A 98,270-nucleotide genomic window follows, 5' to 3' on the forward strand; every position below is an offset into this window, starting at 1 on the left:
AGAGGACGGGTCGACGGCAGATGCGTTAGCTTACGAACGGCTTGCCAAAGAGGGACGAAAGTTCAATCTCTCGCTTTGGATAAGCACGCAGAGGCCTTCTGAGGTTTCAAGTACTGTCTTGTCGCAATGCGGCACGTGGGCGTGCTTTCGCTTGACCGGGCAGTCTGACGTACAGGCTGTCGGCACAGCAACAGAATGGCTCGACCGAAGGGAGATTTCGGCTATCTCAGGGCTGCCACGTCAGCAAGCGTTAGTGTTTGGTTCAGCCATTCCGCTCCCGACACGCGTTCGCATCCCCAACGCCAACCCAACACCAAAGTCGAATGACCCGCAGTTTGAGAGATGGAATGTCAAAGCCGGGGAGAATCCATGATCCCGGATGCATTTGAACGTACCGTTCGGATTCCCGTGCAGTGGATCGACGGACAGTGGCAGTTGATCGGTGGTGGAAAGCTGCCGGAGCTGAAGCCGAACGTTTGCGCTGAATTGTTCATGCCCGCGATTGCATTGGCGATTGATGAAGAACGCGAGCGTTGGACGGCGGGGGAAACCGTCGTTTTCTTGACCGCGGGAACGGAACTGCTTGCGCAGGTGAATCGAAACCGCGTTCCTGGTCCGCTGAAAGAGAAAGCACTTGATAAGCCTCATAAAACGGGGCATCCCAGCGCCTACGTGCCAATCAAGCTTTTAACCGATGTGTCGCTGTCGTTGATTCCGGGGAAGAAGGCGGGGCTTGCCGGCGGACGTTGCCGTGTTGCTTCGTTGGACATTGAAGTGGGTAGCATCAATGAGGCACTCACCAGGATCAGTCGAGAGTTTGAACCCGATCGAAAATCTTTCGGCGGAAGCGTTTTCTTGAAAGTGTTCATCGAACGAGATTCACGATTGATTTCGTTGGATGACCTTCGCGATCAAAGGACCAACGTGGCGGCATTGGAGGCTGCACGGCCTCGCGATCGGTGCGATTCGTGGCTTGAACTGTCCGTGTCGTTGTCTCGAGTGTCAGACATTTGGAATGCTCATCAGCAACAGCTCGCGTCTGATGCCGTCTCGCAACGATTGGTTGCGAGAACTCAAGCGATGCCTATGCCAGCAGGCTCAAATGAGTTGCTTGAAAAGGCAGCATCGGAGTTTTTCGACTTCCGGACCAAGACGTTGATCCATTCGGATGCGGGACTGATTGAGCTGATGGATCGCTTTCACGATCGGATTGACACCACCGAAGAAATCCAAAAGCTCAGAGGACTCCATGAAGCCATGGACCGAGCGGTTCTTAGTGCGTACGGATGGCAAGATTTAGCACTGTCGGCGAGATGTGAGTTCCTTCCGCCGCCCGGAGTGAAGCAATCACGTTTCTTTCGTCGTTCAGCACAAGATGAAAAGGAGATGCGACTACGTTGGCCTGATGAATTTGGGCAGCAGGTGCTTGATCGTCTAATTAATTTGCCCGATGTTGCAGTGGATCACGAAGATCGGTCGCAGGGTGAGGTGTCATGACGTCGTACTTCATTCATCAAATCGACGCTAGCCTTTCGGAGGATTTGGAACAGCTCGGTACCAAACCGAAGTTCTGGTTCACATTAAGAAATCATCGAACGTTGTTCAAAGCAGACAATCGCGAGACTGGTGAGGACTGGGCTGAAGTGATCGCCGCGGGGATCTGCGAGCTGCTCGGTCTACCGCATGTTCCGTATGAACTTGCGCATGACACTCGCAATGATCTGCCCGGCGTTGTTTGCCCCAATATCGCAACGAAGCCGAGGGCGCTTGTCTTGGGCAATCAATTGATGGTCGAGTTCGATCCGGAGTATCCCGCCGAGGACGAGAAGAAGTACGGCGTTCGCCAGCATACGGTGTCGGCCGTTGCGAAAGTTCTCGAGACATTGGATCCTCCGCCGATCGACGAGTATTGGCGTCCAGAGGGTGTGTGCAGCAGTGCGGTGGATGTTTTCATTGGCTATGTGATGCTGGACACCTTGATCGCCAACCAAGATCGTCACCATCAGAACTGGGGTGCGATTCGGGAAGGCAGCCGAAGTTGGCTCGCGCCGACGTTCGATCATGGAGCGGGACTGGCTCGCAACGAACCCGACGTCAAACGCCGACGTCGTTTAGATGCCGGTGATCGTCAGCGGCAACTGGAAGCTTTTGCCCGACGAGCCAAGTCCGGTTTCTACGGCTCAACCGCGGACAGCCGAACGTTGCGTAGCCACGATTGCTTCGCAAAATGGCGGCAGATCGACGAATCCGCCGGTGTCTTTTGGATTCAGCGCCTCGGCGGCATCGAGCGTCATCAATTTGCGGAACTGATCGAGCAAGTGCCCGAAGCGAGGATGACTCGGTCGGCGAAAGAATTTACACTGGAGCTACTGTTGATCAATCAACGATTGTTGCTTTCTGAAGGAACCGGAATCTCGTGAAACCCATTTCGTCACTCTTTGTCGCTTGGCACACCGAACAGCCAAGCCCTCGATGGGGGCCAGTGGCGAGGGTAGATGCGATGCGGTCATCCGTCGGTAACGCGGTGATTTATCGGTTCAGCTACACCGAAGGCGCTCGTAGCCTGGAAGGTTTCCGGCCGTTCGATGGAATGACGAATTTGGAAGCGGTGTACCATTCTGAAGCCTTGTTTCCGGTGCTGCTGAATCGGTTACTTCCAAAGTCACGCCCGGAATACAACGACTTTCTTCGCTGGAACGATTTCAATCCCGCCGATCCGCCGGAACCGTTGGTACTGCTCCAGCGGAGCGAGGGGATCAAGAAGACTGATGCGGTCGAGGTCTTTCCATGCCCGGTTCCTGATGACCACGGATGTTATTTGAATTACTTTTTCGTGCACGGGATGAGATATCAGCTAGATCGCAGCGAAGCGGTCCAAGCTTTGTCGCAGATGCATTCAGGTGACCGTCTGACGCTGCGTTGTGAACCCGACAATCCGGTCGACCCTTTTGCAGTCGCAATTGATTCCGGAAGCACACACATCGGCTATGCACCTCGCTACTTGGCTTACGATCTGACCCGGCTGCTGCGAGATTGCCCCAGCGGCACGGTCAATTTGTTTGCGCAGAAAGTCAATTCTGATGCCCCTTTTCAGCAACGACTTCTGTGTCGGTTCCAAGGATGCTGGCCGGCAGATTTCAAACCATGCAGCGGACCTGAGTTTGAGGTCATTCCCGAGTTGGTGGAAGTTTGACGGCGCGACCCTACGGGGACTTGGCGAATTTGAATTTTGTCAACCGTCCGCCGGATCGAATCTGGACCCGTATTTAAATTTGGCTGTCAAATGCGTTGCTTGGATTTGGGATCACATTCTTCGTTTTCCCACTTGCACTTGAAGTCATCTAGAGCGGAATAGACGTCCGAGATGGAGATGGCGGTTCGCTTCTTCGTGTTTCCGCTTACGATCATTGCAGCCTTGTTTTGATTGTGCCTGACTAACTTGATCAGCAGATCGCTCCCGTACATGGTTGAGCGCAGTCGCTGGGTATCTCTTTGGGAAGACTTCCAGCGGGGGTGTAAATCGTCAGACGTCGCCGTCTGTTGGGAGGGTTCTGCGCTGATACAATTGGCCCTCCCAAACCCTGCCGATTCGACAGCCCAGCATGAAGCCGTACTGATGAGCACAGAGCCAATCCAAGTTCGCCAATCGTTGCTGGATGCTTTGCAAGTGGATTTGATCGGTCCGTCAGGTGCGCTGGGCGATCATCGTGAGGTTTTGCCGCAGGCTCCTTCGCGTTGGTATTTGACGGGGTTCTTGGTGCCGACAGATGCTAATGAAGAACAACGGTTCGATCCCAATAGCGACGATGACGTCGATCAGGCCCCTGCAGTTGCAGGCGTGGACGAGAACGAGGAACCGGAAAAGTCGGCCGCACGTCGGTCGTACCTGCCGAGCAGCCTTGGGCTAAGTGTGTTGATTCCTACGGAGACGCGTGAGCTGCAAGCGATCGTTCGTTTTGGCGAGTACCTGCGTGCTGAGCAGGAAGACGGATCCAAGCAAGGATCTCCTGTCCAGTGGCGTCGCAATCTGCATGAACAGATCGTTTCAGTCGCTCTGGGCAGCAAGATTCCCGCACAGGGTGTGGTTCAGGTTCCCAGCAGTCGCGGCGTCGAGCTTGTTTGGTCACTTCGTGGCGTCCCAGACGGTGACATTGAAGGCGGGCTGCCCAAGGGAACGCGCAGCTTGTCCATGTTCGTAGTCAACCGACGTAGAGCTTCACCTGACGAAGTTCGTGATGAGGGCTTTATCTTTCAGGTCGAATTGGAGGTCCAGTGCGACACCTCGTTCATCGCTCGACCTAATTTACATAGTCTGGAAAGCGATGATTGGGACGAGCGTGTTTCGGATGTCCAGTATCGCGACTCATTCGAGTTCTCCGTTGGGCACAGCGTGGCGACAGAGTCTGTTGTCGAAGACGGACATTGCAAGACGGTCCGCACTTGCCATCTGCCCACAGCCGAAGTTGAAAAAGTAGCTCCGTCAAAGATCGACGGCGTGACACTGAACATGGAAACGCTCGCCTTCCTGCGGGATGGCGATGACGCGATCGAGCAGCTTGGCGGATGCGCCAGCAGCTACCGTGATTGGATTGACAAGCAATCGGCCGGGCTGGCGGGGCTTTCACCGCGGCGACTGGAAACAGCCAAAGAGCTTTTGCACCGTGCCCACTTGGCCGCCAAGCGTATTCAAGCGGGCATCGAGCTGTTGGCGGATCCCGATTGCTTGGAAGCGTTTCGGATTGCGAACAGAACAATGGCGGCTCAGGGCCGGCGTCGCTTGGCCTTGCAGTTAAACAAGGCACCCGAAGAGATCACGCCGGCTTGGCGACCGTTCCAGTTGGCGTTCATCTTGATGAACTTGAAGGGAATCGCGGCCCCCGTCAGCCACGATCGTGAACTGGTCGATTTGCTGTTCTTTCCAACCGGTGGTGGTAAAACGGAAGCGTATCTGGGATTGGCGGCATTCACACTGGTGCTGCGACGATTGCGCAATCCGGGCCTGACGTCAGCGGGTTTGAGCGTGCTAATGCGGTACACACTTCGACTTTTGACGTTGGATCAACTCGGACGTGCAGCGGCATTGATTTGTGCGCTGGAGTTGGAGCGACAGAAAGATGTCGAGAAGCTAGGGGAATGGCCATTCGAGATTGGATTATGGGTGGGCCGAGCGGCGACACCTAATCGGATGGGACGCAAGGGTGAGAACAATCGCGATTCTGCACGAGCAAAAACGATCGCGTTCAAAAACGATGACCGAAAGCCGTCGCCGATTCCGCTAGAGGAGTGTCCGTGGTGTGGAACCAAGTTTAAATCAAACTCGTTTCAGTTGGTACCCAATACTGACAACCCATCGGACTTGCGAGTCATATGTGCAAATCGCCGTTGTGAGTTTTCACGCAGTAATCCTTTGCCAATTCTTTCGGTCGACGAGCCGATCTATCGCCGTTTGCCATGCTTCCTGATCGCGACGGTTGATAAGTTTGCGGCGATGCCGTGGACGGGCGAAGTCGGCGGCTTTTTTGGCAAGGTTGACCGAGTCGATTCAGAAGGATTCTATGGTCCTTGCGACACGAGTTCGGGGCGTCCGCTGCCGGTTGATCGGCTTCCGCCGCCGGACTTGGTGATTCAGGACGAATTGCATTTGATATCAGGTCCGCTTGGAACCATGGTCGGCCTCTACGAGACGGCACTGGACGAGCTCTCGACGATTCAAGTCGATGGACAGGACGTTCGGCCTAAGATCATTGCTTCAACCGCGACGGTCCGGCGCGCGCTCAGCCAAATTCGATCCTTGTTCAATCGTCCTGACGTAGACGTTTTCCCGCCGCCCGGTCCGGATATTCGCGATTCGTTCTTTGCCCGCACCCACTCAACCTCTGAAAGCAACGCTCGCAAATACGTTGGCATCGCGGCTCAGGGACGCAGCCCCAAGGTCATCATGTTGCGGTTGTATCTGGCTTTGCTGGCGACATCGCAAAAAGCATACGAGGAATGCGGCGGCGCGAAAGCCGATTCCAATCCGGCCGATCCGTACATGACTCTGCTCGGCTACTTCAACAGTTTGCGAGAACTCGGTGGTGCACGTCGACTGATCGAAGACGAAGTACGAACACAGTTGACGGGCCGAGGCAGTCGAAAGCGTGTTGGTGAAATGGATGGTTTGTTCAAGGACCGGACGATCGCATACGAGCCGGTGGAATTGACCAGTCGGGTGAGTACGGACAAGGTTTCCGAGGCGAAGCGACGGCTCGAGCAACCCTTCAAAGGAAAAGACCGAGTCGATGTAGCGATCGCGACGAACATGATCTCAGTCGGCTTGGACATCACACGTCTGGGCTTGATGGTGTGCTTTGGGCAACCAAAGACCAGCAGCGAGTACATCCAAGCGACCAGCCGCGTCGGTCGTGACGACACGCGTCCGGGCCTCGTGATCACGATCCTGAACATTCACCGACCTCGTGACCGATCGCACTACGAGCGTTTCGCAGCCTTCCATGAATCGTTCTATCGCAGTGTCGAAGCCACCAGCGTGACGCCATTCTCGCCGCGAGCACTCGATCGCGGTCTTGCCGGCACGTTCATCGCATTGGTACGCCATGGGCACTTGCCAATGACGCCACCGCGTGGTGCGACCGAGATTTTGAAGGAAATGCCAAGTTTGCAGTTTGCGATCGAGCAACTTGCGGACCGCGCATTAGAAACCCACCACGATTCGTCCTCGCCCGATGCCGCGGAACTACGTCAGAAGGTCTTGGATCGCTGCAAGGATCTGCTGGATACATGGAGCACAATTGCGAAGGAGCTTCATGACACTGGCGGAGCACTTCAGTATCAAACCGAAGCCGGCAGTGCCCAACGACTGCTCTACGAATTCCTTAACCCCGAGCTAAAAACGTTGCCGCCTCGTCATAAGAAGTTTCGTGCCAACCGATCCATGCGTGACGTGGAACCGAGTGTGAATTTGTGGCTGAAGACGATTGACGGTGTTGAAATCGACGCGGAGGATGAGCAATGAGCAGAAAACCCGGAGCCCGTCCTCACGGCCAGATTCGACAGAGTCAGTTGATCACATCGTTTGGTCCAGGCTCAATGATGGACCTGCCCAATCACTCGGTTCTGATTGGCGGTCTCGATTCATGGTCGGGTGGCGGCGACGAAGTCATCGAACCTCGACTCGTCGAAAAATTGAAGCAGCTCTTTGATCCCCCGCTGCAAGTGCTGAAGCTGTTCAGCCCGCCGCCGGACAATGATGATCCGACTGCACCCCAAACCGGGATTACCGCATGGCAATTTCCCGAATGGTTTATCACGCAGGACGTGGATCGTGACGCCAGCTTCGGCATGGTGCGTGCGCGGATGCTGGTGCATCGAAACATGCTGACGAAAGGCAAGTTTGTCGACGACAATCGCAAGAAACGCAGTGTTGTCCCGGTTCGTTTTGTACGTGCTTGCCGTAACGGGCACATCGGTGACATCGACTGGTACAACTTCGTTCATGGTGGAAACACCGAATGTCGACGCCAGTTGTGGATTGAAGAGCGTGGGACGAGCGGTGACTTGGCGGAGGTCTACATCCGCTGCGAATGCGGTAAGGCCGAACGCAGCATGGCTTTGGCGATTGAACAGCCCGAAACGATGCTGCGTTGTGACGGCAAGCGTCCATGGTTGGGGGCGTACGCGAACGAGAAATGCGGCGAACCCAATCGCCTTCTGATCCGAACGGCGAGCAACGCTTATTTTACGCAGCTAATGAGTGTGATTTCGCTGCCAGACCGGAACGTTGAGCTTCGAGAAGCAGTCGAACTGGTCTGGGATTTCATCGGTGAAGTCGAGGACGTCGGCGAACTGAAGTATGAACGAAAGAAAGCCAAGGTCAATGCGGTCCTGGATGGCTACGAGATTGAAGAAGTGTTCGCCGAAGTCAAAATGCGACGCGGGCAATCCGCGGGGCCACCAAAGACGATCAAGCAAGCCGAAATGGAAACACTGATCGCTAGCAAAGACGAGCTTGGCGATGACAAGCCGGACGGAAATTTTTTCGCACGCACGCTGCCAAAGGAAATGTGGGACAAACCGTGGATGCAGTCGATCGAACGAATCGTCTTGGTGCATCGACTCCGCGAAGTAATGGCTCAAGTTGGCTTCACTCGGTTCGAGGCGGTTTCACCCGACATTGACGGCGAACTGGAAATGGGCGTTCGCCGAGCATCGCTAGCTCGAGAGATCACTTGGCTTCCGGCGGTGGAGAACCGTGGCGAGGGAATCTTTATTCAGTTCAAGAAGCACGTTGTCGAAAATTGGGCCTCTCGGCCAGAGGTTCAGTCCCGTGGCATGCGGTTGCTCGGTGGCTATGAAGCGTGGAAAGAGGAACGTAGCGGTGCGACTAAAAAGTTTGTTGAGGAAGGAGGGTTGCTGCCGTACGTCCTATTTCATTCATTCTCGCACATGTTGATCACGTCGGTTTCACTTGAATGTGGATACCCCGCCAGTTCCATCCGCGAGCGGATCTACACCATCCCCGAAGTTGGCTACGGAATGCTGCTATACACAGGAACTTCCGATGCCGAAGGGACACTCGGAGGGCTCATCCAGGTCGGACGTCGGATTGACGAACACATTCGAGGTGCACTTGAAATGGGTGAGCTTTGCTCGAACGATCCCGTGTGTGCTCAGCACGAACCAGCGAATCAGCACGAACGTCGGTTCTTGCATGGTGCCGCGTGTCACGGTTGCCTATTGATATCAGAGACATCGTGTGAACAACACAACGAATTCTTGGATCGAGCACTAGTGGTTCCAACGGTCGACAATCTTGGCATCGAATTCTTTTCAACGCGATAACTGATGGGCATCCAGAATACATCTAGCGATTTTGTTCGCTTAAGCGACTCAGATCTGCGTTCTCTCGCCATGGGGCTGGAATCAGGACGGATCTCAGTTCCATGTTCGGCATTGCAAATACGTCGCTTGATTTCAGGACCTTTTGTCGACGATGTCGTTTCGGGGATCAACCGTTTGGCCGAGGAATCGTTCAATGGGAATCAAGTTGCAGCTTGTCTCAACATGATTTCGATGGATCGTCTGGGAAATTCGGGCGGGTTAAAACCTCAAATTGATTTGGTGACATCGGGGCCAGAAGCACCAGGGCTAACCAATCGTGACACTGCTGTAGTGGTCCGCGAGCTTTTCACTCACGCAATGAAAAGCGTCGTCGTGGTCGGCTATGCGATCTACCAAGGGCAGATGGTTTTCCAGGCTTTGGCGAAACGTATGGACGAAATTCCAGACCTTGATGTCGAGTTCTTTCTAAACATTGCACGCCCTGATCGCGACACAACCCAGTCAGAGATTATTGTCTCCCGATTCGTGGAACGCTTTAAGACAACCCAGTGGCCAAAAAGCGGCCGGTTGCCGAAAGTCCACTACGATCCGCGGTCAGTAGCCGACGATAGCCGGATTCGCTCGTCGCTTCATGCCAAGTGCGTGATTGTCGACAACGCTCACGTATTCATCTCCTCCGCAAACTTTACGGAAGCTGGTCAGCAGAGAAACATCGAAGTCGGCCTACATCTGAACTCCAGCCATCTGGCAACAAAGACATCTCTCCACTTCAGGAAAATGCTGGAAGCCGGTCTGTTCAAACGTGCATTGTAGGTATTCGGGATTCTTAAAATTATGGAAGCCTTGATGTCGATGCAGGCTTCATCAGCTTGGTCCTGCCGAGGGGGTTCCGTGACTCTCTTGACCTGCTCCCTGACGTTGAGTCGGCGGCGTGATGATGACTTTGGGAGAGGGGGCTGCGAGCATAGTTGGCAATTAAATCAACGTCGTGCAGGGCGTCTGGCCAGCGGTTAGATTGGTGAGGTGCCGTGAGATATGTCGCTTCGTGTCGTCCAGAGGACTGAAATGACGCAGCTTATTTCGATTGGACAGTGATCACGCCCCCCACTCTCGTTTGCCGATGAATCAATATCAAAATTTGATGGGAAAGCTGAACAAAATCAGCGAAAGACCAATACCGCTTGTCGTGTTCGGCACTCGACATGCGAGGCGGGAATATGGGCCGGATCTCGAAGCGGTAGCCGTAGACGCAGATTGTATCTATGAGCTGGAAATTTTGGCCTCGCGTTTGGCGAACGTTGAAGCCACTGAACTCAAGCGACTTCAAATGCAAAGTGAAAATTACAAATTGGCAGGGTTCGCTATTGCGGATACGTTTGCCTTTGGCACATCGGATTCTCAACAGGTCATACAGAATCTGATTGCAAACGGTCGTTCCCTGTTGGATCTGTTTCCACCCGATGCGACAGACGGAAAGATTGCTGCTTGTATGGAGTACTCAAGGGTCGATCGTATTAACAGGAAGATCAAGCGAGTTGTGCGAAGACGTCAGTTTGACGAATCTATTGATGAGTCGATCCAAGATGTGATTCGTTTTCAAACTGAGTCCGATCTTTTCCCGGAAGCAGAAGAAATGAATGACCGGGATTTTGAAGGGGAACCGGCTCGGCAAGTGAGCTATTCTGGCGATCCCGAAGGCGAGTCATCAAGATCAGATTTAGATACGGGTCAAAAGATTACGAAGTGGCTTAATGACGACTGGGGAGCGTATCGAAGAACGCATTGGTACTTCTTTCACCTAACGACCACTGATTTAGTCGCGGCGGTCGACGATGCCCTTTGCCGATCAATCGGCGAACCGACAACTCAGAAAACGAATTCTTCGCCAGTACTTTCTCCGGAACATCCACTGGTTTTGCGTGCATCAAGATTTACCGCTCTATATGCGATTCGGTCTCAAAATGCGTCCAGTCTTTATCCGGAAGCAATGCAACTGAATGTCCGGGACTTTGAAGGGGGGCCGGCAAGGAAGTGCGATGGCTCAATCGAAGATGGCGTTACTCCCTCTCTCGAGATCGCACCGTCAGAATTCGATAGTGGTGAAAACGGTTCGAAGCAACTTAGCGATACAGAGGGAACGGATGGAGTAAAGCATCGTCACGTCGCGCATCTAAGGGAGGGCGATTTAGACGCGGCAGCAGACGACGCCCGTCACCGGTCAGCCAGCGAACAGAGCTCGCAGGACGCAAGGAACTGGATAGGCCCCTCTCCAGAGCATCCACCCGATTGGCGTGACTCAGACTTGACCGCCCATGTTGAGCCTTGGCCGGGAGAAAAGAAGCAACAGTTGTCCTACGGTGAGAATGGCGATTTGGAGCGTGACCGCTGGCTCTTTTGGAAGTGGCAATGCGGACGTCACAGCTGGGATGACATTATCGATGCTGCGATGAAAATGGAGTTTGCGATCGGGCGGATGACGGACGAGACCTACCAGAATTTTTCAAGCGATAGGCAACGAAATGCGTTGGACAACAGACGTCGCACGGCAGGACGATATGCGGAGAGTTACGCGAGGCACTTCGGCTTGAAAAAGCGAAAGGGGCGGCCTACGAAGAACAATGGTGATTCTTAACGCGTCGAGGGGGCTCTGACGGGAACGCGTTTCAATGCCCATGGATGCCCGTGGAATGCCCGTATGGGCGACGTTGATGGGCACTGAGCTGCAGCTAGATTTTGGTTTAGTCGGACAGCAGGTGTCTGGCAAAGCCATGCAGTCTCCACAGGAGCCAGGACGTGAAAAAGAAGGTCAATCAGATAGGGGCAATCAGCGGGACCCAAGTAGGAAAGATGCTCTCGATCGATCGTGTCGCAGAACTGTTGGATTGTTCTCGTCGGACAATCCAGCGACTTGCCGACGCTGGCAACATGCCGTTGCCCGTAAGGTTTGGACGCCTCGTTCGATGGCGTGAAAATGACATCAACGATTGGATCGCAGATGGATGCCCGAAAAGGACGTTGACGAATCAAAGAGCAGCAACGAAGTCTCGAGGGAAGAGATGACCGGGGCAATAGCCGTCGTCGACGGCTGCGAATTATGGGAGTGATGCCGCCAGTCGGTGGTTGGCATCAGAATTCGGGAAGAATCCGAGGAGTTGACAAGTGGCAACAATTTTCAAGAAGACCTACATACGACCTGTACCATCTGGGGCGCGAACCATTACTCGGAAGGGCATTGAGTACGTTCAGTGGCGAGATCGGTCGGGAAAGTTGCAGACCGGAGAACTGACTGCGGGCAAGGATGGCTCTCCCAGGATCAAAGTGAAGTCGTCTAGATGGACGGCGAAGTACCGCAACGGGGAGGGGGTCGTCTTTGAGGTATCCACAGGGTGTAGCGACCGAGACGCTGCAAATTCGGTGCTCAATGACTTGGTTCGACGTTCGGAACAAGTTAAATCCAAGATCCTCACAGCAGACCAGGCTGCAATCGCTGAGCATCAGTCTACTTTGCTGTCGGATCACATCGCCACGTACGTGGACCATTTGAAGGCCCGCAACGTCCACGCTGATCGCATCAAGACGATGGAAACGCGAATGAAACAATCGGCTGAAGGCTGTGGATTTCGATGGCTTTCGGACATGAATGTCGATCGGTTCGAAAAATGGCTTGGCGAGCTTAGGGAAGAGCCAGAGGAGCAGGATGCGGACAAAATGCCGAAGCCAGTATCTGCATCCGTTTACAACGGGTTCGTCGAATCCTGGGTGGCATTCGGGTTCTGGTGCGTCGGCAAACGGATGGCCGGCAAACGATCGCACATGAATGGCGACAAACGGATGCTGACAAATCCGTTCGAGGGGATGCGGCGATTGGACCCGAAACAAGATCGCCGTCGAACGGCCCGGGCGCTGACCGAAAAGGAACTGACCGATTTACTGGACGCTGCACGGCGCAGACCACTACGCGACGCAATGACCGTTCGAACCGGTAAAAACAAAGGAAAGCAATTGGCTAAAGTCGCGGACCGCCGAAGACTAGAATTGAAGCAACTAGGTCATGAACGGGCAATGATTTACAAGACGCTGGTGCTTACCGGCTTGCGAGTCAACGAACTTCGAACTCTTGCCTGTCAGGATCTGTCCTTTGGTGACGTTCCGTTCGTCAAGCTGCGTCACAGCAACGAGAAGAGCCGGAAAGGATCGACAGTCGCTCTGCGTTCAGACCTGGCGGCGGAGTTGCGCGAGTGGATTCAAGGTCGCGAACCCAGCGCCAGGGTGTTTAACGTCCCGGCGGGCATGCTCCGTATCATGGACCGCGATCTAAAGTTAGCTGGAATTGAAAAAGAGTCAGATGGGAGCGTGGTCCACATTCACGCACTTCGGCACTCCTTTGGTACACATTTATCAAAAGCGGGTGTCGCCCCCAGAGTCGCGCAGGCGGCAATGCGTCACAGCGACATTAGCTTGACGATGAACACCTACACTGACGCTCGCTTGCTGGACACGGCCGAAGCCGTCGAGGCACTTCCGGAGCTAAAGATCCCAACCGACAACACGGATTTAAACTGCAGTTCTGTATCGCCAGCCGATGCACCAGCCGATGCACCAACTCCTGGCCAACGGGGGCATTTTGAGTCCATTCCTGACCAATTGGGCGAATGCGAAGACGACGCCTTGAACAAAGAAAAACCCCGCGAAACGCAGGGTTTCACAGGGTTTGATGCAGTCGGGGCGACAAGATTTGAACTTGCGACCTCTACGTCCCGAACGTTCTTGGCTTGCGAAAATGAGTTCGGTCAAAGGATCATAAGTCGTTTGCGGGTCAAGAGTTATGGGTCAACTGAATTGTGGCCACTTGGGGGTGTTTCTTGTGGCCACTTGCCTGTCCACTTGAATGTGATTTTTCGTCTCATTTCTTCCGTGGGAACTGGTTATGAGTAGATGTATCACGTTTTGCTCTCGCGCTCCCTGGTCGCGGCACTGTTCAGGCCGCTGACCTATCGACAGCTAAATCGAGAAATCAATCGCGAATCGGCCGGTCGCGACAAAAATGCCAGCAGGGCGACCTGTATTGCATCACTGCAACAGAGGCTGAAATCGAATGCGGGTATCCATGGTCACAAGCTATCTCGGTGTGGGTTCACGGGTTGTTGAGGAGCCGACGATTGGGTTTACACCAGCATGGGGCGCTTTACAAGAGCGGTGCCTTTCTGCATCCAGTCACGTCGACTGGGCTTTGTTCGCATAGGTAGGCCGGTAACTTTTAGGCCGGTAACTTTCAGCTGACCATTCGGCGTTTCGACATCGCTCGTTGACGTTGATTGCTGATTCGGGATTGACTCAAAGGCGTGGCGACGTGAACTTGCGGACTGCGTTCGGCTCTCTTCACCATCCAGCCCACGTACTTAATCGGATCTAGACGGGAAGAAACGTTGACGGTGTCGAAGGCAGCCAACCGCTGAGCTTTCCTACCCGTGTTGGCTTCAATCACCGCATTACTGCTACCAACAGTCTGACAAGTTTTGTCGCTGCTTACGGCCACGTTTGAGCCGTGATTTAAGTCGGTTCAATTGAGCGACGGTCTGTGGACCAATCCAAACGCACCCGCTGCAAAAGAGAAACCATGTCATCCGAGACAAGCTCGAACAATTCTCGATGCTGGTCAATGATTGATCGCGCTTGTCCTGTCTTGCCGCGGCATCGGGCTGTTCCGTTTTCTGTAACGATCCCGCAAACATTGTCTGCGACGATTGCGAAGTCAATCAAAAAAGGGGACATCCGCCAAATGGTAACATTTGGCAAGCAGCATAGACGCATATTTCTGTTTTTCCTGAATTGATGTGCCGTCAAAAATGAATTCGAAAGCAGCGTGGATAGCTGAGAGACTTCATCTGTTTGCCGACCGGTCGGCAAGCAAACTGCCTACGCGTCTCGGCATCATAATTTGTGGAAGCCGCGGCAGTGCGTCTGAGAGTCTGTGTGAGACAGACGTTGCTACTGACTGGAGAGAAGCCAAGCAGGGCGGACAGCCGATATGGATGGGGATTGGTCATCCACGTAGGCATCAGTCAGGTCTTCCGCTATCGATAAGCGATCGTCAAGCAATAGTAGCGGACGAGCGTCAGTCCAGCGGAGCGGTCGGTGAAGCATGCACAGCCGGCCATCTTCCTTAGCTGGGTACCGCCTGGACATTCCCTGTAGCTCGACAGCTTGCGGGAGTCGCAGGAACCGTTGCACAGCCAAACACCAAGGCCGCCGAAACGGTTGCAGAGCAATTGAGCTGATGAAACGGAGAGGCCGAAGCCTTCTGCGGTGAAGACCACTTCGGCGTGGTCATAAAGGCGATAGCCGGATCCAGATTGAAAGACGCGGCTTTCTCGGCATTCCAGTTCGAGTCGCAAATGATCGACGTAACCAATCGGCGAATCAACGGCATTGAAAGAGCCGAGGCGAGACGCAGATCTGTCGAACGGCCAGGTGGTTGAAGAGTAGGTGCAATGCATCGGGATTGTTCAGTGAGAATGAGGAAATGATCTCCCTCATTTCACCGCAATCTCCAGAATTCACCAAAATCACCCACCAGGTCTCGAACCGCACGTGCAGAGGATCTGAGATTCAGCAATGGCTTGCATTCTTCGGATCGCCAAGGAAATATTTGAATTTTTCCCATCGGGAAAGAAGCGAACGTGTGGGCTTTCTAGCCATTCAAGTCGAGCAAATCCAACTCCTTCTCAGCCTTCTCGCATATTGCATCCAGTGTAGGCACGGTTGCCTCAAGTTGGTGCAAACGTTCTTTTGCAATATCCATTTCACGTTGTACGTAATTTTGTTTTGATTCGCATTGATTGGCGTCGAATGGGGATGGCATTTTCGAGTTCCTTAAATTGGTTGAAGCGTCGAACGGGATTCGTAAATAGTTGTCTCGGAAAGCTTGGCGCTGGTTTGGCCATCCGGACACGAAATGCCCATCAGGTCTGACGGTCAACTCAATCTATCGAAGGTGTTCCAAAACAAGAAAAACGGTCCGTCTGCATGTTTGGTGCGGTCTTCGCCATCCGTCTTGGGCTACCGTGCTTTGGTGAAATGGCAATTTCCTGTTCAAGCCTTAAATTGCAGGGCATCAGCCAGCCTGTGTCCCGCCTTCGGGCATGGGTACCGTCATGTCATTCCGCAACATGTCTACTCGCTGACCGGCCCGCTGCACCCTGAAGACGTTCGCTACGTCGACGAAACCAACAAGCTTGATCTGGGTGCATTCCCAAATCGCAGAATGGAAAACATCGTAAATTGCGGAGTCAAACGGCTACGTTATGAGAAGGTTCACGCTGGGCGGTCATCGGTTGTGGTTCCCACCGCCAATCGTCTGAGGCATGCGTCCGATTGAATTCGGCCAGTTCCACCATCGCTGTATCCCATTGGTCCGGTACCACTTGGCTCCTGACCTGAAGCATCGACTCGGCGTTCTCGCTTTTCCAGAACATCGCGTTGCTCTTTAAACGAAGATTGATCACCCGTCGGATACTGCTTTCAATCGCACCGCTGCCACAAGGAATCCCCGCTCGTCGAAATGACACATAGCTCAGCCGACCTGACTCACCGTGTCGACGAAGGTAAGCAAGCTCGGTTTGCAGTTCCGCGTTCGGTTGCTCCTCGTTTTCCAAGGCACTCAGTTCCTCGACAACCTGACGCCAATGGCCATTGCGGAGCAGTGTCCGATGCTCGCGGTAAAGCGGGTTCCGTTCTTCGCGACTCAGACCCAATGAACCCAACGCAAGAGAGATGTGGTGAACCGCGTGACAGCAATCGAGGACTTGGTTCGTCCGCACATCGCTTAGGCTGGCTAACTCAATGATCCCCGCAATCCGATCCCAGATCCAAGGGGCCCCGTCAGCGACAAACGTAACACACTCGGCTTGCGCCGCACCTAAGCGGTGCAGATGCATCGCCACGACTTCGGCGATCGCGTCGGGACCCAACAGGGTTCCGTCAATCGTTGCTTTGGTCTCCTTCGCCATCTTGCCTTGTGCGTCGTGAACGAAGATCGTCACCAACTTCGGTTCACGCCAATCGGCATCGTACGTCCGCGTCCGTCGCTTTTGAGATCGACCGGGCGCATCACCTGTGAGCAGACCATCCTCGTTAACCTTCTCAGCCTCGGTCGTTTTCGGTTTGGTTTTCCCACGGATTTTCATGCGGCCTCCGTCGATCTGCACCGAGACTCGTTTGCCCGCTAATTCATTACCCGCAGGCAATTTCCCTTGCCGCAACAACTCGACGCGATGTCGTCTCAGGGCCAACAACCCATCGCCGCATTGATAAGTGATTCGCTTGACCGCCTTGGCATCCAACTGGACTCCGTCACGGACGAGCTCCTGGTGAGCAAATGCGATCGAGGGGCACAGAGCCACACGCCGCGTCACACGGCTTTGAAGCGCCGGTGAAACCGCTTTGCCGAATCCGAATTGGGCCAACGTGACATCCAATCCGACTCGGGGCTGGTCGTCTTTTCGAAAACGCTTCTTTTTGGGACCGCAATAGAGCGTGGTGGCCCAAATCAGCATGCCACCGAATAAACGGATGGCAATGGTTCTCTCGCGACCCTTTTGCAGAGGGCGGGAGAACTGCTTGCGAGTCTGCTCGGCGGCGCTATCAAACGTTTCCTCAGCGATGGTCATGGCGATCAATCCGGCCACGACCATGTCTGCGCCGCGTGCGAAGGCATGATGGACGCTGGTCTCAATCGCCTCGAGGCCGGACGGCTCGCTTTGAAGGCTGTCACTCCAAGCCGGAGCCTTGCCAAGTATCTCGGCGTGGAAGCGTAATATCATCTCCTGAACCGATTGGATCTTTTCCCCGTCGCGTCCATCCATCGTCAATCCTGTCATCAGAGTTTGCATCCTTGACTGAGAAGCGAAGATCATCCATTGATCGATGGAATTCTAAGCAACACAGGCCCGCCTGCATGCGCGGCGATCTCGACGGAAGTTCGCTAGCAAAAACGTCCGTAAAATGGGAATGCACCCCTTGATCTGCGATTTCGCATGCACATATCGGAGGCTGAGTACGGCTATACAATCAAAGACGTTTGGCTAATGTACGTTCGGTATGAGGGCAAAGATCCGATCATGTCCGTTCTTGAGCAATCCGAGTTTGGCGATTTAGCGGCCGCCGAAAAGTGGGCCAAGACGCAAGAGAAAGCTTGGATTGAACAGATGGAGATAAAAGATGCACAAATCCGGAACGGCCCAAAGTGGTACAGTGCTCCCGATTGCAAAGCGATATTGAAAGGTGTCAAGACAGCATGGTACGAAACACACGTTCTACTCTGGGCGATTGATCACAGTTGGCGAGAAGAGCGAAAGCTGATGACCTATCTTAATGATCGCTATGGTTCGATCATGAGGGAAAGCCCGCAGCCAAACGGACCGACGCTTTGTGAATCCATGGCAGAAATTCCCCTCGCGCAATCTCAATGCGAAGGACGGCGTTTTCGAGCTTGCTCTGTCCTTCACGCTCTCTTGCAGGCACACCCGCAGCTTGCAGTTAGCGATCTTGAAACATTGATAGATTTTGAGTGCCCCGTGACATGAAAGTTTGGACGCATCATCCTAGCACGTTCCCGCTGACCTCACCAAGCTTGGTTGTTGATCCGACCAAAAGCGTCTACTAAGTAGATCAGAACTACCGCGACGCGATCCGAAAACTGCACCGTCATTTGCAGGGCGAGACTCATTTTTTGTGGTGTCTCACTTCCCGATAACGCCTTTGAGCGTCATTGCGAATCAATTGACTTGATCGAGTGGCAAATCGACGCGCCAGCGTCACAGATACTCGCTCGTTACCGAGAGGATATCTGGGAAGAAATCTACCACGGAAAGTTGAAAAATTGTGCGGCCTTAATCACGAACTCGGTAGCCGAGAATTTTGGCGCGCACGTGCGAGTACCAATTGATCCCGCATGGGCAACACCTCACTCCATTCCCTTGAAATATCTTGGGTAGCGGCCCGCTTTCTAGAACGCGGGCGGAGTGATTCCCTTGGCTTTGAGTGCCGCGAGGTACTTGTCAGGGTCGGCGAGCAGTTTGTCTTTGCAGCCGTCGCAGCAAATCCACACCGACTTGCCGTTCACGTCGACTTTTTCGGGTGCTCCCATCGTTCCCGGCATCTCGCCGCTGATGGGGCACATGTGTTGGGCCATGGCGGACTTGTAATCTTCCGGCGATAGCTCTTTCAACCCCGCCCTCATCTTTGTCATCGGCGAGTCGGAATCGGCGCTGGCGTGGTCGCCGTGATCGTGATCGGCGTGGTCGCGATGGTCATGGTCGACGTGGACCTCGGCCGTGTCGCTGGCGGGAGTCGCGGGTGGCGTCACAGGATCGGATTCCGGCGAGTTGCAGCCGTAGATGCCGAGAATGAGCAGCCCGCCGAGTAGAAGCGGGATGAATTTCGTGAGTCGCATGGGGTTTTCCATTCGCGGATGAGGAGGGCGATTTCTTCAGTTGACGTGCATTTGGATACGTGGGCGGTCGCTTTCTTCACGCGGCGCGACAAGAATTCTTCTAATTGGCCTAAATGCGTGAAGAAACGCGGACTTCGGGCATCAAAAACACATCAGCAGAAGCGTCTCACAGAGAATGAGTGGGTTATGTCAACCAACGATTGCAAAACGGTGCAGCCATACCTGTCGGCTTATCACGACGGCGAGCTTGCGGCTGGACAAGCGGCAACGGTGGCGAAACACGTTGAGTCATGCGAATCGTGTGCGGCAGAGCTGAGTTCGTTCACGTCACTCGGGTCGGATTTCGCTCAATCGCCCATCCCAGCAATACCGTCTGATCTGTGGCAGCGGATTGAGCGTGAACTTCCGATGGCCGCTGAGCCGGTGACACTGTCACGACGGTTTAGCGTTTGGGTTCGCGAGTCGCCGTATGGTGCAGGGCTGGTGTCGATGGCGGCTTCCGTTTTGGTGCTGCTGGGTGCAGGGCTGTGGTTCGGCGGCGACAGCAATCACGACATGGCCGGCGGTGGTGCGATGGCGATGCACGGCAGCGACGGGCATTCGCACGATGGCGAAGAAGCGATGTCGGCCGAACACATGGTCGAGTTCGCGGGCGTGATGGACGACTATTTGCAGAAATTGCCCAGCGATCCAGACGGAGCGGAACAGATGCTGCTTACCAAGTACGACGGTGAAAAAGTCGACGCGGACGGAGCAGTAAAGCTGGTCGGCTATCGCCCGATCGTTTCGAGTGGATTGCCCGAGGGCTATTCGTTGGCGTCGACCAGCGTGTTGAAGATGCCTTGCTGCACTTGTGTGAAGGCGGTTTGCAAACGAAGTGACGGGTCGACGCTGGTTCTGTTTGAACACGACGACGAAGAGGCGGCTTGGTTTGGCGATCGCCGCCAGAGCATGGCGATGTGCGGCGACAAAGATTGCTGCCTCGTCGATCTCGATTCCAGCATCGCGGCAACTTGGAAGCAAGGCACTCGCAGCGTCACAGCCGTTGGCGTTCGCGGCCAAGAGGAAGTGGCGAAGCTGGTGACCTGGTTGGACAAATCCTAAAGCGAACTCATGAACGAATTCTTCAAACAACACCGCGGGAAACTCTGGATTGCACAGGCGGTGGCGTTTGTGCTGCTCGGTGTCTTCGTCGCTTCTTGGTTTGGCGGCGGCTCGGATGAGCCAAATGTGTCCTTGAGTTCCGCTACGTCGAATTCGGAGGCAATGCAAAGCAAGCCGCCAATGTGCTGCTCGCTGGAACACGCCGCTACACAGGACGATATCCCGAACTCTTTGACCGGGAGATGACGGCGGTTTGGACGATCGACTTTGATCCGTCGGCGGCACGTTTTGGAAACGGCCAGCTTCACCACACCGGCGACATGTGCGAAGTCGACCGAGTCTTTCGCGGTGTCCGGTTCGACATGATCCACATCAACGGACTCTTGGGTTTCGGCGTCGATACGCAAGAAAGTGTCTGCGCTATGATCACGGCATGTCATCAAGCTTTACAACCAAGCGGCTACCTAATGCTCGGCTGGGATTCCGACCGAACGCCCGATCCAACGCACAACGAAGGCATCACCTCACGCTTCGAGCACACCGGATTCCTTGACGCCCCCGCCCGCCACACCGTTACCGGCATCGAAGGCCACGACCACGTCTTTGATTGGTTTCGAGCTCTAGATCAATGAGGCTCGCAAGAGTTGAGTGGGCCGAGATTGAGATTGGGCTAGGCGGCCTACAAACGCCTATCTATACTTCATGAGGGTATATCCAACATGGTAGGTAATTTCACTTGAACCGACTTCTTTCCATTCTGCTAATTCCGCTTTTTGTGCTGGGGCCTGCGTTGCCTCATTCGCACGCGGGTAGCGGTGTGGCTGAGCCGGACGGTCATGCCCTTCGTTCACACGTGCATTTGCACGGTCACGATCACGCCCATGAGCATGCTGACGAAGACGAATCTACATCGCCCAGCGACTCGCTCTCCCCAGCGGCCGAACACGATTCTGATGCCATCTATTTAGTTGCATCGGGTCAATCGTTGACGCGAACCTCTGGGGCGATCGGGATTGAGGTCCACTCGGCGGACTGGGTCGCGTTTTCTGTGCCGATCACCGTCGATGTTCGACCACGATGGCGAGCCAGTGATCCGCCGGATCGCTATGCAACTCTGCCAATCTATCTTCTCACGGCCTCTCTTCGGCTGTAGCGGACGTGTGCGCGCACTCTTTGACTGCGTTGCACCTGCCTCTCCGTAGCGGAACTCACCAAGAGTTTCGATCCACCACTTCGGTCTAGCCGGAAGTCTTTGCAGATTTTCGCTACCGGTTTGTGATGCCCGCTGAAAATCCGTCGAGAACGAACTCCACAATGAAACACTTCCTATCCGCTTTGAAAGCCCTGGTCGGGCCAGTGATCATCATCGGCGTTGTCGCCGCGCTCTGGTTCTTCCGAGCAGAACTGTTTGGTAGTAAAGAGGTGAGCGAAACGCCGACAGCTAGCTCGTCGGGCGAGTCTGCTGAGAAGCAAACGGTGCTTGAGATCAGCGAGCAAGCAAGGAAAAACCTTGGCTTGTCGTCCGCTCCCGCCAAGCCGCAAGCGTACTGGCGATCAGTCACGATTCCTGGTGTCGTGGCGGATCGGCCGGGGTTGTCGGATCGTGGCGTGACGTCGCCTGCAGTGGGCATTGTGACCGCGATCCATGCGTTTCCGGGCGACACGATGGGGCCTGGCGATGCCCTGTTCACGCTTCGATTGTTCAGCGAATACTTGCAGAACACGCAGACGCAGCTATTCAAGGCGAACCAAGAAACGGGCATCATCCAGGAACAGATTGACCGCTTGTCTGGAGCCGTCAGCACGGGGGCAGTGTCCAAGGCAAAGATGATCGAACTGCGAGCAGACATGAGCCGTCAGCGAGCGATCATTCAATCCTCTCGGCAAGATTTGCTGACGCGAGGATTGCGTCCCGGGCAGATTGATCTTGTTCAACAACAAGGTCAGTTCGTTTCAACCATCGAAGTCACCGCTCCACCGCCATTGGTTGGGAATGCGTCGTTGGTCCGGCAAACGCAAAGCGAAGTCCAGCAAGCAAGTTTGATCACGGACGCTGCCTCACCGAGCGACGTGGCATACGAAGTTCAAGAGTTAAGCGTGGAAATGGGCCAGCAGGTGCAAGCCGGCCAGTTGCTCGCCAAGTTATCGAACCACCAATCGCTCTACGTTGTTGGACACGCTTTCAAACGCGAGGCGTCATTCTTGGAGAAGGTGGCCGCGGAGAGTCGCCCCGTCGAGATCGAGTTTGCGGACGACAAGCCCGCGGACTGGCCCACAATCCAGCAAACGTTTCGCATTCGACACCTGTCCAATTCGATCGACCCCGATAACCGAACCTTCGACTTCTTTGTCCCTTTGTCGAATCAGTTTCACGCCTACGCGAAATCGGGCGAACAGTTCTTGGTTTGGAGATTCCGTCCAGGCCAACGAGTAAGGATTCGCGTGCCAGTTGAGCAGTTCGAGGACGTCATCGTTGTGCCCGCCGACGCCGTCGTGCGTGACGGCCCCGAGGCCTATGTGTTTCGTCAAAACGGCGACCTATTCAAACAGTTGCCGGTTCATGTCCTGCACGAAGACCGTCAGTCGATTGTGATCGCCAATGACGGCAGCATTCCTCGCGGCAGCTATTTGGCCCAGAGTTCCGCCGCATCGCTGAAACGAGTCTTGAAATCACAAACAGCCAGCGGTGAACAGCCCGGCCTGCACGTCCATCCGGACGGCACCGTTCACGCCGCACACTGAGAATTCAAAATGCTCGACTCAATTATTAAGTTCTCATTGCGTTACCGGATGCTGGTCGTCGTGATCAGTTTGGTCGTACTGGTCTACGGTTCGTACCTTGCGACCCAAATGTCGATCGACGTCTTTCCCGACCTAGACCGGCCTCGCGTTGTCATCATCACCGAGGCACCAGGCTTGGCGACCGAAGAAGTCGAAACGCTGGTCACTCAGCCGATCGAGATCGCGTTGATGGGTGCCAACGGAGTGCAGGCCGTTCGCAGTCAGTCAACTTCAGGCTTAAACATCATCTTCGTCGAATTCGATTGGTCGACCGAGATTCGTGCAGCTCGCCAGACTGTGCAAGAACGGTTGACCACGCTCGAAGGCATACTGCCTGCCGGGATTCGGCCTCAGATGACACCGCCGTCCTCGATCATGGGTCAGATCATCATCGCGGGAATCTATCGCCAAGACGGTCCCAATGGCGGAAAGCTAGCTCAAGTTGGAACGACCAATCTGATAGCAGAAATGATCGAGTCCGACGGCAATACGCCTCGCATTGATGTTTGGCGATCGGGCGATCGACACGATTTCACGACTTGGGAGAAGCTTGATCTGCAATTGGTTGGCTGGTCTGCGGCCGAAGAACCGAACACCGGAACGGCGACGCTTGAGATAGACGGACGAACCTATGAAGCCAACTTCTATTCCGACGCAAAACAACAACTCGAACTTCGTACGATCGCCGATTGGATCATCCGGCCTCGGCTTTTGAAGACGACAGGCGTCGCGGAAGTATTCATGCAGGGCGGCGATCGAAAACAGTATCAAATCTTGATCGACCCCACCGCTTTGTTGGAATACGACATTACGGTGCAAGACGTCGAGAAAGCATTGCGGGAAAGCAATATCAACACGAGCGGCGGGTTCGCCGTCACAGGCGAAACGGAACGGCCGATTCGCATTCTCGGCCGACTCGGACCGCAATCGCGAGTGGTCATTGAAGACCTCAAAAAGGTGCCGGTCGGCAGCAACCCCAAACGCTCTGTGTTGCTCGAACAAGTCGCCCGAGTTACCGAGGGTCCGCAGTTCAAGCGGGGCGACGGAAGTGTCAACGGTCGGCCAGGGATCGTGTTCACGACGGTCAAGCAACCGCATGTCGATACGCGGCAACTTACCGACGACGTCGCGGCGGCGTTTGCGGAGGTCGAAGCGTCGTTGCCAGCCGACATCATCGTCAACAGTGAACTGTTTCGATTGAAGAACTTCATCGACCGAGGAATCTTCAACGTTGCTGAAGCACTCGTGATCGGTGCGGTCCTGGTCATCATCGTTTTGTTCCTGTTCCTGCTGAACTTTCGCACAACGTTCATCACGCTCACCGCCATTCCGTTGTCGCTTGTGTTGACAACGCTGGTTTTCCGATTGGTCGGAATCCTTAGTGGCAGTGAACTGTCGATCAACGTCATGACGCTTGGCGGCATCGCGGTTGCCATGGGCGAGCTGGTCGACGATGCGATCGTGGACGTTGAGAATATTTTTCGTCGCTTGAAACAAAACAATTCGCTTTCAATCGAGGAGCAAAAGCCGTCAATCGTCATCGTCTTTGAAGCGAGCAAAGAGATTCGCAGTTCGATCGTTTTCGGTACCGCCGTTGTCATTCTTTCTTTCCTGCCACTGTTCGCGCTCTCGGGCGTGGAAGGCCGTTTGTTCACACCGCTTGGGTTTGCGTACATCGTTTCGATTTTGGCATCGTTCGTCGTGTCGATGACCGTCACGCCGGTGCTTTCGTACTACTTTCTGCCCAAGTCTGGTGCGACTCACCGGGAGGGCGATGGGTTCTTGCTACACGGACTGAAGAAACTTGTCACGCCGCTGATTCGACTCAGTATGGCGATGCCTCGCACGTTGCTGATATTAACTTGGATTGTGGTCGCACTCGCGGCTTGGCAAATGTCCCGGTTGGGCAGGAACTTCTTGCCGCCCTTCGACGAAGGCAGCATTCAAGTGAACGTGACGCTTCCGCCGGGATCGTCACTGGATGCGTCGAACAAAGTTTCGCGTTCCATCGACGCGGTCTTTCAGTCGATGCAAAAGACGGATAAAGCGCCCGACGGAGAGATTCTGTATTTTGTTCGTCGAACCGGTCGGGCCGAGATGGATGAACACGCATCGCCCGTGAATGTCGGCGAATACATCCTCAGCATGAATCCGGACTCCGACACGAATCGAGAGGACATCCTGGCCGATCTGTTGGAGAAAATCAGCGATGAAGCGCCGGGCGTTGACATCGAAGTCGAGCAACCGCTTGCCCACTTGATTAGCCACATGGTTTCGGGCGTCTACGCTCAAATTGCGATCAAGATTCACGGCGATGATCTCGACACTCTTGGTCGAGTCGCCGAGCAAGTCAAGAACACGATCCAAGACATTCCTGGCATCACACCCCCGATCGTCGAACCGATTCGCGAAACGGCCGAGTTGCACATCGAGCTACGCGCGGATGACTTGGCTTTGCACGGGCTGACACGAGAGTACGTCGCCAACGTGTTGCAAACGGCTTTGCAAGGCGAGGTCGTGTCGCAGGTGCTCGAAGGCCAACGTCGTTTCGATCTGCTCGTTCGCTTGGAGGAGGAGTATCGGACGGACTATGCCAATCTCGGGCGTCTTCGCATCGACCTACCGCATCAAGCCGACGAAACCGAACGCGGACAGATTGAACTGCGAGAGGTCGCTGACATCGGTGAAGGCACCGGGCCAAACTCCGTCAATCGGGAAAACGCCCGCCGACGGATTGTGATCCGCTGCAATACGCAGGGCCGCGATCTTGCGAGCGCGGTAGGTGAAATCAAACAACGAGTCGGCGATGAAGTGCAAATGCCGATCGGCTATTTCATCGAGTATGGCGGGCAGTTTGAAAGCCAGCAGCGTGCGACGCAGCTAATCATCGTTCTGGCCGGCATCTCCACCGTTGGCATGTTCGTTGTGCTGATGCTGCTGTTCCCATCGGTGCGTATCGTCCTGCAAGTTCTCAACGCGCTACCGACCGCTTTCATCGGTGGTGTGCTGGCGTTGGTCATCACGCAGCAAAGCCTTACGGTCGCCAGCTTAGTCGGTTTCATCTCTCTCGGTGGGATCGCGGTTCGCAACGGGATTCTTTTGGTGACGCACTACTTTCACCTGATGGCGGAGGAAGGCGAAGAGTTTTCGCAAGCGATGATCGTTCGCGGAAGTCTCGAACGACTCGCCCCCGTGTTGATGACGGCACTTACCGCAGGGATTGGACTGATCCCATTGGTTTTGGGTGGCCAAGAGCCTGGACGTGAAATTCTTTACCCGGTGGCGACGGTCATCCTTGGTGGATTATCCACATCCACCTTTTGCGAATTCCTGATTCACCCCGGATTGTTTTGGAAGTTCAGCGGCCGAGACGCCGCGCGACTTGCAAAGCAAGAAGCAGAGGAGGACGAACTGGCCATGATTTAACCCACACACTCGACTGCTACGACAAAACTTTCACTCTCTATCCAAAGGAACCATTCCATGAAGATTCAAGCCTCGTTCGCCTCGCTGCTCGCCGTCGCTTGCCTTTTCGGCTTCGTCGGCTGCAAGCAAGATACCGCGTCCACGACACCAACGCCGACCGTCAAAACTGACGACGACGGCCTTGAACACGCCGAAGGTGAGGGAAACGATCACAGCGTCGCCGGCCACGGCCACGGTGCCGGGCCGCACGGCGGTGTCATTGCTGACTGGGGCGGCGGGAAATATCACGCGGAGTTCACTGTCGATCACGACAAGACTCAAGCTACCGTCTATCTGCTTGGTGGCGATGAAAAGACGCCTGCTCCGATTGATGCCGCAACCATCGAGCTAAACATCGTCGATCCGGAAATGACGGTGACCTTGAATGCGTCACCTAAAGAAAGCGACCCCGATGGCAAAGCGTCACGGTTCATCGGCACTCATGAAAAGCTTGGTGTCGTCCAAGAGTACGAAGGTAGCATGACGGGCGTGATTGATGGCACGCCGTACTCAGGCGACTTCAAAGAAGAAGCTCACGACCACGAGTAGGCGCACTCTTTCAACAAGGACAATGCAAGATGTGGTTGATCGTCAAAGCGTTGATTTCGGCTGCGGTGATAGTCGCCGTGGCCGAGTTGTCGTCGCGAATGCCTCGTTTGGGTGCGCTATTGCTAACACTGCCCATCATCAGCATTCTCGCGTTCATCATGGCTTGGAACAAAGATCACGACATGATCGCGATCAGCAAACTCGCTCGCGAGACGTTGGTGCTGGTGCCACTCGGATTGCCGTTTTTTGTGCCGCTGGCGATGTCCTCAAAAACAGGGCTATCGTTCTGGCCAAGCTTTGGCCTGGGCGTCGTCATGGCAACACTGACGATCGGAGCATGGTTCCGTTTCGGACCGCAAGTTTCACCGTAAAATCTGGCAGCCCCTATCGTATTGATCGAGACTTCTCGCGGGATTCCGTTCGCCATTCGAGCGAGTTTGGGGTTTACATTTGTCGGAAACTGCCACGATTCAGAACGATCCACTCCGATCTGTCCTTCGGAAGACGGCAGTCGTCCCGGCGAGTGTCACTATTGCTTCTGTGCGGGTGCTTTGCCGGTCGGCCCGAGTGTCTTGGATTTGCTTTCGTTCGACTTGATTGCGTTCGATTTCGTTGTCTTCACGCCGGCTTTAGTCGCTGGCCTCTTTGCATCGGGCGTCTGCTCGGCTCGGTGTCTGCCAATGGCCGACGACGACGGGCGAGCGATTGGCAACTCTCTGCACGCTGCTGATCTAGCAGCCGACTTTCCCACGCGTATGACGAGCGGGTTGATATGCGAATTGCTCGATTTGCGGATGGCTCCGTAGGAATGACAGCAGAACGCGGTTCGCATTTGCCGATAAAATGGACTTGTCGCAAGACTAGCGTTGGCCTAGGATAAACTGCGTTTCTCTCCATTAAGAATGACCTACTAACACAATGTTTCGGCGGCTTTTACTATCGTTTATCGCATTGCGAGTTGTCGCGTGCCCGGTGTTTTGCCTGGGTGCGATTGATGATCGCTTTGTGAGCGATGTGGCAGTTGCGCATCATTCTTGTGGTTGTTCTGGTGAACAGATCGTGCCTTGCGATGACGATGGCGTTCCACCGGCCAATTCGCCTTGCCCTTGCGAAACGGGATGCGAGTGCCAGGTCACGCTTGAGCTGAACCATCGGACCATTGCTGATTTTCAGCTCGCCCTGGATCTCGCTCCGCTGAAATTGGAGACGCCTGGTCTCTCGGAGGTCGTGGTTTCTCGATTCGAGCATCAGCCTCGTCCATTCGATCTGTTGACAGGTCGCTCGGTGCGCGTTGCGCACTCTTCTTGGCTGCTCTAAGCCGCGAGTAGATCTCTTCGTTTGCTGACCGGCGAACTCGGCTTGCAATTCCGGCTCCGGATTTGCGCACTCGGGATCTAGCTTCTGGTTGGCTGCGATTTTAGTCGTTGTATGCGTTCGCAGTTGTTGCGTGCGCTGCTTGCACCATCTTTAGCAAGTTCAAATCGACGAGGATGACAATGATGAGTGATGAAAACAACATGGAACTAAAAGTTCATGGCATGGACTGTGCCGAAGAAGTCTCGCTGATCAAACGCGAATTGGTGCCACTGCTCGGTGGTGATGAGCGTTTGGGTTTCGACTTGCTCAACGCCCGCCTGACGGTCGATCTGAATGGCGTTGACGTTACCGCCGGTGACGTGCGGGCCGCGATCGAGCGGACGGGATTGGAGGCCGAGACATGGGAGAATGCTGGGCAGTCATCGGACGAACAATCGTTCTGGGCAAGCCATCAGCGGGCGATCATGACCGCGATCAGCGGTGCGTTCGGCGGAATCGGATTGGTGATTCATCTGCTCTCTGGCGGCTTCGGTGATGCCGTCGCGAAGCCCGCGATTGCTTGCTATCTCGTTGGCATCTTGGCCGGTCTATATTTAGTGCTGCCGAAGGCATGGCGGTCGCTGATTACCTTGCGACCCGACATGAATTTGTTGATGTCGATCGCGGTGGTCGGTGCGATCGCGATCGGCGAATGGTTTGAGGGGGCGGCGGTCGCATTTCTGTTCTCGTTGTCGTTGCTATTGGAATCATGGAGCATCGGTCGGGCGAGGCGGGCGATCGCTTCGCTGATGGACCTGACGCCGCCGGTCGCTCACCTACGCGACGAATCCGGCGAAGTCCGTGACGTTCCGCCCGCTGATGTTCCGGTCGGATCGACGCTTGTTGTTCGTCCCGGCGAGAAGATTCCTCTTGATGGCGAAGTCGTCGTCGGCAACAGCGATGTTAACCAGGCCCCGATCACCGGTGAAAGCGTGCCGGTGGAAAAGCAAGTCGGCGACGAGTTGTTCGCAGGCACGATCAACGGCGACGGTTTGCTGGAAATGCGGAGCACGAAAGCGGCGGAGAATACAACGCTGGCCCGCATCATCCAGCTGGTCGGCGATGCCGGATCAAAGCGGGCACCGTCGGAGAAGTGGGTCGAGAAATTTGCCGCGATCTACACCCCGGTGGTGATGGCGGTTGCCCTCTTGATCCTTCTGATTCCGACTTTGCTACTCGGACAGCCTTGGTCGGTTTGGATCTATCGGTCGCTCGTGATATTGGTCATCGCTTGCCCGTGTGCTCTGGTCATGTCAACGCCCGTCTCGGTTGTTGCTGCGTTGGCCGCTGCGGCTCGCCAAGGAGTTTTGGTCAAAGGTGGCGTGTTCATTGAACTTCCGGGAAAACTCGTCGCGATCGCGATGGACAAGACCGGGACGCTGACCAAGGGGGCTCCCGAAGTGATCGACGTCGTTCCAATGAGCGGGCACGACGAAGAAGAATTGCTATCGCGTGCCGGAGCGCTCGAACTCAACAGCAATCACCCGCTCGCGCGAGCCATCGTCGATGAGACTAAGAAGCGTGGCATGAACATGCCGCCAGCCGAATCGTTCGAGACGATCCAAGGCAAAGGAGCGACTGGAGTCATCGACGGGAAAACTTATTGGCTCGGTTCATTTCGTTATCTTGAACAACGCGAACAGGAAACCCCGGAAGTTCATCAGCAGCTTGAGGAGATGCAGGATGCCGGGCGAACCGTCGTGGCAATCGGCAATGACGAACACGTATGCGGCTTCATCACGCTGGCCGATGCGATCCGCGAAGAAACCCGCGACGCGATCAAGACGTTGCACGAAGTTGGTATCAAACAAATCGTCATGCTAACGGGCGACAACGAGGGCACAGCCAAGGCGATCGGCAAAGAAGCCGGTATCGACGAAGTTCACGCGGAGTTGTTGCCCGAGGACAAAGTCAAGGCGGTCGAGGATCTCGTTTTGCGTTACGAGCATGTTGCGATGATCGGCGATGGCGTCAACGATGCACCCGCGCTTGCTCGCGCGTCGTTGGGACTCGCGATGGGCGCGGCAGGCAGCGACGCGGCGATCGAAACGGCGGACATCGCGCTCATGTCGGATGATCTATCGAAGCTGCCGTGGTTGATCGGACACTCTCGGCGAACACTGGCGATCATTCGCCAAAACATCTGGTTCTCACTGGCGATCAAGGCTTTGTTCGTCGTGCTGACCTTGATGGGCATGGCATCGCTGTGGGCCGCCATCGCCGCCGACATGGGAGCGTCGCTGCTAGTCATCGCGAATGGACTGCGGTTGCTTTCGAGCCAGGAGGAGTCAAGCTGATCGGTGTCATCATTTCGGGAGCACTGGTCTTGTAGACAGGATCACAGGTTCCCGACTTGGTCATCGGGATAATCATTGCGGCGGTGGTCCTCCGGGGCGGCGTGAAGATTCGCGGATAGGCAAAGGATGAAGTCTACTTCGATGTGGCCTGATGATTGCCCGATGACTGTGCCGCGCTTTCTCAAAACGATGCCGGTGGAGGAGTGTCAATCCGAAAGGAGCCATCGGACGGCTGGACCGATAGATCTCTCTGCGATGTCGATGAGAGCGGGGTGTCGAATTGGCTTTGGTTGCTTCGGCTCGGCGGTGCGACAGTCCGTGGATCAAACGTTGATTGGGGTGGGCTGGCAATCGGACGCGAATCATCGCGTGGATACTGGTCTCGAAGATGATCCTGCTGAGACGGGAAGTTGCCGGTGGAAGCGGAAGGCAACGAGGGCGGTGCAAGATAGCCGCCATCAGATGGCGCGACTGCACCGTCCGGACTCACAGGGCCATGCGAGTGAGCGTCGTACGAATGGCTGGCGTGATCGTGGCCAGCGTGATCGTCAGGCTGAACAAAATTCCGTTCGTCGTATGCCGGTGCATTGTTGAAGGGAACATTCTGAAAACTTCTGCCTTCTAGGTAGGGCGATCCAATTTCGGATTGCAGTTGATACTGCAAGGGACAAACGCTAGTCGCTGGGCAGTACGTATCAAGCCCGCCATGTCCCAGATAGTCGTTGTCTCGGTAGTGAGCATGACCTCCGTAACCTTGATAGTGACCTGCGTGGTATTCAAAGCCGTGATGGTAGTCGTGGGCGTGCCCTTGAATGCCGCCATGATGGAACCAGTACTCGTGGTGATATTGAGCAGCGGCAGAATCGGCGAAATGGACTGTGAAAAGAAACGCAGCGGCGGCAGTGGCAATGAATTGCGTAGGCATGTTTTTCCACTCTTTGTAAATGTTATCGAAATTGTTTAGCCGCCTCCCCAGCGGGCCGCGCTTCTGAGAGGTTCTTCGCACGAACCGCGTGAGACGAAGCTTACGCGGTCATTCAAAATCTGTTGGTTCCTCGTTCATAGTCGCTTAGTGATGGTGTCCACCGACGCCTAGAACATGGAAGCGTCCAATGTCGATGTGCAACCCACCGTGCTGTCGGCTCGATGGCGCACGATACGCCGGAGTGTACTGTTGCTGGTATTGCGGTTGATACGTTTGGCCGTATCCATAGCCGCTATTTTTCGATCGGTATCCGTAGTTGGGATATGTTTGAATGGGCGCGTGACTGAAGCCACCGTGGTGATAGCTACCATGATGACTGCCGCCGAATCCATGGTGACCGCCGTGAAAGTAATCTGCTGCAGTGGTGGTGGCGGTTCCGGTGGCGGAAAACAATCCTGACGTGAGAGCAATGGCGAGAAAGCGTTTCATACTGATTCATCTTGACGTTTTGGGGGGAGGTGCACGGCAAGTGCCGCTGAACCCTGACTAACGCACCTTATGTGCCAAACCAGAAAACCGGCGATTTACGCAGGTTTCAACAATCAGGTGTCGTCGGAATGACTTCTGAGCGTCACCGTTAAGACGACAAACTGAGACTTGCCCAACAGTTCTTCCGCACAACCGTTACCACTGGACCCCGATCAGGTGGGATGAAACGGACTGCAGCGATTCGATTTGATGTTTCGCTTGTTTCAAGCCGATGGAAAACACCGGCTGGTCTATTTTTTCACGGAGGAAAATGCGGTGATCGCATCTCAACCGACCAGCAATCGTTCTCGTCAATCGCGACGTCGGCGATTGCGTGCGGTCTTGAACATGATCCTTATCACAAGCTCGGCGGCGAGTTTCACGACAGGCTGTCAAAGCGTTGGCAGTCACGTCGCAAAAGCGACTCGAACGCCTGCGCCGGTTCACGCGACCCCATCGGACGAAATACCCAGCTCATTTCAAGGCGTCGTCGATGCCCCCGTGGTGACCGTCGCATTTGACGACAAAGTGGATGTCGGCGTGGACGAGAAAGGGCTTAGCGAAAACTCTGCCGCCAATGCCAGGCAAGAGCAGGATTCCGACGAAAAAGCCGATGCCGATGATGCCGGTTCGCTTGCGGACGTCATGGCATTGGAATCGCCACGCCAAGCAGCTGCGTACGACGTGCAACCGTTCTCTATGAGCAACGACTACTACTTCAGCGAACAACCCGCCGATCAGACCGACGGACTCACACTCGAAGCGATCGAGTCGATCGCGCTTGCCAACAACCCAACGATTGCTGAACTTGTCGCGACGACCCAGAAGGCGGCTGGTTACAAAGCCCAGGTTGGTCTGCGAGCCAATCCGTCCATCGGTTATCAAGCGACACAATTGGCCGACCGAGGCACCGACCAGCACACCATTTTCATCTCGCAAACGATTATCACAGCCGACAAACTGGCTCTCAATCGCAACGTGCTGAACGAAGCTCTTCGCGCCCAGTTGATGCAACTTGAAGCTCAAAAGTACCGTATTACGACGGACATTCGCCTTGCATTTTACGACGCGTTGGCAGCCCAGAATCGTGTCAACTTGATCCAAGATTTCCAGTCGGTCGCCGACACGGGAGTTGATCTAGCAGAGCAAATCAAAGAGGCTCAGGAAGGATCGCAGCTGGACGTCGTACAAGCGAAAGTGCAACAGAACGAAATTCGTTTGGCGCTGCGTCAAGCACAAGTACAACTCGACGCGACATGGCGAGAACTTTCTGCGTTGGCCGGCAATCCGAACTTGACACCGATGCCGCTCAAGGGCACATTGCCCAATGCAGAAGCTGAACTGGATTGGCCCAGCGTCGCGTCCACGATGATCGCGTCGAGTCCCGAAGTTCAGGCGGCTCAAGCTCGCATCAATCAAGCACGTGCGAACATCTGCCGCCAAGAAGTGCAGCCGATACCAAACCTTGACGTGCAGTTCGCCGCCGGTTTGGACAACGGCACCGACAACGGTTTGATTAACTTACAAATCGGCGCACCGATTCCCGTCTTCAATAAGAATCAGGGAAACATCTGTGCCGCCCGCTCCGAGTACGCTCGGGCATCACGAGAACTCGATCGGATTCAAAATTCGATCAAGGCCCGACTGGCTGCCGTGTCACGAGCCTACGATTCGTCGTTGATCGCTGTCGAGCAATACACGAGCGACATTCTGCCCAACGCTGAGGAAGGTCTCAAGTTGGCTGAATTCGCATACAAAGCGGGCGAGACCAGCTTCGTGCAAGTCCTCATTGCACGTCGAACCTACTTCGACACAAACTTGCAGTACATCGTTTCTCAACAACAACTCGCTCAAGCTCGCGCTCGCGTCGATGGTTTTGTGCTGACCGGTGCCCTGGATGCGGTCGTTGATAGAAGCGGCGACGATAGCCTTCGCGGCCTGACACTGAGTCAGCAGTGATTCAGTCGGAGTGAATCAAGATGCGTCAAACTTGCGCTGTTTGGAATTAGCGACGCTGAATGCGCACAATCTCACGAACGAAAGTAGAAACAGCATCGAAACGCAACTTAGATGCACATCTGCTGGTCTGTTTTCTTGCTTACGTGATGTGGGAAACACTTGGCGGGTTGTGTGAGCAAGCGGGTCTGGGGACTGAACCTCGCCGTGTGATGGACGAGTTGGGCGAGATCCGATCGATGGACGTGGTCTTGCCGACGCAAGAGGGGATCGAACTTCGCCAGCCATGCATCGCTCGTCCCAGCGAGCATCAAGCGATTCTACTCGAGCGACCCGGGCTCGATCTTCCCAAACGACTACATCAAATCGAAATGTAGTGGAAACTTTTTGAGTGTCACCCCGCAAAACGCGGTGTTTACTCAGCGAACTGGGGAAGTCGGGCTAGGCCGGTGCAGTTTTAAAAGGTTTGCTGGTGACTTTGGGTCTGTAAACCGACCCAGTGAGTGCAGCGGACTCCAATTGCCAGGAGGCCGTTACTTCTCAAGGACCGGCTTTCTATCATTCGGCTTCCTATCGAGAGTCAGTGGGAAAAAAACGTTGTCCGAATGCTCGTCGGATAAAGAATCGTTCGTCGCCTCCGGATCAGGCAACGGGGGTTTCATAACGCTGTAGGTATTCTTGCTGCTGAACTCATTAAATGCGTAAGAATCCGATCGGAAAACAACCGCGTCGAGTGACTTGCTATTTCGTTTGATCCAGTCAGCAACCGCTATCCGAATCTGACGTGGCAGCGGAAACGGTTTCTCGAAGCCCGCAATTGCGTGACGAATGGATTCAATATCGTGCATTTCCGTTATTTGATCACACCGGCTGATCCCATGTGGGATATCGGTGAAAAGAAAAAACTCGTCATCGAGTTCGTAAACAGCCAGTACGGGAACTGGCGAGAGAGGCTTTGAATACGGTCGACCATTTGTAGCTTCGGATTGAAGTTCGATCAGATCCTTAACACGAATGGCAGTTTTTGGGTTCAGTCGCACTCTTATGATGGCATCGTAATAGGGCCTTAAGTACTCGCGAAGTTCAGAGCAGTACTCGCAGGCTTTGTTTTCACTCGCACCGGCATGCGTTAACTCCCCATTTGCGGCAGAGTCGGACAGAGCAAGTCGACATAAGCTATGGAGCAATTCACCGTCTAGCTCGGACTGGTACCGATCCTCCGTTGAACTGTCAAGCAGCATCTTTGACGCGAATAAACAGATTTCCAACTGATCTCGATGAGGAGCCGACCCAATGATGTCGCGGTAACGCAGCAAAGCGTCACGCAACTGGTCGGCGTTTGACGGCGAGTCAGGGTCGTAACGTGACACTTCAATCCTTTCCTTTACAGATTTGACGACTAGTGTGGTTAGTTCTCCCAGTGCTTGCCAGCTACCTGATGTCGCCTTCGATCCGCCCTCTTCTTCGTAAACCTGATCGGCGCGTTGCGCCATTCGGTAGGCCATGTCAAGATCTTGAATTGACGAATCCAGGCACAGTGTGAGAGCTTGTTTGTAGGTCAGGATGGCGCGAGTTTTTTGACGATTGTCGTTTTTACTCGCCGTCGCTTCGTCCTCGCTGAGGTCGATCGGCGGCGACGACAAATGAACGAGACTGATTGCGCGTCGATAATCATCAAAGGCTTCCAGCGGATCAATTCTTGCTGGGTCACCGAACAAGTTACAGTCCCCCAAACGCTCGCGAGTATTGATAAGGCGTTCGATGTAACTCATCTGGATTGCGGGATCATGATCGTCCGATGACAAGAACGCGTGGTAGTGACGATGGACGTTCGCGTCAAGCTGTAGATAGGCTTCACAAGCCTTGCTGGTTTCTCCTCGAAAACGAGTCAGCATCGCTATGCCGTGCTGGTTGTGCAATGCCGTGATGCGAGCGACGTGATTTTCTGTTCCGTCTTCCCGAGTAAAATGCTTCGTTAGAATTTCATTCGATTCAGCAAAGTCACTCTGTGCGTCCGCAAGTTCCCAACGCTTCATGTGAAGCCAAGCTCTTCGGTTTAGAACGTGAGCATGCAGCATGTGCCCTGGAAGGACTTCCTCTGACAGCCTTTCTGAAGTATCAAAGAGCTCTCTCGCTGCCTTCCATTCCCGCATGCCGGCTTTCGCGTCCGCTTGACGTCCGATGGCATAGATTCTGAAAAACTCGGAGTAGCCTCGATTCGCACTCACCTTCTGCACCATCTCCGCTGCAGTGGCAAATTCCTCTGCCGCAGCTTTGTGCTGAGTGACCGATGTCAGAAACTCCCCGTAGTCGGCACGACATAGCGCTGCGATGAACGGCAAGTGTTCAAGTTCCGAATTGAGAATCCGCTTTTCATAGGCGGAAATAGCATTCTTGTACTCTGACTTTGCTTCGTGCTCTCTTCCAAGTTTGTGAAGCACGACGGCAAGCAGATGCAAGTCCTCTTCCTTCAATTCCGATTTCTGTGACGTTAACTCATCGCGGATTGTCTCTAGAGCGAGTTTCAGCTTTTTGGCACTGGTTATGTCAAATAGCAACTCTGCATGCCGGTATCGTCGTGAAAGCAGGTCGTCGCCGCTGGGACGATCTCGAAAAAGCTCCTCAGCCGTTTCTCGAAGCTCGTCAATATCCACTAGCTGCGCAAACTCAGCGGATGACCTTTTTTGTGGAGTTCGTGCTGAGTGCTGCTGCATTAAATAGGTACGGATGCCTGGCACGAACCAGGGCATTTCATCAAACCACCAATTTCCTTGGCAGCTTGCTACCATCGCCTTTAGCTGCAAGTGTCCTCCGTTGCTGAGGCTTATCTCTGCGGCGGCATTTAACTTATTGAGCCCTTCCAAAGTGGGAGTAAAGCAGAACTCACCACTGTGGTTTCCTAAGTGTCGGCAGTCGGGACGCTGAGATTCGTCAGCGCTGAGTCCGTCTTTCACATAAGTCAACAAGCGGTTCGCCCAAACCCGACCGTCCGGCGATCGACCGTTACGGATAGGCAGGTACTTCAGGCCGTCCAAAAAAACAGTCGTGAATTTAGAGTTCGATCCACCGCGATCGGGAGCGTCTCCCGACACTTGGTTATCCCGACAGGAGGCCATCGCTTGGAACGAGGGCTCAAGCTGCAATGACGTGTCGGAGCGATCATCTTTGCTTGCTGGCTGGAACGCGAACTTACCCCGGCTGTTGAATATCTCACCTGAATAGCAACAATCCAGGACGATCAACGTGTGCTGACAGTTGAACTCGTCAACTTCTTTGAACAATTGATCTGGTAAGCCGACACTACCGACTGGGTTGCGATCCTTGTCGAACTCGATATCGAGCGGCAGGAGTGCCACCTGCTCACCCACGGGCGCTCGTTCACGTTTCAGGGCGTGGCCAGCGAAAAAAACTAGAATGGAATCATCGTGGTCGACTCGCAATCGTAGTTTCTTGATGTGCTCGTTGATCTCGGACTCATTCGGGTCTCCATCGTCAGCGACGTCACCATCGGTAAGAACAATGGTGTTCTCTTTCTGATAACCGTAGTACTCGGTAAGGACCTTCGACAACTCGACCGCATCGTTCGCAGCATTGCTGAGTGGCTTTAAGCCCGACGGCGCAAGCTCCGCTTCTCGCTGGGTGTAGTTGACTCCAATCAAGATCGCAAACTTCTCCGACGAAGTCAGCGGAAGCGTCTCGGTGCCAGAGTCATCACTCCACGCGTTTGAGCCGCTTGCAAGCAGAAGCAGGAAAGAAACCCATATCGCGGTCGGATTTTTTTTTCTCATTACTTTCCCCTTCTGACGCTGCAGCGCATCGGTTGGCTTCTACCATTGAGTGACTAAAAACTATAATTCTACATGAAACCGGTATGCCCATGGAATTATTTTCGCGTACTACGGTGACGAAATGGTCCAAGTCCATGACAAGATTTGCGGCTTATCCAAACCTTGCTGACTGCGAAACTGTGCTGGTGACCAAAGAGTCGCATCGAGCAGTTTCTCGAACGGTGTACTCGCTGGATCGGCCACAGTTCGTTTTGCCGATGAACCTAGACGATCCTGGCGAAGGAAGCTGTAATTTGGCGTATGTGGATGGTCGCGAGTATCCAACGCAATCACGACCACTCCAAATGCGCCTGGTTGAGAATCACCGCATCGAAAGCGATAAACAGGCTGTGCTTTTGGCGGATCATTCGGAGAAGCGTGCCGCAAGGTACCTATTCCGCGCCCCGTCTCTCCGCCTACCAAGCCGATACCAAAATTGCTGTTGAGTTGTACGATCACATACCAATAGTCGCGGCTTAAGTTGGTATTTGTCGCCCTCAATTCCACAATATCGCCAGGTCGCAACTGGCTGTTGGTGATGGGGTTTCCAACGGTGTCGTAGGCTTCAATGCTCACCGAGTTACCTGACCTGACTTGCGATTGAGCAGCGACGATCAAACGCTGCAAATTATTCCACTTCGCGATTTTCTCAACATCGCTTGTAAGTTGATCTAGAAATTTCGATGGGTCTGCGAGAGTATCAGCATTGAAGCGAGCGTGCGGAACACCTTCAAGCATTTGCGATCCAGAATCGGCAGCGACAAGTAGATCAAGCTCTTGATTCGGCAGTAGCAACGCATCGCCACTCGATTGCAGCACAACAAGAGCCCAGTCTGAATGGCCTGCTTCCTGATCTACTTGATAGCCAGACTCGACAGCTTGCTTGCTTACTAAGTTGGCCAACCGTTCGTCAGCGAGCGGCTTAAGCCCTGATTCATTAAGTGCGACAAGGTCAAGGCGAATACGGGTATCTGTCGCGCTGGACAACAGCTGGCAGAGGCAGTTCTCTGGCCAAGGGTCGTCCGTCGATGAATTTGTCCGCTGAACATTTGCGGAGGTGGCATTCGATGAAAGTACTCGAACTTGTCCGAGCGGACTCGTTTGTTCTTTATCGCCGGGAGCAAATACCTCAAGCATCGCTCCGGCGTGTAGCCCAGCGAGCTGACCACCGGACACAAACATCTGTTCGCCTTTTCGATTAAGAAAAAGCGGGCGCTGTTTCGGCCAAGACTTTAGACCGAGGACTTCTCGCTGGAGGTCTCCGGTCCAGAATGGTGATGGTTTTCTTCGCCCGTCAGTTTGGTATCGGCTGATGAGTGCGCGACCCAAGTCGTCATAGGAGGCTGCTCCCTTCCGTTCTCGAAGCTCCTGCTCCAGGTGGTACGAAAGCAGTCCACGTTTAATTCCCGTCACCCGTGGTCGTATCAACTCCGCCTCGGTTTGATGCGACTTAGCGGCGAAGAATGCGACAACGCTACCGGTGCCACCGCCGCGGGGAATGTTTTCAATGATCTCACCAGATGTTCGGCTTTGCAGTGCGTTTTGCTTCGCTTGCAACTCAGCACGCTTCTTGACCGCTTTCAGTTTCTCTGGGGAAACGCCAGCCACTTTTGGAGAAACGTACCTTGCCACTTCTTCGTTTGTACTGGCACTTCGCGTCATCGTTCCTGAATGGCAACTGTCGAACACGATCCAAACGTGCGTTCCCTTCGACTTCAATTGATCCAACCACATACCAATTTGGTTGTCTAGGATCATATTCTGACCCGAGGCGTAGTCGGCTGGAAGAAATGCCTCGTCCAACCCATCAGGCTCAGGATTAGCTGGGTCTAGCAGATCCGTTTGAGAGTCGGGAACCGGGAAATACGTTCCATGTCCAGACATCAATATCAGAACCTGTGTGTCAGGCTCAGCCGAGTGAATCAGTTGCTCAAATGCACTTACGATATTGTCGTGAGTGGGCCTCGAAGCTTCGTCGTCAGACCATCCGGAGAGGACTGTAACGTGTTGGAACTCGAGTTCATGTTCAAGCAATTGCTTGAAGGCGGAAACATCGTTCGCTGCGCCCGGAAGATCGGTGATCTCTTTGGATACATACTTCGAACAACCAATCAAAATGGCGACTCGTTCACCAAAGCAATGCTGGTTTGTTGTCAGTAACACCAGAGCGATAGCGATAGCTTGCGTTAATCGATCCATAATCGTTACATACTCCAACGTGGGTAAGCCCTAGTCGCAGTTGCGACTAGGGCTCGGTGCAGGTGCTTTCCATTTCAACACAAGCCGTTAGTCGTCGATATGCCAACGGAGGTCGTGGTGGTGTCCACGCACATTTCCGTGGGCAATCACTTCGTTATCTTCCAAGCAATATGCATCGAAATGGTTTTCGTACCCATGTGCATGAACACGGAAATATCCGGTCCGACCCGACCGAACGCGTCCAACCTCTCTTCCGTCAACAGTGATCCTGAGATTGTGTGGCGTGTGGTTGTCAACGGTCAGAGTTCCATAGACCTCTTTCGTTGCTTCGCCCGATTCAGCTGCCAAGTCTTCAGTAAGCTCAATAAGTTGTTTGAGCTCCGCCTTCTTAGACTGATCAGAAACCAGTTGGGCGATTGCTTTCAGTTCTTTCAAATCGCGTCGCAACTTCGCCAATTCAACAGCCTCGGCCATTACTTGTGACGATGTTACTTGCGCCTGCTTTCCAGTCGCTGCCTCCGCTGCCGCCAAACTCTTGGCGGCAACGGCAAGGGTCACCGGGTCGGGTGTGACGCGAGCGGCATGGATTTGGCTTCCCAAAGGGATCAAGTAGCTAAAGTCAGCACCAAGCGCTTGTTGGAAATTGATACTACAAGCGCCTAAGCAAGGGGTAGTCTTGCCGTCTTTGGAAAGGCTTGATCGAACTTCGACCGCTTCTTTTGTGCTCGCGTCCTGTGCAACGGAAACGGACGATCCCGACGCGACAAGAACCGCGACGAAAGCTATGTGGTAAAAACGCATTTTCTGTACCTCGTGCCTTTGGCAAACTAGGAGATGGTGTGACAGTCCGTTGTAAAAAAAATTTCCTGAGGAGCGAGATCTGGCGACCTGTCATGAACTCACTGGCGTTGATTGTACGCCCCCCAGCACGGCGGTACAATCAACCACCCGCAGGGAAGACGCGACGACGTCAAGTTTTCATGAAGGTGACAATGCAACAGCAAACCGGCGGCGGATTAGATTCCTGTAATTATTTGGAAATGTTGAGTGCTGCAGATGAGCGACAGCCAATTCATATCGTTGGTCGACCGGCTAGGGGCGGGTAGTTCCGAAGCCGCGGGCGATCTGATGCTTGCGTACGGAGCCGAGATTCGACGATTTATTCGTTTCCGAATGCGAGATTCTGTTCTTCGGCGGCTGCACGATTCCATTGATGTAGAGCAGTCTGTCTTTCGCCGGTTCTTCAAACGTGGTGGTACTGGCGATTTGAGCTTGGCCACCGAAGATGAACTGCGGGCCTATTTGTTCACGCTTGCCAAACATCGCGTCAGCGAAATGAAGCGAGAGCAATCGGCACAGAAACGAAAAGCAAACTTCGTCGAGGAGGATTCCAGGTTTCAACTGGGACAGCTCGCCGGAACCAACGGAACGACCGATTCCGCTTCGGCAGAGTCTGAGTTGATGTTGGAAGTGCGCTCCATCGTCGGAACGGATGATTGGGAAGCGGTCGTTCAACGACTCGAAGGACGAACGTGGAAAGAGGTTGCTCGGGATCGAGGAACCAAGCCGGACACTCTTCGCAAACGATTACAAACCGCATTGCAGCTCGTGAAGGCCCGACTGACGAGCACTGAATGAACCAGCATGACTAACAACGATTTTCAACAACTGCTCGATCAAGTCGACTCGGTGCCAGCGAGCGACATCACTGCACGCATCGAATCGTTGTTGGCATCTCATCACGGCACGCTCGATCATGGGCAGCAAGTCGACTTGCTCTATTTGGAATATCTGACCCGCACTTCCGCTGGCGATGAGAACGTCGTGGACGACTTGCGAAGTAGGCATCCGAGTCTTGAAATTGACATTGTTCGTCAAATCAAAGTCGACACCGAACTTTCCCGATGGGATGACACGTCGATAGCGCCGCCAACCGACTCCAACGAATCATCCCATCATTTAGCCGATCATCGCATCGGCGACTACACGGTGCTGGAAAAGATAGGCGAAGGTGCGCAGGCGGAAGTTTTTCGTGTCGTGCATCCGCAGCTACGCTGCGAGTTGGCACTGAAGGTCAGCAAACATCAATCGGAGAAAGCGGAACGTATTCTTGATGAGGGTCGCCTTTTGGTGACGGTGAATGATCCCGGTATTGCTCGGGTGATTGACGCCGGAATTTGGGGTGACCGGCCGTTCATCGTTTCGGAACTTGTTCGCGGCACGACGCTGCAAAAACGCGTCGAGCAGGATTCCCTGACAACGCAACAGTTGGTTGAGTTCGTTGCTGTAATATCGCGCACGCTCGACAAGCTGCACGATCAAGGCATCGTTCATTGCGACATCAAGCCGACCAATGTTCTATTTGATTCGCAAGGGCAACCCAAGCTGATTGACTTTGGAATGGCAGTCGATCATTCCACCGACGGCTGGGATGCGGATTCCATTCTTCGCGATGCCCATGCCGGTGGTACGCTGACTTATATGGCTCCTGAATTGTTCGTGGACTCAGGAGAATCAAACGGTCAATCCGAAGATGCTTCGCGATTACGTGGACCTGCCAACGATGTGTTTTCGCTGGGTGGTTTGTTGTACTTTGGTTTAGTGGGCCGCCATCCTTACGCATCCAAGACGTCGGACGAAATCATTGAAGCCGTGGCCAGTGGCGACTGGGACCTACAGGCTCTTCGCGATTCGGGAGCACCCCTGGCTTTGCAGAAAGCTTGCGAACAAGCAATGCAATTGCGACCGAGCGAACGCATCGAATCCGCACAACGATTCGCTGATTTGCTCGACGGTTGGTTGGCACGCACTCGCAGAAAGGATGGCGGCCGTATCGCCGTGTTCGCAATTCCTTTGATCGCGTTGTTGTGCGTCGGATGGTTGGCGTGGCCCGGCCAGCAGAGGGAAACGCATACCGCGCAGCCGCTCTTGAGTTTGCCGTCGATCGAGGCGGTTGAGCGTTTCGGCAATTTAGACATCAAGGTCTGGGCGGAGGAACGTGCTTTCGAGTTGGTCAATCGGGTGCCAGTGCTTTCAGGCGAGCAGATTCAGGTCAATGCACCGCTACGCGCGCATCACCATGGCGAACTTTGGTTAATCAGCAGCGACGGCGAAACGAACCAGCTTGCCGAATTTGAACCACTGGGCGAATCCCGCTGGGTGCATTTCCCATCAGACTTAGAGAGGGCCGTTCCGTTGATCGGTCCGGCTGGTAGCGAGGCGGTGGTATGGATCGAATCGGCGAGCCCGCTTTCGGCGCGAGAGGTTCAGGCGATGTTGGGTCAACCGAAAAACTGGCCAGCCTTGGGGAACGCCACCGTATTTCGCATCGTCGATGGGCAACTGCGTGTCGAACAGGACGATCGAGCGTTTGGGCAAAGTTCGGAATTGGAATCGCCCGATGCGGTCGTTCAGAAACACTTGCGAGCGGTCACGAAGGAACTTCAATTGCAGGGAAAACACGTGGAAATCGTTGCTTTTTCACATGTTGAAGAATAAATCTTGAAAACCCTTTCCGCTGCGAACTCGTTTTCGCATTGTCTGTGTTGTCGGGCTTAATGAAGCCCATTCACAAAGTCTCCCGCAGAGAAAAGGTTCCAATCATGTTGTCGATCACCAAAAATGTGCTGCCTATCGTCGCCTTGGCAGCCGCATTCACCCTCGGTTTTGGCGGTGAAGCTCAGGCTCAGCACGGTCATGGCTTCCACAGCGGAGGCCATCACGGCGGTCACGTGTATCCTTCGCAGCCGTCTTTCCACGTGCCGGGGCATCACCAAACGTACTACCCCTCGCACGGCATCCAGTGGCATCAACCGCAGTACCACAACACCACGCACCTCGATTACCACGCCCCGTCGTTCCAGCGTCACGGAAATCACTTTCACTACCAGCCCGGTCACTACGACGTTCATCGCACCGGGCACTGGCACTGATCTTGCCTGCGGAACAACCTGGCCGCTGGAATGCTCCGGCGGCGTTTTGGGCCTTAGACACTCGATCCGCCTGTAGCGCTGCTCTATCAATCCGCCAAGCCGTCACCTGTAACTTGATATCCGCGATGAAACGAAATAGCTGTCGCAACTCGCGACACTGTCGCGGTCAAGTTGATGACGTTCTCAAGATTTGTTGCGAGCAGATTTCGCGACTTTTCCCAATGATTCTTCGGCAATTCGCGATTGGTACAGCTTGTGCGTAGCCCTTCCTGCGTAGTTTCACTGTAGACCCACCACACAAAATTCGATAGTAATACTGCGACGATTCGTCTAATTATGCCAATCGTCCGGGCATTCTTCAAAGCGACCATGTTTCACAAACTTCTCACCTATTCGACGACGACCGCCGTAGTGCTTCACGCACTGCTGGGTTGTTGCGTGCATCACGCTCACGCGGGTCACACGCACAGCCACGATGTTGACCAAGTGATGGTGGACGTTCCGCACGTGGTTGGTCTTGCCGACGCCGACCACGATCGTGACGGGCAATCCTACGAATGCCACATAGCTTCATGCTTTGATGACGAAACGAATAAAGTTGATTCCGGACAGCCCTGTTCCCAGTCGCCTTGTTCGGGCTCAAATGGACCGCATGAATCTTGTGACGAAGCAGAATGCAACTTCGTTGCTAGTCAACGCGATAACGACATTTCGTTGATGTTGACCGTTGATTGGTCGCCCCTGTTGACGTATTGCCTATCGTTGTCGTCGCAAGATTTGTTCGCACCTCGGACGGAATACGGTTCGCCGCCCGATCCGTACGGCGTACAGTCGCCGCTCCGCCTCAAGACCCAAGTCTGGCGTCTGTAATGGTCCGCTCTCGTCCGTGATTGGATGAGAGGGTAGTGGCCTTGTGCTGTAGCGAAAGTCGTCAAGACTTTCGACCCTCGATCCGGTGCGCTGCTGGCCGAAACTCTTGACGAGTTCCGCTACGGCAACTGCGCACCGTTCATCTGCCGCGGACGCTTCTTTGCGTTGACCGTTCGCTGATCCACACGCATCCGAGTCGTGGATCAGTTTCTCCGGCAGTTGTTCCGTTGGTTTCGTTACCATGAAAATCCGTATGCCCAAAATCCCCATGAAGTGGGGTTGGATATTTGCCACGCTGATCGTTGTGATCGTCGGTGGTTTTACCTGGCAGCATTGGTTCCCGGCCACGAAGGCGTGGGTCGATCGAACCGCTGTTTCGTTCCGAGGTGGCGGCGAATCGCATGAAGGTGAAGCGGCTGGCGAGGCTGATCCCCATGCCGGTCACGATCACGCGGCTCATGCTGGGCACGATGAGGCGACTTCGCTCGAATTGTCAAAGCAAGCAATCCGCAACATTGGATTGTCCGATGAAACAATCCGCCCGATCAAGCTGGAAACCTTCCGTCGGTCGATCACGGTTCCCGCCGTCGTCGTCGAGCGCCCTGGTCGTTCGCGAGTCCAAGTTGCCACGCCAATGACCGGAGTCATCACGCATGTTCACGCGGTGCAAGGCGAAGCGGTCGAGCCGGGAAGCTTGCTGTTTCAAATTCGTTTGACTCACGAAGACCTCGTCAACGCACAAACCGATTTCGTCCGCACGCTCGGTGAACTGGATGTCGAGAATCGCGAGATCGCTCGTTTGGAGCAGGTCACCCGAAGTGGTGCGGTCGCGGGCAAGGTTTTGCTGGAGCGGCAATACTCCCGCGACAAGCTGAATGCGAATCTCGGTGCCCAGCGGGAAGCGCTGCGTCTGCACGGGCTGTCGGACGATCAAGTGAATCAAATCGAACGCGAGCGAACGCTGCTGCGAGAGTTGCAAATCTTTACACCAAGCATCGACAGTCACGGTGAAGCCGAGTTGCGATTGACCCAGCGATTCGTCCAGGCAAGTTTCGTTCAACAAGACAAGCCCAAGCACACGGACTCTCAGCACACTGGCCCGTTGATCCTGCAAGACTTGTCCGTTCACAAAGGACAATCCGTCAATGCGGGCGAAACGCTCTGCATCCTAACCGACTACGACGAGTTGTTCATCGAAGGACTCGCGTTCGAGCAAGACATTCGACAGCTTCGAGGTGCCTCACAAAACGGTTGGAAGGTCGATGCGATCATCGAACAACCGGGTTCCGAATCCCGCGTGATCGAAGGCTTGGAAATCGCGTATCTGGCCAACCAAGTCGATGCCACGTCGCGCACATTGAACTTCTACGTTCGGCTTCCAAACGAAGTTGCGAAGGATCGTCGTAACGACGGCAACCGCTATGTCGAATGGCGTTACGTCCCTGGTCAGCGGATGCAGTTGCGAGTGCCGGTCGAAGAAATGCCGGAGCAAATCGTAGTTCCCGTCGAGGCGGTGGCGAGCGAAGGAGCGGAAGCCTTCGTGTTCCAGCAGAACGGCAGTCACTTCGATCGTGTGCCGGTTCATGTGAAGTACCGCGATCAGTATTCCGCCGTGATCGACAACGACGGTTCGCTGTTCCCCGGCGATGTCATCGCCATGCGTGGCGCACATCAAATGCAAATGGCTCTCAAAAACAAGTCTGGCGGTGGAGTTGATCCACACGCAGGACATAACCACTAAGGAGCCCCAACATGCTTAATTCAATCATTCGATTTGCACTGAAGCAACGCTTGCTCGTGATCGCCGTTGCCTTGTTCCTGGTGGGATTCGGGACGTGGCAAGCGATGCAGGCTCCCATCGACGTCTTCCCCGACCTCAACCGTCCTCGTGTGGTCATCATGACTGAGGCACCGGGGTTGGCGCCAGAGGAAGTCGAAACGCTCGTGACTTTCCCCATCGAAACAGCGGTCAACGGAGCCAACGGCGTGCAGGCGGTTCGCAGTGCGTCGGGCGTCGGCATCTCGGTCATCTATGTTGAGTTCGATTGGAACACGGACATCTACAACGACCGCCAAATTGTCGCCGAGCGGTTGCAACTCGTCCAAGAGCGGATGCCCAAAGGAGTCAAGCCGACACTAGCACCAGTCTCGTCCATCATGGGCCAGATTTTGATGCTGGGGATGTGGAGCAACGACGGTGCAACGGAACCGCTGGAATTAAGGACGCTCGGCGACTGGGTCGTACGCCAACGATTGCTGACGATCCCTGGTGTGTCGCAAGTATTCACAATGGGTGGCGGACGCAAACAGTTTCAAGTGTTGGTCGATCCTGACGCGATGTTGCGATTCGGAATTGCGTTGCATGAAGTCAAGCAGGCCGTTCAAGACAGCAACCAGAACGCGACGGGCGGATACTTGGACGAACAGGGGCCAAACGAGTTACTCGTTCGTGGTCTGGGTCGTGTCCAGAGCATCGAAGACCTGAAAAAGGTCGTCGTCACGATGAAGGAAGGCCGACCGATCTCGCTGGGCCAGATCGCTCGCGTCATCGAAGGCCCTCAAGTCAAACGTGGCGATAGTTCGGCCTGGGTGCGTGATGAAGACGGGCAATACAGTGGCGGACCAGCAGTCATCCTTACCATCAACAAGCAACCGGGCGCCGACACGCGGCGCGTAACCGAGGACGTGATGGCTGCGATTGATGAGTTGCGGCCTTCCTTGCCAGGTGATCTCCGCATCGAACCGCTTTACACGCAAAAGTCGTTTATTGACCGAGCGATTGAGAACGTCGTTGAAGCGTTGCGTGACGGCGGCATCCTGGTCGTCATCATTCTGTTCTTGTTCTTGATGAACGTTCGCACGACGTTCATCACGCTGACGGCGATTCCGTTGTCGTTGGTAATGACAGCGATCGTGTTCTCGATCTTCGGACTCTCGATCAACACGATGACGCTGGGCGGTTTGGCTGTTGCGATCGGCGAATTGGTCGATGATGCGATCGTGGATGTCGAGAACATCTATCGACGACTCAAAGAGAACCGGGGGAGCGATAACCCGAAGCATCCGCTGTTGGTGGTATTCCGTGCGAGTATTGAGATTCGCAACTCAATTGTGTTCGGAACGATGATCGTCATCCTTGTCTTCCTGCCGCTGTTTGCATTGTCGGGCATGGAAGGCCGTCTGTTCGCTCCACTCGGTGTCGCCTACATCGTTTCGATTCTGTCGTCGCTGTTGGTTTCCCTAACCGTAACTCCCGTGCTGTCGTACTGGTTGCTTGGTAAACAGAAGCTCAAGGGGCATGAGAAAGACGGTTTCGTCCTGCGAGGAATTAAGTGGATCGGCGACAAAGTCATCCGCTTCAGTCTGACTGTGCCGCGATTTAACTTAGCTGTTACAGCGATTCTGGTCGCTCTATCAGGGATGTTTCTGATGAGTCTGGAACGCGATTTTCTGCCTCCGTTCAATGAAGGTGCCGTACAACTCAACATCGTCTTGCCACCGGGAACTTCACTGGCGACTTCCAACGACATTTCCAGCCGCGTCGAAACGCGATTGCGAGAGATTGAAGACATCGAAGGATTCATTCGACGTACTGGTCGTGCCGAACTGGATGAACACGCCGAGGGCGTGAACATGAGTGAGTTTATTTTGGAACTCGATCCCGAGTCACCGCGATCCCGCGAAGAACAGCTCGAAGAGATTCGCGAAGCGATGGCGGATATTCCTGGCATCGTCACGGCGGTCGAGCAACCCATCGCTCACTTGATCTCGCACATGATTTCAGGAGTGAAGGCGCAAATCGGCATCAAAATTTACGGTGACGATCTCGACCTGCTTAGACGTAAGGCGGGCGAGATGGAAGCGGCGATGAAGGCGGTGCCGGGAACGAAAGATGTGCTGGTCGAACCGCAGGTCATCATCCCACAACTTCGGATTGAACTCGACCGCGACAAGCTGTTGCTTTACGGACTCAGTGCCGTCGAAGTCAATGAGTTCATTGAAACTGCTCTCAACGGACAAGTCGTTTCCGAAATCCTGATCGGCCAACGCACGTTCGATTTGATGCTGCGTCTGGATGAGGATTACCGCGAGAACCTGCAAACACTGCGTCGCCTGACGATTGATCTTGCCGACGGCGGCAAGCTGCCATTGGAATCGGTCGCCAAAATCTATGAGTCCGGCGGGCCAAACACCATCAACCGCGAAGATGTTCGGCGGCGGATCGTGTTGCAATGCAACGTATCCGATCGCGGCGTGGTCGATGTGGTGCAAGACATTCAAACGAAGGTCCAGCCCATCGTCGAGTCGCTGCCGCCGGGCTACTTCGTTCAATACAGCGGTCAGTTTGAAAGCCAACAATCGGCCTCGCGAGTGATTGGCGTTCTATTTGCCGTCTCGCTCGTCGGCGTGTTCTTGGTGCTCTACACGATGTTCCGCAGCGTCAACCTCTCGTTGCAAGTGATGATGGCTTTGCCGATGGCGTTCATCGGTTCGGTCGCCGCGTTGGTCATCACCGGCCAAACGTTGACCGTCGCCGCCATGGTTGGCTTTATTTCGCTGGCCGGAATCGCATCACGCAACGGCATCCTGTTGCTGAACCACTACCTGCATCTCGTGCAGCACGAAGGCGAAGACTGGACGAAAGAAATGATCGTTCGCGCGGGACTCGAACGTCTCGCTCCCGTGTTGATGACTGCACTGACTTCCGGCATCGGCTTGGTCCCGTTGGTCATGGCGGCGGGCGAACCGGGCAAGGAAATCCTGTATCCAGTCGCGACCGTGATCCTCGGCGGCCTGATTAGCTCGACGCTACTCGATTTCTTTGTTCACCCAGCATTGTTCTGGCTGATCGGACTGAAATCGGCTGAGCGAGTTGTCAACGAATCCAAAACCGACATTCCTCTGTTTGAAGAATCCGAAGACGAGGAATCTCACCAACGAATCAACCCTTCTCCGTCACGGACGACGAAGACCTCCCAGCCCCTTTCCGAACCCGCGACCTAAGACAGGAACCGAACGGATACTTTTTCCAAAAGGAAAGTTTGATGTTGAAACGAATTTCAAAACTACTGTGCTTCGTCGCACTCGCGTCGGTTGGCAGTGTTGCCGGTGCCGAAGAGTCGATCGCATTTTGCTTGCCCCAGTGGAAAGAGATGCACTTCGACGATTCCGCCAAGGCACAACAGCACCTTGCTGCCGTACAAAAACTCCGCTGCGAAGCCAAGATCGACAGCCACGGTGGTCACACCGATGTGGTATATCGCTCGCCAAAATGGAAGAGCATGGAAGTCGCCAACGACCAACTGGCTCACCAATGGGAATCGTGGCTCAAGAAAGCCGGCTTCGAGACCCTGCACGGTCACGCGGCGGACCATGGTGGCGATGCTCACGCCGGGCATGAAGGTCACGACCATGCGGCGCACGATCACGCCGGACACAGTCACGCGGCAGGCCAAGTCGAAGAGGTCAACTATCGCGTGACCGAGTGGAAAACACTGCACCTTGAAAACCAAGAACAGCTTTCGGAACTGACAGCAATGCTAAAAGGACTCGGCTGCGAGTTGAACAGCACCCAACATTCCGGCCACGCCGACTTGAGTTTCCGTTGTCCGCGATGGAAGCACATCGAAGTGGGATCCCATGAGGTCGCAACGACTTGGGAACAATGGCTCGCCAAGACCGGCTTCGAGGTCAAGCACAGTCACTAGCGAATAGTCGCCGAACCGCTCCGCCGGTTCGTATGTTCGAGACCGACCGGCGGAGCGGTCGGACGACTTTCAATTCCTAATCTTCACCCCCCTCAACGAGGAAGCCAATGAAACTTTCAAGCAAACTCTTCACAGTCGTTCTGGCATCGGCAACCTTCAGCTTCGTCGGCTGCAAAGACGGGGGAACCAACGCTGGAACTGGCGTTGAAACGTCGCCACCTCCGGCCACCGTTGACGACCATGACGATCACGCCGGCCACGCACATCCCACCGAAGGGCCGCACCACGGTGGATTGATCGAACTGGGCAACGAGGAATACCACGCCGAACTCGTTCATGACGAAGACACCGGCTCGGTGACAATCTACGTGCTCAACGCAGCCGCGACGGAGCAAATCCCGATCGTATCGACCGAGGTTACGATCAACGTCAAACATGACGGTAAGCCAGAGCAATTCAAGCTGGCCGCTTCGCCTGACGCAAACGATCCACAAGGCAAGTCGTCACGCTTTGTTTCGACCGATGCGGAACTCGGCGAGCACCTAGATGAAGAAGGAGCCGATCCAAAACTTGTCTTAACGATCAACGGCAAATCGTTCCGAGGAACGATCGCACACGACCATGACCACGAAGGTCATGACCACGAGTGATTGAAGATTGATGATCGCAGATTGGAGATTGAAAAACAGCTCTCCAGTCTGCCTTCGTCTTTATTCAATCTGCAATCTGCAATTTTCAATCTCCAATGTTAAAAGGAATGACAAAGATGAAACGGATTTACAATCAAACGACAATCGCACTGATGATAACGCTGGTAACCGCTTGTTTCGCGATGGACCAAACCGCTCACGCGGCAAGTCCTGCTGAGCAAGCGATTCAAGCGGCCGAAGCCAATAACCAGTTTGCCTTCGTGATGTTCTATCGCGGCAACGATGCCGCAACGCAAGCGATGCACGGCACGTTACAACAGACGCTGGCCATTCGGCAGGATGCGATACTCGTACCCGTGCAGATTGGCGATGCCGCCGAGCAAGCGTTGGTCAAACAATTCGATGCAACCCGGATGCCGATGCCAGCAATCGCCACGCTCGCTCCCAACGGCGCGGTGTGCAGCGTTTTCCCGCGACGGGTGACGGAGCAGCAACTTGCTGCCGCGATCGTTTCGACTGGTCAGACTCAAATCCTAAAGGCGTTGCAAAACCGCAAGCTTGTGTTGCTATGCGCTCAACCCACCGCCGGTACCCCGGTTCCTGCAGGAGTTCAGCAGTTTCAAGCGGATCAGCTTTACAGCAATCGAACCGAAGTCGTCACCGTGTTGGCGAACGATCCTGCCGAGGCTGAGTTCTTGACCAAGATCGGAGTGAAACCAGGCCAATCGACACCCGTTGTTGCATTCATGGCACCTCCAGGCGTCATGGTCGGCACCTTCAACGCCAACGTCAGCTTCGATGTGTTGGCCGAGAAGTTAGCCGCCTCTGGCAAATGCTGCGACGACGAAAACTGCAAGCACCACAAGTCGGCACAGGCGGCAACGCCCGCAAGACGTTAGCAGTAATTCAAAGAGGGAGCTGAGAGTTGAGCGCCCGGATCGAAAGAGATCCGGGCTCGACACTCTCCGCTCTCCAGCAACCCACACATCTCTCAACCAATAGAAGTCAAAGGAACGGATTCTATGAAACTTCGACACATGATTTGGAAAGAACTCTGGCAGCGGCCGACACCCATGCTAACCAGTTTGCTGGCCGTCACGCTTGGTGTCACAGCGCTCGTTGCGATTCAGAACATCACCGTGTTCTCAGAACGCAAGATCGCTGGTGACATGGAGTCACTCGGTGCGAACGTCTTGGTGTTGCCGCCCAGTGTCACGCTGCAAGACTATTACGGTGCCGATATGCACGGGCATACGATGCCTGAGGAATACGTCACTCGGCTCGCGCTCGCTCGACTGCCCGGCGTTGAAAACTTGGCTCCCAAGTTGTGCGTCGAAGCGGAAGTGGACACGATTCCCGTCACCTTGACCGGTATCCTGCCACGCAGTGAATTTCAAGCCAAGGCCGCTTGGCAGGGTCTCGGGATGTTGGGCAATGCCGTCGGCAGCGATCGCGGTTGTTGTGCCACCGCCGCTGACATCGGCGAAGGCGATAACGATCCGAACTCGCTGGCCACCACACGCACCATCGCTGAATTAGGCGATCGCGATGTGATCCTCGGATGCGATCTCGCCAGCCAACTTGGTGCGAAAACTGGCGATACATTGCCGCTACTCGGTGAAGATTTTACTGTCCTCACTGTGCTGCCTTCAACCGGCACGATCGATGACGGACGCATGTTCGCTCACTTGCACAGCGTCCAAGACTTGTCGGATGCCGGGCCAGTGGTGAACGTCATCGAGATCATGGCGTGTTGCGAAGACGCCGCAGGCGGTTTGATTACCAACCTGTCCGCCGAGCTTCCCGAGACACGAATCGTCACGATCGCTCAAGTTGTACAAACACAAATCGCCGTCAACGGCCTGATGTCGCGTTTGTCCTGGGTCTTTCTGTCGATCCTGCTTCTGGTCGGTGGTGCGAGCATCGCCAGCGTGATGTACGCCAACGTGACCGAACGACGCAAGGAAATCGGGACGCTGATGGCAATCGGAGCCAGTCGCAATTTTGTCACGCAAATGTTCCTTGGCAAGGCTGCGGTATTGGGACTCGCCGGTGGAGCAGCGGGCTTCGTCGTTGGTACCATCGTCGCCGCAGTGTTGGGACCACAGCTATTGGGTATTCATGTACGCCCAATGCCCATGCTGCTGGGCGTGGGAATGGGGACGGCAACGATCGTCGCGGTCGCCGCCAGTCTACTACCCGCTCGCCGAGCGGCCGGTCTCGATCCGTGCCTCGTTTTTAACGACGCCTGATCGTTCAGCCGTGTGATAGATGCCGGGTTTTCCCACAAAACATAACTCTCCATTTCAAGACAAAAAATGTATCAACTCAATTCCGTTACGCAGACCTACGAACGTCGAGGCCAGATCGTCACGGCACTCGACAATTCCGATCTTACGATTCCCGACAACGACTTCATTGCGATCGTTGGACCGAGTGGAAGTGGCAAGACGACTCTACTGTCCGTTCTTGGCGGAATGCTCGCGCCGTCAACGGGTGACGTGATGCTCGATGGCGAATCATTGTACGACTTGTCCGTGGAAGAACGCACGGCGCTGCGGGGCCGCAAGATTGGCTTCGTCTTCCAGTCTTTCAACTTGATCTCCTGGCTGACCGCTCGCGAAAACGTGCAAATCCCACTGATGCTGTCTGGCAAAACCGCCAAACAACAAGAAGAGCGTGCGATGGAAATGCTCGACCGCGTTGGGTTGTCCGATCGAACCGATCACCGTCCGTCAGAAATGAGTCAAGGCCAGCAACAACGAGTTGCGTTGGCACGGACGCTCGCCAATGACCCGCAAATTATCTTGGCTGACGAACCGACCGGAAATCTCGATTCAGAAACGCGGCAACAAGTGATGAGCTATCTGAATGAATTTCACCAAGACGGACGCACGATCGTCATGGTCACCCACGACGCCGACACCGCCGCATTCGCACACCGAACCATCCGCTTGGTCGCCGGAGTCACCCACGAGGTCGCCATGGCAGAAGCAGCGTGAGAGGGGGTGAAAAGGAGAGAAGGAGTTTGGGAGAAATTGCGCTCATTGTCTGCCAGCTCCCAACTCCCAACTAAAAAACTGACGGCTGCCATTCAGCCGTCAGCTAGGTTCCCGGACCGCGTCACTCACCAGCCGACGCGCCGGGAGCCGTTTTTCGCCTTCCAACCCAAAGATTGACTTTCCTATGGCACTCATTGAAGAATTTGAACGCACCGGATCGTGGCTTTTCCGCTGGCGCAGCTATTTACCCTTCGTGTTCTTACCGTTGATCGTGACCGCGGCACTGCGATATCCCGTGATTGAATTGCATCCCAATTTGCATTTCGTCTGGAGCATCATCAGTCTCGGCGTTTCGCTAGTGGGATTAGCGATTCGCTGTCACGCGGTCGGATATGCGGCCGACGGAACTTCGGGTCGCAACACCAAAACACAAGTTGCCGAAACACTCAACACTTCCGGCTTCTACTCGGTCGTCCGGCATCCACTGTACCTCGGCAACTTCTTGATTGCCCTGGGCATCGTGTTGCATTCCGCTGCCCACTGGTTGGTCGTGGTCTACCTGATGGCATTCGCGTTGTATTACGAACGCATCATGTTCACCGAGGAAGCGTTCTTGCGAAAAAAGTTTGGCCGTGTATTCACCGATTGGTCCAATCGCACGCCCGCGTTCGTACCTAGACTTCGACAATGGAAGTCGGCCGAACTGCCGTTGGACATCCCCAAAGTCATTCGAGCCGAATCTGCTGCCGTCGCGGTCATCGCATTGACTTTCCCAGCATTGGAATTGGCGATGCACGAAGCTCAGCAAGGCAACGTCGCCATCGAGAAATCGTGGTACATCCTGCTCGGCAGCGGTATTCTTCTCTACATCATCGCTCGGGTCATGAAACGGCAACTCCGACGATGGCTCAAGTACGAGCGAATTTTGTACGAGGCCGCAAAGTGAGATCGACCTACTATGAAAAAAGAAAAAATTGAACTCAATCTGCTTCTCCCCACGGTCAAAGATGCGGACGATTTGTGCATCAGGCGGTTGGCGGAGCTGCTACAAAGCAAAGCAGGAATCGACGCAGCACATTCTCTCAAGCCGAGTGACGAAAGCCGTGGACAAATCTGTGTACATTTCGACCCGAGCGTGGTTTCGACGGGCGAGGTTCGCGAATTGGCACGTCGAGCTGGGGCAGAGCTTGACCAACGCTACGGGCATTGGCATAAGCGAGTTGGGCCGATGCACGCAGGCAGAGCATCCGCCGTCGAATCGCGTTTGGCTCGCATCGACGGTGTCATCGAATCAGTGGTCTCGCCGGACGGAGCCGTTCGAGTCGAATTTGATCGTCAAACAACCGACGCTTCGTCGATCGCAAGGGCACTGAATGATTGGTCATCGTCTGACCTGCAAGTTCGCGGCGAACTTGAGGGTCATCGGCATGACGACGAAGGCCACGAGGACGATCACGACCATGCCGATCATGATCACGCGCACGGCGGCATCTTCGGACCGAAGTCGGAGTTGATCTTTGCGATCCTTTGCGGCGTTTTTCTGTTGGTCGGTTGGCTGATCGAAACCTTCGCAGAACTGAACGAGTGGATTCCGCTGGGGTGCTACATCGCCGCTTACCTGTTCGGTGGCTACTATACCGTCATCGAAGCAGTCGAGAAAATCCGAGCGGGCAAGTTTGAGATCGACTTCTTGATGATCGTGGCTGCCGCCGGTGCTGCGTCGCTGGGGGCGTGGGCCGAAGGTGCGTTGCTGTTGTTCCTGTTCAGCATCGGCCACGCCTTGGAAGGCTACGCGATGGGGCGAGCAAAACGTGCCATCGAAGCCTTGTCCGAACTGGCACCAAAGGCAGCACGGGTTCAACGCGATGGCAACGAATCAGAAATCTCAGTCGAAGACCTGGTCGTTGGCGACATCGTCATCATCAAACCTGACGAACGAGTCCCCGCAGACGGTTTCGTGACCGCCGGCGAGTCCAGCATCAACCAAGCACCGATCACAGGCGAGAGCGTGCCCGTCGACAAACGCCCTGTCGCGGACGTTGCCGATGCCGCATCCGATCCCGAGTCGCTTCCGCCAGAACATCGTGCCTTCGCTGGAACGATCAATCAATCGGGGTCGCTCGAAATCCAAGTCACCAAGCTCGCATCCGAAAACACACTGGCCCGTGTCGTCACGATGGTCAGCGAAGCAGAAACGCGGGTGTCACCAACGCAGAAGTTCACCAAGAAGTTCGAGCGATACTTTGTCCCGTCAGTCATTGCCGGTGTCCTACTGTTGATGTTCGCACCGCTCGTCATCGACGAAACCTTCAGCGAATCGTTCTACCGAGCGATGGCGGTTCTAGTCGCCGCCAGCCCCTGTGCGCTCGCGATCGCAACGCCCAGTGCGGTGCTCAGCGGCGTCGCCCGAGCGGCACGCGGCGGTATCCTCGTCAAAGGTGGCGGGCCACTGGAAAGCCTTGGCAGTCTCAATGCAATCGCGTTCGACAAAACCGGAACGCTCACCGAGGGCGAACCCAAAGTCACCGACGTTCGCACCGCTGACGGTGTTGATGAGACCGAATTGTTGAGAACCGCTATCGCAGTAGAAGACCTCAGCAAACATCCGCTTGCCAAAGCCGTGGTCCGCGACGGATTAAAAAGACTGGATGACGGTCTTACGATTCCGGATGCTACTGATTTGCAGAGCATCACCGGGCGCGGCATTCAAGCGACGGTCGAAGAAGACATCGTCCATATTGGCAAAGACGACTTGTTCGCCGAAGTCGAGGGGCCACCGCTACCAGACAGCGTTCGCAAGATTGTTGAATCGCTCGAAGAGAATGGACGCACGACTATGATCGTCCGACGCGGCGATCGTTACCTCGGCGTCATCGGTTTGATGGACACACCGCGTGAGGCTTCCAAGCGAACGATCTCGCGGCTTCGCGAACTTGGAATCGAGCGGATGATTATGATCTCAGGCGACAACCAAAAGGTCGCCAATGCGGTCGCGAAGGAAGTCGGTCTCGACGAAGCCCGCGGCGACTTGATGCCCGACGATAAGGTCAACGAAATCAAAAAGCTGCAAAGCGAAGGCGGTGTCGCAATGGTCGGCGACGGAGTCAACGATGCACCCGCGATGGCATCCGCCTCAGTCGGCATCGCGATGGGAGCCGCCGGCAGCGATGTCGCCCTCGAAACCGCCGACGTCGCACTGATGGCCGACAACCTCGACCACTTGCCGCTGGCGATCGGACTCAGCCGCGCCACACGCCGCATCATCCGTCAAAACCTCTGGATGAGTCTCGGCATGGTCGCGTTCCTCGTCCCCGCCACGATCCTCGGTCTCAATATTGGCCCCGCAGTTGCATTGCACGAAGGCAGCACGCTCGTCGTCGTCTTCAACGCATTGCGTTTACTTGCTTATAAACCGAAATTTTAAGTGGAGAACTCTACGTGGAAAACGACCGGCCAAGACATAACAAAAATGACGATCAACCCGACGATACGAAGCATGTTCAAGGTATTCGTCGCGGCCGTTACATCGAAATCACGAGCCTGATCTACATCAGTCGCCCCTTCGCTTGGTGACCGATGACGTGCCCGTCGGCAATGGTCATGTCTGCAGCTACCTCGATATGAACGTCTGCAAAGTACTCCAATCCAGATTTGCGGCCCCAGAAATTTTCGACACCTAGCACTCCATCCACCTCAAAAAGTACCGTTCGCAATTGACTCACGAGTTCTTCATCCGCCTGCGCGTCCATCAATTCATGAGTACTCTGACGCAGCTGATTAATAGCGGTCCACAAGATCGCCGCGACCACGACCAGTGAGGCGACTTCATCGGCCCAAATGTACGCTGGTCCGCCAATCCGGATGGTCGCAAGACCGAGTAGCACTGCCAGGGAACACAGTGCATCGCTACGATGGTCCCATGCCCCCGCGATGATCGACATCGACCCCGTCTCCCGGCCAACGCGTATCTTGTATCGATAGAGAACTTCTTTCACGAGCACATTGCCACCCGCAATCCACAAAGTCCAAGCTGGTGGAATGACATGCGATTGTGAAAACCGGCTAATTGCTTCCCAGCCTATCCATATGGCGGAAACGATGATCAGTACCGCAACGTTCGAACCGGCAACCGCTTCGATTCGGGTATGCCCGTAGGGATGCTCTTCGTCGGCTGGTTTCTGCGCCACGCGAAGGGCGAAGATAACCACGCACGAGGTGAGCACATCACCGATCGAGTTGGCAGCGTCGGATAGCAACGCGAAGGAATGTCCCACCAAGCCGCCGACCAGTTTGATGATTGCGAGGGAAAGGTTGACTAGCAATCCTAGTACAGCGGCGTGTGTGGCATCGCGATAGGGTGAGCGAGCAGTGGCATTCACACTATGGGGCCAACTGGTGTTCGCCATCGGCAAAATCTTGGTGACACGCGTTGCAGTTTTGAATCATCGTGCGATATGCGACTTCAGAATCGGCCTGATTCTTCTGTTTGGCAGCTTGGTAAAGTTGCCCGCCAAATTTGCGAACGGTCGTCGCATGCTGGTTCCAATCTTGCGATTCTGACGCTGAGCCTCGGAACAAAAGCAAATTGCCTCCCTCTGCCAAAATCAGTGAATCCGACTTGATGCTTTTCCAATTCGCGTTGTCTTTCTCAGAGATCGCCATCGACTCTTTGAGTCGCTTGTAGGTCGGTTGAAAGACGTACTCCATGAACTCGTGCATATCGCCCTCCACCGGAACCAGCTCCGATTTCAATTCATTGCTGGGTTCAACGCTCGGTGCCTGGGCGAAAGTCGCTGGAATCGGAGCTCGCGTTAAAATAATTAACGACGCGATTGCCGGAACAAGTAACATCCCAAGTGTCAGTGCAAAACGGTTGGTCTTCATCACGAAGGGTTCCTTTGAAGGGAGAGGGACAAAAAAGTTTTAGTGGACGAACTGAGTCTTATCGTACGCTTCGGGCTCAACCTGTTTCGGCTCGAACCAGCGATAAATCGTCGGCAATACCAACAACGTTAAAGCCGTCGACGTGATCAAGCCTCCAATGACCACTGTTGCCAGAGGCCGTTGGACTTCGGCACCGGAGCTTGACGAGAGTGCCATCGGAACGAATCCCAACGCACCGCACATGGCCGTCATCAGAACCGGACGCAATCGGTCGATCGCACCAATGATGACCGCATCACGTTGCGAATCGCCGGCATGACGTAAGTGCCGGACGTGCTCGATCAACACGACACCATTCATCACTGCGATACCGAACAATGCGATGAATCCGACGCCCGCAGAGATCGAGAATGGCAAATCGCGTGCCCACAGGGCAAGCACACCACCGGTCGCGGCAATGGGCACGTTTAAATAGATCAGCATCGCCAATTTGACCGAACTGAAGGTCATGTACAGCAATGCAAAGATTAAGGTCAGCGCGACCGGGACTGCGATGGCTAAACGCCCGGTCGCTTGTTGCAGATTCTCGAATTGCCCGCCCCAGCGGAGCATGTAGCCCGGCGGCAACTCTACCCGTTGGTCAACGACTGCTTGGGCTTCGGCGACAAAACCGGCCAAGTCACGTCCACGCACGTTGCACTGAACGAGCAATCGACGGCGAACCGCGTCACGGCTGATTTCAACCGGACCATCTTCGGTGACAATATCGGCGAGTTGCGAGATCGGGATGGGCCGGCCGTGGGCGTCGTCCACTTTCAACGCCAAGAGCTGGTCGGTGTTCTCGCGAGACTCAGGTCGCAATCGAACTTGCAAAGGGAAACGCCGCTGGCCCTCGAACACTTGACCGACCTGGATTCCGCCGACCGAACTGACGGCATCGAGCACCTCTCGCGTGTTGATGCCGTAACGAGCCAAATCCTGCCGCCGAACTTTGACTCGCAAGTACGAGAGCCCGGCGATCTGTTGGGCCGCGACATCGGCCGCCCCTTCGACTTGATTGAGGGCGCGGACGAGTTCATCGCCCTTGACCTTCAGCACATCGAGATCATCGCCATACAAGCTCAGTCCAATGTCGCTTCGCACGCCCGCTACCAACTCTTGGACTCGCAATTCGATCGGCTGCGTGAAGCTAAACGCGTTACCGGGCACCTCCTTGATCAACGCGGCTTGCATCTCTTCGATCAAATCGGCCTTGGATCTTCCCTCGCCGTATTCGGCATGCGGGTCGAGTCTGACAAAGATGTCCGTCTGGTAAACTCCCATGGGATCGTTAGCGATCTCCGGACGGCCCGTCTTGGAAACCACTGTCTCGACTTGAGGAAATTTCAATAGGGTTCGTTCCATCGCTTTGGTCATCTCGATCGACGTTTCGAGCGACACGCTGGGCAACCGCGTCGCTTGGATCGCGATGTCTCCCTCGTCTAATTTGGGGACAAATTCGACGCCGAATCCGCTGGCCAGGAACACACTGCCCACAAACAAGACGACCGAACCGACGAACATCGGGAGCGGCCGCTTCATCGCGAACATCAGCATCGGTCGATAAGTTGATTTCAATCCACGAACCACAAACGTCTCACGCTGTTTCACCCGCCGGGCCAAAAACAAAGATGCCAAAACAGGCATCACGGTCACCGACAGGATCAACGCCGAGGAGAGTGCCGTCATGAAGGTGAATGCCATCGGACGAAACATCTTGCCTTCCATGCCTTGCAAACTCAGGATCGGAAGAAACACGATGATCACGATCAGCCCGGCAAAGAGAATTGGCTTCCCAACTTCCTTTGCCGACTCGCGGAAGACACCTTCGGGAACGTGATCGCCGTCGTGTTCTTTTTGATATTGCATCGCCCGTCGAACACAGTTTTCGACCATCACCACGGCCCCGTCAACGATTACCCCGAAGTCAACCGCCCCGAGGCTCATCAGGTTGGCTGATACACCGGCATAGCGCATCGCGATCAACGCACACATTGCCGACAACGGAATTGCCGCAGCAACGATCAATCCGGCTCGGACATCACCCAAAAGCACAAACAAGGTCACGATGACGAGGATCACGCCGAGTCCGATATTTTCGCCAACGGTGTGAATCGTCTTGGCGACCAGTTCCGTCCGATCGTAGAACGTGTCGATCACAATGCCTTCGGGCAGCGTCTTCTGAATTTCCGTTATCTTGGCCTTCACATCGCCGACGACCTGACGAGAATTGCCCCCCATCAACATCATCACCATGCCGATAACCGCCTCGCGGTTGCCGTCGCGTGTCACAGCACCCTGGCGTAACATCGGGGCAAATTCGACTCTTGCAATGTCGGCGATGCGAATCGGCGTCCCTTCCCGACTGTCCAAAACAATCATTCGAATGTCGTCGAGCGAGCTGACTAATCCTTCGCCCCGAATTAACCTCTGCTCGGCATTGTGCGCAATGTACCCGCCGCCGGCGTTTCCGTTGTTCTGTTCCAAAGCATCCATGACCTGGGTCAAAGAAATGTCATAGTTTTGCAGTTTGGCAGGGTCGATCTGTACCTCGTACGTCTTTAATGCTCCGCCGAAAGTGTTGACTTCGATGACCCCCGGAACGCTGCGAAGTTGAAACGCGATCTGCCAATCCAACACGGTGCGCAGATCGGTCAACGAATGGTCAAATCCTGGCTCCGCGCGGACTTCGAATTGGTATATTTCGCTCATGCCCGTCGCAATCGGTCCGAGTTCGGGCGTCCCCATTCCTGGCGGAATGTCTTCGCGAGCTTTCAGTAATCTTTCGCTGATTAAGTTCCTCGCCCAGTAGATATCGGTCCCGTCTTCGAATGCAACCGTGACGGCTGACAATCCAAACCGGCTAATCGACCGAATCTCGTCGACCTTGGGGATACCGCTCATCGCGTTCTCGATCGGGAATGTGATGAACTGTTCGACCTCGACCGGACCGAGAGCGGGCGAGTTGGTAAGGACCTGCACTTGCACGTTCGTCAGGTCGGGAACCGCGTCGAGCGGGATCGTTGCGGCGGCGAAAAAGCCCATGCCGAGGATCGCCAAAGACAATAAGATGACGATGAAGCGGTTGTTAAGAGAAAAATCGATGAGAAAGTTGACCATCTTATTCGTCTCCTAACAATTCGGCGAGCAATTGCGACTTCAAGATAAAACCGCCCGCAGTTACGACGGACTCGCCTTTTTGCAGGCCAGAGCGGACGACGATAGAGTTGCCACTCGTTGCTCCTACGATGACGTCACGACGTTGAAACTGATCGTTTCCTTGATGCACAAAGACGAACTGCTTTCCCTCGTGTTGCTGCACCGCAGCCGAAGGGATCACAACGGATTCAGATTGTCGGATCGGCAATTCGATGTTGACAAACATGCCGGGCTTCAGCCGGTGATCCACGTTATCAGCGATCGCTCGCAACGATATCGTGCGAGTCGCTTCATCCATGATCTCCCCGGTATAAAAAACCTTGGCCTTGAAAACCTGGGCAGGCAATGCGTCGTTGCGAAGTGTGATCGTCTGGTCCTTGAATGAATCTAGATACGGAAGATGCTCTTCGTAAATGTTCGCGACGACCCAAACTGTGGATAGATCCGCAATGCTGAGCAACATCACATCGGGCCGCACCTGCTCGCGCAGCACGACGTCTTTCGACAAAACTGTTCCGTCGAAGGGGGCGCGGATGGCGTAATGCGAGAGCGTTTCGCCCTGTTTGGCCGGGTCAATTTCTGCGATGTCCTCGGCGTCGACGTTGAGGATTTGGAGGTTGGTTGCAGCGACCAACACCTCGGCTTCGCCTTCCTTGACGGCTTGGCTCGACATCAAGGTGGTAGTTTGCAACTCGTGTTGAATTTGTTCAATGCGTGCCTGAAACGTAGCTTGGTCGGCGTTGCGTTTTGCGGTCGCCGCCAGTAGTGTTTTCCCGGAAACGGCACCCGATTGGGAAACACCTTCCAGGCGTTCGACGTCCGCATCGGACTTCAAGTATGCCGCGTAGGATGCCAAAGCACGTTCGCGGAAATCGCCCATCGGGCGGTCGCGGAATTGGGTCTCGATCTCTTGGATATCGACGTTGTCCCTTAGTGACTGCAGCAACTCGGTGGCGTTCGCGGCGATTGTGGCTTGCAATTCATTCTTGGCGCGGGCTAGTTCGAGCTGCAGTCGCGCTTGATACAGGGCTAGCTTGGCCGATCCCACTTCACGGCTGTGGATTACGGCCAATCGATCGTTGGATTTGACGGTCTGCCCGAGTCGCACGGAAACGTCGTCGACGGTTCCCTCGACCATCGAATAAATGTGAGCCACGCGATCTTGGTTGAGCGATATTTGTCCGGTCAGCCGCAATACTCTGTCGAGCGGTTCTTCACCTGCCGCTTCGATCTGAATTCCGGATGCTCGCCACTGCTCCTGAGGCAGACTAATGATGGCAGCGGTGTCGGCAACGTCGACTGGAGTGTCGTGTCTTTGAGCCGACACTTCGTTGAACGCTGAGCTCAATACGGATATGAACGATATGAAAAGCATCCAACGGCCACGCCTGGGACGCGAGATACAAGGCAGAAGGTAGTTTCGATTCAACATAGGGATTCTCGCTGAGAGTATGCTTGTCTCGTATGACATAGCGGGGCTAGCAACTTTGGGCTTCAATTCTTTCACTCGTAAGCCGAGCGAATGATTGTCGCAAATGGCGTCGGTGAATAAGCGGGACCGCTCTTCCTTCACATGAAAGCATGACCGCGGAGGCATACCTGCCTTAGCAATCATCGAAGCGGTAGAGCGGAACCAGCGGCGTTTAGAGGAATCGTCGAGTTAACAACGAATGACGCCAAGAAGTTCGGGAAGAGAGTGGCGGCTTGCCAATAATCCAATCGTTGTATACGAGTGTCGACGGTTGCTCGAGATTGCTGGCGCGATGACGGTACTTTGCCAAACCCAAGCATCCAGTTTGGACTCATCCGGAAGGTCGCCGGCACCACGGATCACGCTATTTATCGATAGATCGCACTGCGTCCCGGAGCCAACGTCATTAACCCCAATCAGGGAGTCCATCTGCAAGACCCAATGCCAATGCCAGTCCGATGGCCAATTGTCAGCGTTGGCAATTCCGCCGTGGCATGCTTGTAAGTGCAGAGACATCTCTTGCGCTGACCAACCGAGTCCGACGTCACCGTGACAGTGTCCAACCGGAACGGGCGCAGGCCACAGTAACACCAAAAGCAAAACGAGCTTGGCGATCATGTGAAAGATGCGTTTTGGCAACCTTGTTGGCATCAGCTTCTAAGAAGGCAAAGCAGCGAGGATCTTGAGAGAATTTCTAAGATTAGTTATGTTAGTCGCGAGTTTTTCGTCAGTCAATCGGCAAGATGGCTTGTCAACGCCGCCCAGCGCACAGGTTTCAAAACCTGTTTTGTCTTGAAGAGCGCTGAGCATTGGCCAATAAAAAAGGGGGAAACGACCCTACTTGCTATCCGGGTGGATCGTTATCGCATCACCGGAAGAGGGATGGCCTGTCGTTTGTTCGAGTGGCTTTCTTCACATTTGACGCTGTCGGTCCCAGAGCAGTTTAGTCGCGATCTGACGGAGATTTCTTTGGTGGATCGGCGGCTTGCCGGACGTTTCCCTAGGAAACGACAGCACGGCTTCCTGGATGTCGGGAGAGTATGTTGCAAACGGCTTTGCAAGGCGAAGTCGTATCACAAGTTTTCGAAGGCCAGCGTCGTTTCGATCTATTCGTTCGCTTGGAGGAGGAGCATCGGACCGACTATGCCAATCTTGGGCGACTTCGCATCGACTTGCCACATCAAGCCGAAGTAAACGATCATAGTGTTGCCGGCCATGGCCACAGAGCTGGCCCCCACGACGGCACCATCGCCGATTGGGGTGGCGGAAAGTACCACGTCGAATTCACAGTTGATCACGGCAAGACTCAAGCAACCGCCTATGCCTAGGAGGTGATGAAAAGATGCCTGCACCAATTGAAGCCGATTCCATTGAGCTGAACATCGTTGATCCAGAAATGACGTTGACTCTGAAGGCGTCACCGAAAGAAAATGATCCTGACGGCAAGGCGTCAGAATCATAGGCACGCATGAAAAGCTTGGCGTCGTTCAAGAGTACGAAGGCAGCATGACGGGAGTGATTGATGGCACACCGTATACAGGCGATTTCAAGGAAGAAGCTCATGACGACCACGAGTAGGAACACTCTTTCATCAAGGACTTTGGAAGATGTGGTTGATCGTCAAAGCGTTGATTTCGGCTGCGGTGATTGTCGCCGTGGCCGAGATGTCGTCTCGGATGCCTCGGCTGGGTGCGCTATTGCTGACGCAAATCATCACCATCGTTGCCCCGATGACAAGTGCCATGTAAAAGCGAGTCTCGCTTCCGTAGACGTGGTCGGTCCTGTTGGAGTTCAGACAGCATGGATGTGGTCGAAATTGGGCTCATCGCTCCAAAGAGTCGCTAGAAGTCGTTTTCCTTGCTCAGTTTGTGATTCGAGTGCCCAGACGAATTTGCAAATACGGTGCCGAGGTATCCGAATGCCAGGAGAAATCGCAAATTCTAACGCGAAGTCGCGATGGTCTGTGTGATGCGCGACCGCATTGGTCGGTAGTCGCCATGGCACGCCGAACGCAAAGGCCGCTAGTACCCCCCTTGGGTATCGATACAATCTGACAAATGGAGCACCGCAGTGAGTGTAATGACAGAGAGCCAATCGCCGACGCAACGGTCAGGGCCGGTGCCGGCGGCGATCGCGCTGCGCTCCGCCAGATTTACGAGGCCACGGCGGATCGTGTCTTTCGCTTAATGGTGCGGATGGTCGGTCAACAGGACGCCGACGACTTAACGCAGCAGACGTTTGTTCGAGCGTTCACGAAGCTCGATCAGTTCAGCGGCGAATCGAAGTTTGAAACGTGGTTGTATCGACTGGCCACCAACGAGGCATTGCAGCATCTGCGCCGTGAGCAACATCGGCGGACCAAAGAACTGGTGGTCGAGCCGACTGTTCGGCAAACCGACCACGTCGAACAAGACGAACGTGCCGCGATGGTTCGCCAGACGCTCAATCAACTCGATCCGGAATTGCGGGCAATCTTCACGCTCAAAGAAGAGAGCGGTCTGTCATACCAAGAAATTGCCGCCACACTCGGCATCCCCGAAGGCACGGTCGGTTCGCGATTGAACCGGGCGCGGCGGGAGTTGCGGAGGCTAATCGAAGAGAGCGGCGAGTGACGCGTGTTGCCCCGCACTAATTCAATAGGGACAGCCGACTGTTCGATCGAGTTGAGCGATGGTGCCGGCCAGTGTTGCGTCAATGCGAGCGAGCTGGGTCTCGAACATCAACAGTTCGCGGTAGGTTTCGATCAGCGTGAAGAAGTCCGTGCGTTTGCCACGGTAGTCGGCGATCGAGACTTTGAGCGTGTCTTCTGTTCGAGGAATGATCCGTTCTTCGTAGATGTTGCGTTGCTCGACCAGGGCGTCGGCTTGAACAATCAGACGGCGAATCTTGCCGTACAGTTCGTCGCGTTCCGCTTCCAATCGACGGGTCGTGCTACTGCGTCGGTGGGCTGCTTCGCGGATACCGGAGTTGATTTTCTCTCGCCAAATTGGAAGCGTTGTGCCGATGCTGAAACTGAGCTGATCGTTTCCATTGGCCACGGGGCTGAGGACGTTGTTATTGTCACTGACTAATCCCCAGTTCAATCCAACACTTAAATCAGGATACTGCTGCAAGCAGGCCAAACGCTCTTTGTCGCGGTCGCGTTGGATTTCCCATGCGAGGCCACGTAGCGTCGGATTGCACTGCTCAGCCAACCCGATCAAGTCTTCAATTTGCTGAGGTGTGTCAGTGACGCCGAGTTCATTCATCGTTTCGGGAAGCAAGCCAACGGGTTGCTGTAGCAATGTAGCGAGGTCCACTTGGGCTACCTGCTTCTGTTTGCGAAGCGTAATGAGTTGTTCGTCGAGGCGGTCGGTTTCCAACTGAGCACGCAGCACGTCTTGTTGCGAACCGCCACTGCGGTAGCGTGCCTCAGCAACGTCGGTCAGGTCGGCGACGAGGTCTTTGGTTTCTTCGATGATCGTGATCGCTCGGGTTGCGAACCAGACTTCATAGTAGGCGAGACGAACCGACTCGGTAATCTGGCGAGCAATCGTGTCAACTTCCGCTTGAGCGATTTGCACTTCGCGGTTGGCGATGGCCGCTTTGGTTTTCAGCTTGGCGGGAAACGGCACCATCTGGTTGATCGACACCTGGTTGCCGACCCTGCCAGCAGCCGTCTGGATCGCATTGTCCTGCAAAGGCCAGAAGGTGTTGTTAAATGTCGGGTCGGGCAAGGCTTTGGCCTGCGGGATGACATTGGTCGCCGCAGCGACGCGTTGCCTGGCGGCCAGGATTTTGGGGTGACGTGCCAGTGCGGTGCCTACGAAATACTCGACAGGCTGACCACTCCCAACTCCCAACTCCCCATCTTCCCTCCTGGGCGGATCGAGTTGCAGGAAGTCTCCGAAGCTCTGATTGCCGTCTTCCTGGGGAGGTTGAGCCAAGACGGCGGGCGATGCGATCACCACTCCGTCGTTGTAGCCGACGCGTTGTATGGAAGCAGTTTCTCCCGGCTCGATAGGGAATTGCTGCCAGTCGACGTCGCTGTTCGCACCCGACGTCGGGGCGGAACCGGAGACTGGAGCGGTGACTTCTGCTACCTGAACACCGCGCTGGGAGGCACAACCAGACGTCGACGCGGCAACCAACGCTGCTAGCAGCAATCGTTTCGCGTGGGTCGTTCTGGGGCTCATAGAATGCCGATCCATGGCGTTCAGGTCCTAATGAGCTATAAATGAGCTGTTAAAGTTTGCCTAACCGGTTAATTCCTATTGAACTCTTCGGCCAAATTTCCGATACAGTTCATATACCGGGCATGGGTATCCTTTTCGGAAGGTCACAGTGAGTAACTCCCCCCTAATTCGCACCGCCGTTAATCTTTGTCTGATCGCTGCAATGGTGATTCAGCCGATGGCGCTGGTGGCTGCGCAGGGAACATGTGCTCAAGGTCAGTGCTGCGAGGCCGAGACGGTCTGCCACGCTTGCAAATGCTGTGAAGTGAAATCGGACGGCGATCTGTGCGGTTGCTGTGGCGGCAACGAAGAAGTCGCCGGCAGTTGCTGTACGGCGAAACGAGAACAATCAAAGCATGACGACCTGTTCGGTGAAATCTCCGATGTCGTGCCCGAGCCACTGAAATCCGACGACGAGAAATTGGTTCAAAACCAAGCTGCGTTGTCGTCGTGCATGTGTGGCATTCGATCAGAACCGCTAGCGCCGGCACCACATCGCGTGCCTGTTCCTCAGGTTCGGGAATTAGTCGTGATTGCGTACTTGAATCACGTTGCATCCGAAACTGGACTTTCAATTCGTCCAGGTCAACCGATGTCACAATTGCCGATCGGCGATCAATCACCGCATTTCTCTCAGCGGTTTCTTTGCATCTGGCGCATCTAGCGTCGTCTCGATAGGAGAGCTGCGCGCTCGTAGCTTCTCGTTTTCAAGTTGGCTTTAATGTGAATGATGCTGCGCGCTCGTTCCGTGTGATCTCTATCCAGATGCACTCCCTACGCGATCTGATCGCGTCACCAAAACAATGAACCGGTCACAGCCTGGAGGCGATGACTGGTCGATCATGCGATCCCCTGCGTCGCATCGTCGCCCAGCCACCTCTTTAGCTGACGTTCGTGGATGGAACCACAAACGCGTGCCGGAAAACGCCGCGAGAACTGTTATGAATCAGGACGAACCAATCGAACCCAACGAAGTCGAAGTCGAAGTTGACGGCCAAGTTAGCAGCGTGGATGCGGATGCGCCGACCGATAGCGAGCCAGTGAAAACGGTGGCCGAAGAAACGCCCTCGCCAATTGAAGCCGAACCGACCGCACCGAAAAGTGGTGGCGGGATGAAGTGGCTGGTGCGCACGGGGGTGCAAGCCGCAACGGTCGTCGTCGTCGCCGGTCTTGTGTTTTTCTTACTCGGTGTCGCACAGCGAACGAAGTGGTTGACTGCTGATGGTTTCTCGGGCGGCCAAGGCAATTCCGTCGCGGAAGTCGGTGGCGGCGAAGACAAACGATACATCTGCCCGATGATGTGTACGCCGCCGTCGACAGAGCCAGGTCGCTGCCCCGTCTGTGCGATGGAATTGGTCGAAGCGACTGGCGGCGGAGGCGGTGACGGAATTTCGGTCACCATCGAAGCATCCGCCCGGCGATTGGTCGGTATTCAAACGGTGATGTCGAAGATGGGCGAAGTCAATCGAACGATCCGCACCATCGGCTCGATCGACTTCGACGAAAGCCAACTGTCGACCATCAGTGCGTACATCGACGGCCGGTTGGAAAAAATGTTCGCGAACTACGCCGGTGTGAAAGTCAATGAAGGCGACGACCTGGCGTTGATCTACAGCCCACAGCTCTACACCGCACAAACCGAGTTCATCACCAGCATGAACAGCGATGGCAAGATCGGTCGCTTTCAAATCTCTGGCGGCGATCTGAACAAGATGGCACGGGAAAATTTGACGGAACTGGGCATGACGGAAAGTCAGATCGAGCAGTTGGGGAACTCGGGTCAACCAATGTCGCGCATCCGCATCAAGTCACCGCAGAAAGGAACCGTTATCGAAAAGTCGGCGGTTGAGGGCGACTACGTGAAAACGGGAGACAAGCTTTACCGCGTCGCAGACCTGAGCAGTGTGTGGTTGATGTTGGACCTGTTCCCCGATGACGCTTCGGCTGTTCGATTTGGTCAACAAGTCGAAGCGGAAATTCAGTCGATGCCGGGCGAAGTATTCACTGGCCGCGTCGCTTTCATTGACCCGACCGTGAACCCGAAGACTCGAACAGTACGCGTCCGTGTCGAGATCATGAACTTCGACGGCAAACTGCGACCGGGCGACTACGCCACTGCTCGCGTGACCGTGCCGGCGATCCCAATGGACCAAGTTTACGATCCGGCACTGGCGAACAAATACATCAGCCCGATGCACCCGCAAGTCATCCGCGACGAACCGGGCAAGTGCCCGCTTTGCGATATGGAATTGGTGCCGACTTCGCAGCTCGGGTTCGCATCAGAACCTTTGCCGATGCAGCAAGTCGTGACCGTGCCGCGAGATGCCGTGCTTTTGGCTGGTGAAAACAGCGTGATCTACGTCGAAACCGAACCGGGACGTTTTGAGATTCGACGAGTGGCGATCGGTCCCATGAATCGCAAAGAAGCAGTAATTGTGGAAGGACTGTCGGCTGGCGAGACGGTTGCGACGGGCGGCAATTTCCTGATCGACTCACAAATGCAGCTCGCCGGCAACCCTTCGTTGATGGACCCGACCAAAGCACCGAGCTATTCGCCGGGACCGCTGGAACTTCCCAATACCACTCCTGTCATGCTGGCCAGCGACGCTGGCAATACGCTTGATCGAACCTACGACGCGTACTTTGAAATCCAATGTGCGATGGCGGCAGATCAAACGCCTCCGCCCGTCGCCTTGAACACGCTGATCGAAGGACTCCGCGAACTAGAACTGTCGGCTGGTGTTCCCGATGAAGCTCAACGCAGGTTCGCAACCGCTCGCCGCGCGGCGTCACGCATGGATAGTTCGTTGGAAACGGCTCGCGAAGCCTATCGCGGTGTCAGTCACGCGATGTTGCGAGCGGCCACGGTGGCTCGCGGCCCGAAGACGGCTGTGAAGTTGACGCACTATTACTGCCCGATGGTTCCTGGCGGCGGTGGCGACTGGATGCAGCCCGGCGGCGATTTGCAGAACCCGTATTGGGGCAGCGAGATGCTGACGTGCGGAGAAGTCGTTCGTGACATGGCGATGCCGGTTAGCGAAATCCCCTCGATCGCTCGTACGGTGCAGTAAGGAGACGAACCATGCTAAATCTAATCATTCGCTTTTGCGTTAAAGAACCCTGGCTGGTGGTATTGCTGACCGTTGGTCTAAGCATCGCTGGCTGGATCAGTTTCAAGTCGATTCCGATCGACGCGATTCCTAACATTGGCGAGAACCAAGTCATCGTGCTGACGCCTTGGCCGGGTCGCTCGCCGAAGGACATCGAAGACCAGGTCACCTATCCGCTGAGCGTTTCGTTGCTCGCTGTTCCCGGTGCGGAGTCGGTGCGTGGCAAGAGCATGTTCGGCTACAGCTTCGTGCAGGTCACGTTTAAGGACGAAATTGACTTCTATTGGGCACGCAGTCGAGTTTCTGAGCAACTCGGCAGTGCGGCGTCACAGTTGCCCGATGGCGTCGTACCACAACTTGGTCCGGACGCGACCGGATTGGGACAGGTTTACTACTACACGTTACAACCGCCCGATGAAGGCATGGGGCTCGCAGAACTTCGCAGCATGCAAGACTTCGTCGTGAAGTACGAGTTGCAGGCGGTCGAAGGGGTCAGCGAGGTCGCGTCGATTGGCGGTTACGTTCGCCAGTATCAGATCGAAGTCGATCCCGACAAGCTTCGATTTCACAACGTATCGCTCGATAAGTTGGCGATGTCAATCAAGGGATCGAACTTGGACGTCGGTGCTAAGACTGTCGAAACGACCGGCATGGAGTTCATCGTCCGCAGCAAGGGGTTCCTCGGCTCTGGCGGTGACAAAAACAAAGCGGTCGAGGACATCGAGGACACCGTCATCATGCAGCGTGACGGCGTTCCCGTTCGCGTCCGTGACATTGCCAATGTGCAGATTGGCCCTGACTTTCGTCGCGGTGCATTGGACTACAACGGAGCCGAAGCGGTCGGCGGCGTGGTCGTAATGCGATACGGCGAGAACCCACGCGTCGTGATCGACCGAGTGAAAGAAAAGATCGCCGCGATTACGCCATCGCTGCAAGGCGTAACCATCCATGGCGTCTATGATCGTAGCGGACTGATCGACGAGACGATGGCGACGCTGACGCATGCGTTACGTGACGAGATCATCATTACGGCGATCATCATCCTCTTGTTTCTATTGCACATTCGCAGCAGTTTCGTCGTTGCGATCTGTTTGCCGGCAGCAGTGCTGATGTCGTTCATTGCGATGCGAGTGGTCGGCGTCGGTGCGAACATCATGTCGCTGGCGGGGATTGCGATCGCGATCGGCACGATGGTCGACATGGCGATCATTGTGTCGGAGAACATCTACCAGCATCTATCGGATTGGGAGTCTGGTAGCGAAGAGGCTCGGATCAAACAACCTCGCACGGAAGTCGTCTACGAAGCAACGGTCGAAGTCGCACCGGCCGTCGTGACCGCCGTGGCGACAACTATTGTCAGTTTCTTGCCAGTCTTCTTTTTGACCGGTCGCGATTACAAACTGTTCTCCCCGCTGGCTTACACCAAGACATTTGCGATTGCTGCAGCGATGATTGCGGCCGTCACGATTGTGCCCGCCTTGTGTCGATTGATGTTGCGGAGCAGCGTGCGTCGAAAATCGACCGCGCTGGTTGCCGCGTTGTCTCTCTCCGGATTGCTCGGTGCCGCGTCCCATTTCTTGTGGGGGTCACGACTCGCAGAGCGATTCGGCTTGGATACTTGGATTGTGACCGTGATCGCGGCCACGATTGGGTTCATTGCCGGTTGGCAATTGCTGCGAGAGCGGATTCGGCCAATCGAAGAAATCCCGTCTAGTCGCTTCGTTCGCTGGATTTACGCAGCCCGATTGCGACACGCCCTGAACCACAAAGCGTTCGCGCTTTCGTTTCCGTTGACGCTGTTGATCATCGGAGTGGGTGCCTACGTCGGAATGCCAACCGTGCTTCGTCCGGTCGAAAAGTTCGCGAACTTGTTCGGTGCCGATCTGAATGACTTTCCCGGCTACGTCGATGCCAAGCATGTTTTTACGGGGTTGCAGAGCGACGACTGGATCGCGCTCGACGAAGGAAGCTGGTTCTACATGCCGACGCTGTACCCGGCAGCCAGTTTTTCGCAAGCGATGCAAGTGTTGCAGACGCAAGATGTTTTGATTGGCCAAATTCCCGAAGTCAAAGACGTGCTCGGCAAGATCGGTCGCGTCGAATCGGCACTCGACCCCGCGCCGGCCGCGATGGTCGAAACCTATGTGATGCTCAAACCCGAAAACGAGTGGCGAGAAGGCGTCACTGCTCGCGACGTGTGGGACGAAATCAACCGAGTCGCCACGTTGCCTGGTGTCACGCCCGCGTCGGCGTTACAACCGATCGAGGGCCGCGTGGTGATGTTGCAGTCTGGCATCAAGGCACCGATGGCCATTCGAGTGTACGGCAACCAGCTTGACGAATTGGCTGACGCGGCGATGAATGTTTCGGCTGAATTGAAGAAGTCACCGCTGATCAATGCCGGCACGGTCAATCCCGACATTGTGCTTGGCAAACCGTACGTCGAGTTCACCGTCGATCGTGAGGCGGCATCGCGGTACGGGATGAGTTCGTCGATGGTGAACCAAGTCATCGAAACAGCACTCGGCGGGATGAATCTGATCAAGACGGTGGAAGGACGAGAGCGTTATCCCGTGCGATTGCGATACAACCGCGACCTTCGTGAACAGATCGACGGTTTGAAACGCTTGCCCGTCGTCACGCACTCGGGGGCCGTTGTGCCATTGGAAGAACTAGCAACGCTGGAAACGACTTGGGGTCCGGGTGCAATCAACAGCGAAAACGGCCGGCTGGTCGCTCACGTTTCCTTCATGACCAACGGCAGCAAGGGCGATCTGGAATCAGTCTCCGCGATCGAAGAACAGCTCCGCGAGGCTCAGTCGCTGTCTCCGTCGGACCCGAATCGGTTATCGCTGCCAGCGGGATACTCTCTCGAAGCCGTCGGCAGCTTCCGTAACCAAATCGAAGCCAATCGGCGCTTGATGTGGATCATTCCGATGGTGATCTGCATCAATCTGATGTTGCTTTACATGGAGTTCCGAAACCTCTCGATTTCGTTAGCCGTGTTCTCTGGTATCCCAGTCGCCTTCGCTGGCGGCATGATCGCAGTTGCAACGATGGGCGTGGAACTCAACACGGCAGTTTGGGTTGGTTTCATCGCGCTGTTCGGCCTCGCGGTCGACGATGGCGTCGTGATGGCGACCTACATCCATCAGCTTCTCAAGAAACGCAAGATCGAATCGGTCGAAGACATTCGCAACGTGGTGTACGAAGCGGGACTCAAACGCATTCGACCTTGCATGATGACCACGGTGACGACGCTGGCCGCATTGATTCCAGTGTTGATCGCGACAGGCCGCGGTGCTGACGTTGCTCGCGCGATGGCGATTCCCGTGTTCGGTGGCATGTTAGCCGAACCATTCACTTCGTTCATCGTGCCGACGCTCTATTGCGGCTACCTGGAATTGAAAATGCGTTTCGGATTTCAAGACGAGCTTTGGGAGGGCACCGAAGCGATGCCGGAGGAGGAACTCATGAAAGCGGCATAAAACTTTTCGTTTGCCCGTGAAGAAATTTACGACTCAGGCATCCAAACACTCAACCTCACCAAGATCGACGGACCCAGCGGACGGTGTCCTAACTTTAACAACGGAGTTCTCCCATGAAACGAACACTCATCATCACCGCTTTCTCACTCGCGATGTCCACATCGGGCGTGTTTGGGCAGACGATTCAATCGCAGCACAATCACGCTGGGCACAGCCACGCGATGCCCGGCATGACGCAGGCTCGAGAAGCAACTCAAGTGGGGCCGCATGGCGGTAGTCTGAAACAAACCGGCAACCTGCAAATCGAAACAATTGTTTCCCAAGGCGGGCTGCAAATGTTCGTTTACGACCGCGATGGTCAGCCGGTATCGGTTGACCGGGGACGCGGTGCCGTTTCAGTACGAGTCGAAGGCAATGCGAAACGCTATCGCTACGACCTGTTGCCCGATGGCAAAGGAGCGTTGACCGCTCCTGTGAACTTGTCGCAAATCGCTGGTCGACAGATTGACGTCGATGTGCAATTGGTCGGTATTGTGGCCAGTACAATCTCTTTCAATGAAGTCGCCACCGTTCCGGCCAGCGAGCAACAACGGGCATCCGCGGCGATCGCACGACAAAAAATCTGCCCCGTTAGCGGAAAGCCGCTCGGCAGCATGGGTGATCCCGTCGCGGTCGATGTCAACGGACAGAAGCTCTACGTTTGCTGTGCGGGCTGTGTGGGCGCGGTCAAGTCGGACCCGGCTAAGTATGCCGCCGGTCGCCCGCAGATCACGGTCACCACAGCGACCCAATCCGATGCAGCAGCCATCGCCGCCCAAAAAGTTTGCCCCGTGATGGATGAACCTCTCGGTGGCATGGGCGCTCCGATCAAGGTGATGGTTGGCGACAAGCCGATCTATCTGTGCTGCAAGGGATGCATCAAGAAGATTCAGGCCGAGCCAGCGAAGTATTTGGCGATGGTTTACGGCAGCGGTAATCAAGCGTCTGTTCCCGCAGGTACCGAACAGGTTCGTGAAGGCATTTTCAAAGTGGTTGCTGCCGACGCACCCTTCATTGCCGCACAAAAGAAGTGCCCTGTGATGGATGAACCGCTTGATGCGATGGGTGGGCCGTACAAAGTCAACGCGGCTGGTAAAGCGATCTACATCTGCTGCCCTGGATGCGCGAAGAAGATCGCGGCCGAGCCGCAAAAGTGGCTGGCTGCTTTAAAGTCTCAAGGTGTCGATGCTCCAACGATTCGCTAGGAATAGACAATCAGTTTGGTAGGGGGGAGACATGAAGACTGAAAACTCCATGTCTCCTTGTCTCCCACTCTTCCCAACTCAACACACGCGGGGGCGGTGTCGCGGCTGATTCACGCAAGTGATGACGTCACCACGCCGTCCCTGCCTTTTTGTTTTCAACTTACGACAAGGAAGTCGTCATGAAATCGCTATGGAAATACTGCGCTACCGCGGCGCTCGCTCTGACCCTTATACTTTCCGCTGGATGCCAATCGCTGCCCTGGCTGGGCTATCGAAAAGACGAACCGGCAGTGACCGCTCAGCAATACGCCGAGCAAGCTGCCGCCAACATTCAATACGACACAGCGATTGATTTCGACACTGACTACCAATCGCCCGCAGCAAATTCGTTCACAACCGCTCCCACTTCAGGTTACTCACGCTCCTCATCGGGTGGCGGAAGCTGTTGCCACTAACGCGGGAGCACGCTCTACCATGAAGTCTCAATCCACACGCTCGATACCTTGGTTGGCGTATCGAGTGGTTCGGCGTTTTTCGATCGCAAACGTCTGTCCCTTTTGTCAGTCGCCGATCGACGAGATGCCGCGTACGCCGACGCCGAGCGAATACGGTACGTCGGCAACGATACCGCAGTCCATTCAAGTTAATTGAGCCACCAATAACGTCGTGTCATCGAACGCCTTGCGGCCCTTGCGAAACGTTTCGATGGACGATTCAAACGCTTCAACCAGTTCCCGAGCGTTGCAGCGTTTGACGGTGTTCATCAACTGCTCAATCCGCTCCGTTCCGTACTGTTCTTCACTCGGGTCAAACGCTTCGGTCACTCCGTCGCTAACGATTACTAGACGAGCCGCATCGCCGAGCTGGATTGTTTCTTCGCTGTAGTGGGTATCGTCCTCGACGCCCAAGATCAGGTCGCCCACATTCAATCGCACCGGTGTTTCGCGTCCAATCTGCAAGAACGGAAATTCATGGCCTGCATTGGCGTAGGTCAGTTGTCGCCTTTTTGGGTCAACGACCAGTAGCGTCATCGTCGCAAAGTGTCCCATTATCACGTACTCGCAGTAGCGCTCGTTGACATCCGTCAAAATCTGGGCAGGGCTGGACGATTGCTTTGCCGCTTCTGACACAAACGCTTTCAACAACGTCGCCGCCATCGCGGCTGGTACGCCATGACCCGATACATCCGCGACGCAGAGTAGATATCGCCCATCGGACAATGGAATCACGTCGTAGTAGTCACCGCCAACATCGTCAGCCGGCTCGAACAATTCCGCGACGTCGATTCCAACCAATCCATTCACTGTCGGGCGTAGGTTCTGTTGAATTTGGCTCGCCTTTTCCATCTGAACGCGATGGTCGCGCTGAGCGTGATCCAAAGCCTCGGTCATCGAATTGATTTGATCGGCGAGATAACTCAGTTCTCGACAGCTTCTCGTACGTGCAATCACGCTCAGGTCGCCGGCGGCAACACTCCGCAGCGCCGAAATGAAACCTTGGATTGGTTTGGCGATCAATTGCCGTAATACCGCGCTGACCACGAAGGAAGTAATCCCTCCTAGCAATAGGACTCCGAACATCTGGATCAACAACGAGCGGCGTGTTGCGCCCACGACTGCTGAACGTTTCTCGGAAATGTAGACAGTGCCCGCTGGTCCAGTGAAAGACCCCACAACGAGCGAGCCGGTGGCATTTGATCTGGCGAGGGTTGAATCAGCCGCAGACCGCATTGCCAGGAGCATTTCGTCGGAAGCATGCCCATGCGAGATAGCCTGGTACGGAAGCCCTTGCCATTCGGCAGCAATATGGTGACCCGGCGAATCGTCGGTATTCATTCGAGCGCAGACGTTGTCGACCAGATTTTGAATCGCCTCGCCGCCGTGGGATTCAGCGACCAACAGTGATTCGTACATCGTTTTAGCTTCTTCGGTCAACGCGATCTGCTTCTCGTTCAAATGCCGATCCATCCTCACGCGGTAGTCAACGACAAGAAACAGAACGACAAACCCAAAGAGAATCGCATTGACGAGGACAAGCAGTTGCCGGCTAATCGGCAACTGGTGCCATCGGTGTTTGAATGTGTCCATCACGGCACCTTAAACAGAGAAGCCGGGCGAGTGTTCAGGCTCGCCCGGCTGATGTGGGGTCGAACGAAATCAGAAGCGACTAGCTGAGTTCAGCGGGCTCGACTTCCGTTGCACTTGCCGATCCTTTTCCGCAGCATGCAGCACCAACGCTGCAGCAGTACGCTCGCTTTGCACAGCAGGTCGGTTGACCGGCCGCGCCGACGACGTCGCTGGTTGCAGCGTTCGTTCCAGCGTGCTTCCCACAGCATCGTGCGTTCACCGAGCAGCAATAGGCACGCTTGGCACAGCACGTGGGTTGAGAAGTTGCGTTCGCCACGTTGTCAGTGGTCGCTTTCGCTTCAGCCTGTTTGTCACAGCACGGTGCATGAAGCGTACAGCAGTATGCGTGCTTTGAACAACACGTCGGCCGAGCCGATGCGGCGGAGGCGTCAGCATTACCAGCGGGGACGAACGAAACGGCAAACAAAACAGCAGAGAATACAGTCGCTAACATTTTGGAAACTCCAGGATTGATGGCGCAGCCGACATCGACTTGCACCGATTGGGAAACAGAAACATCTTCATTTTTGAATTGGTCTGGCTTCGCAATTCGAAGCAGAGGCAACCGCTAAACCTGAAGACGAATGTGCCAATCAATCAGAGAGCTGGGACAAGCCAACGAGACCGACCGCACGAGTGCGACCGACTCCGTCCGCCAGTCAAACCGTAAGAAGTCGCTGTGACCCAAGCCGCGAGGCGATGGATCGTGGGTGGAAGTTCGCGGCGGCAGCCAAACCGTTGTCTCACACGAAGCCATTGCAGGGCATTCGTGCAAAGGATTACTGTCACAGCAGCCGTGCCCGACCGACAGCGGATGGCAGCACGCATGAGGGCAAGGCGTCGCATCGTGTGACCCTGCCCGAGCCGCCGGCGAGGACACCAACAGCACCGTGATCACTGCAAAAGCAGCAAACAAACGAGCGGCAGGGTTGGTGTGACGACAGTTCATGGTGGACAGATCCAAGAGCTTTCAAAGGACTCCCACTGAGGAAATCTCTTCTTTGATGATCTTTGGATGCACCGCCCCGACGTTTCTTCACGACTTTCTGGAAAAAGCTCGGGAATCTGGGAGGTGGGAGTCTGGACTGCAGTCAAGGTCGCCTTCATTCCTTCACTCCCGTCTCCCCCTCTTCTCCCCTCACTCGCCGTACTTCCGAAAGACCTTCATCAGTTCTGCGATCTTCTCATCACGTTCCTTGGCACTGCCACTCTTGATCGCCTCGCTGACGCAGGTGCGGATGTGCTGCTCCAAGATGATCTGGCCGACTTTGTTGAGTGCTCCGGTCGCGGCGGACAACTGCATCAGGATATCCACACAATATTCTTCATCCTCAATCATACGACCAACCGCTTCGACTTGTCCGATGACACGTCGAAGGCGGTTGCTGAGTTTCTTTTTCTCGTCGTCTGAGAGCATTCGTAGGGACTTTTGGTCAGGTTAATTGCGTGTTTTCCCCAATTTTACCCTCAAAACGTCTCCGCGGTTAGTCCGCTTCACATCATCATTTTCGGCGCAGCTTCGTAGTCATCGGGGTCACCGAAGCGTCGCACGATTTCAGCGAATACCGCACCTTTTTCAACGGGCTGGTCGCTATTCATCACCAATTCGTACAAGTCGTCCGGCAGAACTCGCAGCACGGTCATCAATCCTTTGACCGACATCGCATAACTCGCTCGCATTCCACGGACTTCTTTTCGGCTCCAAATTGCTTTCATGAATTCCTCTGACATTTCCATGCCCTGCATCTTCTGTGGGTAGCCGGGAACGTCGAACTTGGCCGTGCGCGAAGCGTCGACTTGGGGTGGGCTGCGGAGGTTGGTGAGGTACTGGTCAACCGTTGCATCGTCGCGGATGCGTGGACCAACTTGTTTGACCATGTGGTTCATCATGTGATGGACCATGTGGCAGTGGAAAATCCAGTCGCCGGGATTGTTGGCGATGAACTCGAAACTTGATGCTTGAGCGACACCAACCAGTTCGTTATTGCGGGGAACCCAGGCGCTCTTAGGAATGCGAGCTCCTTCGTGACTGGTCACCCAAAACGTGTGTCCATGCAGGTGGATCGGGTGGTGTTGCATCGGCGCGAAGTTCAACAGTCGCACACGAACACGCTCCCCATGTTTGCATACCAGCGGAGTCGTGTAGGGACCGCTCTTGCCGTTGATTGTGTGCCAATTCCAGTCCATCGCCCACGAATCGCTGATCGTGTGCGTCGGCGGAATATGAAAATTTTGAAACAGCAATCCGAAATCGCGATCCACCGGTGGGGCGAAGACATTCTTAGGATGGACGATGAACCATCCGACCTGCCCAAATGCTTCTTGCATCGCCACATGCGAGTGATAGAAAAACGTGCCCTCCTCATGGATGTTGAACTCAAAGACCTTCGTCTTTCCAGGCTTGATGGGGTTCTGCGTCAACGTGGCTGCTCCGTCATACTGAACGGGCAACTCAAAACCATGCCAATGCACAAACGTGTCTTCTGGCAATTCATTGGTAACGATGACACGAACACGGTCGCCTTGCGTGACTTCGATCGTCGGGCCAGGCATGCTGCCGTTGTAACCGTAGACGTTCATCTTCACACCAGGATGAAATTCTTGTTGAACTGCCATCGGCACGAGCTCAAATACCTTCACGCCGCCATCCATCTTGTAAGGCAGCTTCGGAATATCGGGAGCCTCGAACGGCGCGGGGCCATCGGACGCCTTGCGAAAACCCGGAACCAGTTTGCCGATGTAATAGTCCGAGTCTGGATCGAGCCCGCGACTGGGTTTGAACCGCGAGAATCCGTCGTATTGAGAGTCCGGGAGAGGGGGAGATGGGGAGTTGGGAGCGGGGTGCTGTGCGGCGGCGTTGTTGCCGAGCAGTTTGGAGGCAAAGCCCGTCGCTGCAGCAATCGAGCCAGCTTTCAAGAATCTACGTCGTTGTTCGTTGTTCGACATGTTCAAGTTCTCTAATCAAATTGATAGTGTTGCGATTTGCGCATATTTGAATAATCGATGCTTTGGAAGCCACCCATCTCCCTGACTCCCCTTCTCCCAACTCCCAATCTTTCTCAACGAGGCTTCGCAACGGCGTCGATGTGTCCTGGTGGCGTTGGGCCGGGGGCTGCCATCAATCCACCGTGCAATAGGTATCCTCTGACGAGAACTTCGTTCGTGCGGACTTGTTCGAGATGTTGGACTCGCGTCAAACGTGAGTCGAAGTAATCCATCTGTGCGTCCAGAACGGTCGGCCAATCAACTCGATTCGCTTTGTAGCTTTCGAGCAATTCTTGATATGCCAATTCGGCTTCGGGAATGATCACTCGATCATATTCCGTCGCGATTTGCAGTGCCGTCAGATACTGTTGGTAGACGTTGGCCATTTGCTGCCCGAGCATCAACTCGATGCGACGAATCTCTTCCTGTTGACGACGGTAATCCAACTGAGCCTGACGAATGGTGCCTTGGTTGCGATCGAATACAGGCAGCTCGATCGACACGCGTGCGGCGGCGGTTGTTTCCTTGGCCTCGAAGTTATAACCGGCACCACCCTCGGCAACGATGTCCGGCACCCACTGAACTTGCTCTCTTTGAACTGTAACTCGGTCGGCAACGAGTTTCGCACGAGCGGCGGCAAGCTCAGGGCTTTCCGTCAGCACCAAAGACATCGCCTCCTGATAAGAAAGCGGTTCACATTGTGGCATCAGGTCGCCAGATACAATACCGTCGGTCCAGTCGACACCAACGATCGCAACCAACTGTCGAAACGATTCGCGGTAGTGATTCTCTGCGGACAACACGTCTAACCTCGCTCGTTGTAGTGCAATGCTCGACTTGCGAACCTGTGGTCGTGTCGCTTGGCCTTGGTTGTAAAGCTCACGTGCGGTGACAGCACCGTCTTCGGCCGTCTTGAGCAGTTCCTTTCGCAGTTCGACGATTTCGCGAGCCGCTAACGCTCGGAAGAAGTGAATGCGCACGTCATTGCAGACTCGGAACTGTTGAGCCATCGCGAGATGTTCGGAGACATGAGCACGACGCATGTATTTCTCACGACTCAATTTCAACTTGCCGGCAGTTACAAAACGCTGACTCACCGCCATGCCTTGAAATTCACCCGGCGAATCCTTGTCGCCTTCGACATCAACACCGATCTGTTCGCCGAGATAATTCAGGATCGGGTTGGGATACAGACCAGCCTGTAACGCCGTAGCGGTCTGTGAGGAAATCTGCAATCTCGCTTGACGGATCGTGGGATTGTTCTGAGCCGCCAGTGTCAGGAAATCATCTAGCCCGTATCCTTGGACTTCTGTTTCCATTGGGAACGCTTCCGAAATCATCTCACCGTCGACGTAAACGGGAGCTGGCGTGCCAGCGAACTCGCTGCCGTCGCCACGAACACCGGGAAATAGTGGCCCGCTTGGATCAAGCTGATCTAAACCGTAGGGTGCCGATGGCATTGGTGGCGGTGGCGTGTATGTGCGACCTATCGCCGAACCCGTGCCGCCCATCGAAGGCATTTGGGCACTGGCGGCGGTACAAAACATTCCGGCAGTCGCAACGACTGATAGTCCGGATTTGAACAAAAACAATCGCACTGAAATCACTCCTTTGATCTGTGCAGCGGCATGTTGGCTTGCCTTTCAGATCGGCAAGATACCTTCGAGGGGTATCTTTGCAGGGGACTTTCTCCAACTCATTTGCGGAAAGGGGGGCCAGTTGTAAGGTCTACAATGCCTATGCGCCGGTCGCAAATCGACCAACCGGAACTATGCGAGCTTGGCTGCCCGCAATCTCAACGCATTCGCTATCACCGACACACTGCTGAAACTCATCGCTGCCGCTGCAATCATGGGGCTGAGCAACACGCCGAAGATCGGATACAGCAACCCAGCTGCGACCGGGATTCCAAGGGCGTTGTAAATGAACGCGAAGAACAGATTTTGACGAATGTTGCTCATCGTTTTGCGACTCAAGTTCGCTGCCGCGGCCACACCGCGAAGATCGCCACCGACGAGCGTGACACCTGCGGACTCAATCGCTACGCCTGTCCCGGTGCCCATTGCAATGCCAACATTCGCTTCGGCAAGGGCCGGTGCGTCATTGATTCCATCGCCACACATCGCAACTGTCTTGCCTGCCTTCTTCAACTTGCGAACGAAGTCATGCTTTTCTTCGGGCGAAACCCCAGCATGAAACTCGTCGATGCCCAGTTTCGATGCGACGGCTTTGGCGGTCGGTTCGGCATCACCGGTCAACATTACGACTTTCAATCTCAGCTCATGCAATGTCATTAGCGCTGCCGGAGTGCTTTGCTTGATCGGGTCAGTGATGGCGAGAATTGCCGCCAGCTTGTTGTCGATCGCCACAAACACAACCGTCGCCCCTTCGGCCTGATGCGATCCTGCTTTGTCTCGCCCCGCATCGAGGCCCTCGATGCCTTGTTCGTTCAACAAGTCAGCCTTGCCAATCAGCACTTCATGATCATTGACGCGAGCGCGAACACCACCACCGGTGATACTGTCAAAATCTCTTGCCTCCACTAGCTGCAATTCATCCGCCTTCCCTCGGCGAACGACTGCCTGAGCCAACGGATGTTCGCTCTGCGACTCGACCGCCGCAGCCAACGTCAACACATCGTTCTCATTCCAGTCACCAAGCGTCTCGATGCCCGTCACTTCCGGCCGTCCCTGCGTCAGCGTGCCTGTCTTGTCAACGACAATCGTATCAACCTTCTCCATGACTTCGAGGACTTCAGCGTTCTTGATCAGCACGCCTTCCTTGGCACCGCGGCCAACGCCCACCATCACCGACATGGGCGTTGCCAGCCCCAAAGCACACGGGCAAGCAATGATCAACACGGCAACGGCCGCTACGAACGCATGAGCCAGTTGCGGCTCCGGACCAAACACCGCCCAGCCGATGAACGCCGCAATCGAACAAACGATCACCGCCGGCACAAAGTAACGAGCCACCACATCGACCAGTTTCTGAATCGGAGCGCGACTCCGCTGTGCGTCCGCGACCATCTGCACGATGCGGTTCAGAACCGTGTCGCCGCCAACACCGACGGCTTCCATCACGAGCGCACCGGTCTGGTTCAATGTCCCGCCCGTGATTTCGTCACCTTCCACCTTCTTCACCGGCATCGGCTCGCCCGTCAACATCGACTCGTCAACGCTGCTCGACCCGCTAAGAACTTTCCCATCGACCGGAACTTTCTCACCAGGACGAACTCGCAGCCGATCGCCCTTGTGGACCGAATCGAGCGAGACGTCTTCCTCGCCATCGTCTGTGATTCGGTGTGCCGTATCGGGGGCAAGCTTCATGAGTTCGCGAATCGCTCCGCCCGTCTGCTGTCGTGCTCGCAGTTCCAACACTTGCCCAAGCAGCACCAAGGTGATGATCACTGCCGCGGCTTCAAAGTAGAGAGGTGGAACACCGTTCTCGAAGAACGCCTCTGGGATCACACCAGGAAGCAACACGACGACCAAACTGAACAGATACGCTGCCAACGTTCCCACGGCGATCAACGAGAACATGTTCAAGTTCATCGTGCGAAACGATTTGGCTCCGCGAACCAACAAGGGCCATCCACACCAGAACACAACCGGCGTCGCAAGAGCCAACTGCAACCAGCCAAAGACGTTTTGACTCATCCAATCCGCGACCCGCAAACCCACCATCGGCCCCATCGCGATCACCAGCAATGGCACCGACAACGCAACGCCCACCCAAAAGCGAAGTTTCATGTCGGCGTACTGTTTATCTTCACCCTCGTCATCCAATGCGACGAACTTCGGCTCCAAGTCCATCCCGCATATCGGACAATCGCCTGGTCCAACCTGCTCGATTTCAGGGTGCATCGGGCATGTGTAGATGGCATCCGAGTCTGCCGGGGAATCGTTCGCCTTGGTCGATGAGTGACCACCGCAGCACGAGGACTTGTTCGAGGTTTCCCTGGTCTGTACCGCTGTGTCTCCACCGCAACAAGACGAACCGCTCGATGCCTCTTTCTGTGATCGCTTTGCCAGCACTCCAGCAGGATCATCTTGGAATTTTTTCAAGCATCCATCGCTACAAAAAACGTAATTCTCGCCGTTATACTCGGCCGATCGTGGACTATCTGCCGGAACGGTCATTCCACAAACCGGGTCGATCTGCGTCGACGCATCGGCAACGGGCAGTGATGTCTTGTGTTTCTCGGCGTGGTCCATGATTTATCCAGTCTGTCAAAAAGTCATTCTCCAATATACCCCATAGTGGTATGCAAGTTGCATACCGCTAAGGCAGCGGCAACGGGGCCGTATTAGCAAAATTCCAAAGGAGAAACGAATGAGTACCGCAACCGCATCCATGAAAGAGTGCCTTCAAAACTGCCAGGAGTGCCAAACGACTTGTGCCGACATGCTGACCAGCCACTGCCTATCCAAAGGCGGCGACCACGTCGAGCAAACGCACGTCAAACTAATGCTCGACTGCATCGCCGCTTGTGCAGCCTGTGTCGACTTCATGAGTCGCAACAGCGATCACCACGCGTTGTATTGCCGAGCCTGCGCCAAAATCTGCAAAGCGTGTGCAGACAGTTGCGAAAAAGTCGGCAACATGGACAAGTGCGTCGAGTGCTGTCGCAAATGCCAAGAAAGCTGTTCAGCGATGGCGAGCTAGCGTACTTCAATCGCAGGCAATGCCGTGAAATGAGGCTCCATGCCCGAAGGTTTGGAGCCTCAGGCATGCCATCGAAATGTTCCCGGAACGTGCACGATCGCCGCATTCTCGTCAATGTAACCCAAGGTCATCAAACGCCCTTGGTCACAGAACATCTCGAGGAAAACTTTAGCAATCTTGACTGACGCATCACGCTCACCTCATTTGCTACGTGATCTACCACTTGGCGTGAGACGAGAACGATCAACTTTGCTCGCGCCCTTGAACGCCACTCCGGTGAACGCCACTCCGGTGTCGGCCACCGGAGCAGATTGGTGTCATCGGTCAAGCTATTGCTCAAATCGAATTCACTGTTCCGTCCAAATTTCTGAGCCTCAGCTTGTCGCGGGATTTACCGCGACGGCTCGGAAGCTAATAATCCTGTTTTGCGGTTGCTTTCGTTCATGCCCGCACTGGCTACGCATTTGCGAAGTGGGATTTGAATTGGTTCGATCGCTACGAAAAACGAAAACGGATGGCACGCCCTACACTCGGCCGGACGAAATCGAGGCTCGAATCGAGCAGCTTGAGAAGCTGCTTATTTCCGAGCAAGTCCGACAATGCGAGATCAAAGCGGAACACGAAACGGACTTCGTTCCGCCAGAGTGCGTGGTCTACTTGATGCGGAATCGTCGCGACTTCGATCGTGACGATGACACTGCTAAGGCGTTGTACAAAATTTTGTTTCGGCGAGTGCTTGGTCAGCTGCCGTGGACGGAACAAGAAGGCTGCCCAAAACAGCTTGCGACTGCGGTTGCGGTTCGGGAACAGGTCGCTGGAAGGTTTGCCGAGATGATGGCAAAAGATCGAGAGGAGTATCTGGATCAGCTCGACCTATTCGAGGCGGTTTTTGCACATTCGGTCGCGAGACTTCGGGCGACCGCAAGAACGAAAGCATTCAAACACGCGAACCGACAAACGCCGCTGGAAGCTATTCAAGCAGGTGGAGAGATGTCGAGACCTGAAGAAATGCAGCTCGAGATCAGCGATTCGACAATTTTTGAGGAATTGCACGAGAAGGATTACCGGCGGCGTTACTTGAATGCGATTGTCCAACTGCCAGATGATTTGCGCACCGTTATCGAGCTGTATCGAGAGGGACTTCACTTTGAATCAAGCGATCCCAAAGAACCGACTATAAGCAAGATTGTCAATAAATCGCCAAAAACAGCTCGCAAGTACTGCAAACAAGCAATCGCCATACTTCGTGGCATGTTGCTGGAGGAAGACCAATGAATAGTGATCAATCAAACATGGATCTGGAAGACGTTTTAAATGCGTTTATCATGGAAGAGGACACCGGGAAACCAACGCTGCTTCGATATCTAATAGATTACCCTCAGTTCGCATCCGACCTTGTTGATCTATCACGCGAAATGACATTGGGAACGGAGCAGTCATCCGGTCCATTGTCAAAGACCGATGAGGCAATCGTAGCTGCGGCGTGGGAGCGACATGTCGCAGTGGTTCCTGGCGGATCGCTGGATCCACTTGGTTCACTCTTGCCGGCACAGCTGAACCAACTCTCGGCGGCGTTCAGCCTCCCAAGACAGGTGTTCTCGGCCTTGCGGGAACGCCGTGTGATTGTGGCTTCGATTTCCGAGTCGTTTCTCAGATCGCTTTCGGAAAAAACCGGTTGCCCTTTTGATCGCCTAATCGCATCGCTCAATGAGCCGGCGCAACCGACCGTCGCTGGAAGCCACAAATCAGAGGTGAAGCCCGACGCACCTCGCAAAGTAACTTTTGAGAAGATCCTGACCGACGCCGAAATTGGACCCGATCAATTGGCTGAACTGGTGCGCGGTGAATAGCGAATGGACTCGATTGAAAAAGCACGAACGATCGCCGCCGAACTCCATGCAGTAGCGGTCCAGAAGGGTTTGGATCCAAGGAAGCCCTACAATTTCGCCAAATGTGAAATCTTGAGCCGCGACATTTGTTTAGAAGCAACTAAGCCAGGTGCAACACAGTTGGATGGCGGCCGAGCAAAGTACATTCGCAATGATTTGCTCATTATCCACGAAAGATGCGACACCGACTTCGAGAACGCTTTTCTTGCGGCACACGAGCTTGGGCACGTCGTGCTGGGGGATGATTTCAACCCGTCACCAAGTACCAATGTTGATCCAGCCCGACCGGCGGAACCATCGCCAGTCGCCGAAGACCGAGTCGTTGATTACGGCAAGCGTCAGCGACGCGAGATTCAAATGGATTTGTTCGCACGCGAATTTTTGCTGCCGCGCCCTGTGGTCAAGCGAATGCATCTCGTGGACGGGATGTCAGCAAGTGAAATTGCAAAGGTGTTTGGTGCTCCCTTTGACGTTGTGGCGCAGCAACTTTTTGACGCGATCTTGCTGCCCGTGGTGGAGACGCCAAGCGAATCGCCAGCCGTCGACCGTCCATTGAATGACAAGCAAGCCGCTGCGGCATCACATCGCGGCGTACCGTTGCTCGTTGAGGCCGGTCCAGGCACTGGCAAAACCCAAACGCTGACGTCACGTGTTCACAGCTTACTGGCGGACGGCATCGACCCGCGAGAAATACTGCTGCTAACATTCTCGAACAAAGCAGCCGCAGAAATGGCGGATCGAATCGCAGAGAAGAACAAAGAAGCTTCCGCCGCCATGTGGATCGGGACATTTCATGCGTTTGGGTTGGATCTGATTCGCCGGTTCTATTCCGAGCTTGGGTTCGAGAAGGATCCTCGAATGATCGACAAGACCGAGGCTGTGGAAATGCTAGAACAGCAGTTTCCCAAGTTCGATCTTGAACACTACCGGAATGTCTACGCACCCGCGTCTGTGATTGACGACATCCTGAAAGCCGTGTCGCGTGCAAAGGATGAAGTGGTGTGTCCAACCCGGTATCGTGAACTTGCCGAGGCGATGCAATTGCGAGCGACGGCTTCCAACGACGACGAGCTATTGATCCGCGCGCGGCGATGCCACGAAGTCGCACGTGTCTATGAGGCCTACGAGAAGATCAAAAAGGCGAAGCATTGCATCGACTTTGGAGACCTGGTTTCTTTGCCAGTCTCGCTTCTTGAATCGGAACCGACGATCGCAAACACGATTTCCGAAACCTATTCGCATGTGCTGGTTGATGAATACCAGGACGTCAATCGAAGTAGCGTGCGCCTATTGAAGTCAATCTGTCCCGACGGAGCCAACCTGTGGGCGGTTGGCGACGCGAAGCAGTCGATCTACCGTTTTCGCGGTGCGTCCAGTGGCAACATGAAACGGTTCACCAACGAAGATTTCCGGAGAGCCCAGACGGTCCGTCTAGAGCAAAACTACCGCAGCGTTCCCGAAATTACCGATGCGTTTTCGGCGTTCGGAGCCACGATGGCTGCGGGAACCGGAGGCGATGCATTGACGGCGGAGCGTAGCGTGTGCGGATCGAAGGTCGCCCTGACAACAGTAGACAAGGTTACTGAACAGACGCTGGCGATCGCAGACTCGATCGAACAGATGCGGCAAAACGGTCATGGCTATCGCGACCAAGCCATCCTCTGCACCGGAAACGAAAAACTCGCAACTTTGGCGGGTGAGTTAGAGCGTCTAGGGATTCCGGTTTTGTTTTTAGGGAGCTTGTTTGAACGACTTGAAATCAAGAATTTGATCGCCTTTTTATCATTGCTGACGGACCGACGAGCGATGGGGCTAATTCGAGTCGGATGCCAACGACAAACAGAGCTCACTCTCGGAGATGTTTCCAAAGTCATTGAGCATTTGCGCGACGACATAACCGAACCCGGAGAATGGCCCGCAAAGGTCGACAGCTTTCATGGGGTATCCGAATCCGGGAAACAAGTACTCCGCGAAGTGGCCACGATCCTGCTAGGCTTCGACCAGTCGTCGTCGCCATGGACGATGCTTGCGACGATCTTGCTGGATCGCACGCAAATAGCGGCAGACTTCGCAAACGCGAGTTCAGTTTCGGAACGAACGGGCGGAATAGCGGTTTGGCAGTTCATGAATTTCTTGCGTGTTCAGCCAAGCGGCAAGGGCCTGCCCGTGCCCAGGCTTTTGAAGCGAATCCGCGACCTCATTCGCCTCAAGGAAGACCGTGATCTAAGTAAGCTTCCCGATGCCGCGAGTGGACTCGACGGGGTTCGGTTGATGACGGTACACGGGTCAAAAGGTCTTGAATTCCCAGTGGTCCATTTTCCGGGGATGAACAAGACATCGTTACCTCTGAATTACAAGAGCCCGAAGTGCCCACCACCAGATGGAATGGTCGAAGGGTCCGGAGATGATTCCAAGGCAGCGGCCGTCGCCGCTCATTCTGAGGAGCAAGAGTGCATCTTCTACGTCGCGTTATCGCGAGCACGCGATCGGCTCATCGCTTACGCTCCAACGAAGCAAGCGGGAGGCAAGAACTGGCCGCTATCGCCGTTTCTTGACCGTCTTGGCAGCAATCTTCAGCGCAACCACGTCGCGCCGAACGAACGTGATCTGGGAAATGGGAATGAAGGAACGATCCCGATTCAGGTATCTGGAAGGATTAGTTTAACGACGGCGCAAATTGGCCTTTTTGAAAGATGCCCGCGGCGATTTTTCTACACGCACGTCGTTCGGATTGGTGGACGCCGTGAAGAGTCGCCGTACACGTTGATGCACGACGCTGTCCGCGAAATCTGTGAAGCGATAGTTGCTGAGCGACTCATCACGCTGTCAGACAGCAAGATTCGTCAGCGTTTGAACCAGGCTTTTAAAGCGAGCGGCCTTGTCGATCATGGCTATGCAAATGAGTTGGCGGGCATGGGACACAAGCTGGTCAAGTATTTTCTGACCACGCGAGCAGAGGGTTCGCCGATCGAACCACCGAGCCTAGCCGTCAACTTGGCTGGCGATGAGGTCAAGTTTCGTCCTGACGACGGTTTCACCATGGAAGACGGAGCAATCGTTTTTCGACAAGTTCGGACGGGCGGAATCAAGAGTAGCCGTGATGACATCGCCGCTGCGGCTGCGTTGCTCGCGGCAACAGAGCACGCCCGAGGGAGTCGCGTCGAATTCGTGCATCTCAGTGATCAGGAAATCCGGGACGTTGAGATGCAGAAGCGAAAACTCGGGAATCGCCATGCCTCACTCCACGATGCCTTGAAGTCCATCCGGGATGGCAAGTTTCCGGCAAAGCCTAGCTCGCGTACGTGCCCCGGATGTCCTGCGTTTTTTGTCTGCGGTTCGGTCCCCGAGGGGACACTTCAAAAAACTTTCTGATTTCGTTACCGGATCATTCCGGTCGTAGCGATTGCACTTGTAGAGGAGAGATTCACTCGCCTCATTGAACCAAGAGGTAATCACAAATGAAGAAGTTTCAGTTGGCCTGCAATGGCCTGGAGTTCCAACGGTATTCGATCCCAGACCCTGTCCCCACGGGGCGTCAGATCCTTGAAGCTGCGGGTCTTCTTCCGGCCAAGAATTACACACTTTTAGCGATTCTTCCCGGATCGGATTTTGAGGATGTTCGTCTCAAGGAAACGTTCGACCTGCGGGCACGCGGCGTCGAGCGATTCGTTGCTTTTGAAGGCGATCGAGTCTTCAGGTTCTGTTTGAATGACCGGCAACTGTCTTGGGGGTTGCCTGCCATTCAAGGCGACCAACTCTATCAGTTGGCAGACCTTCCTGATGGGCATGGTGTCTTTCGTGACCTTCCCGGTGGAACGGATGAGCTCATCGATCCAGCGGAGTCAATCGACCTGACTGAGTCTGGCGTGGAGCAATTCATCGTTGCTCCAAAGCCCGTCAGCTATCAGATTTTCGTCAATACCCGGCCGCACATCGTGACAGATTCGGCGATCACTTACGAGGAATTGGTGCAGCTCGCACATCCGGGAGCCAATGACCCGAATGTGCTCTACACCATCACCTACCTGCAGGCGGCAACGCAGCCGCCCGCGGGGGACCTTCACTCTGGCTGCACCCTCCACATCAAGCAAGGAACGCGAATCAATGTCACGCCAACTGTTCAATCTTAATGAAGATCTGCGAAAGCTTCGCGACGAAGGGTACTGCGTGCAAGTGCATGGGGGATACCTGGTCATGAAGCAGGTTCCTTATGTCAACGCGGAGGGCCAAGTTTGTCGCGGGGCTTTCGCAAGTCGCCTGCACCTTGCCGGTGACAAAACCAAGCCGCCGGATGATCACACGATCCTTTTCATCGGAGAGTCGCCGTATTCCGGCGAGGACAGACCGATCACGACCCATTCTTCGGTCAACGAACGCGTGGCCGACGACTTGGTTGCCACATTGAAGTTTTCGCGAAAACCACCTGGAGGTTACCGGGACTACCATCACCAAATGACCGTCTATGCGGGGATCTTTGCCGGTCCCGCCGAAGCGATTGACCCGGATGCAAATCCTCGTGTCTTCCGAAGGGCGGACGAGGGTGAAGACGGCGTTTTTCAGTACACCGACACGTTGACAAGCCGCGTTGGGACTGGTGCCGCGACTCAGTCGTTGCGTGAAGAGCGTATCGTCATCATCGGCTTAGGCGGAACTGGCGCGTACATTCTGGACCTCGTCACCAAGACGCCGGTCAGTGAAGTCCGCATCATCGACGGTGACTTGTTTGAAACTCATACAGCGTTTCGATCACCAGGAGCGGCGTCAATCGACTGCCTACGGGAAGAGCCGAAGAAGGTCGATTTCTACCGAGAGAAGTACTCAAAGATGCACCGCAACATCGTCGCTCACGCGGTGATGCTGGATGCTTCCAATCTGCATCTCTTGGACGGCGTCACGTTCGCATTCGTTTGCATCGACGACGGCCCGGCTAAAAAGGAGATCTTCGCCAAGCTGGAAACGATTGGTGTTCCGTTCATCGACTGTGGAATGGGAATCGACATGATCGACGGTTCCATGACCGGAATCATTCGCACCACGACGAGCTTGCCGGACCGCCGCGGACATGTTTATGGCGGCAACGTATCTTTCGCCGGTGGCGGCGAAAGGGATTTGTACTCGTCGAACATCCAGATCGCAGAGCTGAATTCGCTGAATGCAGCCTTGGCTGTCATCAAGTGGAAGAAGATTCGTCAGTTCTATCACGACTCGCTGGAGGAGCTTCAGTCGCTGTACACGATCGACGTCGACACCATGGTCCACACGGAGCCGTTGCAAGAATTGCCCCTGTCCAAGTTGGATCGAAACGATAAGGTGGCATCTTGATGCGGTTCAATACCCTGGAGCACCGATTCGTACAGCACGCACCGGAGACCCTGGATCCGGGTGTGCTGTACGTTTCGATGGAATTTGCAACGGCAATGCATTTGTGTTGCTGCGGTTGTTCACGCGAAGTCGTGACTCCGTTTTCGCCCACCGATTGGAAGTTGGTTTTCGACGGCGAATCTGTGTCGTTAAGTCCTTCGGTTGGTAATTGGAACTTCCCCTGCCGCTCGCACTACATCATTCGCCAAAACCGGGTGTTAGAGGCAGGGTCGTGGTCGGACGACATGGTCCGAGCTGAACAGCAACGTGATAAAGCCGCGAAGGCAATTCGATATGGAGCCGTCGTACCTCCAGCCAGCCCGAAACCGATTGCGACAACGCCTTCAACGCAGACCCCACCGCAAGGTGTCCTGACACGCATTCGGCGATGGTGGAGCGGTGAAAACTGTGATGACCGTTAAGGGAAAGAAAAGTTGCGAGGACTCGTTTTGGGGGCGTTGCAGGTCGGTTTCAATGCACCGGTGGCCGACGCCGGGGTCGCTTTGGGCAGATTGACGAGTGCTTATCTTAAATCTGTGAGATACATCCCGGTTCTGCTGGGGGCTACAAGCGACCGTTTTCCGGTTTCAGATTCGATTCGCTTAACGCAGCTCGTGATCGCTGGCCCGATAAAGCGGTCAAGTCGGTCAAGCCAATATGGGCGCGTCGAATCGATCTTTGCCGTAACAATAATTCTCATCAATCCGTAACAAATCTGGCCAACGATTCACGATGGGGTCGCCCCAGTCGAATGCGGACAAGCCCTTGAGCGAGTCTCCTTGGTAAGTTGAATCCTCGATTCAATCTGCTTTGGTCGATTACAACAACGCAGATTGTCTGTCTCAGCTCGTGGTCCGAATATTGGGGGCCACTTCACACTTCAACTTGACCTCGCGTCTCGTTTTCAAACTGCCACATGTACTTCCCTTGTCCTAGTTTGATTTCAAGAACTTTTTCAGGTGGGAGATCGCTGCGGTTTGAGTTTTGTGACGGACAAATTTGGATGTTGTGGGTGTGACCAGCAACAGTTTCCAACACGAACTGTCACCGTCGGTTCGCTCTGCGATGAGGATGGCAGAACGATCGCCTTGGTGATACTCGGTCAATCCGTTGCTCAGCGGACGTGTCAGATACTCCTCTGACGGTTTGGAAGCCTGCTCTGGCTTTGTTTGAGCCGCTACTCTCCCCACTGAACTGGACTGTTTTTGCTTGCTCGGTTTCGTGGACAGCGTTTTGGTCGCCGAGGGGCTCGGGCGACTCGCGCGGTTGCTGTCGGTGGCATTGTCTGTGGTTTGCTGGTGGCTGCCAAAATTCTTTCGTCGCGGAGTTTGTCCGTCCTTGGAATTAGCTTTGATCTTGTCAAGCTTGTCCTGGATATCTCGCAAATTCATTTCTCCACAGATCGCTTTTGGGACGAGTTCCGGGGCTTTGTTTTGGACGAGAACCAATCGACGGACTGCTGAAGGGGTTGACCCTGCCATACGGATTGCCGCGGCCCGAAGACGTTCATCTTTGTTGATGCGAAGCGGTCTCCGGTCGCCGAGCTCAATATCCAGATCTTTCTCAATCACTCGATTTGCCAGCAGGCGTTTAAACTTCTTGTCGTCGGCGGCCTTACAATGCTTTCTGACGAGTGATTCAATTTGCAGAGCGATCCAAGCTCGTGCGGCTACGTTGTAGTCACGCTGATTTGTATCGGCCAAAACGTGGTCAAGGGAGCTGGGCGGGTCAATCGTTCGAAATTCTGGCTTGATCTTGAGCATGAAGCAGGCAATCAAACGATGCCGACCGTTGAGCAAGATACCATCGGGGACCAAATCGATCGGACTGGTTTGCCCTACCGCGGCAATCGACTCACACAGACTGCGGATTTGTTGATCTGAATTCCTGGGCATGATCTTGCAACTGGGGGAGACGGATTTGATTATCGGATAGCTTCCGATGACCTCCTCAAACGTCGGAATGGGCATTTTCCTGGCTGCTGCAATGCCCGCTGGTATCGGCATGGGATTGCTGACGCTGGCAATTTTGGGAGCTTTTCGCTTCGGACATTTCACCGGCGTTTTCCGTCGGGCGGCGCGGTGAGGGGATTTGGCTGCGGTGGTGGATTTGCCTGTGTTTCCAGACTGCTTCTTGGAGTTTTTTGTCATCGGACGTTTCGTGAAAAAGGATGCGAGAATCGTTCGATGAAAGTAGATCAACAACATGAAAATGCTCCAAAAACGCGACGATGTGCCGATCGGTCGGCGACCGGAGCGGAACAACTAAGCCGCTGAGCTTCATTTCGATCCAAATCGCGCTACGTAGAGATGACGGCGGTACTTCGCCCCCGTGTTATTCATTTCTCTTACGTAGGGAGAAGTTCGATGTCGCATATCGTCGAGATTCAAACCCAAGTCCGCGATGCTGCTGCGGTGCGGGCTGGATGCGACCGCTTAGGACTCGAAGCGCCCCAGCAGGGCCAATTCAATCTCTTTCGCCAGCAGGTCACAGGGCTCGCTGTCCGGTTGAACCAGTGGCGTTATCCGGTTGTTTTCAATCTGGAAACCGGCCTCTCGCAGTACGACAACTTTGAGGGCCACTGGGGCCCCAAGGCTCGACTGGACGAGTTCATGCAGGCCTATGCGATCGAGAAATCCAAGCTGGAAGCTCGCCGCAAAGGTTTTTCAGTGCACGAGCAACGTTTGGAAAACGGCAGTGTCAAATTGACCGTTGATGTCGGAGGTGGCGCATGAAAACCATCGTGATCATGATCGCCCCCGACGGCCAAAGTCGACTGGAAACCAATGGCTACATCGGCAGTGGCTGTCGTCAGGCGAGTCGCTTTCTGGAAGAAGCACTCGGGAAGACCACAAGCGAACAGCGCAAAGACGTGTTCCACCAAGTGGCGACAGAACAGCAGCAGCGAGCCAGCGAATAGTCGGCTGGCTGCTTTGTACTCGTGATCGCTTGGTGCGAACACAGACACCTACCCGTTCCTTTTTGGAGAAACATCATGTCGCTCTCGAAGCGATTGGAGGAGTACGTCCGCGCGTGCTTCTCCGGCATCTGGATTAGTTCCCATGAGCATGTCGACGCGATCCTAGAAATATCCCAGCTTTGTCAGCGAGAGAACTGGCAGTTGGCAACTTGGAATATCGCGTCGGGGCTTTGCTGTGCGGGGCAACCGGTCGAGCAGGAAGCCAACGATCCGTTGGCAGCAGTGCAGGCGGCCGGAGCAATGGCAGCCGGTGATGAGACCACTGTGTTTGTGCTGGAAAACTTTCATCGGTTCCTGCAGTCTGCGGAGATCGTGCAGGCGATCGCCCGTCAAGTGATTTCTGGAAAACAATCACGAGTGATCTTAGTCATCTTGTCACCGGTGCTGCAGCTTCCCGCCGAGTTGGAAAAGCTGTTTGTGGTGATCGACCACGAATTGCCGACCCGTGAGCAATTGCGAGAAATTGCGACGGCCGTGGCGACCGAACCGGATGAGATTCCCGATGGAGAATCATTCGAAAGGGCATTGGACGCAGCGACCGGGTTGACTCGGTTCGAGGCGGAGAACGCGTTTGCGTTGTCTCTGGTTCGCCAGCAACGACTGGACGCCAAGACGTTGTGGCAACAGAAGTCTCAAATGTTGATCAAAGCGGGAACCTTGCAACTCTATCGTGGAGACGCAGATTTCGATTCACTGGGAGGGCTTTCCGCTCTGAAGGCCTTTACCCGCCGCGCCCTGCGACAGTCCAGTCGAGACAACGCGTTGATTCGTCCTCGTGGCGTCTTGCTGTTGTCGCCTCCAGGGTGTGGCAAGAGCGAATTTTGCAAAGCCCTCGGCCGCGAGGTTGGTCGCCCAGTCCTGCAGCTCGACATTGGCAGCTTGATGGGATCGCTGGTCGGCCAGTCAGAGGAGCGCACCCGTCAAGCATTGCAGGTTGTTGACGCGATGGCGGCCTGCATTTTAGTGATCGATGAAGCCGACAAAGCGTTTGCCGGAGTCGGTGGTTCCGGAGCCAACGACAGCGGTGTTTCATCGCGAATGTTTGGCACTTTCCTGAGCTGGCTGAACGACCACGAGTCCGATGTGTTTGTCGTTTGCACCAGCAATGATGCTTCGCGGTTGCCACCGGAGTTCAGTCGGAGCGAACGGTTTGACGGGGTCTTCTTTGTCGACTTGCCAGGCCGGGAACAGAAAGATGCGATTTGGACGCTCTACCTGGAGCTGTTTTCGTTGGATACCAACCAGCGGAGGCCCGCGGATGAGAATTGGACCGGGGCTGAAATCCGATCGTGTTGCCGTCTGGCGGCATTGCTGGATGTACCGGTGATCCAAGCGGCAAACAACGTCGTGCCTGTAGCAGTGACCTCAGCTGAATCGATCGAAGGCCTGCGGCGCTGGGCGTCGGGCCGCTGCTTGGATGCGGATCGGTCTGGCACCTACCAACACCAATCCCCGCGTCGGTCGACTCGGCGGAAGGTCTCGCGTAGCGAACCTTCAGAAAACTAGACGACGAATGTGACCGCCGGCTTGGTGGTTCGGATTCGTTTCCCCTTTAACCCATTAGGAATCACAATCGATGCCACAGACACTCGATGATGCCCCCGCCGTGGCGACCGACCATGGCGGCAGACTGCGGACGACGATGGCCGCCATGCGGTTGTCGTTCACGTGGTTCGGAACCCGTAAGTCTCTGTCGTCTGAACAGAAAGCGCAAGCGGCGGACACGTTTCATGCCGAAGGCAAATACATCAGCGCCGGGAAAAAGTTGATCGACACCGGCGATGCCAACTTTCGCGCGGTCACCTCGGTGCGAACCCAGGCGACATCCTTTTTCAAAGGCACCACGCTGCCGTTCCCGGAGCCAGGAATACGGCTCGTCCCCCAAGCCTCGCTGGATCAGATCAATCACCGGATGCAGGGCTTTTGCCAGGAACTGGCGGATGCCGTCAGGATCCTGGATGGTCGCTTTGGGGAGCTGAAGTACGAAGCCCGCGATCGTCTGGGGGATTTGTACTGCGAAAGCGACTACCCCCACACTCTGGAGGGCTTGTTCGAGATTGGCTGGGATTTCCCCAGCGTCGAGCCGCCCGATTATCTGCGCAGACTCAATCCGGATCTTTATCGACAAGAATGTGAGCGAGTCAAAGGACGATTCGACGAAGCCGTGCAGCTGGCTGAAGCCGCGTTTATGGACGAGCTGAATCGGATG

The 98,270-nt window shown here is 54.9% G+C and carries 75 protein-coding genes (1 of these 75 only partly in view); 54 read left to right on the top strand and 21 right to left on the bottom strand.

Annotation, left to right across the window (positions count from 1 at the left end; all coding sequences use genetic code 11):
• The 10 genes from NHH03_RS16265 to NHH03_RS16305 all read left to right on the top strand — a co-directional run.
• Positions 1-373, top strand: partial view of an ATP-binding protein gene (locus NHH03_RS16265; RefSeq protein WP_253158027.1) — the 3' end only. Its footprint begins 1,373 nt before the window's first position; the window shows 373 of its 1,746 coding nt (coding positions 1,374-1,746); its start codon lies off the left edge, out of view; it ends in the stop codon at positions 371-373.
• Entirely contained in the window at positions 370-1,497 is a 1,128-nt protein-coding gene (locus tag NHH03_RS16270; RefSeq protein WP_253158029.1) for a hypothetical protein, read from the top strand. The genes NHH03_RS16265 and NHH03_RS16270 overlap by 4 nt, the downstream gene beginning before the upstream one ends.
• Positions 1,494-2,420, top strand: coding sequence for a hypothetical protein (locus NHH03_RS16275; protein ID WP_253158030.1), 927 nt, complete (start codon positions 1,494-1,496; stop codon positions 2,418-2,420). The genes NHH03_RS16270 and NHH03_RS16275 overlap by 4 nt, the downstream gene beginning before the upstream one ends.
• An 80-nt stretch (positions 2,421-2,500) precedes the next feature.
• Positions 2,501-3,193, top strand: a complete 693-nt coding sequence (locus tag NHH03_RS16280; protein WP_253158032.1) for an HIRAN domain-containing protein — start codon at positions 2,501-2,503, stop codon at positions 3,191-3,193.
• 423 nt (positions 3,194-3,616) lie between these two features.
• The gene (gene drmA, locus NHH03_RS16285) at positions 3,617-7,015 is read left to right on the top strand and encodes a DISARM system helicase DrmA (protein ID WP_253158034.1); all 3,399 of its coding nucleotides are present in this window, start codon (positions 3,617-3,619) and stop codon (positions 7,013-7,015) included.
• Entirely contained in the window at positions 7,012-8,841 is a 1,830-nt protein-coding gene (gene drmB, locus NHH03_RS16290) for a DUF1998 domain-containing protein (protein WP_253158036.1), read from the top strand. Before drmA ends, drmB begins: the two co-directional genes overlap by 4 nt.
• Before the next feature lie 3 nt (positions 8,842-8,844).
• Complete coding sequence (gene drmC, locus NHH03_RS16295) at positions 8,845-9,654, top strand: DISARM system phospholipase D-like protein DrmC (RefSeq protein WP_253158038.1); 810 nt, start codon at positions 8,845-8,847, stop codon at positions 9,652-9,654.
• Between the two features lie 307 nt (positions 9,655-9,961).
• Positions 9,962-11,473, top strand: a complete 1,512-nt coding sequence (locus tag NHH03_RS16300) for a hypothetical protein (RefSeq protein WP_253158040.1) — start codon at positions 9,962-9,964, stop codon at positions 11,471-11,473.
• A 215-nt stretch (positions 11,474-11,688) separates the two neighbouring features.
• Entirely contained in the window at positions 11,689-11,901 is a 213-nt protein-coding gene (locus tag NHH03_RS28400) for a helix-turn-helix transcriptional regulator (protein ID WP_390895578.1), read from the top strand.
• Between the two features lie 207 nt (positions 11,902-12,108).
• Entirely contained in the window at positions 12,109-13,776 is a 1,668-nt protein-coding gene (locus NHH03_RS16305) for a tyrosine-type recombinase/integrase (protein ID WP_253158041.1), read from the top strand.
• Positions 13,777-14,915: 1,139 nt separating this feature from the next.
• On the opposite strand, the gene NHH03_RS16310 is transcribed toward NHH03_RS16305, so the two are convergent.
• The 3 genes from NHH03_RS16310 to NHH03_RS16320 form a co-directional block, all read right to left on the bottom strand.
• A complete protein-coding gene (locus tag NHH03_RS16310; RefSeq protein WP_253158043.1) occupies positions 14,916-15,338 on the bottom strand; it encodes a hypothetical protein in 423 nt (140 codons plus the stop codon).
• A gap of 194 nt (positions 15,339-15,532) precedes the next feature.
• Positions 15,533-15,703: a hypothetical protein gene (locus NHH03_RS16315; RefSeq protein ID WP_253158045.1), complete on the bottom strand. Its 171-nt coding sequence runs from the start codon at positions 15,701-15,703 to the stop codon at positions 15,533-15,535.
• A gap of 427 nt (positions 15,704-16,130) precedes the next feature.
• Positions 16,131-17,720: a hypothetical protein gene (locus NHH03_RS16320; protein ID WP_253158047.1), complete on the bottom strand. Its 1,590-nt coding sequence runs from the start codon at positions 17,718-17,720 to the stop codon at positions 16,131-16,133.
• Between the two features lie 240 nt (positions 17,721-17,960).
• Between NHH03_RS16320 and NHH03_RS16325 the strand changes: the two genes are divergently transcribed.
• The gene (locus NHH03_RS16325; RefSeq protein ID WP_253158049.1) at positions 17,961-18,425 is read left to right on the top strand and encodes a hypothetical protein; all 465 of its coding nucleotides are present in this window, start codon (positions 17,961-17,963) and stop codon (positions 18,423-18,425) included.
• A gap of 422 nt (positions 18,426-18,847) precedes the next feature.
• Here the strand turns inward: NHH03_RS16325 and NHH03_RS16330 are convergent, their stop codons facing one another.
• On the bottom strand, positions 18,848-19,294 hold the full coding sequence (locus NHH03_RS16330) for a hypothetical protein (protein WP_253158050.1): 447 nt from the start codon (positions 19,292-19,294) through the stop codon (positions 18,848-18,850).
• A gap of 186 nt (positions 19,295-19,480) precedes the next feature.
• On the opposite strand from NHH03_RS16330, the gene NHH03_RS16335 reads away from it, so the two are divergent.
• The 9 genes from NHH03_RS16335 to NHH03_RS16375 all read left to right on the top strand — a co-directional run bounded on the left by NHH03_RS16335 (position 19,481) and on the right by NHH03_RS16375 (position 30,846).
• The gene (locus NHH03_RS16335; protein ID WP_253158052.1) at positions 19,481-20,398 is read left to right on the top strand and encodes a zf-HC2 domain-containing protein; all 918 of its coding nucleotides are present in this window, start codon (positions 19,481-19,483) and stop codon (positions 20,396-20,398) included.
• Positions 20,399-20,407: 9 nt separating this feature from the next.
• Positions 20,408-20,644 (top strand): hypothetical protein, encoded by a 237-nt coding sequence (locus NHH03_RS16340; protein WP_253158054.1) that lies wholly within the window; start codon positions 20,408-20,410, stop codon positions 20,642-20,644.
• Positions 20,641-21,030: a class I SAM-dependent methyltransferase gene (locus NHH03_RS16345; protein ID WP_253158056.1), complete on the top strand. Its 390-nt coding sequence runs from the start codon at positions 20,641-20,643 to the stop codon at positions 21,028-21,030. Before NHH03_RS16340 ends, NHH03_RS16345 begins: the two co-directional genes overlap by 4 nt.
• A gap of 104 nt (positions 21,031-21,134) precedes the next feature.
• Positions 21,135-21,551, top strand: coding sequence for a hypothetical protein (locus NHH03_RS16350; RefSeq protein WP_253158057.1), 417 nt, complete (start codon positions 21,135-21,137; stop codon positions 21,549-21,551).
• 161 nt (positions 21,552-21,712) lie between these two features.
• On the top strand, positions 21,713-23,140 hold the full coding sequence (locus tag NHH03_RS16355) for an efflux RND transporter periplasmic adaptor subunit (RefSeq protein ID WP_253158058.1): 1,428 nt from the start codon (positions 21,713-21,715) through the stop codon (positions 23,138-23,140).
• Between the two features lie 9 nt (positions 23,141-23,149).
• Positions 23,150-26,605: an efflux RND transporter permease subunit gene (locus tag NHH03_RS16360; protein ID WP_253158059.1), complete on the top strand. Its 3,456-nt coding sequence runs from the start codon at positions 23,150-23,152 to the stop codon at positions 26,603-26,605.
• A 57-nt stretch (positions 26,606-26,662) separates the two neighbouring features.
• Positions 26,663-27,193: a hypothetical protein gene (locus NHH03_RS16365; RefSeq protein ID WP_253158060.1), complete on the top strand. Its 531-nt coding sequence runs from the start codon at positions 26,663-26,665 to the stop codon at positions 27,191-27,193.
• Between the two features lie 29 nt (positions 27,194-27,222).
• The gene (locus NHH03_RS16370) at positions 27,223-27,564 is read left to right on the top strand and encodes a DUF3147 family protein (protein WP_253158061.1); all 342 of its coding nucleotides are present in this window, start codon (positions 27,223-27,225) and stop codon (positions 27,562-27,564) included.
• A 1,128-nt stretch (positions 27,565-28,692) separates the two neighbouring features.
• The gene (locus tag NHH03_RS16375) at positions 28,693-30,846 is read left to right on the top strand and encodes a heavy metal translocating P-type ATPase (RefSeq protein WP_390895579.1); all 2,154 of its coding nucleotides are present in this window, start codon (positions 28,693-28,695) and stop codon (positions 30,844-30,846) included.
• Between the two features lie 181 nt (positions 30,847-31,027).
• On the opposite strand, the gene NHH03_RS16380 is transcribed toward NHH03_RS16375, so the two are convergent.
• Both NHH03_RS16380 and NHH03_RS16385 read right to left on the bottom strand, forming a co-directional pair.
• The gene (locus NHH03_RS16380; protein WP_253158063.1) at positions 31,028-31,771 is read right to left on the bottom strand and encodes a hypothetical protein; all 744 of its coding nucleotides are present in this window, start codon (positions 31,769-31,771) and stop codon (positions 31,028-31,030) included.
• 144 nt (positions 31,772-31,915) lie between these two features.
• Positions 31,916-32,260 (bottom strand): hypothetical protein, encoded by a 345-nt coding sequence (locus tag NHH03_RS16385; protein ID WP_253158064.1) that lies wholly within the window; start codon positions 32,258-32,260, stop codon positions 31,916-31,918.
• A 249-nt stretch (positions 32,261-32,509) separates the two neighbouring features.
• Here NHH03_RS16385 and NHH03_RS16390 point away from each other — a divergent pair, with 249 nt between their 5' ends.
• Both NHH03_RS16390 and NHH03_RS16395 read left to right on the top strand, forming a co-directional pair.
• Positions 32,510-34,258, top strand: a complete 1,749-nt coding sequence (locus NHH03_RS16390) for a TolC family protein (RefSeq protein ID WP_253158065.1) — start codon at positions 32,510-32,512, stop codon at positions 34,256-34,258.
• A gap of 59 nt (positions 34,259-34,317) precedes the next feature.
• Complete coding sequence (locus tag NHH03_RS16395; RefSeq protein WP_253158066.1) at positions 34,318-34,632, top strand: hypothetical protein; 315 nt, start codon at positions 34,318-34,320, stop codon at positions 34,630-34,632.
• Between the two features lie 156 nt (positions 34,633-34,788).
• Here NHH03_RS16395 and NHH03_RS16400 read toward each other — a convergent pair whose 3' ends face one another.
• The 3 genes from NHH03_RS16400 to NHH03_RS16410 all read right to left on the bottom strand — a co-directional run bounded on the left by NHH03_RS16400 (position 34,789) and on the right by NHH03_RS16410 (position 41,082).
• The gene (locus NHH03_RS16400) at positions 34,789-38,043 is read right to left on the bottom strand and encodes a caspase family protein (protein WP_253158067.1); all 3,255 of its coding nucleotides are present in this window, start codon (positions 38,041-38,043) and stop codon (positions 34,789-34,791) included.
• Positions 38,044-38,151: 108 nt separating this feature from the next.
• Positions 38,152-40,281 (bottom strand): caspase family protein, encoded by a 2,130-nt coding sequence (locus NHH03_RS16405; protein WP_253158068.1) that lies wholly within the window; start codon positions 40,279-40,281, stop codon positions 38,152-38,154.
• Between the two features lie 87 nt (positions 40,282-40,368).
• Positions 40,369-41,082 (bottom strand): hypothetical protein, encoded by a 714-nt coding sequence (locus NHH03_RS16410; protein ID WP_253158069.1) that lies wholly within the window; start codon positions 41,080-41,082, stop codon positions 40,369-40,371.
• 255 nt (positions 41,083-41,337) lie between these two features.
• On the opposite strand from NHH03_RS16410, the gene NHH03_RS16415 reads away from it, so the two are divergent.
• The 3 genes from NHH03_RS16415 to NHH03_RS16425 all read left to right on the top strand — a co-directional run bounded on the left by NHH03_RS16415 (position 41,338) and on the right by NHH03_RS16425 (position 44,213).
• On the top strand, positions 41,338-41,919 hold the full coding sequence (locus NHH03_RS16415) for an RNA polymerase sigma factor (RefSeq protein WP_253158070.1): 582 nt from the start codon (positions 41,338-41,340) through the stop codon (positions 41,917-41,919).
• 6 nt (positions 41,920-41,925) lie between these two features.
• Positions 41,926-43,779: a serine/threonine protein kinase gene (locus tag NHH03_RS16420; protein WP_253158071.1), complete on the top strand. Its 1,854-nt coding sequence runs from the start codon at positions 41,926-41,928 to the stop codon at positions 43,777-43,779.
• Positions 43,780-43,883: 104 nt separating this feature from the next.
• Entirely contained in the window at positions 43,884-44,213 is a 330-nt protein-coding gene (locus tag NHH03_RS16425) for a hypothetical protein (RefSeq protein ID WP_253158072.1), read from the top strand.
• Positions 44,214-44,543: 330 nt separating this feature from the next.
• Here the strand turns inward: NHH03_RS16425 and NHH03_RS16430 are convergent, their stop codons facing one another.
• The gene (locus NHH03_RS16430) at positions 44,544-44,762 is read right to left on the bottom strand and encodes a hypothetical protein (RefSeq protein WP_253158073.1); all 219 of its coding nucleotides are present in this window, start codon (positions 44,760-44,762) and stop codon (positions 44,544-44,546) included.
• Between the two features lie 574 nt (positions 44,763-45,336).
• Between NHH03_RS16430 and NHH03_RS16435 the strand changes: the two genes are divergently transcribed.
• The 9 genes from NHH03_RS16435 to NHH03_RS16475 all read left to right on the top strand — a co-directional run bounded on the left by NHH03_RS16435 (position 45,337) and on the right by NHH03_RS16475 (position 57,867).
• Entirely contained in the window at positions 45,337-46,824 is a 1,488-nt protein-coding gene (locus tag NHH03_RS16435; protein WP_253158074.1) for an efflux RND transporter periplasmic adaptor subunit, read from the top strand.
• A gap of 11 nt (positions 46,825-46,835) precedes the next feature.
• On the top strand, positions 46,836-50,087 hold the full coding sequence (locus NHH03_RS16440; RefSeq protein ID WP_253158075.1) for an efflux RND transporter permease subunit: 3,252 nt from the start codon (positions 46,836-46,838) through the stop codon (positions 50,085-50,087).
• A 41-nt stretch (positions 50,088-50,128) separates the two neighbouring features.
• Entirely contained in the window at positions 50,129-50,791 is a 663-nt protein-coding gene (locus tag NHH03_RS16445; RefSeq protein ID WP_253158076.1) for a hypothetical protein, read from the top strand.
• Between the two features lie 107 nt (positions 50,792-50,898).
• Positions 50,899-51,441, top strand: coding sequence for a hypothetical protein (locus tag NHH03_RS16450; RefSeq protein ID WP_253158077.1), 543 nt, complete (start codon positions 50,899-50,901; stop codon positions 51,439-51,441).
• 116 nt (positions 51,442-51,557) lie between these two features.
• Entirely contained in the window at positions 51,558-52,340 is a 783-nt protein-coding gene (locus NHH03_RS16455; RefSeq protein WP_253158078.1) for a hypothetical protein, read from the top strand.
• A gap of 123 nt (positions 52,341-52,463) precedes the next feature.
• The gene (locus tag NHH03_RS16460; RefSeq protein ID WP_253158079.1) at positions 52,464-53,693 is read left to right on the top strand and encodes an ABC transporter permease; all 1,230 of its coding nucleotides are present in this window, start codon (positions 52,464-52,466) and stop codon (positions 53,691-53,693) included.
• A gap of 66 nt (positions 53,694-53,759) precedes the next feature.
• On the top strand, positions 53,760-54,443 hold the full coding sequence (locus NHH03_RS16465) for an ABC transporter ATP-binding protein (RefSeq protein ID WP_253158080.1): 684 nt from the start codon (positions 53,760-53,762) through the stop codon (positions 54,441-54,443).
• Between the two features lie 184 nt (positions 54,444-54,627).
• On the top strand, positions 54,628-55,389 hold the full coding sequence (locus NHH03_RS16470) for a methyltransferase family protein (protein WP_253158081.1): 762 nt from the start codon (positions 54,628-54,630) through the stop codon (positions 55,387-55,389).
• A 12-nt stretch (positions 55,390-55,401) separates the two neighbouring features.
• Entirely contained in the window at positions 55,402-57,867 is a 2,466-nt protein-coding gene (locus NHH03_RS16475) for a heavy metal translocating P-type ATPase (RefSeq protein ID WP_253158082.1), read from the top strand.
• Between the two features lie 121 nt (positions 57,868-57,988).
• On the opposite strand, the gene NHH03_RS16480 is transcribed toward NHH03_RS16475, so the two are convergent.
• The 4 genes from NHH03_RS16480 to NHH03_RS16495 are packed head-to-tail and all read right to left on the bottom strand — an operon-like array spanning position 57,989 to position 63,852.
• On the bottom strand, positions 57,989-58,849 hold the full coding sequence (locus tag NHH03_RS16480) for a cation diffusion facilitator family transporter (protein WP_253158083.1): 861 nt from the start codon (positions 58,847-58,849) through the stop codon (positions 57,989-57,991).
• The gene (locus NHH03_RS16485) at positions 58,824-59,327 is read right to left on the bottom strand and encodes a cytochrome c (protein ID WP_253158084.1); all 504 of its coding nucleotides are present in this window, start codon (positions 59,325-59,327) and stop codon (positions 58,824-58,826) included. The genes NHH03_RS16480 and NHH03_RS16485 overlap by 26 nt, the downstream gene beginning before the upstream one ends.
• Positions 59,328-59,366: 39 nt before the next feature.
• Complete coding sequence (locus NHH03_RS16490) at positions 59,367-62,486, bottom strand: efflux RND transporter permease subunit (RefSeq protein ID WP_253158085.1); 3,120 nt, start codon at positions 62,484-62,486, stop codon at positions 59,367-59,369.
• Between the two features lies 1 nt (position 62,487).
• Positions 62,488-63,852 (bottom strand): efflux RND transporter periplasmic adaptor subunit, encoded by a 1,365-nt coding sequence (locus NHH03_RS16495; protein ID WP_253158086.1) that lies wholly within the window; start codon positions 63,850-63,852, stop codon positions 62,488-62,490.
• Between the two features lie 1,184 nt (positions 63,853-65,036).
• On the opposite strand from NHH03_RS16495, the gene NHH03_RS16500 reads away from it, so the two are divergent.
• The 3 genes from NHH03_RS16500 to NHH03_RS16510 all read left to right on the top strand — a co-directional run bounded on the left by NHH03_RS16500 (position 65,037) and on the right by NHH03_RS16510 (position 66,608).
• A complete protein-coding gene (locus NHH03_RS16500; protein ID WP_253158087.1) occupies positions 65,037-65,324 on the top strand; it encodes a hypothetical protein in 288 nt (95 codons plus the stop codon).
• A gap of 279 nt (positions 65,325-65,603) precedes the next feature.
• Positions 65,604-65,744: a hypothetical protein gene (locus tag NHH03_RS16505; protein WP_253158088.1), complete on the top strand. Its 141-nt coding sequence runs from the start codon at positions 65,604-65,606 to the stop codon at positions 65,742-65,744.
• A gap of 309 nt (positions 65,745-66,053) precedes the next feature.
• Positions 66,054-66,608, top strand: coding sequence for an RNA polymerase sigma factor (locus tag NHH03_RS16510; RefSeq protein WP_253158089.1), 555 nt, complete (start codon positions 66,054-66,056; stop codon positions 66,606-66,608).
• 21 nt (positions 66,609-66,629) lie between these two features.
• Here NHH03_RS16510 and NHH03_RS16515 read toward each other — a convergent pair whose 3' ends face one another.
• Positions 66,630-68,171 carry a TolC family protein gene (locus NHH03_RS16515; RefSeq protein WP_390895576.1) on the bottom strand — a complete coding sequence of 514 codons (1,542 nt, stop codon included), beginning with the start codon at positions 68,169-68,171 and terminating at the stop codon, positions 66,630-66,632.
• A 148-nt stretch (positions 68,172-68,319) separates the two neighbouring features.
• On the opposite strand from NHH03_RS16515, the gene NHH03_RS16520 reads away from it, so the two are divergent.
• The 5 genes from NHH03_RS16520 to NHH03_RS16540 all read left to right on the top strand — a co-directional run bounded on the left by NHH03_RS16520 (position 68,320) and on the right by NHH03_RS16540 (position 76,507).
• A complete protein-coding gene (locus tag NHH03_RS16520; RefSeq protein WP_253158091.1) occupies positions 68,320-68,874 on the top strand; it encodes a hypothetical protein in 555 nt (184 codons plus the stop codon).
• Positions 68,875-69,151: 277 nt separating this feature from the next.
• Positions 69,152-71,281, top strand: a complete 2,130-nt coding sequence (locus NHH03_RS16525) for an efflux RND transporter periplasmic adaptor subunit (protein ID WP_253158092.1) — start codon at positions 69,152-69,154, stop codon at positions 71,279-71,281.
• A gap of 11 nt (positions 71,282-71,292) precedes the next feature.
• Positions 71,293-74,808 carry an efflux RND transporter permease subunit gene (locus NHH03_RS16530; RefSeq protein ID WP_253158093.1) on the top strand — a complete coding sequence of 1,172 codons (3,516 nt, stop codon included), beginning with the start codon at positions 71,293-71,295 and terminating at the stop codon, positions 74,806-74,808.
• Positions 74,809-74,921: 113 nt separating this feature from the next.
• Positions 74,922-76,052 carry a hypothetical protein gene (locus tag NHH03_RS16535; protein WP_253158094.1) on the top strand — a complete coding sequence of 377 codons (1,131 nt, stop codon included), beginning with the start codon at positions 74,922-74,924 and terminating at the stop codon, positions 76,050-76,052.
• Between the two features lie 179 nt (positions 76,053-76,231).
• Entirely contained in the window at positions 76,232-76,507 is a 276-nt protein-coding gene (locus NHH03_RS16540) for a hypothetical protein (protein WP_253158095.1), read from the top strand.
• Between the two features lie 183 nt (positions 76,508-76,690).
• Here the strand turns inward: NHH03_RS16540 and NHH03_RS16545 are convergent, their stop codons facing one another.
• The 5 genes from NHH03_RS16545 to NHH03_RS16565 all read right to left on the bottom strand — a co-directional run bounded on the left by NHH03_RS16545 (position 76,691) and on the right by NHH03_RS16565 (position 85,380).
• Complete coding sequence (locus NHH03_RS16545) at positions 76,691-78,139, bottom strand: PP2C family protein-serine/threonine phosphatase (RefSeq protein ID WP_253158096.1); 1,449 nt, start codon at positions 78,137-78,139, stop codon at positions 76,691-76,693.
• 1,177 nt (positions 78,140-79,316) lie between these two features.
• The gene (locus NHH03_RS16550; protein WP_253158097.1) at positions 79,317-79,595 is read right to left on the bottom strand and encodes a metal-sensitive transcriptional regulator; all 279 of its coding nucleotides are present in this window, start codon (positions 79,593-79,595) and stop codon (positions 79,317-79,319) included.
• A 77-nt stretch (positions 79,596-79,672) separates the two neighbouring features.
• Positions 79,673-81,124 (bottom strand): multicopper oxidase domain-containing protein, encoded by a 1,452-nt coding sequence (locus NHH03_RS16555; RefSeq protein ID WP_253158098.1) that lies wholly within the window; start codon positions 81,122-81,124, stop codon positions 79,673-79,675.
• 113 nt (positions 81,125-81,237) lie between these two features.
• A complete protein-coding gene (locus tag NHH03_RS16560) occupies positions 81,238-82,761 on the bottom strand; it encodes a TolC family protein (RefSeq protein ID WP_253158099.1) in 1,524 nt (507 codons plus the stop codon).
• Positions 82,762-82,932: 171 nt separating this feature from the next.
• Positions 82,933-85,380: a heavy metal translocating P-type ATPase gene (locus NHH03_RS16565; RefSeq protein WP_253158100.1), complete on the bottom strand. Its 2,448-nt coding sequence runs from the start codon at positions 85,378-85,380 to the stop codon at positions 82,933-82,935.
• Positions 85,381-85,498: 118 nt separating this feature from the next.
• Here NHH03_RS16565 and NHH03_RS16570 point away from each other — a divergent pair, with 118 nt between their 5' ends.
• The 7 genes from NHH03_RS16570 to NHH03_RS28405 all read left to right on the top strand — a co-directional run bounded on the left by NHH03_RS16570 (position 85,499) and on the right by NHH03_RS28405 (position 93,503).
• A complete protein-coding gene (locus NHH03_RS16570) occupies positions 85,499-85,831 on the top strand; it encodes a four-helix bundle copper-binding protein (protein ID WP_253158101.1) in 333 nt (110 codons plus the stop codon).
• A gap of 660 nt (positions 85,832-86,491) precedes the next feature.
• Positions 86,492-87,106, top strand: coding sequence for a hypothetical protein (locus NHH03_RS16575; protein WP_253158102.1), 615 nt, complete (start codon positions 86,492-86,494; stop codon positions 87,104-87,106).
• On the top strand, positions 87,103-87,681 hold the full coding sequence (locus NHH03_RS16580) for a hypothetical protein (RefSeq protein WP_253158103.1): 579 nt from the start codon (positions 87,103-87,105) through the stop codon (positions 87,679-87,681). Before NHH03_RS16575 ends, NHH03_RS16580 begins: the two co-directional genes overlap by 4 nt.
• A gap of 3 nt (positions 87,682-87,684) precedes the next feature.
• Positions 87,685-91,092 (top strand): UvrD-helicase domain-containing protein, encoded by a 3,408-nt coding sequence (locus NHH03_RS16585; protein ID WP_253158104.1) that lies wholly within the window; start codon positions 87,685-87,687, stop codon positions 91,090-91,092.
• An 86-nt stretch (positions 91,093-91,178) separates the two neighbouring features.
• Entirely contained in the window at positions 91,179-91,850 is a 672-nt protein-coding gene (locus NHH03_RS16590; RefSeq protein ID WP_253158105.1) for a multiubiquitin domain-containing protein, read from the top strand.
• Positions 91,825-93,042 carry a ThiF family adenylyltransferase gene (locus NHH03_RS16595; RefSeq protein WP_253158106.1) on the top strand — a complete coding sequence of 406 codons (1,218 nt, stop codon included), beginning with the start codon at positions 91,825-91,827 and terminating at the stop codon, positions 93,040-93,042. Before NHH03_RS16590 ends, NHH03_RS16595 begins: the two co-directional genes overlap by 26 nt.
• Positions 93,043-93,137: 95 nt before the next feature.
• Positions 93,138-93,503, top strand: coding sequence for a DUF6527 family protein (locus tag NHH03_RS28405; protein WP_390895580.1), 366 nt, complete (start codon positions 93,138-93,140; stop codon positions 93,501-93,503).
• A 510-nt stretch (positions 93,504-94,013) separates the two neighbouring features.
• On the opposite strand, the gene NHH03_RS16600 is transcribed toward NHH03_RS28405, so the two are convergent.
• Positions 94,014-94,976: a hypothetical protein gene (locus NHH03_RS16600; RefSeq protein ID WP_253158107.1), complete on the bottom strand. Its 963-nt coding sequence runs from the start codon at positions 94,974-94,976 to the stop codon at positions 94,014-94,016.
• Positions 94,977-95,022: 46 nt separating this feature from the next.
• On the opposite strand from NHH03_RS16600, the gene NHH03_RS16605 reads away from it, so the two are divergent.
• From NHH03_RS16605 to NHH03_RS16625, 5 genes are all read left to right on the top strand, one after another.
• Positions 95,023-95,166 (top strand): hypothetical protein, encoded by a 144-nt coding sequence (locus tag NHH03_RS16605; protein WP_253158108.1) that lies wholly within the window; start codon positions 95,023-95,025, stop codon positions 95,164-95,166.
• Positions 95,167-95,447: 281 nt separating this feature from the next.
• The gene (locus NHH03_RS16610) at positions 95,448-95,816 is read left to right on the top strand and encodes a hypothetical protein (protein WP_253158109.1); all 369 of its coding nucleotides are present in this window, start codon (positions 95,448-95,450) and stop codon (positions 95,814-95,816) included.
• The gene (locus tag NHH03_RS16615; RefSeq protein WP_253158110.1) at positions 95,813-96,001 is read left to right on the top strand and encodes a DUF2997 domain-containing protein; all 189 of its coding nucleotides are present in this window, start codon (positions 95,813-95,815) and stop codon (positions 95,999-96,001) included. Before NHH03_RS16610 ends, NHH03_RS16615 begins: the two co-directional genes overlap by 4 nt.
• A gap of 75 nt (positions 96,002-96,076) precedes the next feature.
• A complete protein-coding gene (locus tag NHH03_RS16620) occupies positions 96,077-97,567 on the top strand; it encodes an AAA family ATPase (protein WP_253158111.1) in 1,491 nt (496 codons plus the stop codon).
• A 70-nt stretch (positions 97,568-97,637) separates the two neighbouring features.
• A partial coding sequence (locus NHH03_RS16625) for a hypothetical protein (protein WP_253158112.1) occupies positions 97,638-98,270 on the top strand: 633 nt, incomplete at its 3' end.

The sequence above is a fragment of the Stieleria tagensis genome, from assembly GCF_024129865.1.
In the GTDB taxonomy this organism is placed as follows: Bacteria; Planctomycetota; Planctomycetia; order Pirellulales; family Pirellulaceae; genus Stieleria; species Stieleria tagensis.

What these genes read in the sequence shown, in the direction of transcription:
- NHH03_RS16270 (WP_253158029.1), top strand. Translation starts at nt 370, where the DNA reads ATGATCCCGGATGCATTTGAACGTACCGTTCGGATTCCCGTGCAGTGG.
- NHH03_RS16275 (WP_253158030.1), top strand. Translation starts at nt 1,494, where the DNA reads ATGACGTCGTACTTCATTCATCAAATCGACGCTAGCCTTTCGGAGGAT.
- NHH03_RS16280 (WP_253158032.1), top strand. Translation starts at nt 2,501, where the DNA reads ATGCGGTCATCCGTCGGTAACGCGGTGATTTATCGGTTCAGCTACACC.
- drmA (WP_253158034.1), top strand. Translation starts at nt 3,617, where the DNA reads ATGAGCACAGAGCCAATCCAAGTTCGCCAATCGTTGCTGGATGCTTTG.
- drmB (WP_253158036.1), top strand. Translation starts at nt 7,012, where the DNA reads ATGAGCAGAAAACCCGGAGCCCGTCCTCACGGCCAGATTCGACAGAGT.
- drmC (WP_253158038.1), top strand. Translation starts at nt 8,845, where the DNA reads ATGGGCATCCAGAATACATCTAGCGATTTTGTTCGCTTAAGCGACTCA.
- NHH03_RS16300 (WP_253158040.1), top strand. Translation starts at nt 9,962, where the DNA reads ATGAATCAATATCAAAATTTGATGGGAAAGCTGAACAAAATCAGCGAA.
- NHH03_RS28400 (WP_390895578.1), top strand. Translation starts at nt 11,689, where the DNA reads ATGCTCTCGATCGATCGTGTCGCAGAACTGTTGGATTGTTCTCGTCGG.
- NHH03_RS16310 (WP_253158043.1), bottom strand. Translation starts at nt 15,338, where the DNA reads ATGCATTGCACCTACTCTTCAACCACCTGGCCGTTCGACAGATCTGCG.
- NHH03_RS16315 (WP_253158045.1), bottom strand. Translation starts at nt 15,703, where the DNA reads ATGCCATCCCCATTCGACGCCAATCAATGCGAATCAAAACAAAATTAC.
- NHH03_RS16320 (WP_253158047.1), bottom strand. Translation starts at nt 17,720, where the DNA reads ATGACAGGATTGACGATGGATGGACGCGACGGGGAAAAGATCCAATCG.
- NHH03_RS16325 (WP_253158049.1), top strand. Translation starts at nt 17,961, where the DNA reads ATGTCCGTTCTTGAGCAATCCGAGTTTGGCGATTTAGCGGCCGCCGAA.
- NHH03_RS16330 (WP_253158050.1), bottom strand. Translation starts at nt 19,294, where the DNA reads ATGCGACTCACGAAATTCATCCCGCTTCTACTCGGCGGGCTGCTCATT.
- NHH03_RS16335 (WP_253158052.1), top strand. Translation starts at nt 19,481, where the DNA reads ATGTCAACCAACGATTGCAAAACGGTGCAGCCATACCTGTCGGCTTAT.
- NHH03_RS16340 (WP_253158054.1), top strand. Translation starts at nt 20,408, where the DNA reads ATGAACGAATTCTTCAAACAACACCGCGGGAAACTCTGGATTGCACAG.
- NHH03_RS16345 (WP_253158056.1), top strand. Translation starts at nt 20,641, where the DNA reads ATGACGGCGGTTTGGACGATCGACTTTGATCCGTCGGCGGCACGTTTT.
- NHH03_RS16355 (WP_253158058.1), top strand. Translation starts at nt 21,713, where the DNA reads ATGAAACACTTCCTATCCGCTTTGAAAGCCCTGGTCGGGCCAGTGATC.
- NHH03_RS16360 (WP_253158059.1), top strand. Translation starts at nt 23,150, where the DNA reads ATGCTCGACTCAATTATTAAGTTCTCATTGCGTTACCGGATGCTGGTC.
- NHH03_RS16365 (WP_253158060.1), top strand. Translation starts at nt 26,663, where the DNA reads ATGAAGATTCAAGCCTCGTTCGCCTCGCTGCTCGCCGTCGCTTGCCTT.
- NHH03_RS16370 (WP_253158061.1), top strand. Translation starts at nt 27,223, where the DNA reads ATGTGGTTGATCGTCAAAGCGTTGATTTCGGCTGCGGTGATAGTCGCC.
- NHH03_RS16375 (WP_390895579.1), top strand. Translation starts at nt 28,693, where the DNA reads ATGAGTGATGAAAACAACATGGAACTAAAAGTTCATGGCATGGACTGT.
- NHH03_RS16380 (WP_253158063.1), bottom strand. Translation starts at nt 31,771, where the DNA reads ATGCCTACGCAATTCATTGCCACTGCCGCCGCTGCGTTTCTTTTCACA.
- NHH03_RS16385 (WP_253158064.1), bottom strand. Translation starts at nt 32,260, where the DNA reads ATGAAACGCTTTCTCGCCATTGCTCTCACGTCAGGATTGTTTTCCGCC.
- NHH03_RS16390 (WP_253158065.1), top strand. Translation starts at nt 32,510, where the DNA reads ATGTTTCGCTTGTTTCAAGCCGATGGAAAACACCGGCTGGTCTATTTT.
- NHH03_RS16395 (WP_253158066.1), top strand. Translation starts at nt 34,318, where the DNA reads ATGCGCACAATCTCACGAACGAAAGTAGAAACAGCATCGAAACGCAAC.
- NHH03_RS16400 (WP_253158067.1), bottom strand. Translation starts at nt 38,043, where the DNA reads ATGAGAAAAAAAAATCCGACCGCGATATGGGTTTCTTTCCTGCTTCTG.
- NHH03_RS16405 (WP_253158068.1), bottom strand. Translation starts at nt 40,281, where the DNA reads ATGGATCGATTAACGCAAGCTATCGCTATCGCTCTGGTGTTACTGACA.
- NHH03_RS16410 (WP_253158069.1), bottom strand. Translation starts at nt 41,082, where the DNA reads ATGCGTTTTTACCACATAGCTTTCGTCGCGGTTCTTGTCGCGTCGGGA.
- NHH03_RS16415 (WP_253158070.1), top strand. Translation starts at nt 41,338, where the DNA reads ATGAGCGACAGCCAATTCATATCGTTGGTCGACCGGCTAGGGGCGGGT.
- NHH03_RS16420 (WP_253158071.1), top strand. Translation starts at nt 41,926, where the DNA reads ATGACTAACAACGATTTTCAACAACTGCTCGATCAAGTCGACTCGGTG.
- NHH03_RS16425 (WP_253158072.1), top strand. Translation starts at nt 43,884, where the DNA reads ATGTTGTCGATCACCAAAAATGTGCTGCCTATCGTCGCCTTGGCAGCC.
- NHH03_RS16435 (WP_253158074.1), top strand. Translation starts at nt 45,337, where the DNA reads ATGCCCAAAATCCCCATGAAGTGGGGTTGGATATTTGCCACGCTGATC.
- NHH03_RS16440 (WP_253158075.1), top strand. Translation starts at nt 46,836, where the DNA reads ATGCTTAATTCAATCATTCGATTTGCACTGAAGCAACGCTTGCTCGTG.
- NHH03_RS16445 (WP_253158076.1), top strand. Translation starts at nt 50,129, where the DNA reads ATGTTGAAACGAATTTCAAAACTACTGTGCTTCGTCGCACTCGCGTCG.
- NHH03_RS16450 (WP_253158077.1), top strand. Translation starts at nt 50,899, where the DNA reads ATGAAACTTTCAAGCAAACTCTTCACAGTCGTTCTGGCATCGGCAACC.
- NHH03_RS16455 (WP_253158078.1), top strand. Translation starts at nt 51,558, where the DNA reads ATGAAACGGATTTACAATCAAACGACAATCGCACTGATGATAACGCTG.
- NHH03_RS16460 (WP_253158079.1), top strand. Translation starts at nt 52,464, where the DNA reads ATGAAACTTCGACACATGATTTGGAAAGAACTCTGGCAGCGGCCGACA.
- NHH03_RS16465 (WP_253158080.1), top strand. Translation starts at nt 53,760, where the DNA reads ATGTATCAACTCAATTCCGTTACGCAGACCTACGAACGTCGAGGCCAG.
- NHH03_RS16470 (WP_253158081.1), top strand. Translation starts at nt 54,628, where the DNA reads ATGGCACTCATTGAAGAATTTGAACGCACCGGATCGTGGCTTTTCCGC.
- NHH03_RS16475 (WP_253158082.1), top strand. Translation starts at nt 55,402, where the DNA reads ATGAAAAAAGAAAAAATTGAACTCAATCTGCTTCTCCCCACGGTCAAA.
- NHH03_RS16480 (WP_253158083.1), bottom strand. Translation starts at nt 58,849, where the DNA reads ATGGCGAACACCAGTTGGCCCCATAGTGTGAATGCCACTGCTCGCTCA.
- NHH03_RS16485 (WP_253158084.1), bottom strand. Translation starts at nt 59,327, where the DNA reads ATGAAGACCAACCGTTTTGCACTGACACTTGGGATGTTACTTGTTCCG.
- NHH03_RS16490 (WP_253158085.1), bottom strand. Translation starts at nt 62,486, where the DNA reads ATGGTCAACTTTCTCATCGATTTTTCTCTTAACAACCGCTTCATCGTC.
- NHH03_RS16500 (WP_253158087.1), top strand. Translation starts at nt 65,037, where the DNA reads ATGTTGCAAACGGCTTTGCAAGGCGAAGTCGTATCACAAGTTTTCGAA.
- NHH03_RS16505 (WP_253158088.1), top strand. Translation starts at nt 65,604, where the DNA reads ATGTGGTTGATCGTCAAAGCGTTGATTTCGGCTGCGGTGATTGTCGCC.
- NHH03_RS16510 (WP_253158089.1), top strand. Translation starts at nt 66,054, where the DNA reads ATGGAGCACCGCAGTGAGTGTAATGACAGAGAGCCAATCGCCGACGCA.
- NHH03_RS16515 (WP_390895576.1), bottom strand. Translation starts at nt 68,171, where the DNA reads ATGAGCCCCAGAACGACCCACGCGAAACGATTGCTGCTAGCAGCGTTG.
- NHH03_RS16525 (WP_253158092.1), top strand. Translation starts at nt 69,152, where the DNA reads ATGAATCAGGACGAACCAATCGAACCCAACGAAGTCGAAGTCGAAGTT.
- NHH03_RS16530 (WP_253158093.1), top strand. Translation starts at nt 71,293, where the DNA reads ATGCTAAATCTAATCATTCGCTTTTGCGTTAAAGAACCCTGGCTGGTG.
- NHH03_RS16535 (WP_253158094.1), top strand. Translation starts at nt 74,922, where the DNA reads ATGAAACGAACACTCATCATCACCGCTTTCTCACTCGCGATGTCCACA.
- NHH03_RS16540 (WP_253158095.1), top strand. Translation starts at nt 76,232, where the DNA reads ATGAAATCGCTATGGAAATACTGCGCTACCGCGGCGCTCGCTCTGACC.
- NHH03_RS16545 (WP_253158096.1), bottom strand. Translation starts at nt 78,139, where the DNA reads ATGGACACATTCAAACACCGATGGCACCAGTTGCCGATTAGCCGGCAA.
- NHH03_RS16550 (WP_253158097.1), bottom strand. Translation starts at nt 79,595, where the DNA reads ATGCTCTCAGACGACGAGAAAAAGAAACTCAGCAACCGCCTTCGACGT.
- NHH03_RS16555 (WP_253158098.1), bottom strand. Translation starts at nt 81,124, where the DNA reads ATGTCGAACAACGAACAACGACGTAGATTCTTGAAAGCTGGCTCGATT.
- NHH03_RS16565 (WP_253158100.1), bottom strand. Translation starts at nt 85,380, where the DNA reads ATGGACCACGCCGAGAAACACAAGACATCACTGCCCGTTGCCGATGCG.
- NHH03_RS16570 (WP_253158101.1), top strand. Translation starts at nt 85,499, where the DNA reads ATGAGTACCGCAACCGCATCCATGAAAGAGTGCCTTCAAAACTGCCAG.
- NHH03_RS16575 (WP_253158102.1), top strand. Translation starts at nt 86,492, where the DNA reads ATGCGGAATCGTCGCGACTTCGATCGTGACGATGACACTGCTAAGGCG.
- NHH03_RS16580 (WP_253158103.1), top strand. Translation starts at nt 87,103, where the DNA reads ATGAATAGTGATCAATCAAACATGGATCTGGAAGACGTTTTAAATGCG.
- NHH03_RS16585 (WP_253158104.1), top strand. Translation starts at nt 87,685, where the DNA reads ATGGACTCGATTGAAAAAGCACGAACGATCGCCGCCGAACTCCATGCA.
- NHH03_RS16590 (WP_253158105.1), top strand. Translation starts at nt 91,179, where the DNA reads ATGAAGAAGTTTCAGTTGGCCTGCAATGGCCTGGAGTTCCAACGGTAT.
- NHH03_RS16595 (WP_253158106.1), top strand. Translation starts at nt 91,825, where the DNA reads ATGTCACGCCAACTGTTCAATCTTAATGAAGATCTGCGAAAGCTTCGC.
- NHH03_RS28405 (WP_390895580.1), top strand. Translation starts at nt 93,138, where the DNA reads ATGCATTTGTGTTGCTGCGGTTGTTCACGCGAAGTCGTGACTCCGTTT.
- NHH03_RS16600 (WP_253158107.1), bottom strand. Translation starts at nt 94,976, where the DNA reads ATGCCCAGGAATTCAGATCAACAAATCCGCAGTCTGTGTGAGTCGATT.
- NHH03_RS16605 (WP_253158108.1), top strand. Translation starts at nt 95,023, where the DNA reads ATGACCTCCTCAAACGTCGGAATGGGCATTTTCCTGGCTGCTGCAATG.
- NHH03_RS16610 (WP_253158109.1), top strand. Translation starts at nt 95,448, where the DNA reads ATGTCGCATATCGTCGAGATTCAAACCCAAGTCCGCGATGCTGCTGCG.
- NHH03_RS16615 (WP_253158110.1), top strand. Translation starts at nt 95,813, where the DNA reads ATGAAAACCATCGTGATCATGATCGCCCCCGACGGCCAAAGTCGACTG.
- NHH03_RS16620 (WP_253158111.1), top strand. Translation starts at nt 96,077, where the DNA reads ATGTCGCTCTCGAAGCGATTGGAGGAGTACGTCCGCGCGTGCTTCTCC.